Source organism: Vibrio sp. 1-1(7) (genome assembly GCF_013048485.1).
GTDB classification, from domain to species: domain Bacteria; phylum Pseudomonadota; class Gammaproteobacteria; order Enterobacterales; family Vibrionaceae; genus Vibrio; species Vibrio fujianensis.
The window spans coordinates 115,344-230,686 of the sequence record NZ_VHSP01000001.1 but is presented as its reverse complement, the minus strand read 5'-3'; the positions used below and the strand labels follow the sequence as shown (position 1 = coordinate 230,686).

The 115,343-nt window shown below is 43.9% G+C and carries 111 protein-coding genes and 1 pseudogene (2 of these 112 cut by a window edge); 31 read left to right on the top strand and 81 right to left on the bottom strand.

The genetic code is table 11. The features are described 5' to 3' along the window. The 11 genes and pseudogenes from FKN05_RS01175 to sixA form a co-directional block, all read right to left on the bottom strand. On the bottom strand, positions 1-374 hold the start of the coding sequence (locus FKN05_RS01175; protein ID WP_170886641.1) for a ParA family protein. It extends 403 nt beyond the left edge of the window; only the first 374 of its 777 coding nucleotides appear in the window; it begins with the start codon at positions 372-374; the stop codon falls past the left edge of the window. 9 nt (positions 375-383) lie between these two features. After that, positions 384-1,499, bottom strand: coding sequence for a protein-glutamate methylesterase/protein-glutamine glutaminase (cheB, locus tag FKN05_RS01170; RefSeq protein ID WP_170886639.1), 1,116 nt, complete (start codon positions 1,497-1,499; stop codon positions 384-386). A 32-nt stretch (positions 1,500-1,531) separates the two neighbouring features. Continuing rightward, positions 1,532-3,853, bottom strand: coding sequence for a chemotaxis protein CheA (locus FKN05_RS01165; protein ID WP_099611468.1), 2,322 nt, complete (start codon positions 3,851-3,853; stop codon positions 1,532-1,534). Between the two features lie 9 nt (positions 3,854-3,862). Then, positions 3,863-4,582 carry a protein phosphatase CheZ gene (locus tag FKN05_RS01160; protein ID WP_099611469.1) on the bottom strand — a complete coding sequence of 240 codons (720 nt, stop codon included), beginning with the start codon at positions 4,580-4,582 and terminating at the stop codon, positions 3,863-3,865. A 131-nt stretch (positions 4,583-4,713) separates the two neighbouring features. Next, positions 4,714-5,082 carry a chemotaxis response regulator CheY gene (cheY, locus tag FKN05_RS01155; RefSeq protein WP_078925277.1) on the bottom strand — a complete coding sequence of 123 codons (369 nt, stop codon included), beginning with the start codon at positions 5,080-5,082 and terminating at the stop codon, positions 4,714-4,716. Between the two features lie 45 nt (positions 5,083-5,127). After that, complete coding sequence (locus FKN05_RS01150) at positions 5,128-5,862, bottom strand: RNA polymerase sigma factor FliA (protein WP_099611470.1); 735 nt, start codon at positions 5,860-5,862, stop codon at positions 5,128-5,130. Further along, positions 5,855-6,742 carry a MinD/ParA family protein gene (locus FKN05_RS01145; RefSeq protein ID WP_161427355.1) on the bottom strand — a complete coding sequence of 296 codons (888 nt, stop codon included), beginning with the start codon at positions 6,740-6,742 and terminating at the stop codon, positions 5,855-5,857. The genes FKN05_RS01150 and FKN05_RS01145 overlap by 8 nt, the downstream gene beginning before the upstream one ends. Positions 6,743-6,755: 13 nt before the next feature. Next, complete coding sequence (gene flhF / locus FKN05_RS01140; RefSeq protein WP_524540891.1) at positions 6,756-7,835, bottom strand: flagellar biosynthesis GTPase FlhF; 1,080 nt, start codon at positions 7,833-7,835, stop codon at positions 6,756-6,758. Continuing rightward, positions 7,821-8,237, bottom strand: a pseudogene (locus FKN05_RS16865) (flagellar biosynthesis protein FlhF); the annotation flags it as partial. The pseudogene FKN05_RS16865 and the gene flhF, both read right to left, overlap by 15 nt. 30 nt (positions 8,238-8,267) lie before the next feature. Beyond that, positions 8,268-10,361 (bottom strand): flagellar biosynthesis protein FlhA, encoded by a 2,094-nt coding sequence (gene flhA, locus FKN05_RS01135; RefSeq protein WP_170886633.1) that lies wholly within the window; start codon positions 10,359-10,361, stop codon positions 8,268-8,270. 204 nt (positions 10,362-10,565) lie between these two features. Further along, a complete protein-coding gene (sixA, locus tag FKN05_RS01130; RefSeq protein ID WP_170886631.1) occupies positions 10,566-11,033 on the bottom strand; it encodes a phosphohistidine phosphatase SixA in 468 nt (155 codons plus the stop codon). Between the two features lie 356 nt (positions 11,034-11,389). On the opposite strand from sixA, the gene FKN05_RS01125 reads away from it, so the two are divergent. Continuing rightward, positions 11,390-14,167: an insulinase family protein gene (locus FKN05_RS01125; RefSeq protein WP_170886629.1), complete on the top strand. Its 2,778-nt coding sequence runs from the start codon at positions 11,390-11,392 to the stop codon at positions 14,165-14,167. On the opposite strand, the gene FKN05_RS01120 is transcribed toward FKN05_RS01125, so the two are convergent. Beyond that, a complete protein-coding gene (locus FKN05_RS01120) occupies positions 14,164-14,757 on the bottom strand; it encodes a VOC family protein (protein ID WP_099611476.1) in 594 nt (197 codons plus the stop codon). The genes FKN05_RS01125 and FKN05_RS01120 overlap by 4 nt on opposite strands. A 208-nt stretch (positions 14,758-14,965) precedes the next feature. On the opposite strand from FKN05_RS01120, the gene argS reads away from it, so the two are divergent. Beyond that, positions 14,966-16,699: an arginine--tRNA ligase gene (argS, locus tag FKN05_RS01115; RefSeq protein WP_170886628.1), complete on the top strand. Its 1,734-nt coding sequence runs from the start codon at positions 14,966-14,968 to the stop codon at positions 16,697-16,699. A 130-nt stretch (positions 16,700-16,829) separates the two neighbouring features. Continuing rightward, positions 16,830-17,261 (top strand): HIT family protein, encoded by a 432-nt coding sequence (locus FKN05_RS01110; protein WP_099611478.1) that lies wholly within the window; start codon positions 16,830-16,832, stop codon positions 17,259-17,261. A gap of 138 nt (positions 17,262-17,399) precedes the next feature. Here FKN05_RS01110 and FKN05_RS01105 read toward each other — a convergent pair whose 3' ends face one another. From FKN05_RS01105 to znuA, 5 genes are all read right to left on the bottom strand, one after another. Beyond that, positions 17,400-17,630, bottom strand: a complete 231-nt coding sequence (locus FKN05_RS01105; RefSeq protein WP_099611479.1) for a FeoC-like transcriptional regulator — start codon at positions 17,628-17,630, stop codon at positions 17,400-17,402. Continuing rightward, the gene (gene feoB, locus FKN05_RS01100) at positions 17,627-19,897 is read right to left on the bottom strand and encodes a Fe(2+) transporter permease subunit FeoB (RefSeq protein WP_170886626.1); all 2,271 of its coding nucleotides are present in this window, start codon (positions 19,895-19,897) and stop codon (positions 17,627-17,629) included. The genes FKN05_RS01105 and feoB overlap by 4 nt, the downstream gene beginning before the upstream one ends. Further along, positions 19,897-20,124: a FeoA family protein gene (locus FKN05_RS01095; protein ID WP_099611480.1), complete on the bottom strand. Its 228-nt coding sequence runs from the start codon at positions 20,122-20,124 to the stop codon at positions 19,897-19,899. The genes feoB and FKN05_RS01095 overlap by 1 nt, the downstream gene beginning before the upstream one ends. A 694-nt stretch (positions 20,125-20,818) precedes the next feature. Continuing rightward, complete coding sequence (locus FKN05_RS16800; RefSeq protein WP_170886624.1) at positions 20,819-24,184, bottom strand: helix-turn-helix domain-containing protein; 3,366 nt, start codon at positions 24,182-24,184, stop codon at positions 20,819-20,821. Between the two features lie 381 nt (positions 24,185-24,565). Further along, positions 24,566-25,447 carry a zinc ABC transporter substrate-binding protein ZnuA gene (znuA, locus tag FKN05_RS01085; protein WP_099611482.1) on the bottom strand — a complete coding sequence of 294 codons (882 nt, stop codon included), beginning with the start codon at positions 25,445-25,447 and terminating at the stop codon, positions 24,566-24,568. An 80-nt stretch (positions 25,448-25,527) separates the two neighbouring features. On the opposite strand from znuA, the gene znuC reads away from it, so the two are divergent. Continuing rightward, entirely contained in the window at positions 25,528-26,313 is a 786-nt protein-coding gene (gene znuC, locus FKN05_RS01080) for a zinc ABC transporter ATP-binding protein ZnuC (RefSeq protein ID WP_099611483.1), read from the top strand. Beyond that, a complete protein-coding gene (gene znuB, locus FKN05_RS01075; protein ID WP_099611484.1) occupies positions 26,306-27,088 on the top strand; it encodes a zinc ABC transporter permease subunit ZnuB in 783 nt (260 codons plus the stop codon). The genes znuC and znuB overlap by 8 nt, the downstream gene beginning before the upstream one ends. Positions 27,089-27,215: 127 nt before the next feature. Here znuB and sucD read toward each other — a convergent pair whose 3' ends face one another. The 8 genes from sucD to sdhC all read right to left on the bottom strand — a co-directional run bounded on the left by sucD (position 27,216) and on the right by sdhC (position 36,773). After that, positions 27,216-28,088, bottom strand: a complete 873-nt coding sequence (gene sucD, locus FKN05_RS01070; protein ID WP_170886621.1) for a succinate--CoA ligase subunit alpha — start codon at positions 28,086-28,088, stop codon at positions 27,216-27,218. Between the two features lie 2 nt (positions 28,089-28,090). Further along, a complete protein-coding gene (gene sucC / locus FKN05_RS01065; protein WP_099611485.1) occupies positions 28,091-29,257 on the bottom strand; it encodes an ADP-forming succinate--CoA ligase subunit beta in 1,167 nt (388 codons plus the stop codon). Positions 29,258-29,417: 160 nt separating this feature from the next. After that, positions 29,418-30,623 (bottom strand): 2-oxoglutarate dehydrogenase complex dihydrolipoyllysine-residue succinyltransferase, encoded by a 1,206-nt coding sequence (gene odhB, locus FKN05_RS01060; protein ID WP_099611486.1) that lies wholly within the window; start codon positions 30,621-30,623, stop codon positions 29,418-29,420. A gap of 29 nt (positions 30,624-30,652) precedes the next feature. Continuing rightward, positions 30,653-33,463, bottom strand: a complete 2,811-nt coding sequence (gene sucA, locus FKN05_RS01055) for a 2-oxoglutarate dehydrogenase E1 component (protein WP_170886619.1) — start codon at positions 33,461-33,463, stop codon at positions 30,653-30,655. An 87-nt stretch (positions 33,464-33,550) separates the two neighbouring features. Then, positions 33,551-34,261 (bottom strand): succinate dehydrogenase iron-sulfur subunit, encoded by a 711-nt coding sequence (locus tag FKN05_RS01050; protein WP_099611488.1) that lies wholly within the window; start codon positions 34,259-34,261, stop codon positions 33,551-33,553. A 14-nt stretch (positions 34,262-34,275) separates the two neighbouring features. Continuing rightward, positions 34,276-36,042: a succinate dehydrogenase flavoprotein subunit gene (gene sdhA / locus FKN05_RS01045; RefSeq protein WP_099611489.1), complete on the bottom strand. Its 1,767-nt coding sequence runs from the start codon at positions 36,040-36,042 to the stop codon at positions 34,276-34,278. Further along, positions 36,043-36,387, bottom strand: a complete 345-nt coding sequence (gene sdhD, locus FKN05_RS01040) for a succinate dehydrogenase, hydrophobic membrane anchor protein (protein ID WP_099611490.1) — start codon at positions 36,385-36,387, stop codon at positions 36,043-36,045. It lies immediately after the preceding gene. After that, the gene (gene sdhC, locus FKN05_RS01035) at positions 36,381-36,773 is read right to left on the bottom strand and encodes a succinate dehydrogenase cytochrome b556 subunit (RefSeq protein ID WP_099611491.1); all 393 of its coding nucleotides are present in this window, start codon (positions 36,771-36,773) and stop codon (positions 36,381-36,383) included. Before sdhC ends, sdhD begins: the two co-directional genes overlap by 7 nt. A gap of 393 nt (positions 36,774-37,166) precedes the next feature. On the opposite strand from sdhC, the gene FKN05_RS01030 reads away from it, so the two are divergent. Beyond that, positions 37,167-38,456, top strand: a complete 1,290-nt coding sequence (locus FKN05_RS01030) for a citrate synthase (protein WP_161427632.1) — start codon at positions 37,167-37,169, stop codon at positions 38,454-38,456. A gap of 54 nt (positions 38,457-38,510) precedes the next feature. On the opposite strand, the gene FKN05_RS01025 is transcribed toward FKN05_RS01030, so the two are convergent. After that, entirely contained in the window at positions 38,511-39,269 is a 759-nt protein-coding gene (locus FKN05_RS01025) for a Nif3-like dinuclear metal center hexameric protein (protein WP_170886618.1), read from the bottom strand. Positions 39,270-39,361: 92 nt separating this feature from the next. Here FKN05_RS01025 and FKN05_RS01020 point away from each other — a divergent pair, with 92 nt between their 5' ends. Further along, a complete protein-coding gene (locus tag FKN05_RS01020) occupies positions 39,362-40,141 on the top strand; it encodes a DUF1853 family protein (RefSeq protein WP_170886610.1) in 780 nt (259 codons plus the stop codon). Positions 40,142-40,194: 53 nt separating this feature from the next. Here FKN05_RS01020 and pgm read toward each other — a convergent pair whose 3' ends face one another. Together pgm and seqA are read right to left on the bottom strand one after the other, a co-directional pair. After that, positions 40,195-41,841, bottom strand: a complete 1,647-nt coding sequence (gene pgm / locus FKN05_RS01015) for a phosphoglucomutase (alpha-D-glucose-1,6-bisphosphate-dependent) (RefSeq protein ID WP_170886608.1) — start codon at positions 41,839-41,841, stop codon at positions 40,195-40,197. A gap of 107 nt (positions 41,842-41,948) precedes the next feature. After that, positions 41,949-42,500 (bottom strand): replication initiation negative regulator SeqA, encoded by a 552-nt coding sequence (gene seqA, locus FKN05_RS01010; protein ID WP_099611495.1) that lies wholly within the window; start codon positions 42,498-42,500, stop codon positions 41,949-41,951. A gap of 92 nt (positions 42,501-42,592) precedes the next feature. Here seqA and FKN05_RS01005 point away from each other — a divergent pair, with 92 nt between their 5' ends. The 3 genes from FKN05_RS01005 to fldA all read left to right on the top strand — a co-directional run bounded on the left by FKN05_RS01005 (position 42,593) and on the right by fldA (position 44,270). Beyond that, positions 42,593-43,357 (top strand): alpha/beta fold hydrolase, encoded by a 765-nt coding sequence (locus FKN05_RS01005; protein ID WP_161427633.1) that lies wholly within the window; start codon positions 42,593-42,595, stop codon positions 43,355-43,357. Between the two features lie 111 nt (positions 43,358-43,468). Continuing rightward, positions 43,469-43,690, top strand: coding sequence for a DUF2788 domain-containing protein (locus FKN05_RS01000; protein ID WP_099611496.1), 222 nt, complete (start codon positions 43,469-43,471; stop codon positions 43,688-43,690). A gap of 52 nt (positions 43,691-43,742) precedes the next feature. Beyond that, entirely contained in the window at positions 43,743-44,270 is a 528-nt protein-coding gene (gene fldA / locus FKN05_RS00995; protein WP_099611497.1) for a flavodoxin FldA, read from the top strand. Positions 44,271-44,543: 273 nt separating this feature from the next. Here fldA and FKN05_RS00990 read toward each other — a convergent pair whose 3' ends face one another. Further along, the gene (locus FKN05_RS00990) at positions 44,544-45,239 is read right to left on the bottom strand and encodes an LrgB family protein (RefSeq protein WP_099611498.1); all 696 of its coding nucleotides are present in this window, start codon (positions 45,237-45,239) and stop codon (positions 44,544-44,546) included. A 1-nt stretch (position 45,240) separates the two neighbouring features. Continuing rightward, positions 45,241-45,648: a CidA/LrgA family protein gene (locus tag FKN05_RS00985; RefSeq protein WP_161427634.1), complete on the bottom strand. Its 408-nt coding sequence runs from the start codon at positions 45,646-45,648 to the stop codon at positions 45,241-45,243. A 119-nt stretch (positions 45,649-45,767) separates the two neighbouring features. Between FKN05_RS00985 and FKN05_RS00980 the strand changes: the two genes are divergently transcribed. Next, positions 45,768-46,676: a LysR family transcriptional regulator gene (locus tag FKN05_RS00980; protein ID WP_099611499.1), complete on the top strand. Its 909-nt coding sequence runs from the start codon at positions 45,768-45,770 to the stop codon at positions 46,674-46,676. 10 nt (positions 46,677-46,686) lie between these two features. On the opposite strand, the gene FKN05_RS00975 is transcribed toward FKN05_RS00980, so the two are convergent. After that, on the bottom strand, positions 46,687-47,184 hold the full coding sequence (locus tag FKN05_RS00975; protein ID WP_099611500.1) for a DUF4442 domain-containing protein: 498 nt from the start codon (positions 47,182-47,184) through the stop codon (positions 46,687-46,689). A gap of 260 nt (positions 47,185-47,444) precedes the next feature. On the opposite strand from FKN05_RS00975, the gene fcrX reads away from it, so the two are divergent. Continuing rightward, entirely contained in the window at positions 47,445-47,891 is a 447-nt protein-coding gene (gene fcrX, locus FKN05_RS00970) for a ferric iron uptake transcriptional regulator FcrX (RefSeq protein ID WP_099611501.1), read from the top strand. Positions 47,892-47,951: 60 nt separating this feature from the next. On the opposite strand, the gene FKN05_RS00965 is transcribed toward fcrX, so the two are convergent. The 3 genes from FKN05_RS00965 to fabB form a co-directional block, all read right to left on the bottom strand. Further along, entirely contained in the window at positions 47,952-48,965 is a 1,014-nt protein-coding gene (locus FKN05_RS00965) for an aspartate-semialdehyde dehydrogenase (protein ID WP_099611502.1), read from the bottom strand. Then, the gene (locus FKN05_RS00960) at positions 48,949-50,094 is read right to left on the bottom strand and encodes a 4-phosphoerythronate dehydrogenase (RefSeq protein WP_161427863.1); all 1,146 of its coding nucleotides are present in this window, start codon (positions 50,092-50,094) and stop codon (positions 48,949-48,951) included. Before FKN05_RS00960 ends, FKN05_RS00965 begins: the two co-directional genes overlap by 17 nt. A 264-nt stretch (positions 50,095-50,358) precedes the next feature. Then, positions 50,359-51,570 (bottom strand): beta-ketoacyl-ACP synthase I, encoded by a 1,212-nt coding sequence (fabB, locus tag FKN05_RS00955; RefSeq protein WP_099611504.1) that lies wholly within the window; start codon positions 51,568-51,570, stop codon positions 50,359-50,361. A 128-nt stretch (positions 51,571-51,698) separates the two neighbouring features. Here fabB and mnmC point away from each other — a divergent pair, with 128 nt between their 5' ends. Next, positions 51,699-53,711: a bifunctional tRNA (5-methylaminomethyl-2-thiouridine)(34)-methyltransferase MnmC2/FAD-dependent 5-carboxymethylaminomethyl-2-thiouridine(34) oxidoreductase MnmC1 gene (mnmC, locus tag FKN05_RS00950; RefSeq protein WP_170886606.1), complete on the top strand. Its 2,013-nt coding sequence runs from the start codon at positions 51,699-51,701 to the stop codon at positions 53,709-53,711. A 39-nt stretch (positions 53,712-53,750) separates the two neighbouring features. On the opposite strand, the gene FKN05_RS00945 is transcribed toward mnmC, so the two are convergent. Both FKN05_RS00945 and FKN05_RS00940 read right to left on the bottom strand, forming a co-directional pair. Then, the gene (locus tag FKN05_RS00945) at positions 53,751-54,014 is read right to left on the bottom strand and encodes a YfcL family protein (RefSeq protein ID WP_099611506.1); all 264 of its coding nucleotides are present in this window, start codon (positions 54,012-54,014) and stop codon (positions 53,751-53,753) included. Positions 54,015-54,024: 10 nt separating this feature from the next. Continuing rightward, the gene (locus FKN05_RS00940) at positions 54,025-54,555 is read right to left on the bottom strand and encodes an elongation factor P hydroxylase (RefSeq protein WP_170886605.1); all 531 of its coding nucleotides are present in this window, start codon (positions 54,553-54,555) and stop codon (positions 54,025-54,027) included. Between the two features lie 276 nt (positions 54,556-54,831). On the opposite strand from FKN05_RS00940, the gene FKN05_RS00935 reads away from it, so the two are divergent. Further along, a complete protein-coding gene (locus FKN05_RS00935) occupies positions 54,832-55,458 on the top strand; it encodes a trimeric intracellular cation channel family protein (protein WP_099611508.1) in 627 nt (208 codons plus the stop codon). A gap of 66 nt (positions 55,459-55,524) precedes the next feature. Here the strand turns inward: FKN05_RS00935 and aroC are convergent, their stop codons facing one another. Beyond that, positions 55,525-56,610 (bottom strand): chorismate synthase, encoded by a 1,086-nt coding sequence (gene aroC / locus FKN05_RS00930; RefSeq protein WP_161427665.1) that lies wholly within the window; start codon positions 56,608-56,610, stop codon positions 55,525-55,527. 176 nt (positions 56,611-56,786) lie between these two features. Further along, positions 56,787-57,719, bottom strand: coding sequence for a 50S ribosomal protein L3 N(5)-glutamine methyltransferase (prmB, locus tag FKN05_RS00925; RefSeq protein WP_099611510.1), 933 nt, complete (start codon positions 57,717-57,719; stop codon positions 56,787-56,789). Positions 57,720-57,782: 63 nt separating this feature from the next. On the opposite strand from prmB, the gene smrB reads away from it, so the two are divergent. Continuing rightward, positions 57,783-58,334, top strand: coding sequence for an endonuclease SmrB (gene smrB, locus FKN05_RS00920; protein ID WP_099611511.1), 552 nt, complete (start codon positions 57,783-57,785; stop codon positions 58,332-58,334). A gap of 14 nt (positions 58,335-58,348) precedes the next feature. On the opposite strand, the gene flhB is transcribed toward smrB, so the two are convergent. The 27 genes from flhB to FKN05_RS00785 form a co-directional block, all read right to left on the bottom strand. Continuing rightward, on the bottom strand, positions 58,349-59,479 hold the full coding sequence (flhB, locus tag FKN05_RS00915; RefSeq protein ID WP_099611512.1) for a flagellar biosynthesis protein FlhB: 1,131 nt from the start codon (positions 59,477-59,479) through the stop codon (positions 58,349-58,351). 9 nt (positions 59,480-59,488) lie between these two features. Beyond that, complete coding sequence (gene fliR, locus FKN05_RS00910; RefSeq protein ID WP_099611513.1) at positions 59,489-60,271, bottom strand: flagellar biosynthetic protein FliR; 783 nt, start codon at positions 60,269-60,271, stop codon at positions 59,489-59,491. Between the two features lie 9 nt (positions 60,272-60,280). Then, positions 60,281-60,550 (bottom strand): flagellar biosynthesis protein FliQ, encoded by a 270-nt coding sequence (fliQ, locus tag FKN05_RS00905; RefSeq protein ID WP_099611514.1) that lies wholly within the window; start codon positions 60,548-60,550, stop codon positions 60,281-60,283. Positions 60,551-60,562: 12 nt separating this feature from the next. Then, a complete protein-coding gene (gene fliP / locus FKN05_RS00900) occupies positions 60,563-61,414 on the bottom strand; it encodes a flagellar type III secretion system pore protein FliP (protein WP_425445505.1) in 852 nt (283 codons plus the stop codon). Between the two features lie 37 nt (positions 61,415-61,451). Further along, positions 61,452-61,829, bottom strand: a complete 378-nt coding sequence (gene fliO / locus FKN05_RS00895) for a flagellar biosynthetic protein FliO (RefSeq protein WP_161427666.1) — start codon at positions 61,827-61,829, stop codon at positions 61,452-61,454. A gap of 3 nt (positions 61,830-61,832) precedes the next feature. Further along, positions 61,833-62,243 carry a flagellar motor switch protein FliN gene (fliN, locus tag FKN05_RS00890; protein WP_099611517.1) on the bottom strand — a complete coding sequence of 137 codons (411 nt, stop codon included), beginning with the start codon at positions 62,241-62,243 and terminating at the stop codon, positions 61,833-61,835. A 51-nt stretch (positions 62,244-62,294) separates the two neighbouring features. Further along, positions 62,295-63,356 (bottom strand): flagellar motor switch protein FliM, encoded by a 1,062-nt coding sequence (gene fliM / locus FKN05_RS00885; protein WP_099611518.1) that lies wholly within the window; start codon positions 63,354-63,356, stop codon positions 62,295-62,297. Between the two features lie 8 nt (positions 63,357-63,364). After that, positions 63,365-63,847 carry a flagellar basal body-associated protein FliL gene (fliL, locus tag FKN05_RS00880; protein WP_170886603.1) on the bottom strand — a complete coding sequence of 161 codons (483 nt, stop codon included), beginning with the start codon at positions 63,845-63,847 and terminating at the stop codon, positions 63,365-63,367. A 33-nt stretch (positions 63,848-63,880) separates the two neighbouring features. Then, positions 63,881-65,623 carry a flagellar hook-length control protein FliK gene (locus FKN05_RS00875; RefSeq protein WP_249339259.1) on the bottom strand — a complete coding sequence of 581 codons (1,743 nt, stop codon included), beginning with the start codon at positions 65,621-65,623 and terminating at the stop codon, positions 63,881-63,883. Positions 65,624-65,740: 117 nt separating this feature from the next. Continuing rightward, positions 65,741-66,193 carry a flagellar export protein FliJ gene (gene fliJ / locus FKN05_RS00870; RefSeq protein WP_099611520.1) on the bottom strand — a complete coding sequence of 151 codons (453 nt, stop codon included), beginning with the start codon at positions 66,191-66,193 and terminating at the stop codon, positions 65,741-65,743. Between the two features lie 7 nt (positions 66,194-66,200). Further along, positions 66,201-67,523 carry a flagellar protein export ATPase FliI gene (gene fliI / locus FKN05_RS00865; RefSeq protein WP_099611521.1) on the bottom strand — a complete coding sequence of 441 codons (1,323 nt, stop codon included), beginning with the start codon at positions 67,521-67,523 and terminating at the stop codon, positions 66,201-66,203. Then, positions 67,523-68,326, bottom strand: coding sequence for a flagellar assembly protein FliH (fliH, locus tag FKN05_RS00860; RefSeq protein WP_170886601.1), 804 nt, complete (start codon positions 68,324-68,326; stop codon positions 67,523-67,525). Before fliH ends, fliI begins: the two co-directional genes overlap by 1 nt. A 54-nt stretch (positions 68,327-68,380) precedes the next feature. Continuing rightward, positions 68,381-69,421: a flagellar motor switch protein FliG gene (gene fliG / locus FKN05_RS00855; RefSeq protein WP_161427669.1), complete on the bottom strand. Its 1,041-nt coding sequence runs from the start codon at positions 69,419-69,421 to the stop codon at positions 68,381-68,383. Next, on the bottom strand, positions 69,414-71,156 hold the full coding sequence (gene fliF / locus FKN05_RS00850) for a flagellar basal-body MS-ring/collar protein FliF (protein WP_170886599.1): 1,743 nt from the start codon (positions 71,154-71,156) through the stop codon (positions 69,414-69,416). Before fliF ends, fliG begins: the two co-directional genes overlap by 8 nt. 18 nt (positions 71,157-71,174) lie before the next feature. Beyond that, positions 71,175-71,486, bottom strand: a complete 312-nt coding sequence (fliE, locus tag FKN05_RS00845) for a flagellar hook-basal body complex protein FliE (RefSeq protein ID WP_099611523.1) — start codon at positions 71,484-71,486, stop codon at positions 71,175-71,177. A gap of 92 nt (positions 71,487-71,578) precedes the next feature. Continuing rightward, positions 71,579-72,991, bottom strand: coding sequence for a sigma-54-dependent transcriptional regulator (locus tag FKN05_RS00840; RefSeq protein WP_161427671.1), 1,413 nt, complete (start codon positions 72,989-72,991; stop codon positions 71,579-71,581). 2 nt (positions 72,992-72,993) lie between these two features. Continuing rightward, positions 72,994-74,034 (bottom strand): sensor histidine kinase, encoded by a 1,041-nt coding sequence (locus FKN05_RS00835; protein ID WP_425445506.1) that lies wholly within the window; start codon positions 74,032-74,034, stop codon positions 72,994-72,996. A gap of 129 nt (positions 74,035-74,163) precedes the next feature. Beyond that, positions 74,164-75,636 carry a sigma-54 dependent transcriptional regulator gene (locus FKN05_RS00830; protein WP_099611525.1) on the bottom strand — a complete coding sequence of 491 codons (1,473 nt, stop codon included), beginning with the start codon at positions 75,634-75,636 and terminating at the stop codon, positions 74,164-74,166. 228 nt (positions 75,637-75,864) lie between these two features. Then, positions 75,865-76,275 carry a flagellar export chaperone FliS gene (gene fliS, locus FKN05_RS00825; RefSeq protein ID WP_161430789.1) on the bottom strand — a complete coding sequence of 137 codons (411 nt, stop codon included), beginning with the start codon at positions 76,273-76,275 and terminating at the stop codon, positions 75,865-75,867. 10 nt (positions 76,276-76,285) lie between these two features. Then, positions 76,286-76,591 (bottom strand): flagellar protein FliT, encoded by a 306-nt coding sequence (locus FKN05_RS00820; RefSeq protein WP_161426973.1) that lies wholly within the window; start codon positions 76,589-76,591, stop codon positions 76,286-76,288. A 1-nt stretch (position 76,592) separates the two neighbouring features. Then, positions 76,593-78,551 (bottom strand): flagellar filament capping protein FliD, encoded by a 1,959-nt coding sequence (gene fliD / locus FKN05_RS00815; RefSeq protein ID WP_170886597.1) that lies wholly within the window; start codon positions 78,549-78,551, stop codon positions 76,593-76,595. A 21-nt stretch (positions 78,552-78,572) separates the two neighbouring features. Beyond that, a complete protein-coding gene (flaG, locus tag FKN05_RS00810; protein WP_099611528.1) occupies positions 78,573-79,031 on the bottom strand; it encodes a flagellar protein FlaG in 459 nt (152 codons plus the stop codon). Positions 79,032-79,106: 75 nt separating this feature from the next. Next, entirely contained in the window at positions 79,107-80,240 is a 1,134-nt protein-coding gene (locus tag FKN05_RS00805; RefSeq protein WP_099611529.1) for a flagellin, read from the bottom strand. Positions 80,241-80,803: 563 nt separating this feature from the next. Then, the gene (locus FKN05_RS00800) at positions 80,804-81,937 is read right to left on the bottom strand and encodes a flagellin (protein WP_099611530.1); all 1,134 of its coding nucleotides are present in this window, start codon (positions 81,935-81,937) and stop codon (positions 80,804-80,806) included. A gap of 238 nt (positions 81,938-82,175) precedes the next feature. After that, positions 82,176-83,312, bottom strand: a complete 1,137-nt coding sequence (locus tag FKN05_RS00795) for a flagellin (protein WP_161426975.1) — start codon at positions 83,310-83,312, stop codon at positions 82,176-82,178. 121 nt (positions 83,313-83,433) lie between these two features. Next, positions 83,434-84,336: a Dyp-type peroxidase gene (locus FKN05_RS00790; RefSeq protein ID WP_099611532.1), complete on the bottom strand. Its 903-nt coding sequence runs from the start codon at positions 84,334-84,336 to the stop codon at positions 83,434-83,436. A 65-nt stretch (positions 84,337-84,401) separates the two neighbouring features. Continuing rightward, positions 84,402-84,902 carry a DUF2919 domain-containing protein gene (locus FKN05_RS00785; protein WP_170887217.1) on the bottom strand — a complete coding sequence of 167 codons (501 nt, stop codon included), beginning with the start codon at positions 84,900-84,902 and terminating at the stop codon, positions 84,402-84,404. 171 nt (positions 84,903-85,073) lie between these two features. Between FKN05_RS00785 and FKN05_RS00780 the strand changes: the two genes are divergently transcribed. From FKN05_RS00780 to FKN05_RS00760, 5 genes are all read left to right on the top strand, one after another. Continuing rightward, positions 85,074-85,406 (top strand): DUF2956 domain-containing protein, encoded by a 333-nt coding sequence (locus FKN05_RS00780; protein ID WP_170886596.1) that lies wholly within the window; start codon positions 85,074-85,076, stop codon positions 85,404-85,406. Between the two features lie 409 nt (positions 85,407-85,815). Continuing rightward, complete coding sequence (locus FKN05_RS00775) at positions 85,816-87,450, top strand: sodium/sugar symporter (RefSeq protein WP_249339258.1); 1,635 nt, start codon at positions 85,816-85,818, stop codon at positions 87,448-87,450. 67 nt (positions 87,451-87,517) lie between these two features. After that, positions 87,518-89,377 (top strand): DUF294 nucleotidyltransferase-like domain-containing protein, encoded by a 1,860-nt coding sequence (locus tag FKN05_RS00770; RefSeq protein WP_099611535.1) that lies wholly within the window; start codon positions 87,518-87,520, stop codon positions 89,375-89,377. A 4-nt stretch (positions 89,378-89,381) separates the two neighbouring features. After that, positions 89,382-90,098 carry an exonuclease domain-containing protein gene (locus FKN05_RS00765; RefSeq protein ID WP_161426976.1) on the top strand — a complete coding sequence of 239 codons (717 nt, stop codon included), beginning with the start codon at positions 89,382-89,384 and terminating at the stop codon, positions 90,096-90,098. A gap of 71 nt (positions 90,099-90,169) precedes the next feature. Further along, positions 90,170-91,168 carry a substrate-binding domain-containing protein gene (locus FKN05_RS00760; RefSeq protein WP_170886594.1) on the top strand — a complete coding sequence of 333 codons (999 nt, stop codon included), beginning with the start codon at positions 90,170-90,172 and terminating at the stop codon, positions 91,166-91,168. Positions 91,169-91,321: 153 nt separating this feature from the next. Here FKN05_RS00760 and galM read toward each other — a convergent pair whose 3' ends face one another. The 5 genes from galM to FKN05_RS00735 all read right to left on the bottom strand — a co-directional run bounded on the left by galM (position 91,322) and on the right by FKN05_RS00735 (position 96,802). Further along, complete coding sequence (gene galM / locus FKN05_RS00755; protein WP_170886592.1) at positions 91,322-92,386, bottom strand: galactose-1-epimerase; 1,065 nt, start codon at positions 92,384-92,386, stop codon at positions 91,322-91,324. A 9-nt stretch (positions 92,387-92,395) separates the two neighbouring features. Beyond that, positions 92,396-93,556, bottom strand: coding sequence for a galactokinase (galK, locus tag FKN05_RS00750; RefSeq protein WP_170886590.1), 1,161 nt, complete (start codon positions 93,554-93,556; stop codon positions 92,396-92,398). Positions 93,557-93,848: 292 nt separating this feature from the next. Then, positions 93,849-94,916 (bottom strand): UDP-glucose--hexose-1-phosphate uridylyltransferase, encoded by a 1,068-nt coding sequence (locus tag FKN05_RS00745; protein WP_170886588.1) that lies wholly within the window; start codon positions 94,914-94,916, stop codon positions 93,849-93,851. A gap of 210 nt (positions 94,917-95,126) precedes the next feature. Next, positions 95,127-96,146: a UDP-glucose 4-epimerase GalE gene (gene galE / locus FKN05_RS00740; RefSeq protein ID WP_170886586.1), complete on the bottom strand. Its 1,020-nt coding sequence runs from the start codon at positions 96,144-96,146 to the stop codon at positions 95,127-95,129. 368 nt (positions 96,147-96,514) lie between these two features. Continuing rightward, positions 96,515-96,802 carry a winged helix-turn-helix domain-containing protein gene (locus FKN05_RS00735; RefSeq protein ID WP_099611540.1) on the bottom strand — a complete coding sequence of 96 codons (288 nt, stop codon included), beginning with the start codon at positions 96,800-96,802 and terminating at the stop codon, positions 96,515-96,517. Positions 96,803-97,129: 327 nt separating this feature from the next. Here FKN05_RS00735 and FKN05_RS00730 point away from each other — a divergent pair, with 327 nt between their 5' ends. From FKN05_RS00730 to FKN05_RS00715, 4 genes are read left to right on the top strand one after another with little or no spacing between them, the layout of a single operon-like run. Continuing rightward, the gene (locus tag FKN05_RS00730) at positions 97,130-97,477 is read left to right on the top strand and encodes an ArsC family reductase (protein ID WP_161427057.1); all 348 of its coding nucleotides are present in this window, start codon (positions 97,130-97,132) and stop codon (positions 97,475-97,477) included. A 17-nt stretch (positions 97,478-97,494) separates the two neighbouring features. Beyond that, positions 97,495-98,631: a succinyl-diaminopimelate desuccinylase gene (dapE, locus tag FKN05_RS00725; RefSeq protein WP_170886584.1), complete on the top strand. Its 1,137-nt coding sequence runs from the start codon at positions 97,495-97,497 to the stop codon at positions 98,629-98,631. Further along, positions 98,631-99,311 (top strand): M15 family metallopeptidase, encoded by a 681-nt coding sequence (locus tag FKN05_RS00720; protein WP_161427060.1) that lies wholly within the window; start codon positions 98,631-98,633, stop codon positions 99,309-99,311. The genes dapE and FKN05_RS00720 overlap by 1 nt, the downstream gene beginning before the upstream one ends. A 1-nt stretch (position 99,312) precedes the next feature. Beyond that, positions 99,313-99,561: a DUF2897 family protein gene (locus tag FKN05_RS00715; RefSeq protein WP_099611544.1), complete on the top strand. Its 249-nt coding sequence runs from the start codon at positions 99,313-99,315 to the stop codon at positions 99,559-99,561. Positions 99,562-99,605: 44 nt separating this feature from the next. Here the strand turns inward: FKN05_RS00715 and bamC are convergent, their stop codons facing one another. After that, positions 99,606-100,628 carry an outer membrane protein assembly factor BamC gene (gene bamC / locus FKN05_RS00710; RefSeq protein WP_099611545.1) on the bottom strand — a complete coding sequence of 341 codons (1,023 nt, stop codon included), beginning with the start codon at positions 100,626-100,628 and terminating at the stop codon, positions 99,606-99,608. A 52-nt stretch (positions 100,629-100,680) separates the two neighbouring features. Further along, entirely contained in the window at positions 100,681-101,559 is an 879-nt protein-coding gene (gene dapA / locus FKN05_RS00705; RefSeq protein WP_099611546.1) for a 4-hydroxy-tetrahydrodipicolinate synthase, read from the bottom strand. A 282-nt stretch (positions 101,560-101,841) separates the two neighbouring features. Between dapA and FKN05_RS00700 the strand changes: the two genes are divergently transcribed. Both FKN05_RS00700 and bcp read left to right on the top strand, forming a co-directional pair. Continuing rightward, entirely contained in the window at positions 101,842-102,384 is a 543-nt protein-coding gene (locus FKN05_RS00700; RefSeq protein ID WP_099611547.1) for a glycine cleavage system transcriptional repressor, read from the top strand. A gap of 16 nt (positions 102,385-102,400) precedes the next feature. Beyond that, positions 102,401-102,871, top strand: a complete 471-nt coding sequence (gene bcp / locus FKN05_RS00695; protein WP_170886582.1) for a thioredoxin-dependent thiol peroxidase — start codon at positions 102,401-102,403, stop codon at positions 102,869-102,871. Positions 102,872-102,999: 128 nt separating this feature from the next. On the opposite strand, the gene FKN05_RS00690 is transcribed toward bcp, so the two are convergent. The 3 genes from FKN05_RS00690 to FKN05_RS00680 all read right to left on the bottom strand — a co-directional run bounded on the left by FKN05_RS00690 (position 103,000) and on the right by FKN05_RS00680 (position 106,291). Beyond that, complete coding sequence (locus tag FKN05_RS00690) at positions 103,000-104,871, bottom strand: methyl-accepting chemotaxis protein (protein WP_170886581.1); 1,872 nt, start codon at positions 104,869-104,871, stop codon at positions 103,000-103,002. Between the two features lie 117 nt (positions 104,872-104,988). Then, complete coding sequence (locus tag FKN05_RS00685) at positions 104,989-106,059, bottom strand: AI-2E family transporter (RefSeq protein ID WP_161439550.1); 1,071 nt, start codon at positions 106,057-106,059, stop codon at positions 104,989-104,991. Next, positions 106,052-106,291 carry a sulfurtransferase TusA family protein gene (locus FKN05_RS00680; protein WP_099611551.1) on the bottom strand — a complete coding sequence of 80 codons (240 nt, stop codon included), beginning with the start codon at positions 106,289-106,291 and terminating at the stop codon, positions 106,052-106,054. The genes FKN05_RS00685 and FKN05_RS00680 overlap by 8 nt, the downstream gene beginning before the upstream one ends. Positions 106,292-106,558: 267 nt before the next feature. On the opposite strand from FKN05_RS00680, the gene bepA reads away from it, so the two are divergent. From bepA to FKN05_RS00660, 4 genes are read left to right on the top strand one after another with little or no spacing between them, the layout of a single operon-like run. After that, positions 106,559-108,031 carry a beta-barrel assembly-enhancing protease gene (bepA, locus tag FKN05_RS00675; protein ID WP_170886579.1) on the top strand — a complete coding sequence of 491 codons (1,473 nt, stop codon included), beginning with the start codon at positions 106,559-106,561 and terminating at the stop codon, positions 108,029-108,031. 49 nt (positions 108,032-108,080) lie between these two features. After that, positions 108,081-108,431, top strand: coding sequence for an arsenate reductase (glutaredoxin) (gene arsC, locus FKN05_RS00670; protein ID WP_099611553.1), 351 nt, complete (start codon positions 108,081-108,083; stop codon positions 108,429-108,431). Beyond that, the gene (wrbA, locus tag FKN05_RS00665; RefSeq protein ID WP_099611554.1) at positions 108,428-108,997 is read left to right on the top strand and encodes an NAD(P)H:quinone oxidoreductase; all 570 of its coding nucleotides are present in this window, start codon (positions 108,428-108,430) and stop codon (positions 108,995-108,997) included. The genes arsC and wrbA overlap by 4 nt, the downstream gene beginning before the upstream one ends. Further along, positions 108,994-109,422, top strand: a complete 429-nt coding sequence (locus tag FKN05_RS00660) for a DUF2069 domain-containing protein (RefSeq protein WP_170886577.1) — start codon at positions 108,994-108,996, stop codon at positions 109,420-109,422. Before wrbA ends, FKN05_RS00660 begins: the two co-directional genes overlap by 4 nt. 167 nt (positions 109,423-109,589) lie before the next feature. On the opposite strand, the gene FKN05_RS00655 is transcribed toward FKN05_RS00660, so the two are convergent. Beyond that, a complete protein-coding gene (locus tag FKN05_RS00655; protein ID WP_099611556.1) occupies positions 109,590-110,729 on the bottom strand; it encodes a DUF2066 domain-containing protein in 1,140 nt (379 codons plus the stop codon). A 212-nt stretch (positions 110,730-110,941) separates the two neighbouring features. Here FKN05_RS00655 and FKN05_RS00650 point away from each other — a divergent pair, with 212 nt between their 5' ends. Next, the gene (locus FKN05_RS00650; RefSeq protein WP_170886575.1) at positions 110,942-112,189 is read left to right on the top strand and encodes a uracil-xanthine permease family protein; all 1,248 of its coding nucleotides are present in this window, start codon (positions 110,942-110,944) and stop codon (positions 112,187-112,189) included. A 42-nt stretch (positions 112,190-112,231) separates the two neighbouring features. Here the strand turns inward: FKN05_RS00650 and ybaK are convergent, their stop codons facing one another. The 5 genes from ybaK to prmC form a co-directional block, all read right to left on the bottom strand. Continuing rightward, complete coding sequence (gene ybaK / locus FKN05_RS00645; RefSeq protein WP_099611558.1) at positions 112,232-112,711, bottom strand: Cys-tRNA(Pro) deacylase; 480 nt, start codon at positions 112,709-112,711, stop codon at positions 112,232-112,234. A 73-nt stretch (positions 112,712-112,784) separates the two neighbouring features. Next, a complete protein-coding gene (gene kdsA, locus FKN05_RS00640; protein WP_161427188.1) occupies positions 112,785-113,636 on the bottom strand; it encodes a 3-deoxy-8-phosphooctulonate synthase in 852 nt (283 codons plus the stop codon). 20 nt (positions 113,637-113,656) lie between these two features. After that, complete coding sequence (locus FKN05_RS00635) at positions 113,657-114,466, bottom strand: SirB1 family protein (RefSeq protein WP_099611560.1); 810 nt, start codon at positions 114,464-114,466, stop codon at positions 113,657-113,659. A gap of 21 nt (positions 114,467-114,487) precedes the next feature. Next, on the bottom strand, positions 114,488-114,871 hold the full coding sequence (locus FKN05_RS00630; RefSeq protein WP_099611561.1) for a SirB2 family protein: 384 nt from the start codon (positions 114,869-114,871) through the stop codon (positions 114,488-114,490). Between the two features lie 16 nt (positions 114,872-114,887). Continuing rightward, positions 114,888-115,343 carry the 3' portion of a peptide chain release factor N(5)-glutamine methyltransferase gene (prmC, locus tag FKN05_RS00625; protein WP_099611562.1) on the bottom strand. The gene runs 387 nt beyond the window's last position, so the window shows 456 of its 843 coding nt (coding positions 388-843); its start codon lies beyond the right edge, outside the window; its stop codon occupies positions 114,888-114,890.

The window sequence follows — 115,343 nt, the reverse complement described above, 5'->3', positions numbered from 1 at the left end:
ACGTAATCATAACTGGCACGCAAAGCGAGTAATGCGCGTTTAAGAATAAGCCCCATACCACTGCGATTGCCCATAACACGATCCAGCGTCGCTAAAGACATATGAGCGGGGATAAGATCGATGCCTTCAATATCCGTTTGTAAAATCAGCGGCTCAACACTTTGCTCGGTAAAATCACGTAATTGAAAAAGATCAAATAAACTCGCCGGTATCGCATCAGAATCATAACCTAGATACGTTGTTAACGACGCATGGGGATCGGTATCCACCAACAACACACGTTTGCCTTGTTTACTCAGTAGGCCCGCGAGGGTGATAGTCGTTGTCGTCTTACCGACGCCTCCTTTTTGGTTCGCAACGCTCCAAACAATCATGATGCTTCCTTAATTCAGACCGACTTCAACCAACATCCGCTCAGCAATACGTTCGAGAGGAAGATCTTCCGATGAAATCCCAGCTTTCGCTACCGCTTGAGGCATTCCATATACTACGCAACTCTCTTCATCTTGCGCCCAAATCGTGGCACCAACGGCTTTTAGCATGCGAGCGCCTTCTCGTCCATCAGCCCCCATTCCAGTCAGCACCATAGATAGCACTTTATCACCAAATATTTTCGAGGCAGAGCCAAAAGTGATATCAACACAAGGCTTATAATTCATTCTCTCACCGCCATCAATAATACGAAGGCGTGCTGCCCCGGGGCGACCATCGATCATCATCTGTTTGCCACCCGGCGCAAGATAGGCAACACCGGGACGTAACATATCCCCATCTTCTGCTTCTTTGACTTCAATTTTGCACAATGAATTAAGGCGACTGGCAAAGGCTGCGGTAAACGTCGCTGGCATATGCTGAATGAGTACGATGGGATGCGGGTAATTCGCTGGTAACTTAGTCAGAATTTTTTGTAATGCAACCGGCCCACCTGTCGATGTTCCGATCGCGGTTAACTGATATTTTTTCCCCGATGCTTTAAAACGAGCAACAGGCGCAGCCTGACGACTCGCAGCACTCGAATTCGAGGTCGAAGGCGAGACCTGACGTGTCGAACCACTTGATGTCACAGGCGATTTTGCAAGCAGGCTACGACGCATAAACGTTCTCTTGCCTGCAATATCCATCACTTTTTGCTGAAGTAGTGAGACGGCTTCATCTCGATTACGAGCAATATCTTCAAATTTTTTCGGGAGAAAATCGAGAGCCCCCGCATCTAACGCATCTAACGTCGCTTTCGCTCCATCATGCGTGAGTGAGGAAAACATCAAAATTGGGGTGGGATTATTCGCCATAATCTCACGTACAGCCGTGATACCATCCATAATGGGCATTTCAATGTCCATCGTGATGACATCAGGTTTTAAGCGCAAAGCTTTATCTACAGCTTCACGACCATTTGTTGCCACATCAATGACTTCTAAACGCGATTCGGCATTGATGATCTCACTCACTCGACGTCGAAAGAAGCTTGAATCATCAACAACTAATACTTTAATCGCCATAGTTATCCTTATTATTAAGTAGCGAAACGCTACTAAAAACGCGAGGCTGCCGCGTATTTTTTCAGTAAATCAGATATATCCAATATCAGCGCAATATGCCCATCACTGGTAATCGTCGCTCCGGCCATACCTGGTGTCCCCTGAAGCAGTTTATCGAGAGGTTTAATCACGACTTCTTCCTGCCCAATTAGAGTATCCACCACAAAGCCGACGCGTTGATTACCTATCTGTACGATAACAACATGCCCATGCCCTTTACGGGCTTCAACCATGCCAGCTTGTGGGGCTAACCAATTTTGCAAATAGAAAAGGGGAATTGATTTATCACGAACAATAATGGTTAATTGGCCATCAACCACGTTCGTACGACTTAAATCAAGATGGAATATTTCATTCACACTCGCTAGAGGCAAAGCAAAAGGATGCCCAGCAACACCTACCATTAAGGTGGGTAGAATTGCTAACGTGAGGGGAACTTTGATGGTAATTTTGGTGCCTTTACCCAGTTCTGAATCTATATCAATCGAACCATTTAACGTATTAATTGCCGTTTTAACCACATCCATCCCAACACCACGGCCTGAGATATCTGAAATTTTCTCTTTACTTGAGAAGCCAGGCATAAAGATAAGGTTAAAGCATTCTTTATTGGTTAAGCGAGAAGCGGCATCTTCGTCCATCATGCCACGTTTCACGGCAATCGCTCTCAATTTATCGGGGTCCATACCCCCACCATCATCGACGATAGCAAGCTCAATATGATCCCCCTCTTGGGAAGCAGATAAAATGACTTTACCGGTGCGCGGTTTGCCAGATGCCACTCGATCATCGGGCATTTCTATACCATGATCGACTGAATTACGAACCAAGTGAATCAGAGGATCGGCCAATGCCTCAACTAGGTTTTTATCTAGATCGGTTTCTTCACCGCGTAATTCCAACACGATATCTTTTTTAAGTGTTCGAGCTAAATCACGGACGACACGAGGAAAGCGACCAAATACTTTTTTAATCGGTTGCATGCGAGTTTTCATCACCGCACCCTGTAGATCTGCCGTGACAACATCTAAATTCGAAACCGCTTTAGACATTTCTTCATCATTACTATTTAGTCCCAAGCTCAATAAACGGTTTCGAACTAAAACCAGTTCACCAACCATATTCATAATGGTATCGAGCGTGGATGTATCAACTCGAACTGTGGCCTCAACCTGTTGTTGTGGTTTTTTCACCGGACTCGCCGCTGTCGTAACTTCACGTTTTTCAGCAGTAGGGGTCGCTTTTACAGGAGAAGTCACAGCCGACGAAGCAGCTTTTTCCACAGGCGTTTGGGCTGCAGTTTTTTCCACAGGTGGTTGGGCTGCAGTTTTGCTATCTGTCGTTTGACTTACGCTCGTTGATGATTGGCTGATCGCGCTAGCAGGCTTTGTCGCCATTTCAAGTTCATCGATAGAAGGCCCTTTACCTGAGCCGTGTAACTCATCTAATAAGCGTTCAAACTCTTCATCTGTCATCAAATCACTATCGGAACTAAAACTGGAGCTTGCCGCTGGATTTGTTGATGTTTTATCTGGCGTTGATGAAGCAGATGTCTCATGCACAGAAGGCCCCTTGCCTTGGCCGTGTAACTCATCGAGCAGTTTTTCAAATTCATCATCGGTGATATCACCACTTGAAGAATCACTGTTTGAAGAACTACTAGTCGGTGCTGAAGGACTTGGCTCAGTGCTTGCAGAGGCTGTATTCGTTTCTGCACCCGGAGCTCGCCCTTTACCATGCAGTTCGTCGAGCAGTTTTTCAAACTCATCTTCACTGATATCATCAATCGAACCACTGCTCGTAGTATGTTCAGTGGATGCCGTACTTTCTGTACTTGCAGGAGTTTCAACCACAGGCTCATCGATTACTGCTTCAATTTCAGCCGCAGGAGGCGTTTGTTGATCAGCAGAAGGCTCATCTTCAGACTCTGGTTTACATAGCGCGTGTAACTCTTCAATTAATTGAGGATCAGCGGGTTGCACTGGTTCACGATTTTGTACCGCTTGAAATTGTTCATTGACCGTATCAAGGGCACGCAGCATGGTATCCATCAAACTCGCAGTGACGCTTCTCTGCCCATTCCGTAAGTAGTCAAACACATTTTCTGCGCCATGACAGGTTTCAACTAACTCGGTTAACGCTAAGAAACCCGCACCACCTTTTACCGTATGAAAACCTCGGAAAATAGCATTAAGAAGGTCTCGATCTTGTGGATTATTTTCTAATTCCACTAACTGCTCTGATAGCAGCTCTAAAATCTCACCGGCTTCAACCAAAAAGTCTTGAAGAATATCTTCGTCTAAATCGTAGCTCATACGTTACCCCTAAAATCCAAGACTCGACAGTAAATCATCGACTTCGTCTTGAGATGAAACTGCATCAATGCGCTCATGAGGGTTTAAAATCGGTCCTTCAGGTTCGCAAATTGCTTTTTCAACGTTTTCTGATTGTTGTTGTAATTGATTCTTGCCAAATACGGTCAAAATATCCACTAAACGACCTTCGACTTCGTTCACTAATGTGATCACGCGTCGGATGATTTGCCCCGTTAAATCTTGGAAGTCTTGCGCCATTAAGATCTCGGTAAGTTGCCCACGTAGTTCGCAGCTATCACCTTCGACTTGAGACAGGAGATCGTCGATACGATGACAAAGGGCTTTAAACTCACTCAGTTCGATTCGACCTTGCATCAGTTGATTCCATTGAGGACGAATCACCAATAAGCTTTCATGAAGGTTGTCAGCCATCGGCATACAGCGCTCAACAGCATCCATGGTTTTATTGGCTGCAACTTCTGTTTTATCAATCACGTAATGCAGTCGATCACGCGCATCAGGGATTTCATCATTCGCAATCTGACTCATCCGTTCATCGACATGAAACTCCCGCATGGCATCATGTAGATCGCGAGTTAATACACCGATTTCCTGCAGCACAGGGTTTCCTTCAGATTCATAAATCTGTTTAACCAGTTGGTTGGCGCTACCTTGCTGCCCTGCCTCTAGCAGTTGAACGAGTTCTTTTGCTTGTTCTAATGAAATCATCCTGTTTTAGCCTTGCTCGCGTAATGAATCAAATACCGTTATCGCTAACAAATTTCTACTTATGCAGTCTATTCGTTTGGCATTCATAATGTTAGCCTTCATAGCTATTGCTACATTGATAAAAGTTAGCGTTATAAACGCTCAAAGATTTTCTCTAGCTTCTCTTTCAATGTAGCAGCCGTAAATGGTTTTACGATATAACCATTGACTCCAGCCTGTGCCGCTTCAATTATTTGTTCACGTTTTGCTTCTGCGGTAATCATTAACACTGGCAAGTGTTTCAGTTCTTCATCCGCACGAATATTCCTCAGTAAATCTATACCTTGCATACCCGGCATATTCCAGTCAGTGACGACGAAATCAAAACCACCTTTTTTAAGCATAGGCAACGCCGTCAACCCATCATCTGCTTCTTGCGTGTTATTGAAACCCAAATCACGAAGTAGGTTTTTAACGATACGGCGCATTGTTGAAAAATCATCAACAATAAGGATCTTCATGTTTTTATTCAAAATTGCCTCCACTGAGTTCAAAGTCAGTGATATTTAGTCGTTTTGTGTCCAGGAACTTAACTTGGTTCGCAGACGTTGCATGGATTGGCTCAGTATTTGGCTCACGCGGGACTCGCTCACGCCAATTACTTCACCGATTTCTTTCAAGTTTAGCTCTTCATCATAATAGAGCGAAAGTACTAAAGCTTCACGTTCAGGAAGCGATTTTATTGACGTAACCAATGCTTTACGAAAAGCTTCGTCAGCGACGCCCTGAAAAGGAGAATTATCTTCACCATCTTCTAACGGTGAAATAGCATCATCGGACACACCGAGATCTTCAATGCCGACAATTCGAGAACCATTAATATCATTGAGTGCACTATGATAGTGTTCGAGAGACATGGATAAATGTCGAGCAACTTCTGAATCTGTTGGATTTCGGCCTAACTCACCTTCGAGTATAGCAATCGCTTGGTTAATTTCTCGATTATGTTTATGTACAGAGCGTGGTACCCAGTCCCCACGTCGGATATCATCCAACATAGCGCCACGAATGCGAATGCCGGCATAGGTTTCAAAACTCGCTCCCTTACTTCCATCATAGTTTTTTTGTGCCTCAAGCAAGCCAACCATTCCAGCTTGGATTAAGTCTTCAATCAAAACACTCGGCGGTAAACGGCCAATTAAGTGATGAGCAATACGCTTGACCAATACCGCATATTGGTCCAGAAAAAGCTTCTGACTCGTCATATGTCCATATTGATCATAAGTAAGCGCTTTATTCACCAAAAGGTTCCCCTACTATTTCTGTTCGGTTTAATAACCGTTCCACAAAAAACTCTAAATGACCACTTGGCGTCCGAGGGATCGGCCAAGTTAAGGCTTTATTGGCCAATGAGCTAATTGCCAATGAGGCCGGTGAGCGTGGAAAGGCGTCGACAACGATTTTTTGCCTTTTTACAGCCTGACGTACATTATCATCTAACGGGATACATGCGACCAGTTCCAAGCTCACATTTAAGAATCGTTCGGTAACTAATGTTAATTTAGCAAACAATTCTCTTCCTTCACGATAGCTTCTCACCATGTTGGCGACAATTTTAAATCGCTGAACTTGGTGTTCTCTGCTTAAAAGTTTGATCAGCGCATATGCATCAGTGATTGATGTGGGCTCATCGCATACTACCACAACAACATCTTGTGCCGCACGCGAGAAGCTAACAACCATATCAGAAATTCCGGCTGCCGTATCAACAAGCAGAATATCCATTTCATCTTCTAAAGAACCAAACGCACGAATCAAACCAATGTGTTGGGCATGGGAAAGCTCCGTCATCGACTGAGTTCCAGATGTCGCCGGAATAATTTTTATTCCATGAGGCCCTTCAACAATGGAGTCTTTCAGCTCACATTCGCCAGCCAAAACGTGCCCTAGATTTTTTTTAGGACGAATCCCCAGCATTACATCGATATTTGCTAGACCTAAATCGGCGTCCAGTACCATGACTTTTTTCCCTTGGCGCGCCATACAGATGGCCATCCCAAGCGTCACGTTTGACTTACCCACTCCACCTTTCCCACCCGTGACAGCGATCACTTTGGTGACTGAAGGTTGAGTTAAACGGCGTAAGCCACTTGCTTGATCATATATCATATTATCCGTCATATCTGTCCGCCGCCTAGAATCTCTCTGAATCACTATTCCAGTAATGAGGTTCATTTTCTGTCGACTGCTCAAGTAACTCATTGGCTTTTGCTACCATATATTTAGGCTGAGCAATCACGATGTCTTCAGGAACACGCTGCCCATTAGCGATATAAGCAACCGGCAACGCGTTTTGAACGACAACACTGACAAATTCACCTAAGCTCAAACATTCATCAAGCTTAGTCATAATGCACCCAGAAAGAGGAATTCTTCTAAAGTGCTCGATGGTTTCTTGCAGAACCTTGCGCTGAGCTGTAGCGGGAAGCACTAAATAGCTATGAATCATTTCGCCGCTTTCTTGCATCAAAGTATCTAACTGCTCGGAAAGGCGTACATCACGTTGCCCCATTCCAGCTGTATCAACGAGAATTAATCGTCGATGACGTAACTGAGAGATTACATCGGCTAACTCTTTGGAATCTTTAGCAACTCTTACTGGGCATCCCATGATTCGGCCATAAATCGATAACTGCTCATGAGCCCCTATCCGATAAGTGTCTGTGGTAATCAAAGCCACATTATCGGAGCCATATTCCATCGCAGCACGAGCGGCCAGTTTTGCTACAGTGGTTGTTTTTCCAACGCCAGTAGGCCCTAGCAATGCAACCACACCTCCCCGTTTTAAAATATCTTTTTTGACCACGGGGATTTGATCTGAAACTAAGCCTAATAAGGCCTTCCAAGCTTTGGGAGGTGGTGTATCTTCGGGAATATAGCAGGCCAACTGATCAGCAAGATCCAGCGATAACCCCATCCGCTCTAAGCGTTTAATTAACATGGCACGCAACGGCTCTCGTCGCTCAACTTCTTGCCACATTAATCCTGAAACTTGGTGTTCTAGCAATCGACGAATGGAGTTCATCTCTTCTCGCATGATCTCGAGTTCATTCGGAGTAAGAGCAATGTCTTCACTTTGATTCTGCTCATAGCGAGTGGGGTCTAATCGAGCACGTTGCCGTGAGGCTGCACCTTTCTCATCGACGCCTTTTGAGAACATAGATTCATTGTTTTTTTGATAAGAAGAGGTTGAACTACGTTTTCGCTTAAGCAATGCCGTCAGTGAATCTTCAGTGTCTTGACGAGGTTCCGTTGTAGAGGTTTGGTGATGGCTATATTGTTTAAGCATGCTCGCAAAACGCTCAGTCATACCGTGGCCATTAGCCTGATTAGCTTGTTGTAAGCTGACCCGATCCTCTGCAAGCTCTCGGCTGGATTGTCGAGTCGGCGTTGAGGTTAATGAAGCAGATCGATTGCTATTCTGAGGCGGATTCGCACGATATTGCTTCGTAGCTAGCGACGTATTTGAGGCGGGTTCGCCATCCACAGCCGCCACTATTTCGACGCCACCTGCGACTTTTTTATTGGACATAATGACAGCATCCGCACCAAGTTCTTCTTTAACTTGTAGCAGAGCCATTCTCATGTCTTTGGCAAAAAATCGTTTAATTTTCAAAGCAGATATCCGTACTTTACGTTAAGGTGGTTAATTTCCCACCGCTTGTACAATTCGAATTTGTTTTTCATCTGGGATTTCTTGATAGGAAAGAACCCGCAAATTCGGGATTGTATTTTTGACAAACTTGGCCAAGGTCGAACGTAACACGCCAGACGTTAGCAACACAGCAGGTTCGCCTTTGAGCTCTTGCTCTTGGGTTGCTTGACTCAGTGCCATTTGTAAGCGTTCAGCTAAACCAGGTTCAATTCCCGCTGACTCACCTCCTGAGGCTTGCATAGTTTGATGCAATATCTGTTCCAGCTCAGGGACCAAAGTAATAACCGGCAATTCAGGCTCTATGCCGTTGATTTCCTGAACAATTAATCGTTTCAGTGAGATGCGCACTGCTGCGGTTAAAATGTCAGGTTCTTGACTCTTACTCGCGTACTCAGCCAAAGTCTGTACGATAGTACGAATATCTCGAATCGGAATCGCTTCGTTGAGCAGGTTTTGCAACACTTTTACCATAGTGCCAAGTGGCAGTTGATCAGGCACAAAGCCATCGACTAATCTTGGCGCTGTTCGGCCGAGCATTTCTAATAGATTTTGTACCTCTTCGTGGCCAAGTAACTGAGCGGCGTTATTGGTTAATAGCTGGCTAAGATGCGTCGCGAGAACCGTTGATGAATCAACCACGGTATAACCTAACGCTTGCGCGTGCTCTCGTTGCTCCTCTCTAATCCATATGGCTTCTAAACCAAATGCAGGATCATACGTTTGCTCACCATCAATCATGCCGTACACTTGTCCAGGGTTAATCGCTAACTCTTGATCAGGTCGAATTTCCGCTTCACCAACCGCAACCCCCATCAAGGTGATCCGATAGCTGTTCGGCGTCAATTCTAAATTGTCACGAATATGTACCGGAGGAATCAAAAAACCAAAGTCTTGCGAAAGCTTTTTTCGTACCCCTTTGACACGTTCCAGTAACTCGCCACCTTGGTCTCGGTCAACTAACGGTATTAAACGATAACCGACTTCTAAGCCAATGACATCAACAGGTTGTACATCATCCCAAGAGAGTTCTCGTGGCGTTGTTGCCTCTGATTGATTTTTTACCGGAACCTGTGAATCTTCTTTCGCTTTTGCTTGCTTACGTTGGAGCCAATAAGCGGCACCGCCCGCTACGGCAGCTAAACCTAAGAAAGAGAAATGTGGCATACCCGGGACAAGCCCCATTACACCTAGGATAGCAGCAGTAATCGTTAACGCTTTGGGGTTATCAAACAGTTGAAAAATGACCTGTTGCCCCATATCTTCATCGGTATTTTGACGCGTGACCATGATCGCAGCGCCAATCGAAAGCAACAATGAAGGAATTTGAGCCACCAAGCCATCACCAATGGTTAATAAAATGTATATTTCCATCGCCTGGCTAAAATTCAGATCATACTGAACCATACCGATGATAAGCCCGCCAACAATGTTAATAAATAAGATCAGAATACCAGCAATCGCATCCCCTTTAACAAATTTAGACGCACCGTCCATTGAGCCGTAAAAATCGGCCTCTTTGGTGACTTCAAAACGTCGAGTTCGCGCTTGTTCTTGATCGATCAAGCCTGCATTTAAATCAGCATCAATCGCCATCTGCTTACCGGGTAAGGCATCTAAGGTAAAGCGAGCGCTTACCTCCGAAATACGACCCGCACCTTTGGTTACGACCATAAAGTTAATGATCATCAGAATAAGAAAGACAACCAAACCAACGGCATAATTTCCGCCAATAACCACACTACCAAAGGCTTCAATAACGTTACCCGCCGCTCCGGCACCTTCATGACCATGCAGTAAAACAACTCGAGTTGAAGCCACGTTCAAGGCTAAACGTAGTAAGGTTGCAATCAATAGCACAGTCGGGAAGGCTGCAAAATCAAGCGGTCGTCGTGTATAAACAGTCACTAATAATACGACCATCGCGAGGGCAATGTTAAAGGTAAAAAATAAGTCGAGTAAAAAAGCGGGGATGGGTAATACCACCATCGCCAAAGTGGCCAAAACCATGATCGGCGCACCAACCGCTGGTAAGCTACGTTGAGGGATGTTGGGTAATTTATCCGCAAATGGCAGCGTAAATTTCATAGGCCTGCAGCAATAAGTTGAAATAGTTCACAAGGTAACGGTATGTTACCGCTTTATTTGCTATTTTTATGCAATTTTTAGTCCACTGAAAATCGTCAAAAATATGACTTCATACAACTCATCATTCGCAATGCCCCACTTTTCGATATAAAAAACTGCCAATAAGGGCAGTTTTTTATCACTTGCAATCTTATTTGCTATCAGTTACGGATGCACATTCCACTGAACTTGTCCCTGCTGAGACGATGACGAGTATTCAATACATATAATGCCGGAGGTTGGAAACATAGGCGCAGGCAGGTTAGCGACAAATTCCGCACTAAGGTAGGCCACCAAAGGAAGATGGGAGACGAGTAAAATACTCTCTAATTGCTCCGTTTCAATCAATGCTGCTAAGTAATCGAATACCGCCTCGGCTTGTCCATAAGGCGTAATATCGTCACAAGTTTCCACCCGAGTGGCAGAAAAATAGCATGAAATCGCTTGCCATGTTTGCTGGGCCCGTAAATAAGGACTCAACAACACCTTATCAAACTGATGCAGGTTTTGCTGCTCAGCACATACACGAGCAACCGCGATCGATTCATTACGACCCCGATCGGTTAACGCACGTTCTGCATCGCTTGCTGCATAGTGGTGAGCTTCACCATGGCGCATAATCACTATTTTCATTCTCTTTACCTAATCTACAGGATTGATGACGACTTATACTTTAAGCAATCAGAATCAGGTTTCTTCGCCAATTTAGGCACAATTAGCCACGATTATAGCAGCATAAAATACAAAGACCTCGATTGAGATAACAATCTGTTTAAAAGACTTTTCTATGTTCAAAATGCTCATTTGCTCAAAAAATTCATACTGCTCAATTGGCATCACCTGATTTCAGTCCCATACTAGTATCAGTTACCGTTCCAACGCGTAGTGTTGAGCTTTATTGTTATTTCTTGGTTATCATACAGCTCACGAATGAGATATTTTTGACACTCGATCGGCTCTTCCCTTCAATTATCAGTTCGGAGAAATTTGTGCATATTAGCCCTAATGATACCAATCGCTATCGCAATCTAACTTTAAAGAATGGTTTGCGGGTGCTGTTGATCCATGATGACCATGCACAAAAATCTGCCGCAGCTTTGGCGGTTAAAGTCGGACATTTTGATGATCCTATCGATCGGCAAGGGCTGGCACACTACTTAGAACACATGTTATTTCTTGGCACCCAAAAATACCCAAAGCCAGGTGATTTTCAAGCATTTATCAGTCAACATGGCGGCAGTAATAATGCTTGGACTGGGACAGAACATAGTTGCTTTTTCTTTGATATTTCAGCCAATCTATTTGAAAAAGCACTGGATCGATTTAGCCAGTTTTTTATTGCCCCTCTATTTAATGCTGAGGCTTTGGATAAAGAACGCCAAGCCGTCGATTCTGAATTTAAGCTAAAGCTAAATGATGACTCGCGTCGCCTGTATCAAGTGCAAAAAGAAACGATCAATCCAGCGCATCCGTTTGCTAAATTTTCGGTGGGAAACCTAACAACCTTAGCCGATCGGCAAGGGGGCTCGATCCGCGACGAAATCATCACTTTTTATCAAAACCACTACTCTGCTGATATTATGACTCTCACGCTGTTAGGCCCACAGCCACTGGATGAGCTAGAAACATGGGTGATAGATAAATTCAGCAATATCATCAATAAACAGCAAGCCAATAAAAGAATTGAGCCTCCGTTCGTTACTGAAGAGCACACTGGCCTTTTGATTTATGTTGAACCGCTAAAAGAAATTCGCAAACTCATCTTAAGCTTTCCCATGCCCAGTACCGACGCTTATTATCAGCGCAAACCTCTTTCTTATCTTGCTCATTTATTAGGCTATGAAGGCAAAGGCAGTTTGTTAATCGCGCTTAAAGCACAAGATTGGATCACATCGCTTTCTGCTGGAGGGGGAACCAGTGGCAGTAATTATCGTGAGTTTTCCATCAGTTGTACATTAACAGAACAGGGTTTGGCACATATTGAAGAGATTATCCAAGCTGTGTTTCAAACGATAGAGCTCATTTGTCAACAAGGGCTTAATGAATGGCGATATATGGAAAAAAGAGCGGTTCTTGAAGCCGCATTTCGTTTTCAAGAAAATGCTCGGCCTTTAGATATAGTGAGCCACCTCGTCATTAATATGCAGCATTACGCCTCCGCAGATATCATCTATGGTGACTACATGATGCAAGCTTATGATGAAACTCTGTTGCGGAAGATTTTAACGTATTTAACACCTAAAAATTTACGTGCCACTTTAGTCGCTCAAGGTTTACATTACCATCGTAAAGCTCAATGGTATAACACCCCATACTCGGTCCAAAAATGGAACGCACAGCAACTCAAACAATGGGATTCACCCGGTAATCGCTGGCCATTGCATTTACCACCCAAAAATATTTTCATTTGCGAACAGTTAGAACCCAAACCTTTAGAGTCTTGCTCTCAGCAACCACAAATCATACAAGAATTACCCGGTTTTCGTTTATGGCATCTGCAAGAAACCGAATTCAGGGTGCCTAAAGGGGTTATTTATATCGCGATTGATAGCCCACATTCGGTTGCAAATATTCGTAATATTGTCATGACTCGTTTATGTGTAGAGATGTTTCTTGAAGGCTTAGCACAAGAAACCTATCAAGCTGAAATTGCTGGAATGAGCTACAACATGTACGCTCATCAAGGTGGCGTTACCTTGTCATTGTCCGGCTTTAGCCAAAAACAGCCGCAACTGATGAAAATGATTTTAGATAAATTTGCGACACGTCAGTTCAATGAACATCGTTTTCAAACGGTTAAACACCAATTACAACGAAACTGGCGCAATGCGGCACATGATCGTCCAATATCACAACTATTTAATGCGTTGACAGGCTTATTACAACCAAACAATCCTCCCTATAGTGAACTCCTGACTGCGCTAGAAACGATTGAACGTCAAGAACTGGCACCTTTTGTCGAACAAATTCTCACTCAACTCCATGTCGAGATGTTTGTCTACGGCGATTGGCAACAGCAAGATGCACAAGCGATGGCTGAAGTGCTCAAAGATGCCTTAAGAGTGAAAGACCAATCTTATCAGGAATCACTGCGACCATTGGTTATGCTTGGGGAGAGTGGGACATTCCAATACGGTATGAATTGCAATCAAGATGATTCAGCGATCGTAGTGTACTATCAATCTCAACAAGTCACTCCGCGAACGATAGCGCTTTATTCTCTAGCTAATCATTTAATGTCAGCCACATTCTTTCATGAAATACGCACCAAGCAGCAACTCGGTTATATGGTCGGTACTGGAAATATGCCCCTCAATCGTCACCCTGGCATTGTTTTGTATGTCCAATCTCCCAATGCTGCGCCTGCTGAATTGATCCGTTCGATTGATGAATTTCTCAATGCCTTTTACATGGTGTTACTGGAATTAAATGAATATCAATGGCACAGCAGTAAACGGGGGTTATGGAATCAGATTGCCGCTCCGGATACGACATTAAGAAGTAAAGCACAGCGCTTATGGGTTGCCATTGGCAATAAAGATCAAACATTTGATCAGCGAGAACAAGTACTGGAAGAGCTCAAGCAACTTCAACGCTCAGATATGATCCGTTTTATTGTCAAAACGCTGAAACCAAGAACCGCCAATCGCTTAATTATGCATACTCAAGGTAATGCACATCGCGAGCATCCGTCACTGACACTTGGAGAAAATATTGAATCAGTCACACAATTTCAGCGTCGCCCGAAAGCATACGATTTAGGTTAGCATTCTGATTGAATAATCGACATTAAGCGATGAGGATGCAATTTTATACAAACACCTTGCCATTTAAACGCCAAGGTAGGATTACTCAGGCGCTCCCCCTTTCCTTGAGGCGAAGAAAGTTTGGTTTTAATCCCCAATTCAGTCAATTGCTGCCACTGCTTCGCCAATGATGGAAATTGGCGCAAAATATCTTGTTGATATGCCTCTGCACTTTCAGCTAAAGATGGAACAACAAACTCGACGTGTTCCCATCCTTGCTGAGGATAGACCTTTCCCTTGGCCGGATAAGGTAGCTCTAAGCAATCAATTGACCAACCTTGACTGCGCAAAGGCTGGCTTAAGGAAAACACTATAATGGGCCGCCCATGAATTTCAGCCTCAGAAACAACACTTCCTTGCGCCAACCATGCTTGATGTGCCGCTTCGGCTAATGACCAGTCATTGATTCTCAATGCAATGTGATCCAATAAAAAGGGCGAGAGATCGATCTGTAAATGCTGACAAAGCTGCTGAACTTTGAGCATGAAATCATGTAATTGATTTTTCATTTGCTGAGGATGAAGGGCAGATTCCATCAATGCACAACACATATTGGTCACCTAAAAAACAAATTTACCTACCATGCTACCAACATTACATTGGAAAGTGGAAAAATTCCTAATTTTCACTCTATAAGCGATTTCATAATATTGTTATTATGTCCGCTAATTTATGAACAAGATCAAGATATGCATTCACACCTTTTTTGTGTGACATTAATGCATACCTCACCAATTCTCGGAATTGAAGGACACGCGTGTGAATATTCAAGCACTGATTAATGATAAAGTCTCTCAGGCTCTTGAAGCCGCTGGCGCTCCGGCAGGGACTCCTGCTGCGGTACGCCAATCCGCAAAACCACAATTTGGCGACTATCAAGCAAATGGCGTGATGGGCGCGGCCAAAAAACTCGGCATGAATCCTCGAGAGTTCGCACAAAAAGTTCTAGACGTTCTGGATTTAGACGGTATTGCGAGCAAAACTGAAATCGCTGGCCCAGGTTTTATTAATATTTTCCTGTGTGAGTCATTTCTTGCACAGCAAGCAGAACTGGCTTTAGTCGATGCCGCTTTAGGCGTGACCCAAGACACTCCAAAAACCATTGTGGTTGACTATTCGGCTCCCAACGTTGCTAAAGAAATGCACGTAGGGCACTTGCGCTCTACGATTATTGGTGATGCTGTCGTCCGTACCCTTGAGTTTCTCGGCCATAACGTGATTCGGGCTAACCATATTGGTGACTGGGGCACGCAGTTTGGTATGCTCATCGCTAACCTTGAGCGAGTCCAACAGCAATCTGGCGAAGTCTCCATGGAGTTGGCTGATCTTGAAGCGTTCTACCGTGAATCCAAAAAGCTGTACGATGAAGATGAAGCATTTGCTGAAAAAGCGCGTAACTATGTGGTAAAACTACAAAGCGGTGATGCATTTTGCTTAGACATGTGGAAAAAACTGGTCGACGTGACCATGATCCAAAATCAACGTAACTATGACCGCCTGAACGTTTCCCTCACTCGTGATAATGTGATGGGTGAAAGCATGTATAACGATATGCTGGCTGGCATTGTTGCCGACCTCAAACAAAAAGGATTAGCGCAAGAGGATGATGGCGCACAAGTGGTCTTTTTAGATGAGTTTAAAAACAAAGATGGTGAGCCTATGGGCGTCATTATCCAAAAACGCGACGGTGGATTCCTCTATACCACCACCGATATTGCCTGTGCTAAATATCGCTATGAGCAATTAGGAGCTGATCGCGTTTTATATTTTATTGATTCACGTCAGCATCAACACTTGATGCAAGCTTGGACCATCGTTCGTAAAGCGGGGTATGTACCCGAAACGGTCAGCCTTGAGCACCATGCCTTTGGGATGATGCTAGGAAAAGACGGTCGGCCATTTAAAACTCGTGCCGGTGGAACCGTTCGTCTCGCTTCACTTTTAGATGAAGCAGAAGATCGCGCATTAGCCTTAATTGAAGCAAAAAATCCAGAGCTTTCTAACGAAGAAAAAGCACAAATATCCACCACTGTTGCGATGGCAGCCGTGAAGTACGCCGACTTGTCAAAGCATCGTACCACCGATTACATCTTTGACTGGGATAATATGCTCGCCTTTGAAGGCAATACCGCGCCTTATATGCAGTATGCTTATACTCGAGTAGCCTCTATTTTCGCTAAAGCAGGCGTTGCGATGGAGAATCTCACTGGCAAAATCATCGTGAGTGAGGAAAAAGAAAAAGCCTTGATCGCTAAATTGCTTCAGTTTGAAGAAGCCGTTCAAGCCGTGGCTCGTGAAGGTCAGCCACATATAATGTGTAGCTACTTATTCGAATTGGCGGGTCAATTTTCTAGCTTCTATGAAGCATGCCCAATTTTGGTTGCCCATGAAGAAGCAATTAAACAAAGCCGCTTAAAATTGGCCGCCCTCACGGCTAAAACCATTAAACAAGGTTTAGATCTGTTAGGTATTGAGACGTTAGAGCGGATGTAATCGCTACGCTTTAGAGAAAAAGGTTGGTCATATGGCCAACTTTTTTTTATTTATGCAGCGAAACACGGTGACAGATCTTTTTAAGTATTAGCGATATACTCTTATTATTCAGCGTTTATGGATTCGAGATATGACATTTAAACTCCACCCTCAGCTAGAACAAGATACTGATATTATTGGTCAATTTCCTCTCTGCCTTGCTTTGCTTCATAAAGATTCAGCCGCACCTTGGGTGATATTGGTGCCCCAAAAAAACCAACTCAAAGAACTCCACCACTTATCAATGCAAGAGCAACAGCAATTCTTACTTGAATCACAAGCCATCAGCCAAGCGCTCGAAGCCCTGTTCCAACCAGATAAACTCAACTTAGGTGCGTTGGGTAATATTGTTCCTCAATTGCATGTTCACCATATTGCTCGTTTTGCCACAGACTGTGCTTGGCCTGGACCGATTTGGGGCAATACCCAAGGCATACAGCGTAGCAGTCAAGAACAACATCACATGTTACAAAAATTACGGGCCATTTTATCCTTGAGCACGCTGTTCTCACCTGAACGGTAAATGAATAAAGCGCCACATCATCTAAGATATTTAGGTCTAATCATAAAAAAAGAGCCGCTTATAGCGACTCTTTTTTTACTCATCGAAATCGAAACCACTAAACGAGACAACCTGTTGACAGGTCAGTAGTCGCTTCAATCACATCGTTACCGTAAGTGGCAAACCGTTCTCACGAGTCAGACAGTAACGAACACGGGTGACATAATTTGCAGCATTAGTATCAATCAAACGAGTAATCACTCCTTTTTTGACCCAGACGGCAAGCATTGCATCGACACCATCTTCGCTCAAAGCAAAACGATGGGCGAGATCTTTGCGGGTCGCCGATCCTTGCTGTTCAATTGTTTGCTTTAGCTCAGATAAAATCATGCCAGTTGTACCTCAAGTGTCTGATGTTTACGCCCCAGACGTTTCATATAGTGGAACACCAAAACGGACGTCAACACAATTCCCAAAATCCAACCCCCACTACTCACTGGATGATCATTGAAATGGGCAGCCTGGTAAAACAGTGCCGCCGCTCCATAAGCGAGCCCCATCGTCCAGACAGCAATAAAGCGGGCATATTTTGCACCAAATTCTCGTACATAAGCCCCCATTGCAGCCACACATGGGGTATACAACAAAATGAATATTAAGTACGAGAATGCAGCATAGCTACTGACAAAATAGTTTTGTAGATTACCAAAAATAGAGGCATCCACTTCTTGTTCTTCAGCGATCGCATCATTATCCGTAAGATCTCCAACTTCAATACCTAATGGATCCGCAAAATTAAGCCCCATTAAGTTTTCAGGAATAGACATTAGCGCTTCTTGCAAACTGGCAAGTAAATCAAATTCGGCATCTTCTTCATCAACAGAGCTATAGAGGTTATTTAACGTTCCAACAACCGCTTCTTTGGCAAAGATACCAGTAATAATACCGACTGTTGCTGGCCAGTTATCTTGATTAATCCCAATCGGGGCAAATATCGGTGTGACCACTTGAGCTGCACTGGATAAGACGGATTTATCACTATCTTCATTGCCAAAACTACCGTCTGTACCTAACGAGTTAAAGAAACTGAGAATGGTAACCACAATAACGATGGTTTTTCCCGCTCCCAAGACAAAACGTTTCAATTTCTGCCATGTCTTGATCAACACATTTTGTAAAGTAGGTAGCTCATAATCTGGCATTTCCATCAGCAGACTATCACTTGAACCTGGATATAGAGTTTTCTTTAATACCCATCCGGTAAATACCGCTGCAACAATCCCCAAAAGATAAAGTGCAAATACAATATTTTGTCCATTTTCAGGAAAGAAAGCCGCCGCAAAAAGCGCATAGACAGGCAAACGTGCGCCACAAGACATAAAGGGGGCCATCGATGCCGCTAATTTCCGCTCTCGTTCTTGATCTAAGGTTCGAGTGGCCATAATGGCTGGCACATTACACCCAAATCCCAACACTAATGGGACAAATGCTTTCCCAGGTAGCCCTATTTTTTGCATGACTTTATCGAGTACAAATGCCGCACGCGACATATAACCCGAACTTTCAAGCAGCGCAAGAAAGAGATACAGGCAAGCAATTACCGGAATAAAGGTAGCAACGGTTTGAATCCCACCACCTAATCCATCCGCTAATAATGTTACTAGCCAAATAGGAAGATGTTCATCAAACAAATAATGGCCACCATCAACGAATAATGCCCCAACACCAATATCAAAGAAATCAATAAAGGCACTGCCAATATTGATCGAGAACATAAACATCAGATACATCACTGCGAAAAAGAATGGAACACCGACCCATTTATTTAAGATGACCTTATCGACTTTTTCGGTAAAGCTATGGCTCAGTTTTCCTTCACTACGACGGACTTGTTGACAGCAGTGATGCAGAAATGTGTATTTCACATCGGCGACATGTAAATCAATATCCAGTTCACATTTTAATTGCTCACGATTAATTAACTGACGCTCTTCTTCTATACGCTCATTAATCACCAGTAAATCATTCTCTAAAGCTCGAATTGCTAAAGCTCGAGCTGACACTTCTTGTGCAGAAAAAATCGGCTCTAACTCGGCAATGGCCTGCTCAAACGTTGCACCATAATCCAGTTCTAACTGTTTTAGTGCGATACCTTGAAGCATTTTTTTATGCAACTGCTCTTTAAAACGTTGTACCTGATGTTTATTATTCGCCGACAAGGCTAACACCGGGCAACCCAGCATTTGCTCTAATTTTTTGCTATCAATAGTTTGGCGTGCTCTTTTTAACGCATCCATTTTATTAAGCACAACCACCATAGGACGACCTAACTCGCGTAACTGTAATGTCATGTAAAGGCTACGCTCTAAGCAGGTCACATCAACAACATTAATGATCAAATCTGCCGGGTGCGTTAGTACGGCTCGTGAAGCGATGGACTCATCAATACTATTGCTATCATTCCCGCTATCTAAGGCGTAAATACCGGGTAAATCGGTCACTTGAAACTGGTTGCCTGCATGACTATAACGGCCGGTTTTCTTTTCAACCGTCACCCCTGCCCAGTTACCCACTTGCTGTTTAGCACCGGTTAGACCATTAAATAGTGTGGTTTTCCCACTATTTGGATTACCGACAGTTAAAACTTGATATACCATTACGCTTTCTCCACTTCCACTGCTGAAGCAATGCTTTCTCGAACGGCAATAGACACGCCCCTGACTTGAATCTGAAGTGGATCGCCCATCGGAGCTCGACGGATTAATGTTACTTGGGTATTGGGCAATAAACCCATTACCATCAATTTTTTACGAATATCTAACGATAATTCGTTCAACGCTACGATGAGACCTGACTCACCGACTTTTAATTCTGATAGTTTCATTGGTCGCCACACAAACCGCATTGTAAATGAGAAGGATTTTTATTTCTAACCAGAATAATACGCCGACAAATCCTGTTAGTCATTGTGTGAAATCAAAGATTGCGTAAATTTTCTCGTTACTTTCGCTAAAACCCCCTCCGTTAAAAACGTCAAATTATTTATCAATCTTATCAAACTGATCAGACCACGAAATGACCGCTGAAAAGAAAGTAATAAAAAACCTTTAAAAACAAATAGATACAGTTAAATTAAATTAATGTCGCTTTTATCAGGTGATATTGTCGTTAATTTTATAAGTAAAAAAAGTCAGCTTGGTTATAGTGATTTTGTCAACGGGGATTGTCCCCATCGATAGAACTCCAGAGGTGATATGGCACTGCACATATCACTCCGGCAGCAAGCGAAGGTGTCATTGACGCCCGTGGTATAGTCCCCCCGGCTATACCACGATCTTTTTTTATCATGTCTCATCTATCCACTTTGTCGACACAATCCCCCACCCTAAGGTAAACGAGATACCATTGTTAATGATCTGGTTGTTAATGATCTATATCCAAACAACTTGGAGTTGCAGGTAGGCGGCAAGTGAGTGAATCCCCAATCACATAGACAGGCCTATGTGATTGGGGTGAAAGAACGTAGCCCCCCCCTGCAGCTTCAAGTAGGAAGGGTATAGAGCCTGTTGCCTACCGAGTTAAGATGATGAAATGTCATCCTCAGCAAACTGGGATGGCGAGAGACCAAAGTGCGACTTAAAGCGTTGGCTAAAATAAGAGGGATCGTTAAATCCACAAAGAAAGGCGACCTGAGAAACTTTCTCGCCATTGATTAATAAGCGACAAGCTTGATCGAGGCGGTATTCAGTGAGATATTCTTTAAACGTTTTGCCCGTTGCATTTTTAAAACGACGCTGCAGACTGCGCTCAGACACATACATCAAAGCTGCTGCTACAGATGTGGTAAATTCAGGGTCGGAATAATGTTCACCAATAATCTTTTCCAACTTACTTAACCAGTGAGATTCAGAAACATCAGAAGCTAAGTGAAGTTCGGCAGCACTGTGCTCTGCCGTTTGAATCTGAGCAGGCCAAGTTAACTCAATTAAGTTACGTTCAGAAGAAGAAAATAACTGCAGATATCCTCCAGTTAACTGAATGACATCGTCTAATGTTTGTGTCTTGTGCTCATTTAAAATAAGCCTCTGCTGCGCTAACTGTTGCGGTGCTTCACCAAAATCCGTGATAGTCACAACGACACTTTTTCCTCGTTGTATTCCTTTAATTGTTAAGGTCTGATGCCGATGAAGTCGATTTAATGCATCAGAAAAAATAAGATTGAATATGCTATCTAATCCTGGTTGTTTGAGAGACATATTCGGCAGCTGTTCATCAATATCGCAGCTAATTTTAATGTCAGCTTGCTCAAAATCGTGTTTCCAACCTTCGAGCATGGTTTTTAAAACTGGGCCAAGGGGTTGGCACATACCCTTTGCTCCCCAACCATCATTCAACACGTTAATTTGCTTAAAATGATAACTTAATCGTTCCGCGACACCAATTAACGCATTAGATTGATTTGCTGCCGCCTTTTCTACTAACAGGGTAAGTAACGATTGATTTTTTAGTAACCACTGCTTAAACCATAGCTGACGAATCTGAATTTTCTTACGTAACTGTTGGTTATGATGAATCAACCATTTACTTTGTTGTTGAGCTTGACGTGTTTTTAATGCCACTTGTTGACGTAAATCGTCGTTCAAGCGCGACATCACTCTCGAACGCCAATGAATCACTAACAGGATCAAGACGATCACAAAGAGTAAGTAACTTATCAAGGCAAAAACTGACAAGTACCAAGGTTCAACAACTTTAAAGCTCCAAGTCGCGATCTGATCCGGATTGTGTTGATCTCGAAGTGATAGATGATAATCACCAGGAAAAAGGTGATCGAGGGTCAAATGTGGCCCTTCAAAAGGATGCCACTCCTCTTCATTGAGTCGAAACTCGATATATTTGTTACCAAGGTGGGAAAACGAACCAAAATGAAAGCTGATCGCTTTTCCATAATCAACACTTAATGTTTGTCCCGCAAGGCCACCAATATGAGCAAGACGATGATCGATATTCACTTGGCTCAATATAATAGGAAAGCGTGGAATCGGTGCCTCTGCGATCTGTTGGCTTTGGAAATGAACAAATCCTTCACGAGCGGCAAATAGCAACGTTTCGTTACTCTCCTCGCCTCCAACGGCACACGCTCTCGTTTGAAATTCATTGTTAATCAAGCCATAAGGGGAGCCGATATGTTTTTTTACTGAACCATCAAAGTGGTAAAGGGTTAATCCTTTCGATGAAGAAAGCCACAATCCTTGAGAAGTTAAAAGTAAACATTTCAGGCGCAAATTTTCTTCGATTAAAGGCAGCGTACGCACCAAGTGCTGAAGCGGTTGAAAATGAAAAACCTCAAACTCAGTTAAAAACCAAAGCCGGCCATCTTCTGCTTCCACAACTTGGATAGTACTACCATAAGAAGCACTATCTTTGTAATAGATGATTTTATCATTATTAAACTGATATACCCCTTGCTCACTACCTATTAACAGCCCATACCTTGAGCTGGTGTGTAACCAAGTTAATTTGAGTGATGAATCCTGTGCTGCTAACCATTCTTGGCTATAGTCAATATAACGATGATTGTTCGGATTGTAAGACCAAAGGCAATCGGTCGAAATTCCCCATAAGATGCCATGTTGATCAACCGCTAAAAAATCAGTTTTGTGGCTTCTTAATGTTTGAGGAATTGGGGGTAACAAAGCACGATGATCCGACGATAACGGATAATAAGATACTCCATCGTCGCTAGCGATCCAAAGCACTTGACCGATTTGCTCAATATCATTAACCCCTCCTTTATGAATCAAACGATTTTGGCTTTTATTGTTCGGATCAAGCAAAAAAAGACCGTCTTGATTTATTAAGAAATAGCGGTTTGATTGATTCAAATACTGTATTTTTTTTACCGCGGAGTTTGTGGGTATATCAGAAGATTGATTCGGAAAATAACGAGTCAACATCTGACTAAAAAGTGAAACGTAACGGACGCCTTGCTGAGTGGCTATCCAGATCCCTTGATATTGGTCATGCGCTAAAGCGTAAACTTTCCCATCTGGCAAGCCATAACTTGTGTGTTTTATTTCAGAAAAATCGCTAATTTCATCTCTAGACAACGAATAGATACGAAGTCCACTGTCTGTCCCCACCCAATAGCCATCGTTGGTTTCAATCATGCTAGAAACTGACGATTCACCAATTCTTTTTAACACCTTGCTTGGATTGTCTAGGTCAATCAACAATGCCCCGCGATGTGTACCAACCAGTAAGTGGTTTCTGTGCGCTGAAAATAACAGTTTTTTGATGGTATGTTTTCCAGACTGAGTGATGTGAGTAAATTGCTTATCTGTCGATAAGTAAGTCCCCACATTGGTCGCTAAAACCCACCGAGTTCGTATTTTCACCGCATCATTAATTATAATTTGGCTTGCTTGATTAAGTTGATAAAGTTTACTTAATGAAAAAGTTTGCAATTCACCATCAGCGATACGGTAAGTATAGAAAAACTGATCATCGGTTAACCACAGATACCCACTAGACGTACCAATATTCTTAATGGTGACCCCCGGTGTCAGAACCAATACTCTTTCCGACTCTCTTCCCGGATAAGTACGATAAAGTTCATTATCGACAAAGGTCCAAAATGCACCTTGTAAATAGGTTAAGTGTTGATAATTTTTCGGTAAAGCAGAACCTCGCCTCGGTAGTATGGTTTGCCCATCAAAAAAAACCACTTTTCCATCGGTATCATGAATCCAAATCCCCCCTTCATCCCCTGGGAATAAGTTTTGCGCAACAAATACTCTTCCCTGTGATAACGTGGGTAGGGAATAAAAGGTTAAGGGAGTCGAACTGAACGCCTGCATAGCTGGCAACAATAGCCCTAGCATTAAAAAGGCAACGGATAATAAGCGGTACAAAGTCATTCCTTTAACCGATAGATGAAACACACGCCCCCCCCTTGTTTATATCGTTATTTTCCAAGGCGAATTAAATAATACATCGACCGATTAACCTTGCAAACTCTCGCGTTTGGATGTGAATAAATCAAGGCGGTTAAACATGAATTAGCGGGGAGTATTGAGATAAACAACTGTAGCGTATTTTAGCTAAATGAGTTGAATTAGGTAGGGATAATTGAAAAATCTGTGATGTGACGTATTGCTTTTGAAATGATTCGCAATAACGGCCGGCTTACTTTGCCAACACGAGCAAAGTAAGCCGGCCCTCAAAAGCCCCCTAAACAAGGGAAACGGTACACACAAATCACAAGTTTAAGTGATTCAGGCATAAAAGAATCACTCTGAGCCTTGGTTGCCGTTGCCACTCAACTATTGCGATAAACAGGTATAAAAACTATTCGCTAATTGCTCAAGAAATGTAAAATAGCTTCCCATTTGTACCGCAGTCTCAGCCCCCAATGGATCTAAAATACCAATATTGGCTTGACTGCCTCGAACTACGGTTTCAATCACTGCAGGTTGAAATTGAGGCTCAGAAAACACACAGACAGCACGATGATGAGCTAAGTCATTACGAATATTAATTAATGTTTTTGCACCAGGCTTACGATCTGGGCTCACAGTAAAATGGCCAATATTATTCAGCCCATACCGCTCCTCAAAATAGGCATACGCATCATGAAACACGTAATAAGGCTTACGGCTGACCGAAGTTAACTGCTGAGTGATGGCTTTATCCGTCTTATCTAACTTCACCAGAAATTGTGCTAAATTATCTTGGTAGGTTTTACTATTCTCGGGGTCGGTATCACTGAGACGCTCCGCTATAGCGTGTGCTACCGTTTTGACTTGTTCCACACCAAGCCAGAAATGCGGATCATGGGTTCCATGATGATGTCCCTCATGATGATGTGATGCCTCTTCACGATAAGCTCGTAATGCTAAGTTAGGAATCTCACTTAAGGTCAATACATTGCGGTGTTGACTGAGCGATTTTTCAAGAAATGGCTCCAGATCAGGACCAAACCAAATGACCAAATCGGCTTGACGAATCCGCTTTACGTCAGAAGGCCGAAGCGCATAATCGTGTGGCGAAGCATTGGCGGAGACAAGCACATCCGGCGTGCTCATTTGCACGGTTAGCTCCTGAGTGATCATTTGGATTGGTTTTATACTGGTCAAAATATCGCTTGCCCACACCATAGAAGGTAATGCGGTTAATATAACAATCAATGTCAATCTAGATAACATGATACAATTTCCTGCTGGTAGCGTTCGTTGATTCGAAATGTTACATTATAACATCACTTAATTGCAAATGAGTTTCTTTCATGTCAACGCTAATTGAATTGCATGACATCTGTGTTGATTTCAATCAGCGCCGAGTTCTAGACAACATCAACCTGTCGCTGTCTCGCGGCAAAATTACAACGTTAATCGGCCCGAATGGCGCAGGAAAATCCACCCTAGTCCGAGTTTTACTGGGCTTACATCAGCAAGACTCAGGTTCAATCTGGCGAGAAAAAAACATCAAAATCGGCTATGTTCCTCAAAAACTCAAGCTCAATGATACCTTACCGCTGAGTGTGAATCGTTTTCTTCGCCTTGCTGGTAAATACAGTCCGCAAGAGCTCAATGAAGCGTTGCTCTTAGTTGGTGCGGAGCACCTTAACCATAGTGACATGCATAAATTATCGGGTGGTGAAAATCAACGGGTACTGCTTGCTCGTGCATTATTACAGCGGCCAGATATTTTAGTGCTAGATGAGCCGGCTCAAGGTGTCGATGTGCAAGGACAAATCGATCTTTATGATTTAATCGATGCGATTCGTCTTCGTTTCCATTGTGCCGTTTTTATGGTTTCCCATGACTTACACTTAGTGATGGCAAAAACTGATGAAGTGATTTGTTTACATCACCATATTTGTTGTTCTGGCTCTCCTGCAGATATTTCACAACACCCAAGCTATCTTGCATTATTTGGCCACCGTAGCCGCGAAACGCTGGCCTTTTATCAACATAATCACCAACATCATCATGATTTAGCGGGCCAGCCAGTAAAAGGAGAGGCTCAAGTTTGTTCCCATCATTCACACGGTCACCATCACCATGATTGAGTTTTTATTACCCTCTATCGCTGCCGGTATCGGAATTGCAATTATAGCAGGCCCACTCGGTTCGTTTGTCGTTTGGCGTCGAATGGCCTACTTTGGCGATACTCTCGCACATGCCTCCTTACTTGGTCTTGCTCTTGGTTTTTTGCTCGACATTAATCTCTACTTTGCCTTACTCATTTGCTGCTTGGGGCTTGCTATCATTTTAGTCACCATGCAAAGACAAAAACTGATTGCGACCGATACATTACTCGGCATTTTAGCTCACAGCTCTCTATCACTTGGCCTGATTGCGGTCAGTTTTCTCGATAATGTACGCATTGATCTTATGGGTTATTTATTTGGTGATTTACTTGCGGTAAGTCCGATGGATCTCTGGTTTATCTGGAGTGGCGTCATTGCAGTCAGTATTGTGGTTTATCTTTTCTGGCGTCCCTTGCTTTCGAGTAGCGTCAATGAAGAGCTTGCCAGTGTTGAAGGGGTTAATATTGAGTTAATGCGTTTGGTCTTGATGCTGCTGATCGGCGTAGTTATTGCGGTTGGCATGAAGTTTGTCGGCGCATTGATCATGACATCGTTAATGATTATTCCTGCGGCGACGGCAAGACGTATGGCAAAAACACCTGAGCAAATGGCGATCATCGCCTCTTTGATTGGTATTGTCTGCGTCTTAACTGGGCTTTCTCTCTCTTGGCAATTTGATACCCCTGCCGGGCCATCAGTGGTCGTCAGTGCCGCGATAATGTTTATGTTAAGTCAGTTTATTAACCAGCGCTAATCGCTATAAAAAGAGCCACCAAACTTCGGTGGCTCTCATCATCCCCATGAGCCTAGACAGGCGATGTGATTAGGGTGAACGAGCGTGGCCAACACCCCAGAAGCTTCAAGTCAGAAGGATATACCCCTTACCAACCAGTCACTTCGCGTAAAGCTTGGCCTATTTCGGCCAAACTTTTCACCGTTTTAACGCCGGCCGATTCAAGCGCGGCAAATTTCTCATCTGCCGTCCCTTTACCGCCAGAAATAATCGCTCCCGCGTGCCCCATTCGCTTACCCGGAGGCGCGGTTACACCGGCAATATATGAAACGACTGGCTTAGTCACATTCTCTTTAATGAAGGCTGCTGCTTCTTCTTCAGCGGTTCCGCCTATTTCACCAATCATTACAATAGCTTCGGTTTCAGGATCGGCTTGGAATAGTTTTAAAATATCAATAAAGTTCGAACCTGGAATCGGATCGCCGCCAATTCCCACACAGCTAGATTGCCCAAACCCTTCATCCGTGGTTTGTTTCACCGCTTCATAAGTTAATGTACCCGAGCGAGATACGATCCCAACTTTACCTTTCTTATGAATATGGCCCGGCATAATGCCAATTTTGCACTCGTCCGGAGTAATCACTCCCGGACAGTTTGGGCCAATCATACGTACGCCGGTTTCTTCTAGCTTTACTTTGACATCAATCATGTCAATCGTCGGAATACCTTCCGTGATAGTCACAATTAACTGAATACCTGCATCAATCGCTTCTAAAATCGCATCCTTACAGAACGGGGCTGGAACATAGATCACCGATGCCGTCGCGCCGGTTGCTTCAACGGCTTCTCGTACAGTATTAAACACGGGTAAACCTAGGTGGGTGGTTCCGCCTTTACCAGGAGAAACGCCTCCTACCATTTGGGTACCATAAGCAATGGATTGTTCAGAATGGAATGTTCCTTGACCACCAGTAAATCCCTGACAAATAACTTTGGTCTCTTTATTAATTAATACTGACATTATTATTTGCCCTCCGCAGCAGCAACGACCTTCTTCGCTGCGTCTGTCAATGACTCAGCGGCGATAATATCTAAACCTGATTTTGCTAATACCTCACGGCCAATTTCCGCATTGGTTCCTTCAAGGCGAACCACCACAGGAACTTCAACACCGACTTCTTTCACCGCGCCGATGATCCCTTCAGCAATCATGTCACAGCGAACAATGCCACCAAAAATATTAACTAATACTGCTTTTACATTATCGTCCGACAAAATGATCTTGAATGCTTCTGCCACACGCTCTTTGGTCGCACCACCGCCCACATCAAGAAAGTTTGCAGGTTTTCCACCATGCAGGTTAACAATATCCATCGTCCCCATAGCAAGGCCGGCACCATTCACCATACAGCCGACATTTCCGTCAAGAGCAACATAGTTAAGCTCCCATTGCGCAGCGTGCGCTTCACGCGCATCCTCCTGAGAGGAATCATGCATTTCACGCAGTTTAGGCTGACGATACAGCGCATTTGAATCGATATTAATTTTGCCATCCAAACAGAGTAGATTCCCCTCTGCAGTCACGACAAGTGGGTTAATTTCTAACAGAGCAAGATCATATTGAGTAAACATGTGTCCTAACCCCATAAAGATTTTGACAAACTGTTTAATCTGCTCACCTTGTAGACCAAGTTTAAATGCGAGTTCTCGGCCTTGATAGGCTTGAGGGCCAACGAGAGGGTCAATCGCCGCTTTATGAATCAGCTCTGGTGTTTCTTGTGCCACTTTTTCAATTTCAACCCCACCTTCAGTCGAAGCCATAAAGACGATACGACGGGTAGCTCGGTCAACTACAGCCCCTAAATAGAGTTCATTGGCAATATTTGACGCTTCTTCGACTAAAATTTTTGAAACCGGTTGCCCATTTGCATCGGTTTGGTAGGTCACGAGATTTTTTCCTAACCATTTTTGGGCAAACTCTTTCACACCCTCTTTGCTTTCATGCAGTTCAACACCGCCTGCTTTGCCACGACCGCCAGCATGAACCTGACATTTCACGACCTTCTTAACGGTACTAATGCGCCCTGCCGCTTCAAAAGCTTCTTGCGGGGTATCACAGGCATAGCCTTCCGGGACAGGCAAACCGAATTCTGCAAACAGCTGTTTGGCTTGATATTCATGCAAATTCATTGTGTTATTCCATTTGTATATTTTTATTCCATATAGCCCAACGCTTTGTTGAGCTGTACGTCTGTAGGGGTACTCTCAATGACTAGCCAAATGGCTTATCAATATGGCCGGATGTTGAGCAGATCCGGCCCCGTACTTAAACGTTCATCACGTCTAAATTTTATACATCCAATAATAGGCGTGCTGGATCTTCCAGTAACTCTTTCACCGTGACGAGGAAGCCGACTGACTCTCGACCATCAATTAATCGGTGATCATAAGATAATGCCAAATACATCATGGGTAAGATTTCAATCTGACCATCCACCACCATGGCTCGATCTTGGATTTTATGCATTCCTAAAATCGCCGCTTGCGGTGGGTTAATGATAGGTGTTGACATTAAAGAACCGAAAACTCCGCCATTTGTGATGGTGAAATTTCCGCCAATCAGTTCATCCACCGTTAACTTACCATCACGCCCTTTCTCGGCTAACTCTTTAATCCCTTTCTCGATCTGAGCAAGGCCTAACGTGTCACAGTCCCGCAATACCGGTGTCACTAAACCACGCGGTGTTGAGACTGCAATACTGATGTCGAAGAAATTGTGGTAAACGATATCATCCCCATCAAGCGAAGCGTTAACTTGAGGATAACGCTTCAGTGCTTCGGTTACCGCTTTAACATAGAAAGACATGAAACCTAAACGAATGCCATGCTTCTTCTCAAACCGATCTTGATATTGTTTACGCAGTTGCATGATAGGCTTCATATTGACTTCGTTAAACGTCGTCAACATCGCTGTGCTATTTTTCGCTTCTAATAAACGTTCAGCAATACGTTTGCGTAAACGAGTCATCGGTACTCGTTTCTCACTACGTGCTGCCACGGGTGCAACTGTCGACGTTTGTTCAACTTCTGGCTGTGCTTGTTGGGTGGCTAGGTATGCTTCGACGTCTTCCCGAGTAATGCGTCCACCGACACCGGAGCCTTTCACCTGTGAGGGCTGTAAACTGTGCTCTGCTAATAAACGACGAACCGCTGGACTTAACGCGTCATTGGTTTCTTCGGTGAGAACGGCTTTGTGACGTTTATCGGGAGACGGTTCTGTCGCTGCCGTACTATCTTGTGTTGGTTCACCTGCAACCGCACCCGGTTTAAGCCGAGCTAAGAGTTGCTTAGACAAAACGGTCGCGCCTTCTTGTTCTAAAATGGCTTCCAACATACCTGCTTCCGGAGCTGGAACTTCTAACACCACTTTATCCGTTTCGATCTCAACAATCACTTCATCTCGATCGACCGCATCTCCCGGTTGTTTGTGCCATGTCGCTACGGTTGCATCTGCAACTGATTCAGGTAAATCTGGAACCAGAATTTCAACTGTCATAATCTGTCTCTTCCTTTTACTTCTAGTTCTTAAGCTAGGGTCAAAGCGTCTTCAACTAACGCTTTTTGTTGTTTCATATGAACCGACATATAACCGACGGCCGGTGATGCAGAAGCTGGTCGACCCGCATATTTAAGCTCTGCTCCAACAGGAATCGCAGCGCGGAAGTTATGTTGGCTACAATACCAAGCCCCTTGGTTTTGTGGCTCTTCTTGACACCATACGTAATCAACCACATTCGAATATGGTGCAATCGCGGCTTGTACTTCTTCAAGGGGGAAAGGATAAAGCTGTTCAATGCGAACAATTGCCACATCTTCTTGGTTATTATTTCGACGCTGTTCAAGTAGGTCGTAGTACACTTTACCCGAACAGAAAACAACTCGCTTGACGTTAGCTGGCTCAAGGTTATCCAACTCACCAATAGCCGGTAAAAAAGTCCCTTCCGCAAGGTCGTGCATACTCGATACACAAAGTGGATGACGCAACAGAGACTTCGGTGACATAACAATCAAGGGTCGACGCATTTTACGTACCACTTGACGACGCAGCATGTGATAGACCTGTGCTGGCGTTGAAGGCACCACAACCTGCATATTTTGTTCTGCACAAAGCTGCAAGTAGCGTTCTAAACGCGCCGATGAATGCTCTGGGCCTTGGCCTTCATATCCATGAGGGAGCAGCATGGTCAGGCCACATAAACGAGCCCACTTTTGCTCGCCCGATGAAATAAATTGGTCGATAACCACCTGAGCACCATTGGCAAAATCGCCAAACTGGGCTTCCCAAATGGTTAACCCGCCTGGTTCTGCCGTCGCGTAGCCATACTCAAAGGCCAACACGGCTTCTTCAGACAATACCGAGTCAATGACTTCAAAGGGACCTTGTTTATCATGAACATTCGCTAATGGAATATAGGTACTCGCATCAGCTTGGTTATGTAAGACCGAGTGGCGATGGAAAAAAGTACCACGCCCTGAGTCTTGTCCGGAGATACGAATACGTTGCCCATCATCCACTAATGTTGCATACGCTAATGTTTCAGCCATCCCCCAATCGAGCATTTTTTCACCCAACACCATCGACATCCGATCGTGGTAGATCTTTTCTACTCGACTTTGTAATTTATGACTTTCAGGATATTGGCAAATTTTCTGGCCTAGTTCTTGTAAACGCTCGAGTGAGAATTCATTGTCCCAAGCTTCATTCCAATCATGCCCAATATAAGGTGACCAATCGACTGAGTGCATCGTCATCGGTCGCCACTCTTTAACCACCACTTCACCATGATCTAATGCGTCACGGTATTCATTGACCAGTTGGGTGGCCGTTTCGATATCGCTTTCATTACGTTCAATCAAAACATCGGCATAGAGCTTACGAGGCGTTGGATGTTTTTTGATTTTTTGATACATCAAAGGTTGTGTGGCGTTCGGTTCATCCGCTTCGTTATGACCATGGCGGCGATAGCACACCAGTTCAATCACCACATCGCGTTTGAACTCATTACGATAATCCAAGGCCATACGAGTCACAAATGCAACCGCCTCTGGATCATCAGAGTTCACATGGAAAATCGGAGCCTGTACCATCTTAGCGATATCTGTACAGTACATGGTTGAACGGGTATCACGAGGATTTGAGGTGGTAAATCCGACTTGGTTATTAATAACAATTCGAACCGTTCCACCGACACAATAGCCTCGAGCCTGTGACATATTAAAAGTTTCAGCAACCACCCCTTGCCCAGTCACCGCAGAATCACCATGAATGGTAATTGGCAGAACTCGACTCCCTTCGGAATCACCTAAACGATCCTGTCGAGCACGAACCGACCCCATTACCACTGGGTTTACAATTTCTAAATGTGAGGGGTTAAAGGCTAAAGCCAAATGAACATCACCGCCTTCTGTGGCAAAATCAGCCGAAAAACCTTGGTGATATTTTACATCTCCCGTTCCCCATGATTCACCATGCTTACCGGCGAATTCGTCAAACAGATCCTGCGGTTTTTTACCCAATACGTTAACGAGCATATTTAAGCGTCCGCGGTGAGCCATGCCGATCACCACTTCTCGCATACCACTTTTACCAGCATGACGAATCAATTCTTTCGTCATCGGAATTAAGGCGTCTCCCCCTTCCAAAGAAAAACGTTTTGCTCCAGGGAATTTCGCACCAAGATAACGCTCCAACCCTTCCGCAGCCGTTAATTCATCGAGAAAAGTTCGTTTTTCATCGAGGGTAAAAGAGGGGGTTCCTAATACTGGTTCCAAACGCTGTTGAATCCAACGTTTTTGCTCTGTATCCGTCATGTGCATGTATTCTGCACCGATCGAACCACAATAAATTTTATTTAACGATTGATAGATATCTTTCAACTTCATGGTGTCCGCGCCAACGGCAAAAGAGCCGACGTTGAACGTTTCTTCCATGTCATCTTCAGTTAGGTTGTGGAACGAGGGGGCGAGTTCCGCCACCGGTGGGCGTTTCCATAAACCCAGAGGATCGAGTTGAGCGGCTTCATGTCCGCGAAAGCGGTACGCATTAATTAGCTGCAGAACTTTTACTTGCTTTGCATCGACTTCAGGATCACTAACTTGGACACTGTAATGCTTTGTCTCTTGAGCGAGTCGTCGGAAGTAATCACGGATACGCGAATGGGGTTGTTCAACCACATGATCAGGCTGCGCAGGCAAACCTTCAAAAACACGTTTCCACTCCTCACTTACCAGATCGGGATCACTTAGATACAGTTCGTAGAGATCTTCTACATACGTTGCATTGGCGCCAGCCAAGTGTGAAGACTCGAGCCATGCCTTCATCACGCCGTTGTGCATTATTTTCCCTTAACCAGTAGTTTTCACATTTGCTTCGGTCTTACGCCGAGCTACAAAGGCAGGCCCGAAGGCCTGCAATTTTTTCATCTAAACCGAGCGATTCACCAACATCGATTTAATATGGCCAATCGCTTTTGTTGGGTTTAATCCTTTAGGACAAACACTTACACAATTCATAATGCCATGGCAACGAAAAACGCTAAATGCATCGTCAAGATTTGATAAACGCTCATCCGTTGCCGTATCACGGCTATCAATTAGCCACCGGTAAGCGGCTAATAAGCCTGCTGGCCCTATAAATTTATCCGGATTCCACCAGAAAGAAGGGCAAGAAGTAGAGCAACAAGCACACATGATACATTCGTACAAACCATCGAGATGCTCACGATCTTCCGGTAGCTGTAAATGCTCCCGTGATGGTGGTAATTCGCCATCTGAAATCAAAAACGGCTTCACTTTTGCGTAATTATCATAGAACTGCGTCATATCAACGATTAAATCACGTACAACCGGTAAACCAGGTAAAGGGCGAATAACGATTTTGCTCCCTTTCAAGCTGGATAATGGTGTAATACAGGCTAACCCATTTTTACCGTTCATATTTAAGCCATCAGAGCCACACACTCCCTCACGACATGAACGACGAAACGCAATGGTTGGATCTTGCTCTTTCAATAAAATCAGTGCATCCAATACCATCATATCCGAGCCTTCTTCGACTTCAAGTAGATAGTCTTTCATATAAGGCTTTTTATCGACATCCGGATTGTAGCGATACAAAGAGAAGTTCAGTTTCATTCGTTATTCCTCCCTTAGTACGTACGAATTTTCGGCGGAAAAGCTTCGCGATGAACCGGTGACATATTTACATCACGTTTGCTCATCTGTTCAGTTTCCGGATTGTAAATAGAATGACATAACCAGTTTGCATCATCACGATCAGGATAGTCAAAACGAGCATGGGCTCCACGGCTCTCTGTCCGATAATTCGCCGCGACGGCGGTAGAAAATGCCGTTTCCATTAAGTTGTCTAGCTCTAAACATTCAATACGCTGCGTATTAAACTCTTTTGATTTATCCGCTAAATGAGCGTTGTTGAGACGATCTCGAATCACTTTCAGTTCTTCAAGCCCGGTTGCCATGGCTTCCCCTTCACGGAAAACGGAAAAACTATTTTGCATACAGCTTTGAAGATCTTTACGGATTTGAACGGGATCTTCACCACCTTGACTCGTTTCCCAACGCATAGTTCGAGCCAAAGAAGCTTCAATATCGGATTGAGTAGCAGGGCGAGCTTCAGCTTGTGCTGCCAATGTTTCGCCAAGATGTAATCCCGTTGCACGTCCAAACACCACAAGGTCAAGCAGTGAGTTTCCTCCTAGACGGTTTGCCCCATGAACCGAAACAGAAGCAATTTCTCCACAAGCAAACAAACCTTGCACTTCAATATCTTTGCCTGCTGCATCTTGTTTTAAGGCTTGTCCTGAAACCTGAGTCGGCACTCCTCCCATCATATAATGACAGGTTGGAATAACGGGAATCGGCTCTTTAACGGGGTCAACATGGGCAAAAGTACGAGACAACTCACAAATGCCGGGCAAACGGGATTCCAACACCTCTTTACCTAAGTGATCGAGTTTAAGCTTGATATGAGGCCCCCATGGGCCATCACAACCTCGTCCCTCTCGAATTTCGATCATCATTGAGCGCGCAACGACATCGCGTCCAGCAAGGTCTTTCGCATTGGGCGCATAACGCTCCATAAAACGCTCACCATCTTTGTTGAGTAGATAGCCACCTTCACCACGACAACCTTCTGTGACTAAGACACCAGCCCCTGCAATCCCTGTTGGGTGGAACTGCCACATTTCCATATCTTGCATCGGAACACCGGCTCGCAGTGCCATTCCGACACCATCACCCGTATTAATGTGTGCGTTAGTGGTTGAGGCATAAATTCGCCCAGCACCACCGGTTGCCAGAATGGTCGCCTTAGATTTAAAGTAACAGATTTCTCCGGTTTCCATACACAAGGCAGTGCAGCCGAGTACCGCACCATCTTGATTTTTAACTAAGTCAAGTGCGTACCATTCTGAAAAAATCGTGGTTTTGTGTTTAATGTTTTGCTGATAAAGCGTATGCAGCAAAGCGTGGCCAGTTCGGTCAGCCGCGGCCGCAGTACGGGCCGCCTGTTCACCACCAAACTCTTTCGATTGCCCCCCAAATGGACGTTGGTAAATACTCCCATCGTCAAAACGAGAAAAAGGCAGCCCCATTCGCTCTAGCTCAATCACGGATTCTGGGCCATTTTTACACATGTACTCAATGGCGTTTTGATCGCCAATGTAGTCTGAACCTTTCACAGTGTCGTACATATGCCACTGCCAGTTATCTTTATGTGAGTTACCCAACGCCACGGTAATACCACCTTGAGCTGAGACAGTATGAGAGCGGGTTGGAAAAACTTTAGAAAGTAAAGCACAGGTTAAACCTTGCTCTGATATTTGTAGTGCAGCACGCATCCCTGCACCACCTGCGCCAATCACAACGGCATCAAACTCACGAACAGGAATAGTCACTTACACACCCCACAGTACAAATAATCCAGAAAAAAAGTAGCCTAATAAGGTCACGATCACGACAAGTTGCAGCACGCCACGCAATTTTGAGCACTTAATATAGTCGGTAATCACTTGCCATAAACCAATCCAGCCATGGATAAGAATGCAAACCAGGGCCAGCATGGTAAATACTTTAGTCAGTGTACTGCCAAAGAATTGTGTCCAAGATAAATATGAGAGGTCAGTGAATGCGCAAAAACTCACCATATAGATGGTGTATAAGGTTAAAATGATCGCCGTCGCTCGAATTAACAAGAAATCGTGAACACCATTGCGTCCTAATGAAGAGACATGTTTTACCATAACCACACCCCCGCTAATAACGAGAAAATCACCGTCATGACCATGGATACTTTGGCTGTCATAGAACCGGTATCTAGTTCTTCAAAATAACCTAAATCCATGATCAAGTGACGGATACCGCCAATAATATGGTAGGCCAACGCGGTTAAGATGCCCCAGAGAATAAATTTAACGAAGAAACCGCTGACGATTTCACTCGCCTCCATAAATCCAACCGGAGAGGATAAGGAAAGGGATAATAACCATAGCAAAATACCGACCGCGACAAACGTAATAATACCCGCCACTCGATGGAGGATAGAGGCGATTGCGGTGATCGGAAAGCTGATAGTCTGTAAATCTAAATTAACAGGTCTTAACTTTCTTTCTTTCACGGGCTTGCTCACTCAGCTCTTGAAGCATTTATAGTTATGAATGAAATTTAGTAATAAACCAATAAAATCCGACCTAAACTAAACAGATTCATCTTGATTAATATGATAAAAATGTAAAATATAAGTTAAAAATAAACTCAGAATAATAACGTTGAGTTTGCTTTTTATGCTGAATTAATATGATTTTTACCAAATTTTGCTATGCCGTTATGCGGCTGGCAACATTATACAACAAATAATGTAACAATTTTTGCTACACAGAACAGATTTTTAACTTTATATGTATAAAAAATCAAAGTAAGTGCACACAACAGAGGAGAAAAATTGACTTTAAATGAGATCAGACGTACAAGAATGACACACAAACATCCTGGACGGATTAAATAATAAACAAAGGAGATTGTTATGGCAGATAAGAAAGCAACCCTTCATATTGAAGGAAAAGCGCCCATTGAACTGCCGATCATGGACGGGACCCTCGGTCCTCAAGTAATCGATGTTCGTCAGTTAGGTTCAAATGGCTACTTTACCTTTGATCCGGGTTTTCTTGCCACTGCATCTTGTGAATCTCAAATCACTTATATTGACGGTAATAAAGGTGTTTTATTACACCGAGGTTATCCTATCGATCAATTAGCCAATAACGCAGATTATTTAGAAGTTTGTTACATCTTGCTTTATGGTGAAGCACCAACTCGACAGCAATACGATGAATTTAAAAAAACCGTGACCCGCCATACTATGGTTCACGAGCAAATAGCGAGTTTCTTTCATGGCTTCCGTCGTGATGCGCACCCAATGGCGGTGATGTGTGGCGTGGTCGGTGCATTAGCGGCTTTCTACCACGATTCGCTCGATATTAACAATGATACACACCGCGAGATCGCAGCTTACCGCTTGTTATCTAAGATGCCGACCCTCGCAGCCATGTGTTATAAATATTCCATTGGTCAGCCTTTTATTTATCCACGCAATGATCTGACTTATGCAGAAAACTTCTTGCACATGATGTTTGCTAACCCATGTGAAGAGTATGAAGTGAATCCTATCGTTGCCCGTGCTATGGATAAAATCTTTACCTTGCACGCGGATCACGAGCAAAATGCATCCACCTCAACCGTACGTCTTGCGGGTTCTTCAGGAGCAAATCCTTTTGCTTGTATTGCCGCAGGTATCGCATCACTATGGGGGCCTGCTCATGGTGGAGCCAATGAAGCTTGCCTACGTATGTTGGAAGAAATCGGTTCCGTGGATAAGATCCCTGAATATGTCGAGCGCGCGAAAGACAAAGATGATCCATTCCGTTTAATGGGCTTCGGCCATCGGGTGTATAAAAACTACGATCCTCGTGCGACCGTAATGCGCGAAGCGTGTCATGACGTATTGAAAGAACTCAATATTCAAGATCCGCTCTTGGATGTGGCGATGGAACTAGAGCGCATAGCACTTTCAGATGAATACTTTATTGAGAAGAAACTCTATCCTAACGTAGACTTCTATTCAGGTATTATTTTAAAAGCCATTGGTATTCCAATCTCAATGTTCACGGTTATTTTTGCTATGTCACGCACCATTGGTTGGATTGCTCACTGGAATGAAATGCATAGCGATCCAGAAAACCGAATTGGTCGCCCACGCCAGCTCTATACTGGTCAGAAACTAAGAGATTTCCAACCACTTCATGAACGTGAATAACTCCCTGACATTTGTTGGGTAAAACAAGAGCGAGGTTTGCCTCGCTCTTGTTTTTTATACTGGATTATCGATATCGATAAATTCCACCTCAAAGCCATGTGTGCTCGCCAACCATTCCCCTAACGCTTTCACACCATAACGCTCTGTGGCATGATGACCTGCAGCAAAATAGTGAATATTAAGTTCACGCGCTATATAGGTCGTGCGCTCAGAGACTTCTCCCGAAATAAAAGCATCCATGCCCTGTTCAGCGGCAAGCGTAATATAGTCTTGCCCACCACCGGTACACCAAGCAATTTTTTTAATCGGCTTATCTTGTTGCTCCGGTGCGATGTGTAAAGGCGAACGCTCAAGTGCTTGAGTGATCTTAGTCGCTAACGCTTCACCACTCAACGCATGACGCAAACAGCCATATAGAGCCACCGATTGAGGATGCCCCTCTAAACCGCCTTCAACCTCAATCTCCAGTAATTGTGCTAGCTGCGCGTTGTTACCCAGTTGAGGATGAATATCAAGTGGTAAATGATAAGCCAGTAAATTAATATCGTGTTTGATCAATGTTCGTAACCGAGTACCTTTCATGCCACGAATGGCTTCTGGTTCCCCCTTCCAAAAATAACCATGATGAACCAATAGCGCATCAGCTTGACGTTGTACTGCTTGCTCAATCAATGCCTTAGATGCCGTTACTCCAGTGATAATTTTTTTGATGTCAGATTTACCTTCGACTTGCAGCCCATTCGGGCAGTAATCTTTGATTAATTGTGGAGACAAGGTCTCATTTAACAAAGCTTCTAACTGAAAATTGTTCATCTTGTGTTCCATGACTTGATTAGCATGACGTGGTTATAACAATTTCAAGCTAGAATGTCGAAAACAGTACCGCCTCCGCAAGAGTAAATAATATGGACATCACACCGCTGATCAATTGGGTCATCAAAACCCCAACCCTGTTTGAGGCCTCTTGTCCTCTCGTGGCAAAGGTTCCTTTTACACCACCAGCGCCAGAGCAACGTTGGCCTAACTATCAAGGGAATCCAAGGTTAGGGTTTGTTTATCAGTTTATATGCCAACAACTGTTTACTCGCACCCCGCGTTATAATGCAGTATCGGAAGAAATCCAGCTTAACGAAGATGGAAAAACGCTCGGTGCCATTGATTTTATTACTAAGAATCGCCACACGGATGCATATGAGCATTGGGAAGTCGCTATCAAATTTTACCTTCTTCACCAAGGTTTATGGTATGGGCCGAATGCAGAAGATCGGCTAGACATTAAACTCGCTCACATGCTCAATCACCAACTCTCCCTCTCAACTCGCTTAGAGTTTTGCCAAACTTATCCATTATGGGCCAATGCCCAGCCGCATTTACTGATGCAAGGACGTTTATATACCAATCCATTTCAAGCAGAGCCCATTCCAAAAGAATGCTTAGGTTACTCACTTAATTGTAGCCAAATTCAGGGGCACTGGTGCTATCAAGACCAAGTCTCACTCATTGATGAACCACTCTACTCTTTAGATAAACCCCAATGGTTAACCGGCAGAGAAAAAACATCACCGACTGACTTCGCTGAGCAGCATTATGAGGAGTTTGTGCATTGCCAAAGTGAATCAGGCATTTTTTGGTTTATTATGCCGCGTCATTGGCCTGCATCAGCCAAGTTCAACCACCCCAAATAACAAGGGGAAGCACTCCGTACTTCCCCCGTTTACACGAACCCTTGATAACGCGTTTACAAACCTGCGTCGCTAAAGACTTGATTCACAATTTGCTGCGCTTCATGCTCAATCAGAGCGAGATGTTGTGCTCCTTTAAAGCTCTCACAGTAGATTTTATAAATCTCTTCCGTTCCCGATGGGCGAGCAGCAAACCAACCAAATTCAGTAGTGACTTTTAGCCCACCAATGGCGGCACCATTACCCGGTGCATGGGTTAAACGAGCAGTGATCGGATCGCCAGCTAATGTCTGAGCCGTAACCATTTCTGGTGATAATTTACTCAAAACTGCTTTTTGTGGCCCATTCGCTACCGCTTGAATACGGCTATAATACGAATCACCATGTTTAGCAGCGAGTTCATCATAATATTGCTGAGGATTTTTCCCAGTCACGGCGGTAATTTCAGCCGCTAGTAAACATAAAATAATGCCATCTTTGTCTGTTGACCAAGGGGTACCATCTTTACGTAAGAAAGAGGCTCCCGCACTCTCCTCTCCTCCAAAGCCAAATTTACCCGAATATAGACCATCCACAAACCATTTGAATCCCACCGGAACTTCACATAATTCACGACCTAAATCAGCAACGACTTTATCAATCATCGCGCTGGATACTAAGGTTTTGCCTACCGCCACCTCTGTACTCCATCCCGTACGATGACGATAAAGGTAATCGATACAAACGGCGAGGAAATGGTTGGGATTCATCAATCCTTGCGGGGTTACGATGCCATGACGGTCATAATCTGGATCATTTCCAAAGGCCAAATCGTATTGATCTTTTAACGCTAACAGCCCAGCCATTGCATAAGGCGATGAACAGTCCATTCGCACTACGCCATCTTTATCTAATGACATAAATTGGAAGGTTGGATCAATCGCTTCACTGACCAAGGTTAAATCTAGATTGTAGGCTTGACCAATTTGACGCCAGTAATCAATCCCACTACCACCCAGTGGATCAACGCCAATTTTCAGCTTGGCGTTCTGAATGGCTTGCATATCAATCACATTAACCAAGTCATCAATATAGGGTTTTACTAAGTCAACTTGCTTTAATAAAGGGGATTGCTTCGCTTCAACAATCGAAACCCGTTTTACACCACTTAAACCTTGAGAAATCAGTTGATTGGCTCGATTTTCAATCGCTTGAGTTAACTGTCCCTCCGCTGGCCCACCATGAGTTGGGTTGTATTTAATGCCACCATCTTGTGGTGGATTATGTGACGGTGTAATCACGATACCGTCGGCTTTAGCCGTATGCTCAAGGTTATGAGTTAAAATAGCGTGTGAGATACCAGGGGTCGGTGTATAGCCATTATTTTCTTGAATAATGACTTCAACACCATTGGCAATTAAAACTTCGAGCACACTACTCAATGCAGGTTCTGAGAGTGCGTGGGTATCTTTACCGATATAGATCGGGCCATCTGTTCCTTGCGCAGAGCGAATATCCACCACCGCTTGAGCGATAGCTAAAATATGAGTTTCGTTAAATGTTGCCTTATCGGCGCTTCCTCGATGACCTGATGTACCAAACTGAACTTGATGCTGTGGGTTGTTCGGATCAGGTTGCAGTAAATAATAATTAGCAACAAGGGCGGGAATATTATGCAAATCTTGCTGTTGTGCTTTTTGTCCTGCACGTGGGTGCATAGCCATAATGACATCCTATGTAAAATAACAACAAATAAAAAACCCCATAATACGCCGTTTTGATTGCATATTATGAGGTTTCAATCAGACTTTTGCTTTTGAACGCTAAAAAGTCAAATCGATTGAGTCACTTTGTCGATGATCTCGGTCGGAAAATTCATTCGAACCATCACCTGTTCCACCATTTGCTGTTTGCGGCTTGTATTATTGTTGGTGATAACCCAAAAAGGCGTATTAGGAATTGCTTTTGGCTTGGTTGTTTGTCCATTGGCCAATAGCGTTTGCTCATTATCCGCAAAATAGACACGTTTACGCCCTTTGACTGACATCGCTTCAGAAAAACTTTCAGGATCGATACGATAGAGTGTAGAAAGCACTAGCATAAAACGATCAATCGCTTTTTTAAGATCTGCAAATTCATCTGAAATCAGTAAGCCACGCATCTCTTTAACGCTATCGATTTTCGTTTCTTGTGCGGCATCTTTACTCACAACTATACCTTTAGGAGCCAACACGTCAGATACAGGTTGTTGCACAGACTGTTGTACAGGCTGTCGAGCAACGTTCAGTAAACGTCGCAAAATATCGGAGGCACTTTCACCTATATGTTGGGTTTGGCTAGCAATGTAACGGTATAGATCTTCATCAACCTCTATTGTTTTCATTCGCTTTTCACAATCTCAATGTTTAAACTCTCAGGGATTATAGCGAGATCTTTGCCGAGACTCTACGTTAAACCTATTACGATTAAGATAAAATGTCAGCATTGCTCAATTATAAACTCGAAGGTGAGGGTCACACCGTTGTTTTGATCCATGGTCTATTTGGCAATTTGAGTAACTTAGGATTGTTAGCCCGTGACCTAAAAATCGATCATCAAGTATTAAGTATTGACCTACGTAATCACGGCCAATCTTTTCACTCATCACAACATAATTATGCTCTTATGGCGCGAGATGTCGATCAACTACTTCAGCATCTTGGCATCACCCAAGCAACGATTATCGGCCACTCAATGGGCGGAAAAGTGGCGATGAAATTGGCAGATTTAGCACCAGATATTATACAACAGCTCATCGTACTGGATATGGCACCGGTCGCTTATCATATCCGTCGACATGATCATATTTTCGCTGGATTAGATTCGGTATTGGAACAAAAACCCGCCTCTCGAAGTGAAGTCATGGCGCTATTAGCCAAACATATTAGCCAAGAAAGCGTTTGCCAATTTTTGGCGAAATCACTCATCAACCAAGACAGTGTAATGCTTTGGCGCTTTAATCTGGATGCCATTAAAGCCAACTACGAAAATATCCTCGGTTGGGAGCCTATTGCAAAAAATAAGACACCAGCGCTCTTTATTAAAGGAGCCGACTCAAATTATTTAACCGCAGAGCATCAAACCGCCATTCAGCAACAGTTTTATAACGCGAAAGCGCATGTGATTGCCAAGACCGGACATTGGTTACATGCTGAAAAACCGATCGAAGTGCTGCGGGCTATTCGAAAATTCATCGTTTAACTTAAAAATCCGTATAAAATAAGGGGTAATTCAAACATCATGGGCTGATTAACTTTGGCTAATAACAGTGGTATAGTTCGCGCAAGTAATAAATTGGTATAAAGGATAACCATGCTTTACGACTATATGAACATGCTCGAATCTATTGGGCTTGATCTGCTTTTTGCGTCTATTTTTTTCTTTATTGGAATGGCAATAAAAGACGTCTTAAAACAAGGCAATGTTCCGCCATTTGGTCGTCGTATCGTATGGCTGGTGCTATTTTTAGGTTGCGCGGGTTTTATTGCCAAAGGCCTAATTCAACTCAGTTGGGAAGGCACAGGGCTGGGCTAATGACCTAGCATCATTCCCCATCAACCGATAACAATGTAAAGGTAAAGACTCTATGGCAAGTGTAGGTATCTTTTTTGGTAGCGATACAGGTAACACCGAAGCTATTGCAAAAATGATTCAAAAACAACTCGGTAAAAAACTGGTCCACGTCCAAGATATTGCTAAAAGTAGTAAAGAAGATATTGATAACTTCGACCTGCTACTGCTTGGCATTCCTACTTGGTATTACGGTGAAGCTCAATGTGACTGGGATGATTTTTTCCCTGAGTTAGAAGCCATTGATTTCTCTACTAAGTTGGTAGCTATTTTTGGATGTGGTGATCAAGAAGATTATGCCGAATACTTCTGTGATGCGATGGGGACTGTCCGTGACATCGTCGAAGCCAAAGGCGCAACCATCGTAGGCCATTGGCCAACCGAAGGCTATGAGTTTGAAGCGTCAAAAGCCTTAGTGGATGATAACCACTTTGTTGGTTTATGTATTGATGAAGATCGCCAGCCAGAGCTGACCGAACAGCGTGTCACCACTTGGGTAAATCAAGTTTATGAAGAAATGTGTCTTTCTGAACTGGAAGACTAACTGAACTGGAAAACTAAAAAATAAGTCCTCTAAACCCAAACGACTTAGAGTTGCAGGTAGGCAGCAAGTGAGTGACAAATTTGTCTAGAACAAATTTGAACAGCCGTAGGCTCACCTTTGGTGAGAGCCACAAATGGCTCTCATCATCCCCATGAGCATCAACAGGCTATGTAATTGGGGTGAAAGAACGTAGCCAACACCCCTGCGGATTTAAGTAGGAAGGATATAAACGGAGGGCTTATTTTTGTCTCGGATTAAGATAAACGCTAAAATCTACCACAAAATTTGTCCTAAAAATGGGGCGATCAATACCGTCACCATGCCAGCAATCATCATCACTACACTCGAAACCACACCTTCAGAATTGCCTATTTGATACGCTTTAGCGGTTCCAGCGCCGTGAGCAGAGGCCCCTAAACTGGCTCCTTTACCAAAACGCGAACGAATCGACAAGATCGCCAATACAGTTTCTCCTACCGCCATACCAATCACTCCAGTCAATACAACAAACAAAGCCGTTAAGTCACTTTGTCCACCGATAGAACGCGTCGCCTCCACCGCAAAAGGGGTGGTAATTGAACGCATCGCTAAGCTACGCTGTAATAATTCTGGCAACTCAAACCAACGAGCAAGTAAAACGGTACTACCCACCGCAACAATCACCGACACCAAAACCCCAACGGATAATGACAGCCAATGACGTCGAATCAGTTTGCGATTGTCATAAACAGGGATAGCAAAAGCAACCGTTGCCGGGCCAAGTAGCCAAAGTAACCAATGCGATTCTTCCATATAAGCTTGGTACGGAATACCTAACCCGATCACAACAGCGACTAAGAGTACAGGAGCCAATAAAAGCGGCATTAGCAATATCGAACGCTTACGCTGATAAAGCATTTTGCTGCCATAATAAAAAAACAGCGTTAAAAGAAGACAAGCAACCCCTAGTAACGATAGATGTACCGACACCTTATACCTCTCTTACTTGATGACTTTTACGTCGAGCCCATTTTAATTCGAAACGATATAATTTATCGACAATCCAAGCCGTTGTTGCAATCACCACAATGGTACTGATCACTAAGACCAGCATAATACGCCCTCCTTGTTCACGCATAAGTGGCTGATAATTGACGACAGCAACAACCGCCGGTACAAAAAACAACAACATTTCTGCCAGTAACCAGGATGCCCCTCTCCGCAGCCAATCCACCTTCACAACTCGGCTAAACACTAATACCAATAATAAGAGCATACCTGTTAAATTGGCAGGGATAGGAAGATGAAAATGCTGAACCAAGTAATCGGCGATAAACCATATCAAAGCTAGTACCACAATTTGACCAATCGTCAATAAACCATTTTCTACTTTTTTCATGTTATTAATCGTTATTTTGTGAAATTAATCACATTATAACCAGGTGCAAAACCTGCATAAAATGACTTTTTATTATAAAAATCATTCCAAAATGGAATAATCAAACGAGCACGATAATTATGGATATTAAAGCGCTGCGCTACTTTGTTGAACTCGTTAACCAGCAAAGCTTTACCCGAGCATCAGAACAGCTGTATGTGACACAACCGACCATTAGTAAGATGATTCGTAGTCTTGAAATAGAAGTAGGACAACCTTTACTTCATCGAGAAGGACGACGATTTTGGTTAACTGAGGCGGGAGAAATCGTCTATCAGCGAGCAGGAGAAATTATTGCCCAGTTGACCCAGTTAGACGCTGAGCTGATAGATCTCAACCAATTGCAACGCGGTCAACTTCGATTGGGCATTCCCCCGATGGTTGGGCATCTCTATGCAGGGCTGATTCGGCAGTACCGCCAAGTCTATCCAAATGTTGAAATGACTATTGTCGAGTACGGGGGACGCAAAATAGAGCAAGCAGTATTGGATGGCGAATTGGATGTCGCTATTACCATGCTTTCTCAGCATGCAGAACAAAATCTCAATACGTTAGTACTGGATAATTATCCTATTTATGCGGTACTTCCCAATAGTTCACCTTGGAAAGATATGCCAAAGCTTAACTGGAGCATGTTAAAAAACGAACCGTTTTATCTTTATACACAAGAATTTACACTGAGTGATTATGTGCAGAGCCTATGCAAGCAACAGGGATTCATACCACAAATCGCAGCGCGTAGCAGCCAATGGGACTTTTTGGTGGCACTGGTCAAAAATGGTATTGGAGTCGCATTTTTACCTGAACCACTTTGTCAGAGAATACAGAGCGATGGTGTGCTAGTGCGACCGATTACCCCAACGATTGATTGGCGACTCTGTGTCATTTGGCACGCCGAACGATACATTTCTCGAACTGCAGAGGCATGGATCGAGCTATGTAAGCAGTATCAAAGCACATCGAACCTCCGTCTGGATAAAAAAGATTAACCAGCCATGATCATAAAGGTAATGAGTCATCAGTTCGATATTTCGGCTTTTTGCGAACATAAAGTTTACGGTGAACTTCTGAAACTACCGTTCCTTCTTGGTCTTTGACATGGATAATAAATTCAGGAAAGCATTTATCACCATTAGCCGTCACGGCCAATATATCATCGAGTTGGGCCTGAGAAATCAAAAACTCAGCATAAAGATCACTTTGGCCTGGCTTGATAAAATTAATGCTCGCCTCTTTATCCCAAACATAATATTGCTTTCCCAAAATCCCCATCAACATTAAAGAGTAAACAGGATCAGTGAGAGAAAAAATACTTCCTCCATATTGAGAACGGTTGGCATTTTTATTCCACCAACGTAGCTTTAAGCGTAATTTGGCTTCACGAAAATCATCACTGAGTGATTCAATTTTTATCCCTGCCCCCCAAAAAGGAGGCCAACTATTTAGTGCCCACTTCACAATATTAGGTTTATACAATATTTCCAGTGTTTTATTCATGCTATCCGTGCCTTAGACTCTAATTGATCTCAATACCTCAGCAATGATGAATCGCATGGCCATGAGGTTGAGAAGTATAACGCAGTTGATGTTGCACAATTGTAACTGGTCAGATAAGATTTCACCGTGATTTAACACGACTTTATACATAAAGACAGTAACCCTTTGAACTTCGTGGTTTATTGTTTTGACTGGGTGACCTATAATGTGAGACAACATTGACGTCTGTTTACGACGGCAGATCATCAACGGGAAAGTATATGTCAGACAATAACCAAGCGCTAAAGGATGCTGGTCTTAAAGTAACCCTTCCACGGCTAAAAATTTTAGAAGTATTACAGCAGCCTGAGTGCCAACATATTAGTGCTGAAGAGCTGTACAAAAAGCTGATTGATCTCGGTGAAGAGATCGGCCTTGCCACCGTTTATCGAGTTTTAAACCAATTTGATGATGCAGGCATTGTTACTCGCCACCACTTTGAAGGGGGCAAATCCGTCTTTGAGCTCTCAACGCAACATCACCATGATCATTTAGTCTGTCTCGATTGTGGTGAAGTGATTGAGTTTTCAGACGATGTCATCGAACAGCGCCAAAAAGAAATTGCCGCTCGATACAATGTTAAATTAACCAATCACAGTCTGTATCTGTACGGTAAATGTGCTGACGGGAACTGTAAAACCGATCCTGACGCTCACAAAGTCAAGTAATTACATAAAAAAACCACCGCATGGTGGTTTTTTTATTACTCGTTAACCCAAGACGTTAAGCTAAAAGTAATCTCGAATCAAAACTTCTGCAATTTGTACCGCATTGGTTGCTGCGCCTTTACGTACGTTATCTGCCACAACCCATAAATTGATACCACTATGATGGCTAATATCATTGCGAATACGCCCCACAAGTACGCTATCTTTGCCACCAGCATCACGTACTTGGGTTGGATACTCTTCACCTTGAAAAACATCAATTCCATCCATTTGATCTAATAATGCAATCACTTGTTCGGCATCAATCGGATCACGGGTTTCAATATGTACCGCTTCTGCATGTCCATAAAAAACCGGGACACGTACGCAAGTGGGATTAACCATTAACGAAGGATCATTGAAGATTTTTTGGGTTTCCCATACCATCTTCATTTCTTCTTTCGTATAGCCGTTATCCATAAATTGATCAATTTGTGGAATACAGTTAAAGGCTATTTGTTGACTAAAGGTTTGCGGCTCCGCCGGAATACCATTGAGTAGCTTAGCCGTTTGCCCGGCTAATTCATCAATACCCGCTTTACCTGCACCAGAAACCGACTGATATGTAGTGACATTGATCCGTTCAATCCCGACAGCATCATAAATAGGTTTTAAAGCCACCAACATTTGGATGGTTGAGCAGTTCGGATTAGCAATAATATTTCGATTACGAAACTCTGCAATAGCCTGAGGGTTGACTTCAGGAACAACCAGTGGGATGTCGTAGTCATAACGAAATTGTGAAGAGTTATCAATCACTACTACGCCAGCTTCTGCGGCAATCGGTGCCCAGCGTTCAGATAACGCGCCACCGGCAGAAAATAAAGCAATGTGGGCCTGTGACCAATCAAATTCCTCAACATTCTGTACGCAAACGGTCTTGCCGTTGAAACGGTAGGCTTTCCCTTCACTGCGCTCACTGGCCAGTAAAAATAACTCACCGACTGGGAACTGGCGTTCTTGCAGAACTTCCAACATCGTTTCACCCACGGCACCTGTTGCGCCGAAAATGGCAACATTAAATTCTTGGCTCATTCGTTACCTCTATATTAAAACCTAATTTTGCTAGTGGCTCGAGTTGACAAGACTCATCTCCCACCAGTTTGATTGCGCTGTATTCTCGTCGATCCCAGTACTGTTTTCGCATTTGATCAAAACCTCCTGGCTTACCAATGTCACGGCGAAACAGGGCATCATCACGTCGTACATCATAAATCAGTTGCGTTAGACTAAGCAGTGTCGCTTCATCCCATTTTTGATGTAGCGTTACTTCAGGAATCGGAGCAACAGGGAGTAAGCTGGATGGGTTGGCCCACAATGCTTGTCCTAAAAACTCACTGTAGCGGTTAAAAATCATCGTGGTACCACGCGCCTTTCCCTCTAGCCCATAACCTGCCACATGTGGCGTCGCAAAGGCAAGTAACGGCAGTAATGTCGCATCCACCTGCGGTTCAAACTCAAACACATCCAATGCTGCGCTGAAACCATCACGCTGCTGCAAACGGACTTTAAGCGCTTGATTGTCTACAACCGGTCCACGAGCGGCATTAATTAAAATTTGATCACTACGCAAGTGCTGTAAAACAGCCTCATCGATCAGATGATGTGTTGGCCATTCACCATCGTAAGTGATCGGAGTATGCAGCGTAATCACATCCGCTTTCTCTAATAGCACTGGCAGTGGGGTAAATTCGCGCTCATCCCCTTGAGACTGCTTTGGTGGGTCATTTAAAAGCACCTTGATACCAAGCCCAGTTAAACACTCAGCAAGGTAACTACCCACTTGACCAGCACCGATGATACCCACCGTTTTATCCCAAACAGAGAAACCTTGCTGCTGAGCAAGTACCATCAAAATACTAAACACGTACTCTGCTACCCCCACTTTGTTACAACCGGGAGCGGCGGTAAAGAAAATCCCTCGTTCAGCTAATAAAGTTTGATTTACATGATCGACGCCAGCGGTTGCCGTACCAACAAACTTTAATCGGTTCGCTTTAGCCAGTAAGTGTTCATCCACTTTCGTCACTGAACGAATCATTAAAGCATCAATATCGATGAGATCATCTGCCGTTAACGTTCTTCCTGGCTTTAGTATCACCTCGCCAAGCTGGCAAAATAACGATTCAGCATAAGGCATATTTTCATCAATCAATATTTTCATAGCAGGTTCACACAAGTTATTTTTGAGGGACAAAGAAATACGATGAGACGATAGCCTCGCTCATTGGCTCGCTATCTAGTTGACACGCATTGTGCAGAAAAGCGTTCACGGTGTCGAGAATTAAAAAGACCCGGTGCCTATTGGTCACCGGGTGAATATCCAGAACAAAAGGATCCTGTCCCGCTCTCCAGGGGACAGAGTCTGCGTCTGTTTGATCGGTATTACCGACCGGTTCTGGAAAATTTTCCTTTATGTAATCACTGATTACGCAGAGTACTTTTTGATCACCAGTGTTGCGTTCGTTCCACCAAATCCAAAGCTGTTAGACATGACCGTTGTAAGCGGCTGTTCACGCATTTGCGTCACGATATCTAATCCCTCAGCCGCCGCATCTAATGTCTCAATATTAATACTTGGTGCAATAAAATTATGCTCAAGCATCAATGTGGAATAAATTGCTTCGTGAACACCTGCCGCACCGAGAGCATGACCGGTCATCGCTTTAGTAGCTGAAATCGCTGGACTGTGACCGGCAAAAATTTCTTGAATCGCACCAAGTTCTTTGAGATCGCCAACCGGTGTTGACGTGCCATGAGTATTAACATAATCCACATGATCAACCTGTTGCATTGCCATTTTCATGCAGCGAGCGGCACCTTCACCCGAAGGCGCAACCATGTCATAACCATCAGATGTCGCACCGTAGCCGACAATTTCACCGTATATTTTAGCACCACGCGCTAAGGCGTGTTCTAACTCTTCGATCACCAACATACCACCACCGCCAGAGATAACGAAACCGTCGCGGTCAGCATCATAGGTTCGTGAGGCCTTCTCTGGCGTTTCATTATACTTCGTTGATAAGGCTCCCATGGCATCGAACATCATGGTTAAAGACCAATCTAACTCTTCACCACCACCGGCAAAGACAATATCTTGTTTACCCAGTTGAATCAGTTCCATTGCATTACCGATACAGTGAGCAGACGTTGCACAGGCTGAACTGATCGAGTAATTAACCCCACGAATTTTAAATGGAGTCGCAAGACACGCAGACACGGTTGATGACATAGTACGTGGTACCATATAAGGCCCAATGCGCTTGACCCCTTTTGCCCGTAGTGTATCAACAGCAATGGCTTGGTTTAATGAAGATGCCCCACCCGAACCGGCAATAATACCGGTACGATCATTAGAAACTTGTTCTGGTGTTAATCCGGCATCGGCTATCGCTTGCTCCATCGATAAATAAGCGTATGCAGCAGCATCGCCCATAAAACGCATTTGTTTGCGATCAATATGTTCCGCTGGGTTAATTTTCAAGTCACCCCACACTTGGGAACGCAAACCTTGATCTTTAAATTGTTCAGATGCGCTAATCCCTGATTTACCTGCTTTCAGAGACGCTAGAACTTCTTGGACGTTGTTACCGATACTGGAAACAATACCCATACCGGTGATGACGACTCGTTTCATGTGAGATTCCTATAATTCAAAATTTCTTGCTAGATGATAACCAAGATAAGTAACAAAAGTGGTCAGCTTTCCTATAAATCCGTACAATCTTGCCTTATTAAACACATATTGCCTAGAACTGATCGATTATGACGGCTATTACTCATGCACAACTGGCTTGGAATGATGCAGGAACCCCTGTATCAGACCACTTTGATGACGTCTATTTCTCTAATACTAATGGATTAGAGGAAACACGTTATGTTTTTATTGAAAAAAATCACCTGCCACAAAGATGGCATGAGTATGATCAACGCCGCTTTGTGATTGCAGAAACAGGCTTTGGAACTGGGCTTAATTTCCTCGCCACTTGGCAATATTTCGACCAGTTTTTACAGCAATCACCTGATGCTACGTTAAAATCATTACATTTTATTAGTTTTGAAAAATATCCATTAAAAAAAGCCGATTTGATCCAAGCCCATCAAGCTTGGCCTGAACTCGCCAAATACGCTATTGAGCTGCAAAAACATTACCCCATAGCGGTTCCTGAGTGCCATCGTATCCTATTAGCTGGAGGAGCCGTCACCCTAGATTTATGGTTCGGAGATATTAAAGACTGTCTACCTAAGGTGCCTGTTCCGCCACAAGGATTGGTTGATGCTTGGTATCTTGATGGTTTTGCACCGAGTAAAAACCCTGAAATGTGGAATCAGCAACTTTTTAATGGTATGAGCCAGTTAGCCAAATCAAAGGCGACCTGTGCCACGTTTACCGCAGCAGGGTTTGTACGACGCGGACTCATCGAAGCTGGCTTTGAAATGAAAAAAGTCAAAGGTTTTGGGACTAAACGAGAAATGATTGCCGGTCATCTCGCACATAAAAATCGATATACGAATATTGATCCTTGCTACCACAGAGAAGAAGTCACGAACCTGCAAGAAGTCGCCATTATTGGCGGTGGTATCGCCAGTGCAACCCTAGCTCACGCACTTTCGCAACGAGGAGTTCCCGTCACTTTATACTGCGCCGATACAGCGCCCGCAGCAGGAGCATCCGGTAACCGACAAGGTGCTGTTTATCCTTTGCTCAATAGCCAGCATAGTGGCGTATCACGAGTATTTGCTCCGGCATTTCTCTTTGCTCGTCAGTGGATCGAACAGATCGCACACCGTACATCATTTGCACATGATTGGTGTGGCGTCACCCAGTTAATGTGGGATGAAAAATCTACCGAGAAGCTAACCCGTATGTTGCAGGGCAATTTTCCTGATCAACTCGTTCAGTTTCTCAATCAAACGCAAACCCAAGAAAAAATAGGGTTACCGATTGATATGCCTAGCCTTTATTACTCGCTTGGTGGTTGGCTATCTCCAGCTGAATTAACCCAAGCTGTGCTGATGTTACTACAAGAAACAGGCATGTTAACGACCTACTTTGAACAGCCGATTGAAAAATTAACGTGGCTAGCCAGCCAGCAGCGCTGGCAATTAACCAGTCGCGATCAAACCTTTGAGCATCAATGTGTAGTTATTGCTAATGGCCATCAATTTGATCAGTTTGCACAAACTCGCCATATACCTTTAGGAAAAGTTAAGGGCCAGGTGAGTCACGCACCGACGAATTCAGAGCTACAACCACTGCAAACGGTACTGTGTTATGACGGGTATATGACACCCCATAGTCCGGATTACAAGACCCACTGTATTGGAGCCAGTTATGATAAGCACTCGTTAGACTATCTTTTTGATCCTCAAGCACAGCAAGAGAATGCTCAGCGGTTAGCTCGTTGCATTCCTAACCAATCTTGGCCTAAACAAATCGATGTCTCAGGTAATCAATCTCGACAAGGAATTCGCTGTGTTAGCCGAGATCACTTACCTTTTGTTGGCAATATCGGTCAACGAGACAAGATTGTTGAGCAGTACTCCGACTTACCTCAACAACCTCTAGAGCACATACCCTCGGTTGCAAACTACCCTCATCTCTATGGGATCTTGGGTTTAGGCTCTCGAGGATTAAGCTCTGCTCCTTTGATGGCGGAGCTGTTAGCATCCCAGATCTGTGGCGATCCACTTCCGCTGCCCGTGGATGTGCTTGAAAGCTTGCATCCTAGCCGAATGTGGATTCGAAAACTTAAAAAAGGACAATCTGTACGCTAATTGTTCTGTACGCTCATTGTTCGTCGTCCCGTCGAACGGCTAAACTTGCTCGATAAGTTGCTGCCAAAGTTCACTCACAATCGCCTGATCGACGGGTGATAATTCTGAACGGGCAGCCGCTAAACTCTGCGCTATCTTTATCTTAAACTCGACCAAATCATCAATCCCCGCCTCCTCACAAGCAGCAGCGGAGAGTGAAATATGCCCCCGTAAGTAGCCCCCAGCAAAGAGTTCATCATCTGACGCAGACTCAATACGTGCATCAATCAAATTCAGTAGTTTTTCTTCAAATTCAATAATCATGTTTTACTCGTTATTTCACTATAAATTGATCGGGGCTTAAAGGTGGCCGAGCATAGTGCTGGCGCAAGGCATCCGATAACCGTTTAACTCGCAAGGGTAATCCTTGTTTTAACAGTGCTAACACCTGTTGATGTACTTTATGCATAAAGGCCAATCGATCCGGTTCACTATCCCCATTTAAGTTGTCACAACTCACCGTAAATGGAAAACCCGCGCTTTGTGAAAAAATCCATTCATAAGCTTGAGGGCGAATTTCGACACGTTCAAATTCAGACTGGACTTCTGCCGACCGGCCATCAGGCTCATACCAATAGCCAAAGTCTTCCAGTAGTCGTCTCTGCGGCCCTGCGACACACCAGTGGGCAATTTCATGCAAAGCTGAGGCATAAAAACCTCGCGCGAAAATAATGCGATGGTAAGGGGTGAACTCATCTGCTGGTAGGTAGATAGGTTCATCACCACCTAGTTCTAACTTAGTTTGATAATCAGCAAAAAAAACCTGATTAAAAATAGTAATCAAGTCTTGATATTGATGCGTCATAAATGATGTCGCCTCTCCCTCTTTTTATTATGGTGAGCATTCTCTCGGTTTTTTACCACCGGGTAAAGGATTACCCTGAGGATCCGCGAGCACAGAACAGATTATCCGATACCTTAAACGCTTATCGCCATATCATTATCAATTAGTTTAAGTAATCAATACCTGGCGTTATCCTTACAAAAACTCATTCGTCAATAGCATTGATAGCTCTTACACTCACGCATTCTTAGGGGCTGTGGACCCTAAGCTTCAGGTAAATAAATAAGAGGCTCCGGCATGTTACTAAGTATTCTCTATCTCATTGGTATTACTGCGGAATCGATGACAGGCGCTCTCAGTGCTGGGCGTCGGAAAATGGATTGGTTTGGGGTCATGCTGGTTGCTAGTGCGACCGCGATTGGTGGAGGAACGGTACGCGATATTTTACTTGGCCACTACCCATTAGGTTGGGTAAAACATCCAGAGTTTCTAGCAATTACCTGCTTAGCGGGTGTGTTAACCACTGGAATTTATCGCTGGGTGATTAAACTAAAAGGACTATTTATTCGCTTAGACGCACTCGGGTTGATTGTATTTAGCATCATCGGTACAAAAGTCGCGCTAGGTATGGGGCACCATGTAATGATCTGTATGGTGGCCGCATTAGTTACTGGCGTATTTGGCGGATTATTACGAGATTTAATCTGTCGTCAGCCTCCTTTGGTACTACATGATGAGTTGTACGCTTCAGTGACCTTAGTCGCTTCAGGGCTCTATCTGGCATTACTTGAGCTGGGAGTCAGTGAAATCACCAATACAATAGTAACCTTAGTCGTGGGTTATCTGTTGCGTATGGCTGCGGTTCGATTTAAGTGGCGTTTACCTTCTTTTCACTTGGTTGAAACAGATAAACCGCTGCATTAATTCTCTTTTCCTAACAAAAAACCTCACACCTGATACAAGATGTGAGGTTTTGCTAAACGGAAAACCTTACAGTATTGGTGTTTCCGTATGGACACCGTGATTCTGGCCGCGATGACGCAGTAAATGATCCATCAGTACAATTGCTAACATGGCTTCAGCAATCGGTACGGCACGGATACCCACACAAGGATCATGACGACCTTTAGTGATCAGTTGCGTCGCTTTCCCCTCTCGGGTAATGGTTTCACCAGGAACGGTAATGCTTGAGGTCGGCTTTAGGGCAATGTTTGCCACGATGTTTTGCCCAGACGAAATACCCCCTAAGATACCCCCTGCATGATTGCTAGCAAAGCCTTGCGGAGTGAGCGGATCTCGGTGTTCGCTGCCTTTTTGACGTACAACCTCAAAACCATCACCAATTTCAACCCCTTTTACGGCATTGATACTCATGAGAGCGTGTGCAATATCGGCGTCTAAACGGTCAAACACGGGTTCGCCCAAACCCACCGGAACCTGAGTCGCCACCACTTGAATTTTAGCCCCAATCGAGTCGCCCTCTTTTTTCAACTCACGAATCAGTTGATCAAACGCATCCACCTTATCGACATCAGGACAAAAAAAGGCATTATTCTCAATTTCGTTCCAATCGACTTTCTCTATCGAGATCTCTCCCATTTGCGACAAATATGCTCGAATTTCAATACCAAACTCTTGTTTGAGATATTTCTTAGCAATTCCGCCAGCGGCAACACGCATCGCTGTTTCCCGAGCAGAAGAGCGCCCACCACCTCGGTAGTCACGCACCCCATACTTTTGGTGATAAGTATAATCGGCATGCCCGGGGCGGAATTTATCTTTAATTTCTGAGTAGTCTTTTGAGCGTTGATCGGTATTTTCAATTAACAGACCAATCGACGTTCCGGTTGTTTTTCCCTCAAACACGCCGGACAAAATTTTCACTTCATCAGGCTCACGTCGTTGGGTGGTATAGCGCGAGGTTCCAGGACGGCGGCGATCTAAGTCAACTTGTAGATCGGCGGCGCTAATTTCCAACCCTGGAGGGCATCCGTCCACGATACATCCTAGTGCGATACCGTGACTTTCTCCGAATGTGGTCACTCGGAAATGTTGTCCGATACTATTTCCTGCCATTATTTCCTCAAACTCGCTTACGTTGAGCGGGTAGTTTTGCCCATCGTATTCATGACTATTATTGGTAGAATCATACTCGCTTGATTAACGAATGATGTAAAGCCCCTATCGCGCACTAATTGCTAACAAATAGCCAAACACCGACACTAGGCCGGTGCTTGATAACGGTTCGATCATTAATCGCGGTACAATGCAAACTCATCCGCACACGCGACTAACTGTTCTCGGGTTAATAAAAAGACGCCATGGCCACCATGTTCAAATTCCAACCAAGTAAATGGAATATCAGGATATTGCTCCATTAAATGAACCATTGAATTACCGACCTCACACACCAAAATACCTTGTTCAGTCAGATAACGAGGAGCGTTGGCTAAAATTCGGCGAACTAATTTCAGCCCATCGGTTCCTGCGGCTAACCCTAGCTCGGGCTCATGTTTGAACTCATCGGGCAAACTATGCATATCTTCTTGATCCACATAAGGTGGATTGGTCACAATAATATTGTATTGTTCTTGAGGTAAATCTCTAAACAGGTCGGAACGGATAGGAAAAACTTGCTGCTCTAAACCATGATCTTGAATATTTTGCTCTGCCACTTGCAGCGCATCCGACGAAATATCGATCGCATCGACCTCGGCATCAGGAAACGCATAAGCACAAGCAATCGCAATGCAACCACTGCCTGTACATAAATCCATAATTCGAGTCGGTTGTTCGACTAACCAAGGCGAAAATTCGGCTTGAATTAATTCACCAATCGGAGAACGAGGCACCAACACCCGTTCATCAACAAAAAACTCTAGCCCACAAAACCAAGCTTTATTGGTTAAATAAGCCACCGGAGTTCGTTCATTAATACGTTTCACCACTCGCTCAACCACACGTAATCGCTCACTGCTGGTTAAGCGTGAATTGAGTACATGAGGAGGCACATCTATCGGTAAGTAAAGGGTAGGCAAAATAAGTTGAACCGCTTCATCCCAAGCATTATCTGTACCGTGACCATAAAATAGTTTCGCGGCGTTAAAGCGGCTCACCGTCCAACGAATCATATCCTGAAGCGTATACAGTTCAGAAACCGCTTCATCTACAAAAATCTTATCCAAAATTGCCTCCGAAAAGCGCTACAATACTGCCAATTCCGACTCATAACCGATTATTTACCGACAATGAACAAAAAACACACCGATTTCAATCCAAACGCTGATCTCGATGCGGATGATTTTGCTCTGTTTCAGGATGCAGTAAAAGGCGTAAAAAAGTTTGCGCAGGATACCATAGTCCGACCACCAAACAGAAACCCCAAACAAAAAGAAATCCGTCGAACCTCGCGCGAAGCGAGTGATAACGATTTTTATTTTTCTGACGAATTTGTTCCCCTCTTAAGTGAAGAAGGGCCTACCCGTTATGCTCGCCATGATGTGTCAAAGTATGAAGTTAAGAAATTACGTCGTGGTGTTTACGTGCCTGACGTTTTTCTCGATATGCATGGTATGACTCAAGTCGAAGCCAAACGGGAACTAGGAGCAATGATTGCTTATTGTTTAAAAGAAAATGTTCACTGCGCTTGTGTGCAACATGGAATTGGTAAACACATTCTTAAGCAAAAAGTTCCGCTATGGTTAGCTCAGCACCCCGACGTGCTAGCTTTTCATCAAGCACCATTAGAATTTGGTGGCAATGGCTCATTATTGATTTTACTCTCTATCCCTGAAAAATAGGCCCTATCATCTCGTTAGTAACGCATATCCGGTGGAATAGGTAGGTTATCTTCTTGAAGCACCGGACGTTCTCCCCCTTTACGTCGATACTGCTTAAGTTGAAAGACATATGCCAATACTTGAGCGACGGCCATGAATAAACCATCAGGGATCTCTTGTTCTAACTCCGTGGTATGGTAAAGCGCACGGGCTAAAGGTGGAGCAGGAACAATCATGATATCATGCTCACGAGCGACTTCTCGAATTTTTAACGCCAGAAAATCACCGCCTTTTGCCACCACAACGGGGGCTCGATCTGTGTCTTGCTTATAACGCAAAGCGACAGAAAAGTGTTCAGGGTTGGTAATAATCACATCCGCTTGCGGGACATCGGCCATCATGCGCCGCTGAGCTGCCTCACGCTGCAACATTCGAATCCGCCCTTTCACCTCAGGTTTACCTTCGGTGTCTTTGTGTTCATCTTTAATTTCTTGCTTAGTCATTTTGAGTTGTTCGGCGTGTTGCCAAATTTGAAAAGGGATATCAATCGCCACAACGACCAACAAAGAGCAGCTAATCAGTAAAATAAAATTGAGTAAAATATCCAGCGCATGAAAAAGATTTTGTGGAAACACATCCATGCTCAGCTGAAAAAGATCCCACTTTGATGCATCAATCAGATAAAATGCCACCCCAGAAACCAGTAATACTTTTAAAATCGACTTTAGCAACTCAACCCAACTTTGTAGGCCAAACATCCGTTTAAAGCCACTCAAAGGATTAAGTTTAGATAGCTTCGGCATCGCCGCTTCGGTTGAAAAGCTTATCCCACCGACCCCAGCTGCACCAAGCAAGGCTGCGACAAACAAGGTTACTAAGATGAGTAATAACGGTAATAATAAGCCCGTTAGCGTACCGCCAATAATTTCAAAGAGTTTACTGCTGTCAAAAATTTCTTCGCGGCTAAGAGAGAATAATCGCCCCATCATGCGGTATAAACCTCGAGCCAATAAATCGCCAAACCACATTAGCGATACCGCCCCCACCACTAATACCGAGACTGAAGCCAACTCTTTTGAGCGTGCCACTTGGCCTTTTTCTTTAGCTTGCTGTAACCTTCGGGGGGTGGCCTCTTCTGTCCTTTCTTGGCCGTCAGATTCTGCCATCATGGCCTCCTAACAATTTAAGCGTATCAAGCGACAAAGCTGCTGCTCACCCTCTAACCAGAATAATTCATAGTGTGCAAACAAACCGCTGATAATATACCAACAGAGCAATATGCCGACCAATAAAGCAAAAGCAAACCCGAGTGAGAAGATATTCAATTGTGGCGCGGCCCGAGTCATCACCCCAAAGGAAAGGTTAACCGTTAGCAGAGCAATAATTCCGGAAAGTGCCATACTCAGCGCCACTTTAAACATAATGCCAAGCCATAATGCTAACTCTCGAAAATCCACCGCAGTGAGTGCTCCACTGCCGATCGGTAAGCTTTTAAAGCTCATGACCACTAATTGAATCATTTTCAAATGACCATCGGTTGCCAAAAAAAACATGGTCGCCAACAACATAAATAACTGCCCCAATAAAGGGGTACTTTGACCATTCGCAGGATCCACCATGGAAGCAAAACCTAAACTCGATTGCATCCCTAAAATTTGTCCGAGAATAATAAACGTTTGAATCAGAAATTGCGTCACCATGCCCATCGCTACGCCAATAATTAACTGCTCTAACGTCGTTAAAAAACCTTGAAACGATAGTAAAGCTATATCTGCGGTAATTTGAGGAATGGCTGGCATGACCGCAAACGTAATGGCCAAACCGAGATAGAGGCGAATACGAGGAGAAACAAATCGAGCCCCCGTCACAGACATCACCATTAACATGGCAGAAATACGGGCAAAGGGCCAAAAATAGTGAGCGATAAAATCTAGTACCACACTGGTTGGGTATTCCATCGATACTCCTTAATAGAGCACCTGTGGTAAGCGCTCAATCATCGCCATAAAGAACTCCATCAGTATCTGGGTCATCCAATGCCCAAACATCATTAATGCTAAAAGTGTCACGATAAGACGAGGTAAAAAACTCAAGGTTTGTTCGTTAATAGAGGTCGCCGCTTGAAAAATTGCCACTACAAGACCAATCAATAAGCTCGGAATAATAATGGCGCATACCATGATAAGAACCATCCACAGCGCTTCACGAAATAGCTCAACAAACAGTTCTGGTGTCATTGGCCCCTCCCGCTACAAGGCAAAACTGCCTGCCAAAGTCGATAAAATCAGGTTCCAACCATCCACTAAGACAAAAAGCATTAACTTAAAAGGCAGCGAAACAATCATCGGTGATAACATCATCATCCCCATCGCCATTAACACCGAAGCAACCACCAAATCAATAATTAAAAAAGGCAAAAAGAGCATAAAACCAATTTGGAACGCGGTTTTCAATTCCGAAGTAATGAAAGCAGGAATGAGTACCGCCATGGAAACCTCTTCTGGATTTTGGACCTCTGCGCCAGAAATATTCACGAAGGTTTCTAGATCTTTCAGCCGCGTTTGTTTGAGCATAAAAGCTTTCATCGGCTCTTGGGCCAAGTCAAATGCTTGACGTGCAGAGATCTGTTCATTGAGGTAAGGTTGAACGGCTTGATCGTTAATCTGATTGAGCACCGGCGACATAATAAAAAAGGTAAGAAAAATAGCAATCCCGATAATCACTTGATTTGATGGCGTTTGCTGTAACCCCATGGCTTGACGCAAAATCGACATCACGACCACAATTCGGGTAAAAGACGTCATCAAAATAACCATGGCGGGTAAAAAGCCCAACATGGTCATTAAAGCTAAAATCTGAAGGTTTATTGAATAGTCTTCACTACCATCAGCATTCGTGGTCATAGTAAAGGCTGGAATACCACCGCCACCACTACCACTGGTTAACGCTAAAGTGTTCGATGCTCCTTGCTCTTTCTCCATCGCGCTCACGGTGATACCACCTTCAGTAAGCGCATTGGCCGGAATGGGGGTTTCCAGCGCTTGTTGCGCACTCGCTAAAGGAGCCCAGAGTAAAATAAGGAAGCAAATAAGGGTCATCATCCAAGATAACGACACCGAACAACAAGTATATCGATGGTTATTTATCATGTTTTTTCACTAACTGAGTCAACTGGGTAGCGAATGAACGTTGATCGGTCGCTTCTTGGATCAACGGAGTGCTCAACTTTGAAATTAACTGAATAGATTGTGTGGTGACGCCTATCAGAAACTGTTCGTCACCCGCTTGCACTATCATCAATCGTTCTCTTGTACCGATAGGCAATTGACGTATCACTTGAAATTCTTTTTGCTGACCTAAGGTTGTCACTCGCATCCGTTTTAATAACCAAGCCAAACATAAAATCAGCACCACAACGAACAAAAGCGACCCAAAAGTGGTCGCTAAATCTAACGATGCTTTCTCGGTGGCCAACACGGGCAGTGACACAAACCATAAACTGATGAACCATTTCATAAATTATCTCAGTTTCTTAATTCGTTCAGTTTGGCTTATCACATCAGTCAGACGGATACCAAACTTATCATTAACCACCACAACTTCACCGTGCGCAATCAAGGTACCATTAACCATCACATCTAATGACTCTCCCGCGATGCGATCCAACTCAACCACCGAACCTTGATTGAGTTGCAGTAAATTACGAATACTAATTTTTGAACGCCCAACTTCCATCGAGATGGTGACAGGAATATCCATGATAGTATCGAGCTTACGACGTTCATCGTCCGTAATCGGTGGTGAAGTATCTTTTAGCTCGTCTAGTGGCGCAGCTAACACTTCATCGACATCGATTTCTGGGGCACTAGGATCTTCTCCAAGAGCGGCAGCCCACTCATCTGCCAGTTTTTGATCATCTGATTTTGACATCTTTGCTACCTATTCTTACTCTTGTATTGGTTATTACTCTGGTATTGGTTATTACTCTGGTATTGATTCTTCATCTTCCAGCTCATCGTTCTCTAATTCAGCAATAATATCTTTGCCTAAAAACGCAAGATCGGTTTTTACCACATCTGGGCGACGGATCTTTTCTGAAATTTGTACGGCCAGCTTTTCACCAGAGCGGCCCATTTTGACTCGATAGGTCGGTAAGTCTTCCACAAACATCACCGCATGCTCTGGCATATCAATCGGGATAATGTCACCGACTTGCAGTTCCATCAAATCGCGCAGAGCAATATCTTGCTCCAATAAATTGACTCGAAAGTTAATTGGCACATCCATAATCTCATCTCGTAGTGCCGAACTCCAGCGGACATCGGTTTCCATTTTATCCGACTGAACCCCCGCATCGAGTAATTCGCGAATGGGCTCCACCATCGAATATGGCATCACCATATGAAAATCACCGCCACCACCATCCACTTCAATATGGAATGAACAGACAACAATCACTTCTGTTGGGCTAACAATATTCGCCATACTCGGGTTCACTTCGGAATCGAGGTACTCAAACTCGACTCCCATAACTGGAGACCACGCTTCTTTATAATCGGTAAAGACGATTTTGAGCAATAATTGGATAACCCGACGTTCCGTTGGAGTAAATTCACGCCCTTCAATACGAGCATGATAACGCCCATCGCCGCCAAAAAAGTTTTCCACCAAAATAAAGACTAAACGTGCTTCCATTGTCACCAGAGCCGTTCCTTTGAGTGGACGAAAACGAACCATATTCAAACTCGTTGGAACGTACAAAGTATTTTGGTATTCACCAAATTTCATCATTTGTACGCCATTGATTGAAACTTCTGCCGTTTTGCGGAGCATATTAAACAAACTGATGCGTAAGTGACGAGCAAAACGTTCATTAATCAACTCTAAGGTCGGCATCCGACCACGAACAATCCGATCTTGTGATGAGAAATCAAACGAGACCGCCCCCGGGTCAACGGAATCTAATTCGTCTTCATCGTCATCAACGCTGTCTACACCATGCAACAGCGCATCAATTTCGTCTTGGCTTAATAAATCGGTCACGAACTCACCTATTGCATTACAAAATCTGTAAAGAGCACTCGTTCTATCACCGGCTCTCCTACCACTTGTGTCATCGCCGCTTTTATATCTTCGGTTGCCTTATCCCGTAACTCAGTTCGCCCAGAGGTTGTCCGTAATTGTTCAACGGTTGCAGAAGCAAAGGTTGCCAATAATGTACTTTCAATTAAAGGCGAGTGAAAGCGAGCCGAATTTTCATTTTTACTCCCACGAACCATAAGCTGAACCTTTACCTGTACCATTCGACCACGATTTTCCCCACTGACATTGAACACAAAAGGTTGTGCAATGTTAACATAAGACACTGGTTCAATCGTGGCGGCTCGTTGGGCTTGCTGAGCTTGTTTGGGTTCAGGACTACCGGAACCGATGAAGAAGAAAGCGCCTCCAGCGATCAATAGCAAGGCGACGACAGACCCAACAATGATTAATAGTTTCTTTTTACTTTTAGGTGCATTTTCATCAACGGCCATAAGTTTACTCTATGCGGTTATTGTTTTATTAGTTTAAGCGTAATAACTGATTCCATCACGCTTTGTTGCCACATTCAAATCAAGTTTGATGTCTGACTCAAGGTTTTCATCTCCCAGCAAAGGGCCTTTACCAGCCAACCCTCCTGATTCTCTACCGTTGGCTGAATACTGCTGCTGTTGACCTGCACTCTGTTGTTGAACAGAAGTATCCGCTAACTGAACCCCTTGCTGAGCTAACATCTCTCTCAAACGTGGCATCGACTGCTCTAAGGCATCTCGTGCTTGGTTATTGGCCACCATAAACTGAACACTAGCCCCATCACCATGCATATTCATTCGAATATGCATTCGACCTAACTCTGGAGGATCAAGACGAATATCAATATTTTTTAGGTTCTTCGACATCATCATTTGCACCCGTTCGGCCATTTCATCTGCGACGATTCCTTTATTTAATGCTAAAGGTAATGGCTGACCTTGAACCATAGCTGGATCATGGCGCAATCCAGTCGGTTGAGTTGCAGATGATTGTCCTGCAGCGGTGGCTAATTGCTGAGCAAATGAATGCTCGCGCCCCGGCTCGGAGTCCAGTGATTGCTTCTCTTTTGCTAACATGACCGAACCCCGTAGAGATGCTTGTAATACTTTAGGATCCATCACTGGTACCGATTGGACTGACTCAGCGATAGTTGCTGCAGCAGCTGATCCGACAGAGCTGTTAGTCAAAGGGACGTCGTTCATCATCATGGTCGCGGCAGCCGGATGAGCCGATGGCTGAGATGAAATAGCCGCAGATGGGGAAGGCGAAACTAAGCCATGAGGAACATTCGGCTTAGCCGACTCATGGCGAGTATGGCCATCGGCTTGAGCTAGTGCCGTGATAGTTTCTACAGATTCTACCGTTGGTTCATCACCGCTGGCTGTAACGTCAGGAGAAGCGACAAGCTGTTCTTGGTTTGATAACTGTTCCTGGTTTGGTAACTGTTCCTGGTTTGGTAACTGTTCCTGGTTTGGTAACCGCTCTTTTTTAGGTAGCTCACTTTCTCGCGTTAATTGTTGCATTTGCGTTGTTGCTATAGATTTATCTTCTGCCGTTGGTATGACGAATTGTTCTGATTCATCAATCGGTTGTTTGGTGACGGTCATATCACTATGAGCAAATACAGCTTTATCGAGCGGGGCATCACCTTTCCAATCGGGCAACTCAGTCTCATCTAACGGCTCAGCTTCAGTCTTTGAGACGGTGGAAAAATCAATCGCTCCTTCCTCTTGAGTCGATTGATTAGGCAAGTTATTGCCGCTCGTGGTAAGTAAGGTTTGATTGGCTTGCTGTAGACGACCAAGGAGTTCATCACCGTCATTCATTACTTGTGCAGTTGTCACCGGCTTCACGTCTACCGATTCATTTTTCGTGGTGGCGCGATCTGCTTCGTCCAGCGAATCTGTATCAAGCTCGAATATGGCTGGCAGGGCGTCATTGCTCGATTGTATGGCTAATTGCTCTAACTCAATATCATTGAGGTTAACGGCATCAGGATCAGCGAAGTTTATCGGCTGCGTAGGAATCGCTTTCTGGGACTTTGATGAGCTTGCTAGTTCAGGTTCCTCGGTTTCAGCTTCGCCATTAGAACGAAACAAAAGTGTAGCTAATTGCTCGAAAAACCCAGTAACCTCTTCAGTCTCACCCTCTTTTAAACTGTTTTTTTGGCTAACATCAGTTGCTGCTGCACCTGATAAGCGTTTTTCCTCAACTGAAGAGATTGGACTGATATTCATATGCACACCGCTCACATTGTGGATAACATCTAAACGCCATGTTCGGTATTGACCGTATCTAGCATGGTAGGCTGCAATCGATGCAATAAATGAGCCAAAATGTCGATTTAAACGCGACTATCGAATGGTAGAGCGCAGACGTTGACGATTAAAATTAAGGGTAGAAAATTCATCCATCTGCTTTTGTTCACGTCTCGCTTGTAAACGTTCTTTTTCATTTTGTTTTTTCTCAATTAACCACTCATAAGAGCGACGCTGCTTACGAACATTCATCCAATGCTGTTGGCAATTTTCAACTTGTTGTGTGAAATGCTGTTCAGCCCCCCGCTGCTTGGCTAACGTTTCGTCCAGCTGAGTTAAAAAACGATTTAAGTGGCCATATTGGCTAGCCGTAAGCCCGGCTTGACCACGTTGCACCAGCTGTTGGCAGTAGTCTAACCGATACTGCTCAATCTGTTTCAATTGCTGATAATAACCCTCTAGCTCGCTTCTAGCGTTACTCAAGGCCATGACAGCTTGATCTTCCGTCTCTTGAGCTTGCTTTAACAAAAATTCTAACGCATTGTCCATACTCTACTTACTCCATGCTAAGTACATTTTTCAGCATACCAATACACATATCGTAAGGGACTGACTCTTTCATTTCTTGCTGTAAATAACTCTCTAGACGTGGTTTTAAAGTAAATGCACTATCAATCGCCTTATCGGTTCCAGGTTTATAAGCGCCGATAGAGACTAAATCTTGGTTTTTACGACAAATGGATAGAATTTGCCGTACCGCTTTTGACATCAACAAATGTTCGTCAGTAGTGATCTGCGGCATCACACGGCTGACGGACTTTTCGACATCAATGGCAGGATAATGCCCGGCATCAGCCATCTCCCTTGAGAGCACAATATGTCCATCAAGAATAGCCCGAGAAGCGTCAGCGATTGGATCTTGAAGGTCATCACCTTCGGTTAATACGGTGAAAAATGCCGTAATAGAACCTTGATCTGGGCCACCATTGCCAGCTCTCTCCACTAACGCAGGCAACTTTGCAAATACCGAAGGCGGATACCCTTTGGTGGCAGGAGGTTCACCAACCGATAGTGCGATTTCACGCTGAGCTTGTGCAAAACGGGTTAATGAATCCATTAATAGTAATACATCTAAACCTTGATCTCGGAAATATTCAGCAATCGCCAGTGCTGTTTGACAGCCTTTTAAACGCATTAACGGTGAAGCATCAGCGGGAGCGGCCACCACCACCGCTCGTTGACGCCCATCGGCCCCCAAGATCTCTTCGATAAATTCTTTTACTTCGCGTCCACGCTCACCGATTAAGCCCACCACCACCACTTGAGCGGTGGTGCCTCGCGTCATCATTCCGAGCGTGACCGACTTACCTACCCCAGAGCCCGCAAACAGGCCAATACGTTGCCCCTTACCAACAGTTAATAACCCATTAATGGCTTTAATGCCCACATCAAGCGGCTCACTGATAGGTTTACGTAATAGCGGGTTGATCGGCTGAGCATTAAAGGTGGCGTATTGATCGGTATAAATCGGCCCCAGTCCATCTAATGGGTTTCCCACGCCATCAATCACTCGTCCTAATAACTCCATTCCAACCGCGAGACCGGCTTCTTCCGTTAGCGGCGTCACTTTTGCACCAGGCAATACACCGTTAATTTGTTCACTTGGCATTAAGAATAAGCTATCGCCAGAAAAGCCAACTACTTCAGCTTCCATTTCGCCGGACATAGTTTCCACTAAGCACAAACTCCCAATCGGAGCTCGGCATCCGGTGGCTTCAAGAGTTAACCCTACCACTCGAATCAACTTTCCAGAAGCAACCGGACGACAGGTTAAGCCTTGCGTTTTATATTGGGCTAATCGTTCGGCTAGTGCTTGCATTACTCTTGTCCTTGTTGGTGACGATTAGTTCCACAAAAACGTTGTAATACACTGCGAACGCGCTCTTCCATACGGTAGTTAACACTCGATTCACCCGCTTCGATTTGTACATCACCTCGATTGAGGGCGGGTTCACTGTTCAGCGTCCACTGGCGTAGCGCTAGTTCTTGCTCACCATAAGCTTGCCTGATGATTTCACAATCCTCTGGGTGCAGTTTGACATGAATCGTATGCCCGGCTACAGGGAGTGCTTCAACCGACTCTTTAACGGTATCCAGAATCACCTGAGGGTTCATTTGTACCTCAACTCGCACGACTTCTTTGACTAGCGCCAACACCATATCTACTAATTGTTTTTCCACTTGAGCATTCATCAACTCCAGTGGCTGGGCAAATTGGTTCGCTAGATTCAAGAAGTGTTCAACTTGTTGTTGAATTTGTGATTGCCCGGCGGCTAACCCTTCAGCTTCTCCCGTCTCAACCCCTTCTTGGTGACCCGCATCAAAACCGGCTTGTTTCCCTTGCTCAAAACCTTGCTGGTATCCTTCGGCCTGACCTTGCTCAAGGCCTTCTTGATAGGCTGCGCGCTTAATTAATTCAATGTCTTCATCAATCAGAGTTTGAGGTTGATCGGGCTCTGGTTCATCAAAGCTTGGGACCCATGCCGGATCGTAGTTGAAAGCCGTTTGTTTGGCTTTTTTATTCTGTTCACTAGAATAGTCTGGCAACCCCCACTTTTTAGGGGGCTCAACGGTAGCATCAGAGCCTAAGCGGATAAAACCACGCTTTCTTTCTCCAGTCATGAAACACCTTTACCGAACGATAAAAAGGCCAGCTTAATGCGCAGGCCTTATATATTATAAAAATTCATCCGCCCCGCCAGACAACATCAGCTCTCCGTTGTCCGCCATTCGTCGAGCAATGGCCAAAATTTCTTTTTGCGCCGCTTCAACATCTGAAACTTTAATCGGTGGCATGGCTTCCAAATCATCTTTCATCAATTCAGCAGCGCGTTTTGACATGTTCTTGAAAATTTTCTCGCGTAGGGCTTCATCCGCACCTTTAAGAGCTTTTTGTAGCACATCTTGTGGAACATCACGGAGCAATTTCTGAATCCCTTGATCATCAACTTCAACCAAGTTTTCAAACACAAACATAAGGTCTTCGATCTGAGTCGCGAGGTCTTCGTCTTGTTCACGCATCTGATCCATCAGCAGACCTTCAATATTATTATCAAGGTAGTTCATAATATCGGCTGCCGCCTTCAAGCCGCCAATTTTCGCCGCTTGTGCCCCTGCTTGACCGGCAAATTGTTTCTCCATGATTTCATTCAACTCAGCTAGGGCCGAAGGTTGAACTTCTTCTAGATTAGCAATACGCATCATCAGATCAAGCCTATCTCGCTCGGAAAACTGAGCAAGGATTTCAGCAGACTGATCGGGATCAAGATAGGATAAAACGATAGTTTGAATTTGTGGGTGCTCATTAACAATAATGCTCGCCACTTGTCTTGGATCCATCCATTTCAGTGAATCCAAGCCTTTTGACCCAGTCCCGAGCAGAATTTGATCAACCAAGTTATTCGCTTTATCTTCACCTAATGCGGCAATCAAGGCATTACGCATAAAGTCTTCACTACCCATACCGATGTTGGTGTATTTTTGAATATCTTCCAAAAATGAGCGGTGCACTGCGGTTACTTTGTCTTGGCTCAAATCCTTTGCTTTCGCCATCGCACTACCGACCCGCTGAACCTGCTTTGGCTCTAAGTAGCGAATAATTCCCGCCGCATCTTCCTCGTTAAGGCTGAGCAATAAAATAGCAGCGCGTTCCTCTCCAGGAATGTTGGCAATATCAATGCCGTCTGCGGAGTCTTTATCTTCGATATCGTTAGGCATTTTGCATCCAATTCTTCACAACTTGAGCCGCAAGTTCTGGCTCGTTAGCGACCAGAGCACGTACCGCTTTTAATACGTCCTCATCTTTATGTAAATTAGGCAAATCAATACCAGAGCCAAATTCAAATAACTCGCCTCCTTCAATATCGCTGCCAATTAAGCTCGTTTCGCCATCCGCTCCAATAGGTAAACCATCAGGGCCATACAACTGTTCATCATCATCTGCCGCTGGATTAAGCAGTTTTTTCATTGCCGGGCGAACCAGTACTAACACAATAACAATAATCACCAATGCACTTGCTAACCAACGGATCCAATCATTAAAGTGTGGATTTTCCCAAATCGGCACATCAGCAAATTGCTCAACTTCGGGTTCGGCAAATTGCATGCTCAATACATTCAGTAAATCACCACGATTTTCATTAAAACCGACCGTACCAATCAACAACTGACGAATTGCGTTAAGCTCACCTTCTGTTAAAGGCTCATAAGTTACTTGCCCATTATCAGGATTGACGACTGGACGATTCTTTACCGCTACTGCGACCGTTTGTCGATTCACTACGCCCGTCTGTCTTCTTTCATGACTAATGGTAGTATCTAATTCAAAGTTACGCGTCGCCTCTCGATGCACTGAACCTTGCCCAAGAACGGAACCATCCTTCATCTGAGCGACATCTTGAGGTATTGAAGCATCCGCCGGAGGTTGATTACTTAAAGCCCCTGGAATACCAGCCACAACATTGCCGTTATTGTAATCTTCTAAGGTATATTCACTGCGTGTTGATGGTGTGTTCGGATCAAATACTTTACGTGTTTGTTCCACCGCGCTAAAGTCCAGCTCTATATCGACCTGTGCGGTATAATTACCTAAACCTAAAATAGGGATAAGAACCGAATCAATTTTGCTACGAAGATTCTCCTCTTGACGACGTTCAAGCTCTTGTTCTTTACGTCGAGCCGTTGAGATCGGATCTTGTGAGCCGGAGCTAAGTAAACGCCCGTGTTGATCGGTCACAGTCACACGGGTAGGCTTCATTCCCGGCACGGCACTCGCCACCATATCAACGATCGAATCCACTTCTTCTTGCTTTAGGTTAGTGCCTGTACGCAAGGTTAAAAAAACGGATGCGGACGCTTCTTGATTATGCCGTACAAAAACACTTTGCTTGGGAAGTGCGAGTAAAATGCGCGCTTTATTAACTTGACGCATTTCTTCGATGGCTTTTGCTAATTGACGTTCACGGCTCAGTTTTAAACGTTCTTGCTCAAGGCGTTGCGAAACACCAAATCCCATGTCTTGCAAAAGGATATCATCACCTGTATTGCGTGATTGATTTAGCCCAGCCCGAACCATATTAAGTTTAATGCTATTGTAATCGCTACTCGGTACTAAAATGGTATTACCATCTAACCGGTAGGCTTGTTTTTGTTGATCAAGATGATCCAATACAGGGATCAGTTCTTCAGTATCATAAGCCCCAAGAGGCCGCATTTCTGGTTCTTTTACCCAGAAAAATAACATAACAATCAGGGCCACACAGATGGAAATGGATAACACCAACACAATCTGTCTTAAAAGGTCAAGATCGCCCATAGCAAAGTCTAGCTTAGAAGAGCTTTTCTCTTCTAAATCTGGATTTTGTGCACCCCCCTCAAGATCAACGCTGGTCGACAGCGCTTGCTCTCCACCTGAGGTCAGTGTCAGATCGGTGGTTTGTTTATCTTCAGCCAAAGCTCATACCCTATGTGGTTATACTGGCATATTCATCAGTTCTTTGTACGCTTCAACTAGTTTATTGCGTACTTGAATGGTCGCTTCAAAGGCAACACTGGATTTATTACGAGCGATCATCACATCCGATAAAGAAATACCTTCATCGCCTCGATCAAAGCGAGTTTGTAAATCACCGGAGGCTTTTTGTAATCCGTTCACATTATTGATAGCCTGAGTTAGCATATTGCCAAAATCAGCGCCAACTTTTTGTCCAGTTGCGGCAGGCCGACCATTACCCGCTTCGACCATCATGGCCTGCATTTCACTGTGTAAGCTATCTAATTTCATGGTAACCTCGAGTGCCAATTCTTTGACTCTAACATCCTGCTTTAATAAAGCAGCAATTAATATGCCACTTGGAATCTGAGCTAAACGGATATTTAACCTGGGATATCAATACCCGCATCACGCATCTTCGCTAATTTATAACGTAGTGTACGCGGGCTAATACCTAATTTCTCGGCCATTTCTTTACGTCGTCCGTTACACTCGACCAGCGTTTCCATAATAATGGAAAACTCTTGATCTCGAAGCTCATCACCTAATCCAATCGGGCTACAATCACTTTTTACCAACGAGGCGCTTTCTGCCACTGGTTTGATTGTAGGATTAGCTCTTTCATCTTCTTGTTCAACCAGCGCTTGTAAGCCAGAAGCATCTTGCCAATCCAACCCTTCGAGTAAAATATGCTGCTGTTCAATATCCGCTTGCTCACTTAAGATCAAAGCTCGCTGAATGACATTATCTAACTCACGGACATTACCTGGCCAAGGATAACTCTGCAATTTAGCGATAGCGGTTGTTGAAATATTAGGAACAGGTAAACCGAGCTTTTTACAATGTCGTTCAATAAGATGGCTCGCTAAAGGGGCAATATCTTTTTTTCGTTCACAGAGAGCCGGCCAAGTAATTGGGAACACATTCAGCCGATAATATAAGTCTTCCCTGAATTTATTCTCTTGTACATAAGCTTTTAAGTCCCGGTTACTCGTGGCAAGAACTCGCACATCTAATTTGATACTTTTCCGACTACCCAACCGCTCAACTTCTCGCTCTTGTAAAACACGCAACAATTTTGCTTGTAAACTTAAATCCATTTCGCTGATTTCATCAAGTAAAATAGTTCCCCCTTGTGCTTGCTCAAACTTACCAGGACACGCTTGGACGGCACCAGTAAATGCGCCTTTTTCATAACCAAATAATGTTGCCTCAAGCATATTATCGGGGATAGCCGCACAATTAATCGCAACAAAAGGGCCATCTTTGCGGGGAGAGGTATTGTGAATATAACGAGACATCACTTCTTTACCTGAACCACTAGGGCCTAAAATCATCACGTTAGCATCCGTTTTTGCTACCTTTTCCGCTAACGACAACAATTTAAGGCTTTTTTCATCCGCAACCACGGCGTCCCCATTATCGTCAGACTTGACGGGGGCATAACGGCTAACCATATTCAGCAATACTTCTGGCGCAAAAGGTTTTGCCATGTAATCAATGGCCCCCTCTTTCATCGCCGCAACCGCATCTTCAATATTGGCATAAGCCGTCATTAACAAAACCGGTAAATTAGGCCAATGTTGTTTGATATTTCTGAGCAAAGCCAAACCACCCATACCCGCCATTTGTACATCGGATACCACAATGTCAACAGAATGACTTTTCAATTTTATCAATGCATCTTCAGCGCAATCAGCTTCAAGCCACTCATACCCAGCTAAGGCGAGTGTATCGACCAACGCTTCGCGTAGCCCCTCATCATCTTCAACGACTAAGACTTTATTTTGAGCCATGATCATTCTCCACTATCTGATTGAGATGGTTGGGATTGACGTTCAAGCGGAAGACACATCGTAAAACACGCACCTTCACCGGATTGTGACATCAACTCTAATCGGCCATCATGAGCACGACAAACCATTTGTACAACAGCAAGCCCTAACCCCGTTCCTTGAGAACGAGTGGTAAAAAAAGGTTCCATTATTTTATGCTGCAATGCTTCAGGTACTCCTGGGCCATTATCTTGTACTGAAATTTTCAGCTCACCATTCACCGGTCGAAAAAAAACATCAATTTGGGCTTGCTTTCCGACAATTTGAATTGCATTCATCACCAAGTTACTGATAGCTGAAGCGACCGCATTAGCGTTACCTAATAGCTTTGTTTCTTCCTGCTCAACTTGCAAATCGTAATCTATCTGATTGTTTTTCAAAGCCGTTTCAACCATGGGAGAAAACTCAGCAACTAAATCTGCAATAGAGAAGGGCTGAATAACTTTATTATCCCCTCCTTTTGCAAATAACAGCATATCATTAACTTGTTTTTCTAAGTCATGCAGCCGATCAAGTAATTTATGTTGAAATCGTTCTCGAGTAGCGCTCGGTAAATTAGGGGACGATAAATTCGAGGCGTATAGCATAGCACTCGACAATGGAGTACGAACCTGATGGGCTAAAGAGGCGACCATCCGACCAAGAGAAGACAAACGTTGCAAATCACTCACCCGCGATTGTAACAAACGGGTTTCGGTTAGATCGGTGATCAAAATCAATTGCCCAGTTGTCGACGCTGAAATAGCCAAACGAACCTTACGGCCATTACGCAGAGAAATTTCATGCCCATCATCTTCACGAGGCGCAAAAGCAACCTGAATAACCGTATACCATTTTTCACCTAATAAGGGAATTTGCAACAGTCGTTGTGCTTCTGGGTTGGCTTCACGCACAACCCCTTGAGTATCGAGTAAAATAACCCCGGCGGGCATAACATCCAGCACTTGTTTATAGCGCTCAACTTGATCTTCTAAAGAGTCTAGATGCGAATGCTGCTTCTGCATGAAGTTATCCATCACTAATATTTGACCTAAAAAACAACAATAGCCTAACATGCAATATGCAAGCCAGGCTATTTTTCTTTTATTTCATACAATTACACACCAGTCAATAAATTGACTCACTCAAGTTGACTATCGCTGCATATTGTATTTCCGCATTTTCTCAACCAATGTGGTTCGACGCATACCTAACATATCAGCAGCTCGCGCAACAATGCCACCTTGAGCATCCAACGCTTGATTGATTAAATTGACTTCTAAATCAGCTAATAGCTCTTTTAAGTTAATCCCTTCGGGCGGAAGCGATTGTGGCGTATCGAAATGGCCACTGATTGAGAATTCGCCGTCCTGTTCAAAACTGAAATTTTCTGAAAAAATATCAGCTAAAACATCTCTTTCTTGCTCTTCAACCGAGTTAAAGCGACTCGGTTCTGGCTGAAATTCAGGAATGTCACTGTATCGATACTTGGTGGGGAGGTGATTAACATCTACCAAGCTATTGGGGTAAAGAATCACCATACGCTCAACAAGATTGGCCAATTCACGAACATTACCAGGCCAATCATGCTCCATTAAAGAGTTGATGGCTCGTGGGGTAAAACAGATCGGGGAGGCTCCATCCACCTCCATCCGCGTCATTAACTCTTGAAGTAACAAAGGAATATCTTCTTTGCGATCTTTCAGTGCTGGCATTTCTATCGGGAATACGTTCAATCGATAATATAAATCTTCTCGAAAGCGTTGCTCGCTGATCATATGATCCAGATCACGGTGGGTTGCTGCCACTACTCTGACATCCGCTTTAATCGTTGTGTTTCCACCCACTCGTTCGAAACAGCGCTCTTGTAAAACCCGCAAAAGTTTCACCTGCATATTGGCAGGCATATCCCCTATTTCATCTAAAAAAAGAGTCCCACCTTCCGCCAACTCAAAACGCCCCTTACGAGCGGTTATTGCCCCGGTAAATGCGCCTTTTTCATGGCCAAATAACTCGCTCTCAAGCAATTCTGCAGGGATAGCACCGCAATTTATCGGAACAAAAGGCCCTCGTCGCCGAGCTGAATGATAGTGGATGTTGCGAGCCACCACTTCTTTTCCTGTTCCTGATTCGCCCAAAATAAGTACATTTGCTTCAGTACTGGCAACTTGCTCAATCAAATGACGAACTTCTTGAATCCCAAGACTTTGCCCAACCAAACTACGAAAAAGTGTATTACTGACAGTAGACGATTGAAGTTGAATACCTTTACGACCCAAAAACTCTTTGCAGTGACGCAAAGCATCGCTCAACTGTGGATAGTTAAGTGGGAACTCCAATTCGCCAATAAACTGAGGAAAAGATTCAAAAGAAAAAAAGTGTCGGTTTGCCACCAATAACGGAATATGATTCGCATGAAACAGGGTGTTTTTTAACGATTCAGGTAAACACGGTGCGTCAATCGAACCCACTATGCATCCAGCCCAAGCGTCGGACCAATCAATCCGATCAATGTGTGCGGAGTCTATGACTTCACACGGCTCCCCCACGAACTCTAGGATTGTGCTGAAACTTTGACGAACGAAAGCGTCGTCTTCAATGACAAGTAGTTTTGCTAAACCTTGCATAGGTGAGAATATTTGCCTTAATTCTGAGATTGTTGTGTTTACACCTTTGAAAATCACGGACTTGACTCAATACAAAATGAAACAGTCAAAGCAAGGATAACCAACGTGTGAAATTCAGCAACAAAAAAGCCACTTGGCTAGTTAGTGGCTTCTATTCTATTTAATTAAAAAAATAAGGCAACCAAGCAATTATCAGGTGTGATATTGGTTAAAAGATTAAGATAAATCTTAGATTCCAATCTCTGAAGCCGTTAAATTGTGATATTCCGCAGGGATTTGATCCCATGCCGACTTTATTTCACGGATAATATCAATAACGTCATCGATCGGTTGTGGGTCGTTTTTATGATTAGCCGTAGAAATTTGAGTGATCATAAACTCATAAAGCATATCGAGGTTTTGCGCGATTTCACCGCCATCTTTCATCGATAAACTACTACGTAAACTGATGATAATATCCAGTGCTTTTCCTAAGCGTTCACCTTTAACGGGTATATTACCTTGCTGCATGGCGGCCTTTCCTTGGATCAGACGCTCAATCGCACCCGCCATCAACATCTGTACAATTTTATGTGGTGAGGCTGCCGTTAGCTGGCTATCCACTGATACTTTTTTGTACGCCTGTAAAGAACCACGCATAGTCTTCCTCTTATAAAAACTTTTTGTATTGCTGAACTGATTTATTACCGTATCGATACTTTTTAAGGTTATTCCCCATCGATTGTGTCTTTTGCTGCATCAGTTCAACAAGGTGTTGTGTCTCTAAAATAGCACTCTGCCATTCAGTAGAGTGCGCAAATGAAGGATCTTCTGCCATATTCTTGAACAGTATTTCCAACACAGTTTCTCTTTTATCGACCAACAAGATAATTTCTTCAGTATTTATATCATCGGCCATCAATATTTTTTTGATTTGACGATTGATATCACATAATCGCTCAAGGGTCGTTTGCATATTACTGACCTAATGCATTCATCATGCTAGCAAGTTGAGACTGCATCTTCCCTGTTGCGTCTTGCATCGCTGAAAACTTTGCATGGGTTCGCTTTTCTAAGCCATCCATACGGCGATCCAACGCGTCTTGATCTTTGGACAAACGACGTGTTTGTTCCGATAAACTATTTTCTCGATTACGGATAGACCCAGTTGCCCCCGTCAAACCTTGAATGGCATCTTCTACTCGCTTAGCAAAGCCTTGGTTACCACCAAAAAACTCGCCAAGCTGAGTAAAATTAGTATTTAACTGGCGGTTAAGCATAGCATAGTTGATTTCTAACGTCCCTTGACGAGTCGTAGTAATCCCAAACTCTGTCAGGCTTTTTAAATTGGCAGGTGCTTGTTCAATCGGAGAAGAAAATACAGCTTTAAGACGAGAATCTGCGCTACGAACAATACTATCACCCGCTAGCGGGCCTGCCTGACCGGTGTTTGGGTTAACACCAGAAAGTTCTTTACTTATCTGATAAAACTGGTTGTAGGAAGCGACAAATTGCTCAATGTCCTGCCGAACACTATCACGATCATACTCGATATCAATTGCTGTAGGGGTTTGGCCCGGGTCAGTCTTTCCTTTCAAGGTTAAGTTGACCCCTTCAATGGCATTCTCAATCACATTATTATCACTGGATAATGTGGCAATACCATCGAGTAATACTTGAGAATCTTGCCCAGCTTGGACTTGAATCATGCCCTGATATGCATCAAAAGAATCCTGAGCTGATTTTAGTTCACGTTGAACATTTTCCATAGCTTCCAGGGCGTCACGCTCTTCAACGGGAAGTTTGGCACGCTGCGCAGCTTTAGCCTCTTCCGGCGTTATTTTGCCGCTTTTTACCGCCTCATCAATAGCGGCTTTTTCACGCGCTAGTTTGGCATCAAGCTTGGCTTGCGCTTCTTTCGGCGTGACATAAGAGTCGGTTAATGTTCCTGAAGCAGTATTACTCCATCCTGGTACATCAGGCGCTTTGGCTAACGCTTTATCATCAAGTTCAGGCTCGGGTTCAGAATAAGAATCTAATAAGGTGCCTGAAGCGGTTTCTGTCCAGCCAGGAATTCGCTCTTCTGGCTTTAGATACCGGTTAACCTGTTCAGCGACTTTGATTTCTGAACTTTCCTCCCCCGCCACTTTATCGGCGAGCTGTTCGGTTTGAGTTTTTACTTGTTCATCAAGCTCTCGCGCTGCCTCACCAAGTTTATCGGCTACTTTGGCGGCTACCTTTTGTTGTTCTGGCGTTAAAGGTGCAAGTAACTGCTGAGCTTGGGCGCGAGCGGCTTCTAAATCTTTAATACGATCTTCGAGCGTTTTATATTCTAAGCGTTTTAGTGCGTTGTTTGATTCAGCATCTGCGCGAATTGAAAGGCGATTTTTCTCGCCAGAAAGATTAGAAGCAACAATCAGGCGTGGCCCTTGTACGTCATTAATAATCGAAGCACGCACACCGGGATTGTTTTTTTGATTATTAATGCCACGAACAACATCACTCAACGTAGCATTGTTCGTAACTTCAACGGTAAAACTTTTAGAACCTAAAGAAACTTGCAGCTTACCCGGACCAAACTTAGTCTCACTTGGAATGACTTCCGAGGCGACTTTATGGTTTTGGGCAAGCTGCAGCACATCGACAGCGTATTTACCCGCCATGGCTTCCGTATTTGCTGTTGCGGATATTACGTTATCGTTCGATGTGTCAACTTTTCGCACAGCGAACGCTTTCTCTTGACGAAAATTCGCCATGAGATGTTTCATCGTATCCAGCGACTCTCTAAGTCGCCCATAGGCACTAATACTGGTATCAATATCATTACGCTTATTATCAATGCTCTGCTGCTTGGGCACGCGCTCGGCATTGACAATGGTGCTGACAACATTATTGATATCAAAACCAGTGTTCATTCCCATTGGGCCTAAACTCATCCAATCACCTCAACAATACGATTACGCCTTGATCACCAGCAACCCCGATTTTGGGTGTTGCTCACGAGAAAGACGTCGCAAAACTTCAAGCATTTCTTCTTCTGGGATCTGACGAATAACATCGCCAGTCGCGGCTTCATATATCGTCACCACATCCCGTCCGGATTCTTCATCGACTCTGAACGACAATCCTTTATTGATCGAATTAACAAACTCATCCATTCGTTCAAGGATTTTTACTCGTTGCTCTTCATTTAAACGTTCCCGCTCATGGGTCTGTTTTATGGCTGTCTCTAACGCTTGTTGTTGACTGCGTTTAAGTTGTTCTGAAACTTGTTCGTGAGCCTTTTCAGACTCTCGAACCGAACGATAACCATTTTTTGAAGAAGCACTTTTTACGCTCTCGTTTTCCGAAGCAAATTTAATGCCACTTTGCGAGCCGTAAGGCTGGATGTTCGATGTGTAGGATGGAACTTCCATAACAATCTCCCTTCCACCTTCTTATAGATAACTCAACCTTGATTTAGTTACCCATGTTACTCATTTAACCTGAAATTACCCCAACAGGCTAAGAGCTGCAGATGGTGACTGCTTCGCTTGAGCCAAAACAGAGGTACTGGCTTGTTGCAATATTTGTGACTTAGTCATCGCGGTGGTTTCTTTCGCGTAATCGGTATCTTTAATTCGACTACGAGAAGCATTCACATTTTCGTTAATGTTATCTAAGTTACTAATTGCATGGCCAAAACGGTTCTGGAACGCACCCAATTGTGCACGTTGGCTGTCTACCGATTTTAAAGCACCATCAAGCAAGGCGATGGCTTCTTGTGAGCCTGCCACCGTCGTAACATCAATATCTTTGACCGTTACGTCTTGCCCTGCACCAAAGCCAATTTCAGTCCCCAAATCACCACCAATGGTGACATCACCCGTGACTTTCTGCGACGAAGCAAACAACTGTAGTTTACCGTCTTCACTAACGGATGCTTGAATATCATCATTTTGACCATTAATGTAAGTCGCGACTTCTTCAAGATCATCACCCACTTTAGCGTTAATAGTAACGTTTTGTGCTTCCCCTTGCTTATCAGTATAACTCAAGGTAAGGTCGGTTGCGCCTGCTGAAACAGACCAGTCAGCGGCCTGTCCAGCGGTCGCACGATAAGCTTTTCCGCCCATTTCAGCGGTATCAGAACGCAAACTGCCCATGGTTAATGTCACCGCTTCGCCTGAATCAGCACCAATTTGGAAAGATTTACTACCAAAGGTACCATTCAGCAATCGGTTACCACCAAAAGAAGTACTTTCAGCAATACGATTAAGCTCGTCATTCAATGCGCCGACTTCTTCTTGGATAGCGAGACGCTCTGAACGAGAGTTAGAACCATTTGATGATTGAAGGGCCAGATCTCGCATACGTTGTAAGATATTGGTACTTTCATTCATCGCCCCTTCTGCAGTCTGTGCAATCGAAATACCATCGTTGGCATTTCGTACTGCGACATCCAAACCTCGACTTTGCGATGTTAAACGGTTGGAGATTTGTAAGCCTGCTGCATCATCTCGCGCACTGTTTATTTTGTACCCGGATGACAGGCGTTCCATTGATTTTTGCACACCCGCCGCCCCATTATTGAGGTAACGTTGTGCGGTCATCGCCGAAACGTTAGTGTTTACGTTAATTGCCATAGTATGATCTCCTTAGGCGATTGTTAGTGTTCTTCCGAGTCTCTCACCTCTCGTCCAAACACCTCATTTCTCTCGTATCCTTTAACGGCCTAGATTAGATATCCTTTAGCAAAAAATGCCTTATTTTTTTGTTTTTTTCTCTAAAACACAAAAGCGTGATCAGAATCAACATATCAAATATGGTGTATGACCTGAATTTGATCAATGAATTCATGATCAACGACGAATTGAAGATCGAATATTAGGATCTGTTGACCTTTCGAGCTAATTTTTACAGCAGTTTGTGGTTTCTTTATACAAGACAGAGGCTTTGAAATGTAGTGGCTCTACCTGAGAAGCCGATAACGCCGCAGAAAGGATCCACAAATGCTGCCCGAAGGGTTCGGCTAAAAGTGTTTGACTCTTTGTTGAGCGGTGTTTTGCATAGAGTAACTAGGCGAAAAACCGCCGCCGCGATTAAAACGCTTTTATCTCGAACAAAATTTAATCGCGAAAGGTCAATAGACCCTAGGTATAAAAAAATCCAGCCGAAGCTGGATTTTTGTGTTATTTCTTTCTTTTCATTAACCTAATAGGCTTAAAGCCGCATTAGGTGCTTGTTTCGCTTGCGCAAGGACTGAGCTGGAGGCTTGTCCAAGAATTTGCGCTTTGGTCAAGGCGGTCGTTTCTTTCGCAAAGTCGGTATCTTTAATCCGGCTCTTCGATGCATTGACATTTTCATTAATGTTGTCAAGGTTACTAATGGCGTGTCCGAAACGATTTTGGAATGCCCCCAGTTCTGCACGGTGACTGTCAACATATTTCAGCGCTGCATCGACAATCGCCACCGCTTCTTGCGCACCACCCACCGTGGTTACATCAATGTCATTGACTGTGACATCTGATGGGCCAGACATCCCCAAATCGGTTGCTAAACCGCCACCGAAGGCGACCGTTTCTACGCCATCTTTATTGCTGGCAAAAATTTGTAGCTTACCCTCTTCATTAACAGAAGCTTGTACCGCATCCGTTTGACCATTGATGTAAGTAGCAAGTTCTTCAATATCATCACCCGCTTTTGCGTCAATGGTGATCGGGTCGGCTGCACCGTTAATCGTGATGGTTAATTGATCGCCAGCGGCCGCACGCCAGTCTTTCCAGCTTTCACCGCCAGCTCTGTCTTGCGCGACGTAGCTCTTACCGCCCATCATTTCATTATCGCTACGCATATCTTTCATGGTGAGCATCACAGCTTCACCACTTTGCGAGCCGATTTGGAATGCTTTAGTTTGGAACGTGCCATTCAGTAGTCGGTTACCGGCAAATGAGGTCGTTTCAGCAATACGGTTCAACTCTTTATTAAGTGCGCCGACTTCTTCTTGAATCGCAACACGCTCAGATTTTGAGTTAGAGCCGTTGGCCGATTGTAGCGATAGATCACGCATCCGTTGTAGGATGTTGGTGGTTTCATTCATCGCACCTTCGGCGGTTTGCGCCATTGAGATACCATCATTCGCGTTACGCACCGCAACATCTAAACCACGGCTTTGTACATTCAAACGGTTAGAAATTTGCAGGCCTGCTGCATCGTCTTTAGCGCTATTAATTTTAAAACCGGACGATAGACGCTCCATTGACGTTTGCTGCGCACTATTGGCACTATTTAGGTAACGTTGTGCGGTCATCGCTGATACGTTGGTATTTACATTCACTGCCATGGTGGTTTCTCCAATTGATTTTCCGATATTTCCGGTTTTCGACGTCTCGTAAAACCAAGGTAGTTCTCTCAAAGTTATTCTCTTAGCGGCGTGGGAGAAAAAAGCTTTAGGAAAAAATGTCTTTTTTTTAAAAAAAAGCATCTGCATGATAACAATGGATAACGCGATGAAAAATTTAAATAAAACTCATATGTTCGACTCAAGATTTGTCGCTTAATGCCGATAATTGCCGTTTGATTTATCCATTGAGTAAGGTTAAAGCTAAATTGGGTTGCTTTTTAGCCTGCGCAAGAATAGACGCACTGACTTGTTGAAGGATCTGCTGCTTGAGCATCTGGGTGGTTTCTTTTGCATAATCGGTGTCTTTAATTCGACGATGAGAATCCGCTAGATTTTCATGTGTATTCTCTAGGTTATTTATCGCATGACTAAAGCGATTTTGCAGAGCACCCAGTTCGGCTCTATGACTATCGACATACTGTAGCGCGGTATCTAACACTGACACCGCTTTCTGAGCTCCGCCCACCGAGGTAATGTCGAGATCATGCACAGAATCATAACCATCAAGCCCAAGTTGTAGTTCATCTGCCAAGCCTCCACTGAATGATAACGTACCCGCCGTTTCTTGCCCTGGCATATAAAGTTGCAATTGTCCTTGCTCATTGACCGAAGCCGAAAGAGATTCAGTTTGCCCATTAATATAAGTGGCAAGCTGTTCAATATTATCTCCCGCCTTGGCTTGTACGGTTATTTGCTGGTTATTACCTGAGGCATCAAGATAGTCGATCGTCAAATCTCGACGTGCTTGGCTCACTACCCATTGAGCATTAACTGATCGGGCTGAGAGATAGCTAAAGCCTCCCATATCCAACGTATCTGAACGCATATTTTTTAAAGAAAGCGAAACCGCCTCACCAGATGCCGCGCCAATTTGAAAAGATGACTGACCAAATGAACCATTAAGTAACCGTCTTCCGGCAAAAGAGGTCGTTTCTGCAATGCGATTAATTTCATCATCCAAAGCGGTCATCTCTTCTTGCAGAGCTTGCCGTTCAGCATGGCTATTTGAACCATTCGCCGATTGCAGCGACAAGTCTCGCATTCGCTGCAACAAGGATGTGGTTTCTTGCATAGCACCTTCAGCGGTCTGCATGATAGAGATACCATCATTCGCATTACGCACCGCAACATCCAATCCGCGCATTTGCGTCGCCAGACGGTTAGTAATTTGTAACCCTGCCGCATCATCTTTAGCTCGATTAATTCGAAAACCTGAAGATAAACGTTCTAACGATTGGTTTAGCCTTTCCGTAGCGTTATTGAGATGACGCTGAGTCATTAACGCAGAAACATTGGTATTCACCGTCATTGACATTCGGTATGATCACTCCCACTTAACGGTTACTTTGACGTAACTCCGTTATCGACCACTCATGAAAAAACTTGAAATAAAATGCCGGACGAAAGCCCGGCAGAAAGAAGGGAAAATACGGAACCTACTGAATCGTTAATGCCGCTAGCATCTCTTGTGATGGCGCAAAGAAATACGCCCCTGTGACGGCATGAGTAAAGCGTAATAACTGATCCGTTTTACCATCGGTAACACCATACATGCTTTCCAGCATTACCTTAAAATTATGCAGTGTTTGGCAGTAAGCAATGAATAATAAGCCGTGTTCACCACTGGCCGTCCCATAGGGGAGGCTATGGCGAACAATTTTCAGCCCCCTACCTTCTTCTTTAATATCCACGCGCCCAACATGCGAGGCTGCGGGTACCTGTTCGAGTTCAACGGAGTCTGGCTTGGTTCGGCCAATCACTTTTTCCTGTGCCGACACGTTCAACCTGTCCCAAGCAGGTAAATTATGCACAAAGCGTTGCACCATCACATAGCTACCACCTGCAAATTCACCTTCAGGAATAATCGCCACCTCTCGACGCTGTTCATCTGTTGGATTCTCTGTCCCATCGATAAAACCGGTCATATCTCGGGCATCGAGATAACGGAAGCCATAAGTTTCGTCGACCACATCAACCGCATCAGCCACATGGCTTAAACATTTACGCATGACATAAAACAGCAGATCATGCCGTTTGGAATGGCAGTGGATGAGCACGTCTACATCGGTACTTGGCGCTTGTATTTCTCCTTCACCAAGCACAGGAAAATCGATTAACTCTTCAGGCATTGGAGCATTTACACGCTGCCAGAATGGCTTGCTAAAGGCCAGAGATAACGTCAGTTCCGCCCCTGGTTGTGTACGATTAATCTCCTCCACTAATGCGGGAAGTGCTTGTAATTGTTCCAGTACCTTTGCATGGTGTTGTTTAATCTTCAAAATGCTGTACAGAGCAAACGGCTCTGCATCTGGTAAAATGGCTGACTGTGGCATTGACATAAGGCATCCTCACTTTGCTTTTTTACACAGTGTAATCGAAAGATAATCTATGGTTTTGATGCCGATCATGGCTTCTCTGCAACCCTGCATCCCTCTCCTGGTAAATGCGCAGAAGATGAGAAAGCATCAAAGCAGTCTTTTACTCGCTGACTACGAGCAAAATACAAGAAAAACCATAATAAAATTAATAATGTCAAAGCGTTAGCCCACTGAAAAACGCCGTGTTGCAGATAAATATGGTAGAGTGTTTGTCCCCCTTGAATGACTAGCGTTAACAAAGTTAACGTTCGGCCCCAAGCAACCCAAAGCCAAACATACCAACGTTTAATGTGCCTTAAATGAATCAGCCACATCAGGATCATGCTCGGTAGCCCAGCCACTAACCCTACGTAGAGCATTTGTGTATCTGGGTAGATAAGGCTAAGAATCGTAGGGCCATGTTCACGACTCACGCCAGCCACGACTAACACCACCCAAGCTCGAGCTAAAAATAGCCACCCTAGCCAAAGCCACAGAGAAGCCTTCAAGTAACCATGTGTATCATAATGTTCAAAAGAATAACGCATCATATTGGGTCGATGGATAAAATCACTGTCAATACTTTAACGTAATCATTAGAAATAACCTACTCCCACGAGAGGGGTATTCTCTGTTGCTTGCTGAATAATTGAATGCCTTGTCGTTTGAGAAAAAGAGTCACAACATGCTAATCTACTGGGAAAATAGAAGGATTATCCATGAAAAAAACCACCATCCCCTCTCCACAAACGCAACAAGAAGCGATGTCAATCGCCAAAGCTACGCAAAAACCAGGTCAAACCAAAGAACAAACTAAACTGATTGCACAAGGCATAGAAAAAGGCATTGCGTTATATAAGAAGCAGCAAAAAGAGAAAAGCCGACAAGCAGATAAAGCACGTAAAAAATTATTGAAAGAGCCAGCAAAACCAAATGATAACCATGTACCTGTATTCGCAGCGACCTCATCTCCATCTTTCTCTAAACGAATGATATTACCTTGGATCTTACTCATCATTAGCTGGGCCGGATTTCTATTATTTCTGTATTAATCTATTATTTCTGCATTAAGGTGTTAAGCGCAGAATCATCACACCATGCCACGGCGACATTCACTTTTGTCGCCCCCTACTAAGGTCTGTTGACCTTAGCGATGCTATGCTGACCATCCAATCTAACTAACGAGCGAATTTATGATCATAAATTCGCTCGGTTATTTCTACTCGCCGCTTGTTCCAGCTTCACGACGCTTAATCAACTTGATTAATAACAGGCAAAAATTGGAAACGATACCAAAAAAAACCAAACGCAAAAAAAAAGCAAATAAAAAATAACTAACTGATAAATAAAAAATTAAAAATCAAATGGCCACTAATTGGCTAAAATGTGATCCCAACATCATCCAGTAAAAATGGAAACGTTTACAATCTTGCGTAAAATATACTTAGCATTAGGAACAAAATGATGTCCCACATACAAAATGGTTTGAGTTTTATCGACATTATGGTGTTTGCAATCTATGTTGCTATCATCATCGGTGTCGGCCTTTGGGTATCCCGCGATAAAAAAGGGATAGAAAAAAGTACTGAAGATTATTTCTTAGCTGGAAAATCTCTTCCTTGGTGGGCAGTCGGAGCCTCGTTGATTGCTGCGAACATTTCTGCCGAGCAGTTTATTGGGATGTCAGGTTCGGGCTTCTCTATCGGCCTTGCGATTGCCTCTTATGAGTGGATGGCAGCCATTACTTTAATTATCGTGGGTAAATATTTCTTACCCATTTTTATTGATAAAGGCATCTATACCATTCCTGAGTTTGTCGAGAAACGTTTCAATAAAAACCTTAAAACCATTTTAGCCGTCTTTTGGATCGCTCTTTATGTATTCGTTAATCTGACTTCTGTCCTTTATCTCGGTGGCTTAGCTTTAGAAACCATCCTCGGTATTCCATTGATGTATTCGATTGCAGGACTTGCACTCTTTGCACTGGTCTATTCGATTTATGGTGGTTTGTCAGCCGTCGTGTGGACAGATGTTATTCAGGTATTCTTCCTTGTGTTAGGTGGCCTACTTACCACATATATGGCCGTCGGCTTTATCGGTGGAAACGAAGGTTGGTTTAGTGGATTATCACAAATGGTAGATGCAGCACCAAACCACTTTGAGATGATTCTCGATCAAAGTAACCCTCAATATATGAACTTACCAGGCATCGCGGTACTTATCGGTGGGTTATGGGTTGCAAACCTATACTACTGGGGATTTAACCAATACATCATTCAACGCACTTTGGCAGCAAAATCAATTCAAGAAGCACAAAAAGGGATTTTATTTGCTGCTTTTCTAAAATTGATTGTTCCATTTTTAGTTGTGATTCCTGGTATTGCCGCTTATGTCATCACCAATTCGCCAGAATTAATGGCTAATATGGGTGAACTTGCGATGCATAATATTCCTACCGCAGCACACGCGGATAAAGCCTATCCTTGGTTAACACAGTTCTTGCCTGTTGGTTTAAAAGGCGTGGTCTTTGCGGCACTTGCAGCAGCGATTGTTTCCTCTCTCGCTTCCATGCTTAACTCAACAGCAACCATCTTTACGATGGACATTTACAAAGCATATATTGCGCCACAAACGGGCGATCATAAACTGGTAAATGTGGGGCGTATCACGGCTATTGTCGCCTTGTTTATTGCTTGCTTAATCGCGCCAATGCTCGGTGGTATTGGTCAAGCATTCCAATACATTCAGGAATATACTGGCCTAGTTAGCCCAGGCATTCTAGCCGTATTCTTACTGGGTCTATTCTGGAAAAAAACCACCAGTAAAGGAGCTATCACTGGCGTTGTTCTTTCTATTCCATTTGCTCTGTTCCTTAAATTTATGCCAATCAATATGCCATTTATGGATCAGATGCTATACACCTTACTCTTTACGATAGTGGTGATTGCCTTTACCAGCTTGAGCACATCGGTAAATGACGACGACCCGAAAGGAATTACCCTGACATCATCAATGTTTGTCACCACGAAAGGATTTAATATCGCCGCCTACGCGATTACCATTATACTTGCCGTTCTTTATACCATTTTTTGGTAAGCTTCCTCGGCCAGACTATAAAGCCCCGCTTCACCAAGGGGCTTTATCCCATCAAAGTGAGTGAAATATGCACCAAGAATTACTCCCTAATATCGTGTCATTCTTACAGTCCATTACACCTTTTGAACAACTCAAACCTGATATTCTTAATCAAATAGCAAAATCCGTCGACATACTCTACCTTGGTCAAGATGAATACCTCGAAGCAACACCAAATTCAGAACAGCACTTTATTTACCTCATTCGAGCTGGTGTAATTGAACAACGGTACTTAGATCATACCCTGCGTTCAAGGTTAGGAGAGTACGATATATTTGGCTTTAGTTGGCAAACGGACGCCCAAGCGCTTTATCATGTGATCGCGATTGAAAATACACTGCTTTATCGCATCAATTATGACACTTTGTTTACTCTTGTCTCTGCCTATCCTGACGTTGTAGCTCAATTCTCGCCCAATATCCCCACTCGACTTTCTCATACACCAAAGACAACGTTATCCACTCAAGCTAAAGATATTTTCTTACTCCGCGTCTGTGATGTACTTAATCGAAATATCCTTATCGTCGCCCCTGAAACAACAATCCAACAAGTCGCATATCGTATGCACAATGAACTACGCAGCCCATGTGCTGCCATCGTTGATAACAAAAAATTGATCGGCTTGGTCACAGATAAAGACATGACGAAACGAGTCGTCGCACAAGGGTGGGATATTCAGCGCCCTATATCCAGCATCATGACGACCGACTTACATACCGTTCATGATGGCGATCTGGTTCTCAAAGCTACTGAATTAATGATGCAATACCACATTCAAAACATTCCAGTGATTGATGCCAGCCAACAAATTATGGGCATCATCACACCGCAGCAATTAATCCAAAAACACAGTATTCAAGCGATTTTCCTAACTGAAAAAATCACTCACGTTGACTCCGTTCAGTCACTGATTGCTCTGTCCCATGAACGCGATGCTATCTTTGAAGCGCTGGTTGAAAATCAGGCTTCAGCAAGTATTGTGGGGCAAATGATGGCAATGATATATGATGCTTTTACTTGTCAACTATTAAAATTAGCCGAAACACATTTAGGCTCAGCCCCCTGTGCCTATGCTTGGATTGTAGCGGGTTCACATGCTCGCAATGAAATTCATCTCAGCTCAGACCAAGATAATGCGCTTATTTTAGACGATTGTGTGACAGATAAAGACCGAATTTATTTTAGCCATCTCGCCATGTATATGTGCAAAGGTTTAGCCGAATGTGGATACTCACTTTGTACAGGGCGTTTTATGGCCGTCACTCGTCAGTGGTGCCAGCCACTAAAAGTCTGGCAGGAATACTATCGAAAGTGGGCCAGAACACCAGAATATGATCAATTGCTCAAGCTTAATGTGTTTATTGAAATTCGATATATAGCAGGTGATAAATCACTATTTGATCAACTCGACACGTATCGACATGCACGAATTACCCACAATAGTAAATTGATGGCCGCCTTAGTCTGTAATGCGCTAAAAACACGCCCACCATTAGGGATTTTCAACAATCTGGTGTTAAAAAAAGATGGCAACAGCGGTGAGAAAACTCTTGATATCAAACATTCGGCGATCAATTGCTTAGTGGATATGGCAAGGATTTATGCCCTCAATGAGGGAGGTCATATGTTAGATACTGAAACGAGATTAGCGTTTGCCCATCAAAAGTCACAGCTCAGTGATAGTACCTATCAAGACTGCTTAGGTATTTATCAGTATTTAACCCATTTACGTCACCAACATCAGGTAAAAGCGTTACAAAACGGGCAAGAAATCAATAACAAACTTCTCCCTAGCCAGTTTGGAAGTTTCGAAAGGCAACATCTTAAAGATGCTTTTCGTATTATTTCAGGCCTTCAAGAGGCGATGCGTATGAAATTCGGTCAATAAAACCATGCTATTTTCATCCTCACCATTAAAATGTCTGGCCAAGCAACGCCTGCAAACCATTAAACAATGCGTCAATTTTCCCCCAGCAATAGATCAATTGCTGACGTCACCGCTTCCTTTACCTGATGATGATGTACGTCAACAAACCTTAATCGCCTTAGATTTTGAAACGACAGGATTAAATCCTAAACAAGATCAAATCATCAGCATCGGCTGGGTGCCGATTACACAAAATGTGATTCAATTATCCGGCGCTCAACATTTTTTAGTGAAACCGTTATCACAAAAAAATCATCAACAAGCGGTTATTCACCATATACTGCCGGAAATGCAACAACAAGGGATACCACTTAAGCAAGGAATTGATATATTATTCCAACAATTAGCCGGAAAAGTGTTATTAGCTCATGGTAGTGTTATCGAACGTCAGTTTCTCGCTCATTATATCCAACAGCAAGGTTGGCCTAGTCTGCCCTTAATTTGGTTAGACACACTAAAAATCGAACAAACATACCATCGATACTCTTGGTGCTCCCATGCGCGAGTAAAGCAAGATTGGCGCTTAAGTCATCTTCGTAAATGCTACCACTTGCCTGATTATCAGGCACACCATGCACTCTCCGATGCAATCGCCACTGCTGAGCTTTATCTTGCCCAGTTGAAACGGCTATTTGCTAAAGAATACATTCCTTTAGAGACGCTAATGAGAGCCTCTCTTTAGACTAACTTGGTCGACTCACCAACCAGTCAGGTGAGTGTGCTCATCACGATTAAAATAAAGGCTCATGACCCATGGCTACAATTAAAGATGTCGCAAAAGCGGCTGGCGTATCCGTTGCTACGGTTTCACGCGTGGTTAATAAATCCCCGAAAGCAAGTCAATCGTCAATCCAGGCCGTTACGCAAGCGATGAAAGCGCTCGGTTATCGACCTAATGCCGCCGCACGTGCTCTAGTGAGTCAAAGCACCAATACCATGGGGGTTTTAGTCTCTGATGTTTCTGATCCTTTTTTTGGTACTTTAATCAAAGCCGTTGATACCATTGCCCGAGAAAATGGCAAGCACCTGTTGATCGGTAACGGCTACCATAACTCACATGATGAACGGCAAGCCTTAGAGTTATTGATCAACAATCGTTGTGATGCGCTCGTTATTCACGCTAAAGGCCTATCTGATGACGAGTTGATTCGTTACGCTGAAGAGGTCAAAGGGATGGTATTGATTAATCGTCATATCCCAGAGCTTGCCGAACGCTGTATTTCACTTGATAACCGCAAAGGGGCATTCCTCGCGACGGAATATTTGATTCGTCACGGGCATTGTAAAATCGCCTGTATCGCCTCTTCCCACAATATCGAAGATACTGACGAACGTCTGCAAGGTTATCAAGCCGCGCTAACAGCCTATGGTATTGAGCTTCCCAAAAGTTATATCGAGTACGGCGATCCCAATAGTGATGGCGGCGAAATCGCCATGACCAACCTGCTAACCAAGTCATTAGAGATAACTGGAGTGGTGGCCTATAACGATCACATGGCAGCAGGGGCATTAGCGACATTAGAGCAAAATAGCATTGAGGTTCCGAATCAAATCTCTATTGTTGGCTTTGATGATGGCTTAATTGCTCGTTTTGTTCACCCAAGCCTAACGACCATTCGCTACCCAATCGAGATGATGGCGGAACGCGCTGCTCGTTTAGCCTTGGCACTATCACGTGATGAAGTGATTGAAGAAGAAACGGCGATATTTACTCCAACGCTAGTGCGTAGAAACTCGGTTGAACGTCGTTGATTATCGATAATTCACCTATCGAACACTCCAAAACCCGCTCGGATTATTGAGCGGGCTTTTTCTTTGAGCACTTGTCGAGACGATATGGATTCTAGCTCAAGGCTTCGTTCGGTTTTGTAGACTTCACGTCAACGCCTGCCGCAAATTCCCAAGCTAAAATTCAAACTGATAAGTAGTTTGATGCTGGTAGCCCCCCTCAGCACTCAACATTCCACGGTTAAGTCCCCATTGTGGTTGGTTTGGCCCGTCTGGAAAGTATTGTGTTTCCAATGCTAGGCCATCGTAGCGTTCATAAGTTTTACTTGCACCCGGCGTACCAGCTAAGAAATTACCTGAATAGAACTGGATGGCAGGTTTGGTGGTTTTCACCTTCATCACCACATCTTCTTTTGGTGCAATTAAAACTGCGGCGACTGATACCCCATCGGTCACTTCAGGCATGAATACAAAGGCGTGATCGTAGCCACCAGCAGTTTTCTGATCTTGCTCTGCAAGAAATTCTTGGCCAATCAATTTGGGCTCGGTAAAGTCGAAACTGGTGCCCGAAACTGGCTTTTGTTCACCAGTAGGAATTAACTCCGCATCTGTTGGCAAATAATGCCCAGCGTTAAGCTGTAAAGTATGATCCAAACTTTTTGCACTACTCGCCTCTCCGGCTAAGTTAAAATAAGCGTGATTGGTTAAATTAACAGGGCAAGCCTTATCCGAATGAGCTTCATAGTTGATAGCCAGTTGGTTCTCATTCGTTAACATATAAGTCACTTTAACATCCAGATTACCCGGGTAGCCTTGGTCGCCATCTGGAGAGTGAAGCGCAAACACAACTTGTTGTGTTTGCTGCTTCACCACTGTCCAACGTCTTTTATCAAACCCATCCCAACCACCATGTAAGGAGTTTTCACCGTTATTAATACCAAGTTGGTACTTCTCTCCGTCTATCTCAAACTGCCCTTTCGCAATTCGGTTAGCAAAGCGGCCAACAATGGAACCGAAGTAAGCGTCTTGCTTCATGTGTTCAACCATATTTGGTGAACGCAACAACACTTCACGGTTTTCACCATTTACCGGTAATGTGCAACTCAACCACGTCGCACCGATATCCATAAACGACGCCGTCATACCATTTGCGTTAGTTAGATGAATCAGATTCGCAGTTTGGCCATCAAACGACGGCATTTGCGCCATCGCTTGTTCTAGTTGTTCAAAATAGATTTTCATCGTCAGTCCTTACAGCACTTCAACTAAACCGGCACCATTTTTGGCTTGGCACACATAAATCGACGCTGTTAAGCCCGTTGCTGCTTGATATTTTGCTTCAACCGTTGCTTTTACTTCATCGACTAGCGCTGGCGGAACGAGGGCAACAATACATCCCCCAAAACCACCGCCTGTCATGCGCACGCCGCCTTGCTCTCCGATCACCGCTTTGACTATCTCCACCAGCGTATCGATCTCTTTTACGGTAATTTCGAAATCATCGCGCATTGAGGCGTGAGACTCGGCCATCAGCTCGCCCATACGCTTCATGTTGTGTGCTCGTAGCGCTTGCGCCGCTTGCACCGTACGATCGTTTTCTGTGATGACGTGACGAGCACGTTTTGCCACCATTTCATCCAGCTCAGCCACTTTCTCGTTGAACTGCTCAATCGTCACATCACGCAACGCTTTCACACCGAAAATGCGTGCCGCTTGTTCACATTGCTGACGACGCGTATTGTATTCACTGTCGACCAGACCACGTTTTTTGTTTGAGTTGATGATCACCACCGCCATCTCTTCCGGCATCGATACCGCTTCGGTTTCAAGACTACGGCAATCTAATAGCATCGCATGATTTTCACGCCCTTGCGCTGAAATCATTTGATCCATAATGCCGCAGTTACAACCGACGAATTCGTTCTCGGCTTGCTGACCGTTTAAGGCAATTTCCGCTTGGCTGATCTCAAGATTGAACAGCACTTTAAACGTTTGACCGATCACCACTTCCAATGCCGCCGATGAGCTCAAACCCGCGCCTTGAGGCACGTTGCCGCTGACTGAAATATCTGCACCTGTGAACGAGTAACCGCGTGCAAGAAGGCACTTCACCACGCCGCGAATGTAGTTCGCCCACATTTTATCTGGCTGGAAGGTAATGGCTTGCGTGATATCGAATTCATCCACTGCGTTGCCGTAATCGACCGAGACCACCCGCACGATATTGTCTTCACGCTTTGCGGCTGCAACCACGGTTTGGTAGTTAATGGCACATGGCAACACAAAACCATCGTTGTAGTCAGTGTGCTCACCAATCAGGTTCACACGACCAGGCGCTTGGATAATATGGCTTGGCACGTAGCCCAACACTTGCTCAAATGACGCTTTCACATTTTGGATAAGTTCAGACATAAGGATATTCTCTTAAAATAGTAATTTGATGTCGGATAGCGCGTTGAGCCTAATTTTCTATCGGTAAAGTCGCGCTATCCCGTTATTCGTAATCAGTCCAATTTAAAGACTTATACCCAAACAACTTGAAGTTGCAGGTAGGCGGCAAATGAGTGACAAACTTGTCTGGAACAAATTTGAACAGCCGTAGGCCTGGCCTTTGGTGAGCGCCACGGATGGCTCTCATCATCCCCATGAGCATAGATATGCTATGTGATTGGGGTGAACGAATGCAGCCAATACCGCTGCAGCTTCAAGTAAGAAGGGTATAGCATTCTTTGTAATGGACATCACTCACATCGCGCAGACGCTGCGCCGCTTGCTCGGCGGTGAGATCACGTTGGCTTTCTGCTAGCATTTCGTAGCCCACCATGAACTTACGAACTGTGGCACTGCGCAGGAGTGGCGGATAAAAAAGTGCATGAAGTTGCCAATGGTCAATGTCAGTGCCTTGTTCAAAAAACGGCGCGTAATGCCAGCCCATCGAGTAAGGGAAAGAGCATTGGAATAAATTGTCGTAACGGCTGGTCAGCTTCTTAATCGCGACCGCTAAATCGTCTCGTTGCTCATCGCTAAGTTCGCTCATGCGACGAATGTGCGTTTTCGGCAACAACATGGTTTCGAACGGCCATGCCGCCCAGTAAGGCACCACCGCCAGCCAGTGTTCGGTTTCCACCACGATCCGTGAGCCGTCTTTCAGTTCCGCTTGTACGTAATCCACCAGCAAGTTGCTGCCGTGTTCTTGGTAGTACGCTTTTAGATTGTGCTCTTTGCGCTCGATTTCATTGGGTAAGAAGCTGTTCGCCCAGATTTGACCATGTGGATGCGGCTGAGAACAGCCCATGGTTTCGCCTTTGTTTTCGAACGCCTGAACCCAAACGTACTCTTTGCCTAGCTCTTCAATTTGCTCATTCCATGTATCAATCACGCCACGAATTTTATCCACTGGCAGCTCCGGTAAGGTTTTGCTGTGATCTGGCGAGAAGCAAATCACGCGACTCAAACCACGTACGCCTTGCGTTTTAAATAGCGGATTGTCTGATTCTGGTGCATCTGGCGAGTCCACCATCAGCGCAGCAAAATCGTTATTGAACACATAGGTGCCTTGATAGTCTGGATTGATATCACCAGAGATACGTTCGTTGGTTGGACAAAGAAAGCATTTACCGTCATAACTTGGTAGCTCATCCTGAGCAGGCTTTTCATCTGCGCCGCTCCAAGGGCGTTTTGCGCGATGAGGGGAAACCAAAATCCATTGCCCAGTCAGAGGGTTATAACGGCGGTGTGGATGGTCCACTGGGTTAAATTCAACATTTGACATCTTAACTTACTCAACTCTTCAAAATTCTTTAAACGATCCCCTTTCTACTTGAAGTAACAGCGGTGTTAGCAACATTGGTTTACCTCAATCACATCGTCTATCTACGCTGATGGAGATTCACTCATTTGACACCGATCTAAAACTGCAAGTAGTTTGAGGATCAACTTCCCAAAACCATAAGAAGCTCATATCACAAAGCGGTAACTGCAATTACTCCGGGGAATAGCCATTAGGGTTGTTTGATTGCCAGTTCCAGGTATCGGCAGTCATTTCAGCCACCGTGCGTGTTGCTTTCCAGCCTAGTTCACGCTCGGCTTTTTCCGTGCTCGCCCAACATTCGGCAATGTCCCCCGGGCGACGCGGGCATAACTCGTAAGGCACTGGTTTACCGCAAGCGGTCGCGAACGCATCCACCATCTCAAGTACGCTCGAGCCTTTACCTGTACCTAAGTTGTAAATGTGCAAACCCGATGTTTCCCCCACCGATTTCAAAGCCGCAATATGGCCATCGGCCAAATCCATCACGTGGATATAATCACGCACGCCAGTGCCGTCTGGTGTTGGGTAGTCGTTGCCAAATACCGCGAGTTTTTCTCGGCGACCAACAGCGACTTGGGCGATAAATGGCATCAGGTTATTGGGAATGCCTTGTGGGTCTTCCCCCATACAGCCCGATGGATGCGCGCCAACTGGGTTGAAGTAACGCAGTAAGGTGATGCTCCAATCGTTTTCAGCATGGAACAGATCGCCTAAGCACTGCTCCACTATATATTTGCTGCGTCCGTATGGGTTGGTGGTTGCGCCTGTGGGTGAATCTTCGGTGATCGGCACGATTTCTGGGTCACCATAAACCGTTGCCGATGAACTAAAAACAATGCTTTTCACGCCCGCTTTACGCATGCTGCGCGCCAACACCAATGAACCATTGACGTTGTTGTCGTAGTACTCAAGTGGTTTCGCCACTGATTCGCCAACCGCTTTTAAGCCCGCAAAGTGGATCACCGCTTGAATATCGTGTTGCGCAAATACCGTATCCAAAAACACTTCATCACGGATGTCACCTTGGTGGAACGCAGGCTGTTTGCCAGTCAACGCTTCAATTCGGTTTAACACTTCCACGTTAGCGTTAGATAAATTATCAATAATGATGGGTTCAAGGCCCGCCTCAATCATCTGCACACAAGTATGGCTTCCGATGTAGCCCAGCCCTCCGGTAATCAAAACACTCATAAGCCCCCCCTAACTCTTCAAATTGGCTTCAATGACAAGCAGTCTATCAGCAGATAGTGATGTTTTTCTGTGATAAAAGCCCCAAAGTGGAAACGTTTACACTAAAGATACAATCTATTATAAAGGTATTTAATTTAATAAAGACAGAAAAAAATAAAAACTCGCTAGAAAAATGATAAACGTTTACACGACAATAAGCCGTTCAAAAAGAAGAGAAGAAACAAATTAGAAAAAGGGAAATCACGTCCAGATAAGCAAAAAGCCAGCACTGCTGGCTTTGACTGATCATAGATTCACTTATCATACATCACGTTAACGACGAAATGATTATCGTCTAATTAAGGATGGTTTGATTAACTCGCGCTCGCTTAAGCATGAAAGCCAAGGCTCGCGGCAATATCGTGTTTACGTTCGACAACCCACTGGCTATCAAATGGCCCCCAATCGGATAATCGATAATAACCATCATTATGACGACGTCCATCTTGAACAAAATTAAGTTCAATCCCGATCCCGGGCATCGCTTTAATCACATCCTGAATGGTGCGACGCGGCCATCCGGTTTTTTCAATCAACTTGGGGACATTAGGCCGCTCAAGGCTTTCAACCAATAAAGCCAAATATAAACGCCTTGCAAAAACAGGACTCAGTTCCATTGATACCTCCTAAATAGTGCAAGACACATTATTTCTGTTTTACCAGTAATTTTGTTGAGATAGATCAAGAACTTGCTAATCGAACCTTCTATCTAGTACTTTCTGGTACTTTTCTGTCTCTTTGAGCAGCGAGATTGATCATTCTCGATTATCTATCATCATAGATTGACTCATTCAGCGTTATGGCACCTTGTTTGGGTATCGTCTAGATATAATAAACAACAAAATCTACGGCTTTCATTTTGTCACTCTTCTCGCTTCCTGTTAGGATTCTCTACTCAAACAAGGTGCGATAAAAATAATCACCATCAATTTCAAAGGAATCATATGCTCATCACGCTTTACGGTATCCCGAACTGTGACACCATAAAAAAAGCACGCAAGTGGCTAGAAACACAGGCAATCGAATATCAATTTCATGATTACCGAAAAAATGGTATTACTCTCGAATTAATAAGCGAGTTTTTCCAGTCGTTAGGTTGGGAACACGTTATTAATAAACGGGGAACCACTTACCGCCAACTAAGCCAAGAACAAAAAGAGAAGCTAAATGAAGCCAGTGCCTTGGCACTTCTTCTTGAACAGCCAGCGATGATCAAACGGCCTATTTTACGTGTGCAAGATACGCTCTATCTTGGCTTTAATGCTCAGCAATACAGTGAAATTTTTTCTTAAATACAAGGATTTCAAGGATGACAGACAGCCCAGTACTGGCACTTGCAAAAAATTTAATTAGCCGTGAATCCGTCACCCCCAATGATGCAGGGTGCCAACAAGTGATGATCGAAAGGTTAAAAAAATTGGGATTTACCATTGAAGAAATGATCTTTGATGACACCACTAATTTATGGGCTCGGAAAGGGACGGAAGCACCACTTTTTGTGTTTGCTGGACACACCGACGTCGTTCCAGCTGGGCCACTATTTGAGTGGCATACCCCACCATTTGAACCGACCGTCATTGATGGCTATTTGCACGGACGCGGCGCGGCAGACATGAAAGGCTCATTAGCTTGCATGCTGGTCGCGCTGGAGCGTTTTCTAGCACAGAACCCAACGCATAAAGGCTCCATCGGTGTCTTAATTACTTCCGATGAAGAAGGCCCCTTTATTAATGGTACAACCCGAGTTGTTGATACCTTAATGGCTCGTAATGAACTGATTGATATGTGCATTGTTGGTGAACCCTCAAGTACCTTAAAAGTCGGGGATGTTGTGAAAAATGGTCGCCGTGGTTCTATTACTGGCGATTTAAAAATTAAAGGGGTCCAAGGACATGTTGCCTACCCTCACCTAGCCCATAATCCAGTTCACCACGCTCTTCCTGCTTTGGCTGAATTAGCCACAACCACTTGGGATGACGGGAACAGTTATTTCCCTCCCACCAGTTTTCAAATTCCCAATCTTCAAGCAGGTACCGGAGCATCCAACGTGATTCCTGGAGACTTTGATGTTCAATTTAATTTTCGTTTTAGCACCGAGTTAACCGACCAAGAGATCAAACGGCGAGTACACTCCATTCTTGATGCTCATGGGTTAGATTACCAATTAAAATGGACCTTGAGCGGTCATCCTTTTTTAACCGATACCGGTGCCTTATTAGAAGCAGTGATTGATGGTGTGACTGAAGTCAATCACCAAGCACCACAACTATTAACAACAGGCGGTACTTCTGATGGACGCTTTATTGCCAAAATGGGAGCTCAGGTCGTTGAACTTGGCCCGGTCAATGCCACCATTCATAAGGTAAATGAGTGTGTCAGTATTGCTGACTTAGAAAAGCTGACCGACATGTATGAAAAAATTTTAGAGAAGCTACTCGTCCAATGATGTTACCAAAGCAATTAACAGGCAAAGTTGATGATCACCTAACCGCGGTGATCATCGGAGAAAAAGCCTTTTGGGTCCACCCTCAAGTCAGCCACGATTTACTGGCTTTAAAACAGGCAGCCAAACAAGCGGGCTTTGATCTCAATATTGCCAGCGGCTTTCGCTCCTTTGCTCGCCAGAAAAACATTTGGGATCGAAAAATGACCGGGAAATCGGCTGTTTTAGATGATCATAACCGCCCCTTAACGATATCGACTTACTCTGAAAAAGAAAAGATCTTGGCAATTTTGCGTTGGTCAGCTTTACCAGGAGCCAGTCGTCACCACTGGGGGACCGACTTTGATGTTTTTGATAGACGAGCATTACCAGAAAATGGGTTATTACATTTGGAACCGTGGGAATACTTACAAGACCATCAAGCCCCTTTTTATACTTGGTTAAAGGCTCATTTAAACGATTTTGGGTTTTTCTTCCCTTATCAAGGCCAGCATACTGGTGTTGCTTTCGAACCTTGGCACATCAGCCATAGCCATACGGCTGAATATTGTTTAACCTCACTCACACTCGAGGCACTTCACGCAGAGTTAATCAACGAGAGGTTTGAAGGGCAAGAAACGGTACTGCAAAACCTAGAGATGATCTACAATCATTACATCATTAATATCGCAAAGGCGAATTAATATGGACGTTTTACTCAACCCTTGGATAATTTCAATCATCGCGATGAGCGTAATCATCGGCAATTTAGTCGCTTTAAAATACCTCTCAAAAATTCGCTTTCATCGAAAAGAAAAAAGTGATTTAGATAAACTCAATGAGCTGGATAAAAAACTCCATTCCGAGTTACTTGACCAAAACACGACCGAAGAACCTACCACAGCGACAAATCAAACAATCGCGCCAGAGAAAGCGATAAATTCAAAAAAATAAAGGACGCACAAGCGTCCCCTTTATCTTATTAAGTCAATATTTTATTATTCAGACTGAACTATAGCTGACAAGACTGGAACCATTTCTTGTAACAGTTCTTGTTCAACTGGCTTACCTGCAGAGTTAGTGACATTAATCGATGTACGATTACCTAGATCACCAAATAAGAAAGTATAAGAGCCTGATTTTAAATTCATCGGTTTCACACCTATTTGATTCCAGAATTCATCATTCGGTGAGGCATATTTCGCTTTAACCGTTCCTTGCGACTGGTTACGTTCTTCAATGGTAAACCCCATACCGGGCATCAAATTCGGTAAGCGCTGCCATAAGACATCATAAGGTGTTCGAGCGATGATGACAGGGAAACCACTACGATCCGCTCCCATAGTTATCGGGATCTGTTTCACCAGTTCCTGCGCTCGACGAGCAGCTTCTTCACGTCGATGTTGATCATAACGGCTAGTCACTAAGTTGGTCATAAAGGTATTATAACGCTCTTTATTGACCTCGCTAATAGGGAGCGCTTTACCATTTTCACGCCAATCAATCAGGGATATCTTAAAGCCATACCGATTATTAGCAGCCACTCGCGTTAGTTGGTAACGACTTCCTAACGTAGCATCTTCATCTTGCGAGCTCCAATTGATCCAATCGGTTTCTAGCTTGTTATCACTCTGCTGAAGAACCTTTATGCCTCGCTCTTGTAACATGCTTAAGGCTGTTTGCCAGATAGTATCGACCTCATCTTGGCGAATCATCCATAAGATCACTTCACCATTTTTTTGTCGCTCTGCGCGAGCACCAGGGATAAGCTCAAGGATTTGTTGAGGAGGGCGTACATCAACCTCCCGTCCAACAGGCCCTGCAAACTCTCCAGCAGGAATCTCATAATGAGGATAATACTGTGGGGTTGCATCTTCCGGTAAAACCCAAGGGGTAATCGGTTTTGTGTCTAAGTAAGTAAAATCATTTTTTGCTTGGCGTCGTTGCGCCGGACTACTTGAACAGGCACTTAAAACCAAAACAGCCAGTGAACCCATAACCAGCTGGCGGGATAACTTCATTGAAACTCCTACATGGCTGAAACGAAAAGCTCAGCCCTATTGTTATCATTTTTTATAAAACACAAGCTTCGGTCATCGCTTTCGCTACCAGAGGACGAGCTTGCTCTGAAAGCTCAATTAGTGGTAAACGTAAATGACCGTCGGCGATTAAACCTAATTGTTGCGCAGCCCATTTTACTGGAATCGGGCTCGATTCAACAAAGAGTCCTTTGTGCAGAGGCATCAGACGTTGATTAATAATCTCTGCTTCTGCAAATTTTCCAGCCAAAGCCAGTTTCAACATTTTTGCCATATCCGCCGCTGCAATATTGTTAGTGACAGAAATGACCCCTTGCCCACCTAATTTGACAAACTCAAGCCCGGTAGCATCATCACCACTGAGTAAAATAAAGTCATTGCCACATAATTCACGATGGAGTGTAACTCGGCTCAAATCACCCGTAGCATCTTTGAGTGCAACAATGTTTTTTAGTTCCGCAAGGCGAGCGACCGTTTCAGGGCGTAAATCAACAGCGGTACGTCCCGGGACATTATACAAAATGATTGGTGTGTCCGTTTCTTGGCTAATGGCTTTATAGTGTTGAAATAGGCCTTCTTGAGTCGGCTTATTATAATAAGGAGTGACACTCAAAAAGCCTTTTACTCCGGTATTATGTAATAAACGGCTAAAGGTGATCGATTCATGAGTCGCATTGGCTCCAGTTCCCGCGATCACAGGAATTTGACCTGCTGCAAATTCAACGGTTTTTTCTACAACCTTAACATGCTCTTCAACTGAGAGTGTTGCTGACTCTCCGGTGGTCCCTACCGAAACGATCGCGTCAGTACCGGCTGCGATATGATAATCTACTAATTTTTGCAAACTGGAATAGTCAACTTCACCATCTTGATGAAAAGGGGTTATTAACGCAACCATACTTCCTGAAAACATGTCTATCTCCCTAGATTGATAACTTTTGCATGGTACTGCATGGCACTTAAAAAAGACAAGGGGGGAAATCCGCTTAAACGGCGCATATCGGTGAATATTTATCAGATGTTTGATCCGACCAACTCTCTCCTCGCTAAAGCTTAGCGCTAGCAAGCATCCGGCTTTGTCAATCGCCCGTAATTTTATGCTTAGTCGTGAGTCAATAAACCCTAGCTTATTACGATTTCTCTATCATTTCATAACTGTGTTAACATACAAGAAAACATCAAATGAAGCGACATTATGACTCAACATCTTGTGATCACCGCGATCGGCTCAGATCGAGCAGGAATCTGTAATCAAGTAGTCCAGCTTGTTACACAGGCTGGCTGTAATATTGTCGATAGCCGCATTGCGCTGTTTGGAAATGAATTCACGCTGATTATGTTAGTCTCTGGCAATGCAAATAGTATTACTCGGGTTGAAACCACCCTGCCACTGTTGGGTCAGCAACAGGATTTGATTACCATGATGAAACGAACTTCTCCCCATCAACAGCAATCTAGCACTTATACCGTTGAAGTGTATATCGAATCCGATGACAAACTAGGGCTAACCGAAAAATTCACTTATTTTTTTGCTGAACGCCATATTGGTCTTGCATCCCTCAGTGCTCAAACCCTTCATAAATCGAAACTCGGCACAGAAATGGATCAATTCCATATTGCGATCACCGCTCAAGTTAATAGCGAATGTAATTTAATGCAATTACAAGAAGATTTTCAAATCCTATGCCAGCACTTAGACGTTCAAGGCGCATTAAATTTTATAAAAAACAGCCAATAAAAGGAAAGGAATTAATATGAATACTTTAACAGCAGGCTCTTCCGCTCCCGCCTTTGCACTGCCCGATCAAGACGGCAACACGGTTTCGCTTAGCGACTTTAACGATAAAAAAGTGCTCTTATATTTTTATCCCAAAGCGATGACACCGGGCTGCACAGTACAAGCTCAAGGGTTGCGAGACAGCAAAGCCGAATTAGACCACTATAATGTTGTTGTGTTAGGCGTTAGTATCGATCCTGTGGCTCGACTCAATAAGTTCATCGCGCGTGATAATCTCAACTTCACGTTATTGTCAGATGAAGATCACCAAGTTGCCGAACAATTCGGAGTATGGGGAGAGAAAAAGTTCATGGGGAAAACTTATGATGGCTTGCACCGTATCAGCTTTTTAATCAATGAACAGGGGATCATTGAGCAGGTCTTTGATAAATTTAAAACCAAGGATCATCACCAAGTCGTTTTAGACTATCTTGCCCAAAATTCATAGTCAGGAACACCTTTATTCCTCTTATGATAGATACATTTTATTGCTGCTAAGAAAAAGCCATCCGATCAATTAGGATGGCTTTTTTCGATAACGTTTTAACTTACCGATTCGCAGTATAAGACCACAAACTAGACGGTAAACTTACTTAAAATTGCATTTTGTTCACGAACATTTTCAGCTTGGACTTGCATTGCAATATTGGCTTCCTCGGCAGATTCTGCAACTTGAAGAGAAAGATCTTTAATTTTGACGGTGTTATTATTGATCTCTTCGGCAACAAGGCTTTGTTGTTCCGCAGCAGAGGCAATTTGCAAGTTCATATCGCTGATCTGCTGAATCGAATGCCGAATCCGTTGCAGTGCTGTATCAGCCAGTTGGGCTTTAGCAACCACATCTTCAGCTGTGGTTTTACTTTCATTCATCGCCACAGAAACCGAATTAGAGCCAACTTGTAATTGCTCGATCATCGTACGAATTTCAGTTGTTGATTGCTGCGTGCGTTGAGCAAGGGTTCTGACTTCATCAGCAACCACGGCAAAACCTCGACCAAACTCTCCAGCTCTTGCGGCTTCAATCGCCGCATTTAATGCTAACAAGTTGGTTTGATCAGCAATATCATTAATCACTTTCAAAATCGTTTCAATGTTGGCCGTTGCCGACTCTAAGCCACGCACTTCTTCGACCGCCATATCAATATGCGCCGATAAGCGATCAATAGATTCCGTCGTATCACTCACCACCGATGAACCTTCTTGCGTGGCTTCATCTGCCTCTTTAGTCGCCGATGCTGCACTTTGAGCATTATTAGCAACTTCGGTTGCAGTCACTGACATTTCATGCATTGCCGTCGCTAATTGCTCTAGCTCTTGCAATTGAGAGCGCATTGCCGAAGAAGACCCCTCAGCACTCCCTATCGTTTGCTCTGCTCCGCGCATAATTTCTTCGCCAATCGCTTTTGATTGTTGAATCTGCTGTTGCAAGATTTCGGTAAAAGTGTTGAACCCATGTGCAAGTTCAGCAAACTCTTTATCGGTATTGGTATTTAACCGTTTGGTTAAATCACCTTCTCCGGATGCCACATCCTGAATCGCGTTATTCAACACCCCAAGTGGGCGCATCAGCACTTTAATCAGAATGCTTAAGCCAATTACACTTAATATCACCCCAATTAAAGTATAAATAATAGAATTACTACGCAGCTTCGCCAACGTCGAAAAAGCCACCGATTCATCGATAATTGCGCCAACATACCATTTTTCATTAGCGACCTTACTAAAATAAGCAAGGTGAAGCTGCCCTTCTAATTCAATCTGTTGCATCCCGTCACGCAAGGTAATTTGAGGAAGGTAGCTCGAAAGCGGCTGTCCATTATTATTGATATCTGGATGAGCAATAGTGGTTCCGCTTTCAGTCACAATAAATAGATATCCGGCATCAAATAGGTTGGAACTGTTAACGAGAGCAGCAAGCTTAGTCAACTCTACATCATAATACATCGAGCCGATAAATTGCCCCTGAGAGCGAATCGGCGTACCGATAGAGATAATCATATTTTTTGTTGCAGCATCAACATAAGGGGCGGTCACTACCAGTGATTGCTGATTTTTCGCTTCAATATACCATGGGCGTCGACGAGGGTCATAACTGCTGTCAGGGCTCCAGTTGTCATCATTTTCAATCATGGAACCATCGGCTTCGTAACCTAAACCGATCGATAAAAAGCTGCCTTTCAAGGTCGGTTTTTCTAAAACATCCTGCACGTATTGCCGATTCACAGGATCGAGTTCCAGACTTTCACTCATCGCTTGAGCTAAGTTTTTTTTACTGCTCATTTCTGATGCAACGGTATTTTTAACCCCCAATACCTGCTCTTTTAAACTATTTTGCACTAGCGTTTGAACTTCAGCACGTACCGTCGCCAATTGTTGCAAAGATAATAGCACCACAATAACCAACAAGAGCGCCGATGAAGCGGCTATAATTTTGTGACTAAATTTCATATTTCCCTCGACTCCCATTCCATTTTTATTGTTATGATTTCTATATCGCCAAGCCAAATGAAAACTTAAGAGATCACCTTAATTACTTTAGTTGATGATTACGCTCTATTCCTCATATTATTCGCTTAACAGGGTATTTTCATCATTACTGGGAAGTGCATGCCATACTGCTTTCACTAACGTTGCTAATGGAATCGCAAAAAACACCCCCCAAAACCCCCACAAGCCGCCAAAAACTAACACAGCAATAATAATAAACATGGGGTGTAAATTGACCGCTTCAGAGAAGAGAATTGGAACCAATACATTACCATCGAGTACTTGGATGATGGTATAAGCAATCAATAAAGTGTAAAACTGTGGTGTCATTCCCCACTGAAATAAACCAACAATTGCAATCGGAACAGTGACAAGAGCTGCGCCGATATAGGGAATTAACACAGAAAAGCCAACAGCTACGGCAAGTAAAGCGGCATAGCGTAACTCTAAAATAGCGAACGTGACATAACTGACACCACCAACGATAAGAATTTCTAACACTTTACCACGGATATAATTTGAAATTTGTTGGTTCATTTCCAACCAAACTTTGGTCGCCAGTTTGCGGTTTCTTGGTAAAATCCCACTGGCAACATTCAGCATTTCTTGTTTATCTTTAAGTAGGAAAAACACCAACATAGGCACCAAAATAAGGTACACCGCTAAGGTCGCGATACTGACAAGCGAAGCCAGCGACCCCTTAACAATCGATTCTCCCATGCTCAGAGCTTGATTCTTCGCATTATTAATTAAAGATTCAACAATCTGTAAATTGGCCAATTCAGGATAACGCTCAGGTAAACTAGCAATAAACGCTTGAAGGCCATTATACATATTGGGTATATCATTAATTAAGTTGACCACTTGTTGCCAAATTGTGGGAACCAATCCAAATAGGGCTAAAAACATTAAACCAATAAAGAGTAACACCACCAATACAACTGAAGCTGAACGAGGCATACCCAATCGACACAATTGCACAACAGGCCATTCCAATAAATAAGCCAGAACAATAGCTACCAATAAAGGGGCGATTAAATGGCCGAAAAAATAAATAATGATAAAGCCAAAAAAAAGAATCGCGACCAAACTGACGGCATGCGGGTCGGAGAAGCGTCTTTGATACCAACGGTTCAGCATTTCAAACATCGAGAAAGGTCTCCTTTGAAACATATAATAAGAAATAATCAGCCTCAGATTGGCATTGATAGATAAAGCCCTGTTGCTGGAGATAGGATTGAATATCGCGAACTGAGCTAGCATCGCGGATCAGAATGGTGAGACTTGGCTTACCATAATCAAGCGTCAGGGTATGACGCTTTGCAAGTAATAACGTCATTGGGCATCGATGTTGGCGTAAATCAAGAATCTTGGGTTCCATTCTTCAGTTCAATCCTTAATATAGGCGTATCCGAGTCATCTCAGTATCTCGAACGAAACATCTTACGTAACTCCATGTATTGAGGTCACTTGGCTATGCTACATTGTATCGGCTTTTACTCTAGGTGCCATCGTTTTCTCTGAGTCACTATTAGCTTATATTGACTTATCATGGTCAGTTTATTTTTACTTTGATAGTGCCGATACGAAACCTATCGAAACGAGTAATGTCTTAGTGAAAGATGAATTCGGAGTTTTCCCCATAGTTATGATAATAAAATGGTCACGTTCACTAATCAGCCTTTGCTTAGCGACAACACTGAGTTTCCCATCGGCTTCTTATGCAGAGGTAACTAAAGTCAATAGTATTGAATTACCTGATATTGGCACCGTTGCCGGTTCAACCTTAACCATTGACCAAGAGCGGATTTATGGTGATGCATATATGCGAATGCTCAGAAACAGTAAACCCATTATCAACGATCCTGTCATTCATGAGTATATCGATACGCTTGGTCATCGGTTAGTCGCCAATGCCGACGATGTTAAAACTCCATTCACTTTTTTTATGATTCGCGATCGCAATATTAACGCCTTTGCTTTTTTTGGCGGCTATGTTGCCCTGCATTCCGGCTTATTTCTTCATGCTCAGTCAGAAAGTGAGCTGGCATCTGTCATGGCTCATGAAATAGCCCATGTCACACAGCGTCATTTAGCTCGCAGCATGGAAGAGCAAGCCCGCCGTTCACCTGCGACCATGGCAGCCTTAGCCGGATCATTGTTACTGGCCATTGCCGCTCCAGAAGCTGGAATTGCAGCCATTACCGCGACAACCGCAGGCAGTATGCAAAGCCAAATCAACTATACCCGAAGTAATGAGAAAGAAGCGGATCGTTTTGGTATTGCCACCTTAGCGAAAGCTGGATTTGATGTTCAAGCCATGCCACGTTTTTTTGGTCGACTCGCTGATGAATATCGTTATGCGAGTACACCACCACCAATGCTTCTCACTCACCCACTACCAGAAGATCGCATTACTGATAGCCGAGCGAGGGCTCAGCAATATGCCAATGTACCTGTCGCTCCTTCACTCAATTATCATCTTGCTCGTGCACGAGTTGTTGCTCGCTACGCAGGAATTAGCAGTGATGCGGCTTTAGATTGGTTTACCCGTACCCAAAAAAAATCGCCAGAAAGCATCAAAGACGCATTTGATTATGGCAGAGCATTGGTTTATCTCGACACGAAACAGTACAAAAAGGCCGAACCTTTACTGCAAGCCTTATTAATCACCAGCCCCGATAATAATTTTTATCTTGATGCGATGACCGATTTGCTTATCGAAACGACGCGGACAAAGGAAGCACAACAACAGCTTGCTCAAGCTCTGCAACAAAAACCAAATAATCGGGTCTTAATCATTAATTATGCCAATGCGCTTATTAAAGGAGAAAAGTACGCCGACGCCACCCGATTATTACAACGTTACACCCATGATAACCCCAATGACAGCAATGGTTGGAACTTGCTTGCCGAAGCAAGTCACCATCAAGGAAATGAACCAGAAGAGTTGGCTGCTCGCGCCGAGCTTCTTGCTCTAGCTGCCAATTGGAATAAAGCGATTCAATATTATACTCAAGCCAGTCAATTAGCTTCATTAGGAAGCTTAGAACAGGCCCGTTATGACGCTAGAATCGATCAACTCATGGTACAAAGAGAACGATTTTTATCACTGAAATAATCTCAATGTTAGCTATTATGACTTATCATAATCACCTAAAGGAAATATTATGTCTGTTGTCATTTACCATAACCCAAGATGTTCGAAGAGTAGAGAAACGCTGGTCTTGCTTGAAGCCCAACAAATCAAACCAACGATTATTAAATACTTAGACACTCCACCCAATGTCGCCGAGCTAAAACAGCTGTATGCTCAACTCAACTTACCCAATGTTCGTTGCATGATGCGAACCAAAGAAGCACTCTACCAAACGCTCAACCTGGCAGATCAAAGCCTCTCTGATGATGCACTATTTCAGGCGATGGCCGAGCATCCAAAACTGATAGAACGCCCTATCGTTGTCGCCAATGGTCAAGCAAGACACGGGCGTCCTCCTGAGCAAGTTCTTGACATTTTATGAGTACACAGATCATTGTTCTCTATTACAGTCGGCATGGTAGCACCCTTGCTCTGGCTCGGCAGATAGCGAGAGGGATTGAGTCTATCGCCGGCTGTGAGGCCTTATTACGCACAGTCGCTTCACTAGATAACAGCCAATCACCGGCGTGCGATCCCATCATTCAACTCAAAGAACTTCAACAGTGCGACGGATTAGCGCTAGGCAGCCCGGTTTGGTTTGGCAATATGGCCGCTCCTTTAAAACATTTTTGGGATCAAACAACACCTTTATGGATCAATGGAGATTTGATCGATAAACCGGCTTGTCTTTTTACCAGCTCCGCAACCTTACATGGTGGACAAGAAACAACCTTGCACAGTATGATGTTTCCTTTGCTCCATCACGGAATGTTAATCGTTGGCATTCCCTACTCAGAGCCTAAACTTCATACCACTCGATCTGGAGGTACTCCTTACGGAGCCAGTTATGTTTCATCAGCAACATTAACAAACGATGAAAGTGAATTAGCTCGAAAACTAGGACAACGACTTGCACGTATTGCAAGTCAGCTCAAGGAAAGATCATGACCATCCCCTACTCTCCCCACACTCGCTTTGTGCGCTGGCTTGCATTGGGAGGCATACTCTCGCTCATCATTTGGATAACACTTTGGCAGTTAATCTGGTCGCCACATCCACATATTTCGCCAGTTGCTATCACCATTGGCTGGCTGATACCGTTATTATTACCATTACCGGGGATTATCAAAGGAAAACCTTATACGCATGCTTGGGCAAATTTTGTTCTCATGCTGTACTTTGTACATGGTTTCACTCTTTTGTATGTCGATAATGGTGAACGCTGGCTTGCGGCAATCGAATTACTCTGCACCAGCAGTGCCTTTATCGGAAACACACTTTATGCGCGTCTACGAGGTAAAGAGCTGGGGTTAAAATTAACCAAACTTTCTGAACTTGAACGCGCCGAAAAAGCGCAGTTTAATCGTGACTAGCCATTCAAAGTAACTAACTATTCAAGATAACTAACTATTCAAGATAACTAACTATTCAGAGTGACGAACTATTCAGAGTGACTAATCATTCAAGCGAAACAAAAAACCCCAGTGATAAAATACTGGGGTTAAGTTTAGTCATGATCAAAACTGATAGAGTCGATCTTTTACTCTTGCCAAGAAAAATACAGCGTGATCTCGTGGGGTTGTTCTGTTGCTTCTGACTCTACTTTTGCTGTTTCCTCTGACGTCTCTGATGCTGATGCCTCCGTTGTCGATAGGCCAGAGTGAGCTTGTAGAGAAGAAGTTTCAATCAATGGCGCAGATCGTGTGGCTACCTGCCTCATTCTTAGCACTTCTTGTTCAAACTCTGTCTGACTGGCTAATAAATGGACATTAAACGTAACTTCATTTCCTTTAATTTTAACGACATCCAACGACGCAACCGAACTTAGACGATTTAATGCCTCTTCTAAGGTAAAAAAATCACGGGCATGATTAACGGGCTTAAATTCAACCAATAATTTTTGTGAAGACTCACTACTAACCAGTAGCGCACCTTTTTTAGCATAATAATCACTAACCTCATCAATCAAACTGCTGATAGCTTGTTCACCACTTGCTTGACCAATCAATGGGGTTTTCGGTGCCGTTAACATTTGTTCTGCTGGTTGATCATACAGCGTCCAGCGCAGGTTGGTTCCTTGCACTCGTACCACTAAAACCGCATCGGTTGGATAACGTTGGCTAGCGAAGCTGATCGGCTGAGTAAAGCCGCCCCATAAATCAGAAGTTTGAATACCTGTAATATCATCAAAATCGCCAACAGGAATAGTAATGGGCAATCCGCGCAGTTGGGCACTTGTTTTTAATTGTTGCATCAATGAGCTTTCAGAGTGTTCCCAATTAATGTAACGATCATAATTCGATTCTTCCACGACCCAAACCAAGACGTTGGTTCGCGTTTCCGGCCAAAATGGTAATTGAGCCTGGGTTAACAAAGAACGGATATGAGGCGCACTAAACGTCATATTAAGGGTTTTATTCACACCTTGCTGGCCATAACTGATTTGATTTAGGTATTGTGCACTTTGTCGTAATGCTTTTCCGATCACCTCATTATTGACGGATTGCTTATCACCCGAGGTTCGGATAATAACTTCCTGCAAACCTCTCATTCTCGCATTTGCTTCCGCATCGCTTTGTTGCTCATCAAGCACAACCTCAGCTTGATAGAGATTGAGTTTAGATGAAGCAAGCCCGGAGAAACTCATTAATCCGATGATCAACACCAATAAGTAGCGCATAGTATTCCCATATCCTCACGAATGAGCGTTGATGATAAGCAACTATCCTATTTCGAGCAAGGCACCCTTCTTATATGCTTGTCAAATTTTCTCCAACTTTTCTGGCTCAGTACGAAATCGTGAAATCATAAAAACTTGATCTACTTTCCATGGCAATCGTTTGCAAAAGTGATAGAATCCGGCGAATTTTGTTCAGCATCAGGGGAAATACGATGAAAAATGCCATTCAAGGCGCACAGATGTTATTTGTTGCATTTGGCGCGCTGGTTTTGGTTCCATTATTGACAGGGCTCGATCCTAACGTGGCCTTGTTTGGTGCCGGTATCGGTACGCTTTTATTCCAACTTATCACCCGCCGCTCGGTTCCTATCTTTCTCGCCTCTTCTTTCGCTTTTATTGCCCCTATCATGTACGGTGTTCAAGCATGGGGAATTGCGGCAACCATGGGAGGTTTAATGGCTGCCGGGACAATCTATATCCTACTAGGAGCGATTATCAAAGTTCGAGGCGTCGCGATTGTACACAGACTACTGCCTCCGGTTGTCGTTGGCCCTGTGATTATGGTTATTGGCTTAGGCCTTGCTCCAACCGCCGTCAATATGGCATTAGGAAGAACAGGAGATGGCTCTGCACAATTAGTTGAGGCACAAGCAGCTTTATGGATTTCAGCGATTTCTCTATTAGTTACGGTCGGGATGAGCGTTTTTGCTCGTGGTTTTTTCAAACTTATTCCAATTTGTGCTGGCATCGCCGCAGGTTATAGTACTTCACTTTATTTTGGTGTAGTTAGTTTTGCCCCCGTTCAGCAAGCAGCATGGTTTGCTTTGCCTAATTTCACTTTCCCTGAATTTAATATCAATGCCATCTTATTTATGATCCCCGTCGCCATCGCTCCAGCTGTTGAGCACGTGGGGGATATGCTAGCCATTTCCAATGTAACTGGAAAAGATTATCTGAAAAAGCCGGGGCTACACCGCACGATTGCTGGGGATGGAATTGCGACCATGGCCGCCAGTTTTATCGGAGCGCCACCGAACACAACGTACAGTGAAGTGACTGGCGCAGTGATGCTCACCAAAGCATTTAATCCTGTTATTATGACTTGGGCTGCTGTGACCGCTATTATTTTAGCCCTGGTTGGAAAATTGGGCGCTTTACTACAAACAATTCCCATTCCTGTCATGGGGGGAATTATGATTTTGTTGTTTGGTTCGATTGCGACGGTTGGTCTTAATACCTTAATTAAAAACCAAGTCGATCTACATAAATCACGTAACTTAGTAATTGTTGCCGTTACATTGGTTTTTGGTATCGGAGGAATGGCTTTTGGCATCGGCGATTTCAGCCTACAGGGCGTCAGCTTATGCGGTATTGTCGCTATTATTTTAAACTTAGTTCTGCCGAATGATCTCGGTGAAAACCATGTGGTGGATAACACTCAAATCGAAGAGCATCAATAACCATTAATGCTCTTATGACTGCGATTTGTGCCTTGTATCGCTTTAGGATTCTTGGCACAAGTCGGCAAAACTGCCTCTGGTGAGTAGCGCTAAATCATTAGGGGCTAATTCAATTTCTAATCCTCGTTTACCCGCACTCACACACATCGTTGACAAATTTTTCGCACTGTGATGAATAAAGGTGGGTAATAATTTTTTTTGTCCTAACGGACTGATCCCCCCCACCACATAACCGGTTATTTTTTGTGCTACCTCAGGATTCGCCATTTCTGCTTTTTTTGCCTTGGCTGCTTTTGCCGCTAACTTTAAATTTAATTTTTGCGCGACGGGGATCACCGCGACCGCTAAATGTTTTTCTTCCCCATTAAGACAAAAAAGAAGCGTTTTAAATACCGTGTTAGGATCTTGCCCGAGTGCTTCTGCGGCTTCTAAACCATAACTCGCGTGGCTTGGATCATGCTCATATTGATGGATGGTGTGAGCCACTTTCTTTTTCTTAGCCAAATTAATTGCAGGGGTCATATCCCATCACTCCTTACACCCAAAAATAAAAAAACGAGCAAGGCGACCTCACTCGTTGTGACCGAACGACTAGTTAACGAATATCGATGGGGGCAAAACTTTTAATTAAATCATCTAAGTGTTTCATCTGCGCCAAGAAAGGTTCTAACTTATCAAGTGGTAGCGCAGAGGGGCCATCGCATCGGGCTTGATCTGGATTAGGATGCGCTTCAATAAACAACCCAGCAATACCCGTTGCAAGCCCGGCTTTAGCCAATTCGACGGTTTGCTCACGACGCCCTCCCGATGCGGCCCCTGATGGATCCCGCATTTGTAGTGAATGAGTCACATCAAAAATAATCGGGCTACCTTTTGAGGCCGTTTTCATAACCCCGAAACCCAGCATATCAACCACTAAGTTATCGTATCCATGGCAAGAACCACGTTCACAAAGAATAATCTTATCATTGCCACATTCAGCAAACTTCTCAACGATATTGCCAACTTGACCTGGGCTCATAAACTGAGGTTTTTTCACATTGATCACTGCGCCAGTTTTCGCCATGGCTTCGACTAAATCAGTTTGACGAGCAAGAAACGCAGGCAATTGAATAACATCCACCACATCAGCAACCGGCTGAGCTTGAGCTTCCGTGTGAACATCGGTGATCACTTTCACCCCAAAAGTCTCTTTCAATTCCTGAAAGATACGCATCCCTTCTTCTAAACCAGGGCCACGATAAGAATGCACTGAACTACGATTCGCTTTGTCAAATGAAGCTTTAAAGACATAAGGAATACCCAACTTGTCTGTCACTTTCACATAGTGTTCACAGATCTGCATAGCAAGATCGCGGGATTCTAATACATTCATCCCGGCAAAGAGTGTAAACGGTTTATCGTTAGCGACTTGAATATCATCGATGTGAACAATTTTTTGTTCCATATTTATTTCTCTTTGTGTGATTAATGCAACGTCACTGGGTGATAAGTGAGTGCATTCATTTGATTTTTTAACAATTCAACCGCCGGATCTTCAGGGCAATGTTGAATAAAATATTGGTAATCCGAGAGTGCAACCTGATGGCAATCCAACTGTTGATATATAAAGCCACGATCTCGAATTTCATACGGATCGTCAGGCACAAACGTTAACGCTAAATTGGTACATCGCAGAGCTAGAGTATACCGCTCTTCTCGCAGCAGTGCACTTTTCAATAATGCTAACCAACGGCCAATAATTGTTGGATGATCTGCGGGAGTCAAATGTTGCGGCTGTAATTGAGCTAATGGCCCCTTATGCCCCACCAACCAAGCATTTAAAACATGGAAAGAGACATACTCACCTGAAAAAGGGTTCAGATACAAAGGCTCTTCTTCTGGCCAACGGACTTCCAGTAAAAACTGAGTCGGAAACGTAATGCCACGTACCGGAAAATCGAGCTGCCGTGCAAAATAGAGTAATAAAGCCCCTAAACTTACCGGAATGCCTTGGCGGCGCTCCAATACCTTATCAATAAAACCATTTCGTGAATCAAAATAAGCGTCCCTATCACCACAAAAGCCCCATTGACGATAAAACAGCGTTAATAACGCCGCAAAACGTTGTTTCGGTTCAAGGTTAGTGGCTAACGCTTCCTTTGCCTGTTGCAATAATCTTCGTAACTCAGCCAGAGCCCATTCCACTTTCGTCTCCGGATTGATGGCTTTATTTAAAGCGAGAGCACCTTCGACTAGCTCCATCGCATCAAAATCTTCATCAAATAGGTTCAACATACCTTGCTCTAGTCCATAAAATTAACTAAAAAATATAGGAGCCTTACTCATCGCCACTTTACCGGCCATCACTAACCATCCCATCGCTCCGAGAAAGGCAAAAGTGCGCAATAACTTATTTCGACCAAATTTAAGTGCAAAAAAGCCCAATGCAATATACGCAAGGACACAGGTTAACTTATCGGTCATCCAAGGCGCAGCCGAGGTATAAGGGATAAACCCCGTGATCACGATTAACCAAATGCCGCTAAACAGGAGCAAGCTGTCATTAACATGAGGGAAAACCTTGAGAAATTTGTGCTGCAACCATGGTGAGTCCATCATCATGAGCAAATAACGAACCGTCAATAAAAAAGCACTGAGTGCAATCGTCAATAGATGGAGATGTTTGAGTCCTTCGTACATATTGTCCTCTTAAAAATCAAAATCGAGCCAATGTCACTCGGTCATTACCCGCATAATCTTGCTCTGTCGTTATGTCTTGATAGCCCAACGCTCCGAGAATCGCCCGCACCGCTGCACCTTGTTCACAGCCGTGTTCAAATAGCAGCCAACCGGCATCTAATAGATAATCTCTCGCGGTTTTTGCGATGTATTTAATATCGGCTAATCCATTATCTGCGGCAACCAATGCGCTTTTCGGTTCAAAACGCACATCGCCTTGGACTAAATGGGGATCGTCCGTCTCAATATAAGGCGGGTTGGAAACGATCAAAGCAAACTTTATACCGCCTGCTAGTGGAGTAAACCAACTTCCCTGTAAAAATGTGACATTGGTTATTTGCAAACGTTGGCTATTTTCTATCGCCAATTGCTGCGCTTCACGCTGTAGATCAATACCAATGATCTGACGTGTAGGTAATTCAGATGCCAATGC

What these genes read in the sequence shown, in the direction of transcription:
- cheB (WP_170886639.1), bottom strand. Translation starts at nt 1,499, where the DNA reads ATGGCGATTAAAGTATTAGTTGTTGATGATTCAAGCTTCTTTCGACGT.
- FKN05_RS01165 (WP_099611468.1), bottom strand. Translation starts at nt 3,853, where the DNA reads ATGAGCTACGATTTAGACGAAGATATTCTTCAAGACTTTTTGGTTGAA.
- FKN05_RS01160 (WP_099611469.1), bottom strand. Translation starts at nt 4,582, where the DNA reads ATGATTTCATTAGAACAAGCAAAAGAACTCGTTCAACTGCTAGAGGCA.
- cheY (WP_078925277.1), bottom strand. Translation starts at nt 5,082, where the DNA reads ATGAAGATCCTTATTGTTGATGATTTTTCAACAATGCGCCGTATCGTT.
- FKN05_RS01145 (WP_161427355.1), bottom strand. Translation starts at nt 6,742, where the DNA reads ATGACGGATAATATGATATATGATCAAGCAAGTGGCTTACGCCGTTTA.
- flhA (WP_170886633.1), bottom strand. Translation starts at nt 10,361, where the DNA reads ATGAAATTTACGCTGCCATTTGCGGATAAATTACCCAACATCCCTCAA.
- sixA (WP_170886631.1), bottom strand. Translation starts at nt 11,033, where the DNA reads ATGAAAATAGTGATTATGCGCCATGGTGAAGCTCACCACTATGCAGCA.
- FKN05_RS01120 (WP_099611476.1), bottom strand. Translation starts at nt 14,757, where the DNA reads ATGTGTTGTGCATTGATGGAATCTGCCCTTCATCCTCAGCAAATGAAA.
- FKN05_RS01110 (WP_099611478.1), top strand. Translation starts at nt 16,830, where the DNA reads ATGACATTTAAACTCCACCCTCAGCTAGAACAAGATACTGATATTATT.
- FKN05_RS01105 (WP_099611479.1), bottom strand. Translation starts at nt 17,630, where the DNA reads ATGATTTTATCTGAGCTAAAGCAAACAATTGAACAGCAAGGATCGGCG.
- feoB (WP_170886626.1), bottom strand. Translation starts at nt 19,897, where the DNA reads ATGGTATATCAAGTTTTAACTGTCGGTAATCCAAATAGTGGGAAAACC.
- FKN05_RS01095 (WP_099611480.1), bottom strand. Translation starts at nt 20,124, where the DNA reads ATGAAACTATCAGAATTAAAAGTCGGTGAGTCAGGTCTCATCGTAGCG.
- znuA (WP_099611482.1), bottom strand. Translation starts at nt 25,447, where the DNA reads ATGTTATCTAGATTGACATTGATTGTTATATTAACCGCATTACCTTCT.
- znuC (WP_099611483.1), top strand. Translation starts at nt 25,528, where the DNA reads ATGTCAACGCTAATTGAATTGCATGACATCTGTGTTGATTTCAATCAG.
- znuB (WP_099611484.1), top strand. Translation starts at nt 26,306, where the DNA reads ATGATTGAGTTTTTATTACCCTCTATCGCTGCCGGTATCGGAATTGCA.
- sucD (WP_170886621.1), bottom strand. Translation starts at nt 28,088, where the DNA reads ATGTCAGTATTAATTAATAAAGAGACCAAAGTTATTTGTCAGGGATTT.
- sucC (WP_099611485.1), bottom strand. Translation starts at nt 29,257, where the DNA reads ATGAATTTGCATGAATATCAAGCCAAACAGCTGTTTGCAGAATTCGGT.
- odhB (WP_099611486.1), bottom strand. Translation starts at nt 30,623, where the DNA reads ATGACAGTTGAAATTCTGGTTCCAGATTTACCTGAATCAGTTGCAGAT.
- sucA (WP_170886619.1), bottom strand. Translation starts at nt 33,463, where the DNA reads ATGCACAACGGCGTGATGAAGGCATGGCTCGAGTCTTCACACTTGGCT.
- FKN05_RS01050 (WP_099611488.1), bottom strand. Translation starts at nt 34,261, where the DNA reads ATGAAACTGAACTTCTCTTTGTATCGCTACAATCCGGATGTCGATAAA.
- sdhD (WP_099611490.1), bottom strand. Translation starts at nt 36,387, where the DNA reads ATGGTAAAACATGTCTCTTCATTAGGACGCAATGGTGTTCACGATTTC.
- FKN05_RS01030 (WP_161427632.1), top strand. Translation starts at nt 37,167, where the DNA reads ATGGCAGATAAGAAAGCAACCCTTCATATTGAAGGAAAAGCGCCCATT.
- FKN05_RS01025 (WP_170886618.1), bottom strand. Translation starts at nt 39,269, where the DNA reads ATGAACAATTTTCAGTTAGAAGCTTTGTTAAATGAGACCTTGTCTCCA.
- FKN05_RS01020 (WP_170886610.1), top strand. Translation starts at nt 39,362, where the DNA reads ATGGACATCACACCGCTGATCAATTGGGTCATCAAAACCCCAACCCTG.
- pgm (WP_170886608.1), bottom strand. Translation starts at nt 41,841, where the DNA reads ATGGCTATGCACCCACGTGCAGGACAAAAAGCACAACAGCAAGATTTG.
- seqA (WP_099611495.1), bottom strand. Translation starts at nt 42,500, where the DNA reads ATGAAAACAATAGAGGTTGATGAAGATCTATACCGTTACATTGCTAGC.
- FKN05_RS01005 (WP_161427633.1), top strand. Translation starts at nt 42,593, where the DNA reads ATGTCAGCATTGCTCAATTATAAACTCGAAGGTGAGGGTCACACCGTT.
- FKN05_RS01000 (WP_099611496.1), top strand. Translation starts at nt 43,469, where the DNA reads ATGCTTTACGACTATATGAACATGCTCGAATCTATTGGGCTTGATCTG.
- fldA (WP_099611497.1), top strand. Translation starts at nt 43,743, where the DNA reads ATGGCAAGTGTAGGTATCTTTTTTGGTAGCGATACAGGTAACACCGAA.
- FKN05_RS00985 (WP_161427634.1), bottom strand. Translation starts at nt 45,648, where the DNA reads ATGAAAAAAGTAGAAAATGGTTTATTGACGATTGGTCAAATTGTGGTA.
- FKN05_RS00980 (WP_099611499.1), top strand. Translation starts at nt 45,768, where the DNA reads ATGGATATTAAAGCGCTGCGCTACTTTGTTGAACTCGTTAACCAGCAA.
- FKN05_RS00975 (WP_099611500.1), bottom strand. Translation starts at nt 47,184, where the DNA reads ATGAATAAAACACTGGAAATATTGTATAAACCTAATATTGTGAAGTGG.
- fcrX (WP_099611501.1), top strand. Translation starts at nt 47,445, where the DNA reads ATGTCAGACAATAACCAAGCGCTAAAGGATGCTGGTCTTAAAGTAACC.
- FKN05_RS00965 (WP_099611502.1), bottom strand. Translation starts at nt 48,965, where the DNA reads ATGAGCCAAGAATTTAATGTTGCCATTTTCGGCGCAACAGGTGCCGTG.
- FKN05_RS00960 (WP_161427863.1), bottom strand. Translation starts at nt 50,094, where the DNA reads ATGAAAATATTGATTGATGAAAATATGCCTTATGCTGAATCGTTATTT.
- fabB (WP_099611504.1), bottom strand. Translation starts at nt 51,570, where the DNA reads ATGAAACGAGTCGTCATCACCGGTATGGGTATTGTTTCCAGTATCGGT.
- mnmC (WP_170886606.1), top strand. Translation starts at nt 51,699, where the DNA reads ATGACGGCTATTACTCATGCACAACTGGCTTGGAATGATGCAGGAACC.
- FKN05_RS00945 (WP_099611506.1), bottom strand. Translation starts at nt 54,014, where the DNA reads ATGATTATTGAATTTGAAGAAAAACTACTGAATTTGATTGATGCACGT.
- FKN05_RS00940 (WP_170886605.1), bottom strand. Translation starts at nt 54,555, where the DNA reads ATGACGCATCAATATCAAGACTTGATTACTATTTTTAATCAGGTTTTT.
- FKN05_RS00935 (WP_099611508.1), top strand. Translation starts at nt 54,832, where the DNA reads ATGTTACTAAGTATTCTCTATCTCATTGGTATTACTGCGGAATCGATG.
- aroC (WP_161427665.1), bottom strand. Translation starts at nt 56,610, where the DNA reads ATGGCAGGAAATAGTATCGGACAACATTTCCGAGTGACCACATTCGGA.
- smrB (WP_099611511.1), top strand. Translation starts at nt 57,783, where the DNA reads ATGAACAAAAAACACACCGATTTCAATCCAAACGCTGATCTCGATGCG.
- flhB (WP_099611512.1), bottom strand. Translation starts at nt 59,479, where the DNA reads ATGGCAGAATCTGACGGCCAAGAAAGGACAGAAGAGGCCACCCCCCGA.
- fliR (WP_099611513.1), bottom strand. Translation starts at nt 60,271, where the DNA reads ATGGAATACCCAACCAGTGTGGTACTAGATTTTATCGCTCACTATTTT.
- fliQ (WP_099611514.1), bottom strand. Translation starts at nt 60,550, where the DNA reads ATGACACCAGAACTGTTTGTTGAGCTATTTCGTGAAGCGCTGTGGATG.
- fliP (WP_425445505.1), bottom strand. Translation starts at nt 61,414, where the DNA reads ATGATGACCCTTATTTGCTTCCTTATTTTACTCTGGGCTCCTTTAGCG.
- fliO (WP_161427666.1), bottom strand. Translation starts at nt 61,829, where the DNA reads ATGAAATGGTTCATCAGTTTATGGTTTGTGTCACTGCCCGTGTTGGCC.
- fliN (WP_099611517.1), bottom strand. Translation starts at nt 62,243, where the DNA reads ATGTCAAAATCAGATGATCAAAAACTGGCAGATGAGTGGGCTGCCGCT.
- fliL (WP_170886603.1), bottom strand. Translation starts at nt 63,847, where the DNA reads ATGGCCGTTGATGAAAATGCACCTAAAAGTAAAAAGAAACTATTAATC.
- FKN05_RS00875 (WP_249339259.1), bottom strand. Translation starts at nt 65,623, where the DNA reads ATGAATATCAGTCCAATCTCTTCAGTTGAGGAAAAACGCTTATCAGGT.
- fliJ (WP_099611520.1), bottom strand. Translation starts at nt 66,193, where the DNA reads ATGGACAATGCGTTAGAATTTTTGTTAAAGCAAGCTCAAGAGACGGAA.
- fliI (WP_099611521.1), bottom strand. Translation starts at nt 67,523, where the DNA reads ATGCAAGCACTAGCCGAACGATTAGCCCAATATAAAACGCAAGGCTTA.
- fliH (WP_170886601.1), bottom strand. Translation starts at nt 68,326, where the DNA reads ATGACTGGAGAAAGAAAGCGTGGTTTTATCCGCTTAGGCTCTGATGCT.
- fliG (WP_161427669.1), bottom strand. Translation starts at nt 69,421, where the DNA reads ATGCCTAACGATATCGAAGATAAAGACTCCGCAGACGGCATTGATATT.
- fliE (WP_099611523.1), bottom strand. Translation starts at nt 71,486, where the DNA reads ATGAAATTAGATAGCTTACACAGTGAAATGCAGGCCATGATGGTCGAA.
- FKN05_RS00840 (WP_161427671.1), bottom strand. Translation starts at nt 72,991, where the DNA reads ATGGCTCAAAATAAAGTCTTAGTCGTTGAAGATGATGAGGGGCTACGC.
- FKN05_RS00835 (WP_425445506.1), bottom strand. Translation starts at nt 74,034, where the DNA reads ATGCAGAAGCAGCATTCGCATCTAGACTCTTTAGAAGATCAAGTTGAG.
- FKN05_RS00830 (WP_099611525.1), bottom strand. Translation starts at nt 75,636, where the DNA reads ATGCAAGGTTTAGCAAAACTACTTGTCATTGAAGACGACGCTTTCGTT.
- fliS (WP_161430789.1), bottom strand. Translation starts at nt 76,275, where the DNA reads ATGCGTGGTTCTTTACAGGCGTACAAAAAAGTATCAGTGGATAGCCAG.
- FKN05_RS00820 (WP_161426973.1), bottom strand. Translation starts at nt 76,591, where the DNA reads ATGCAAACGACCCTTGAGCGATTATGTGATATCAATCGTCAAATCAAA.
- fliD (WP_170886597.1), bottom strand. Translation starts at nt 78,551, where the DNA reads ATGAGTTTAGGCCCAATGGGAATGAACACTGGTTTTGATATCAATAAT.
- flaG (WP_099611528.1), bottom strand. Translation starts at nt 79,031, where the DNA reads ATGGAAGTTCCATCCTACACATCGAACATCCAGCCTTACGGCTCGCAA.
- FKN05_RS00805 (WP_099611529.1), bottom strand. Translation starts at nt 80,240, where the DNA reads ATGGCAATTAACGTAAACACTAACGTTTCGGCGATGACCGCACAACGT.
- FKN05_RS00800 (WP_099611530.1), bottom strand. Translation starts at nt 81,937, where the DNA reads ATGGCAGTGAATGTAAATACCAACGTATCAGCGATGACCGCACAACGT.
- FKN05_RS00795 (WP_161426975.1), bottom strand. Translation starts at nt 83,312, where the DNA reads ATGTCAATGACGGTGAATACCAATGTTTCTGCGTTAATGACTCAGCGT.
- FKN05_RS00790 (WP_099611532.1), bottom strand. Translation starts at nt 84,336, where the DNA reads ATGTCAATGCCACAGTCAGCCATTTTACCAGATGCAGAGCCGTTTGCT.
- FKN05_RS00785 (WP_170887217.1), bottom strand. Translation starts at nt 84,902, where the DNA reads ATGCGTTATTCTTTTGAACATTATGATACACATGGTTACTTGAAGGCT.
- FKN05_RS00780 (WP_170886596.1), top strand. Translation starts at nt 85,074, where the DNA reads ATGAAAAAAACCACCATCCCCTCTCCACAAACGCAACAAGAAGCGATG.
- FKN05_RS00775 (WP_249339258.1), top strand. Translation starts at nt 85,816, where the DNA reads ATGATGTCCCACATACAAAATGGTTTGAGTTTTATCGACATTATGGTG.
- FKN05_RS00770 (WP_099611535.1), top strand. Translation starts at nt 87,518, where the DNA reads ATGCACCAAGAATTACTCCCTAATATCGTGTCATTCTTACAGTCCATT.
- FKN05_RS00765 (WP_161426976.1), top strand. Translation starts at nt 89,382, where the DNA reads ATGCTATTTTCATCCTCACCATTAAAATGTCTGGCCAAGCAACGCCTG.
- FKN05_RS00760 (WP_170886594.1), top strand. Translation starts at nt 90,170, where the DNA reads ATGGCTACAATTAAAGATGTCGCAAAAGCGGCTGGCGTATCCGTTGCT.
- galM (WP_170886592.1), bottom strand. Translation starts at nt 92,386, where the DNA reads ATGAAAATCTATTTTGAACAACTAGAACAAGCGATGGCGCAAATGCCG.
- galK (WP_170886590.1), bottom strand. Translation starts at nt 93,556, where the DNA reads ATGTCTGAACTTATCCAAAATGTGAAAGCGTCATTTGAGCAAGTGTTG.
- FKN05_RS00745 (WP_170886588.1), bottom strand. Translation starts at nt 94,916, where the DNA reads ATGTCAAATGTTGAATTTAACCCAGTGGACCATCCACACCGCCGTTAT.
- galE (WP_170886586.1), bottom strand. Translation starts at nt 96,146, where the DNA reads ATGAGTGTTTTGATTACCGGAGGGCTGGGCTACATCGGAAGCCATACT.
- FKN05_RS00735 (WP_099611540.1), bottom strand. Translation starts at nt 96,802, where the DNA reads ATGGAACTGAGTCCTGTTTTTGCAAGGCGTTTATATTTGGCTTTATTG.
- FKN05_RS00730 (WP_161427057.1), top strand. Translation starts at nt 97,130, where the DNA reads ATGCTCATCACGCTTTACGGTATCCCGAACTGTGACACCATAAAAAAA.
- dapE (WP_170886584.1), top strand. Translation starts at nt 97,495, where the DNA reads ATGACAGACAGCCCAGTACTGGCACTTGCAAAAAATTTAATTAGCCGT.
- FKN05_RS00720 (WP_161427060.1), top strand. Translation starts at nt 98,631, where the DNA reads ATGTTACCAAAGCAATTAACAGGCAAAGTTGATGATCACCTAACCGCG.
- FKN05_RS00715 (WP_099611544.1), top strand. Translation starts at nt 99,313, where the DNA reads ATGGACGTTTTACTCAACCCTTGGATAATTTCAATCATCGCGATGAGC.
- bamC (WP_099611545.1), bottom strand. Translation starts at nt 100,628, where the DNA reads ATGAAGTTATCCCGCCAGCTGGTTATGGGTTCACTGGCTGTTTTGGTT.
- dapA (WP_099611546.1), bottom strand. Translation starts at nt 101,559, where the DNA reads ATGTTTTCAGGAAGTATGGTTGCGTTAATAACCCCTTTTCATCAAGAT.
- FKN05_RS00700 (WP_099611547.1), top strand. Translation starts at nt 101,842, where the DNA reads ATGACTCAACATCTTGTGATCACCGCGATCGGCTCAGATCGAGCAGGA.
- bcp (WP_170886582.1), top strand. Translation starts at nt 102,401, where the DNA reads ATGAATACTTTAACAGCAGGCTCTTCCGCTCCCGCCTTTGCACTGCCC.
- FKN05_RS00690 (WP_170886581.1), bottom strand. Translation starts at nt 104,871, where the DNA reads ATGAAATTTAGTCACAAAATTATAGCCGCTTCATCGGCGCTCTTGTTG.
- FKN05_RS00685 (WP_161439550.1), bottom strand. Translation starts at nt 106,059, where the DNA reads ATGTTTGAAATGCTGAACCGTTGGTATCAAAGACGCTTCTCCGACCCG.
- FKN05_RS00680 (WP_099611551.1), bottom strand. Translation starts at nt 106,291, where the DNA reads ATGGAACCCAAGATTCTTGATTTACGCCAACATCGATGCCCAATGACG.
- bepA (WP_170886579.1), top strand. Translation starts at nt 106,559, where the DNA reads ATGATAATAAAATGGTCACGTTCACTAATCAGCCTTTGCTTAGCGACA.
- arsC (WP_099611553.1), top strand. Translation starts at nt 108,081, where the DNA reads ATGTCTGTTGTCATTTACCATAACCCAAGATGTTCGAAGAGTAGAGAA.
- wrbA (WP_099611554.1), top strand. Translation starts at nt 108,428, where the DNA reads ATGAGTACACAGATCATTGTTCTCTATTACAGTCGGCATGGTAGCACC.
- FKN05_RS00660 (WP_170886577.1), top strand. Translation starts at nt 108,994, where the DNA reads ATGACCATCCCCTACTCTCCCCACACTCGCTTTGTGCGCTGGCTTGCA.
- FKN05_RS00655 (WP_099611556.1), bottom strand. Translation starts at nt 110,729, where the DNA reads ATGCGCTACTTATTGGTGTTGATCATCGGATTAATGAGTTTCTCCGGG.
- FKN05_RS00650 (WP_170886575.1), top strand. Translation starts at nt 110,942, where the DNA reads ATGAAAAATGCCATTCAAGGCGCACAGATGTTATTTGTTGCATTTGGC.
- ybaK (WP_099611558.1), bottom strand. Translation starts at nt 112,711, where the DNA reads ATGACCCCTGCAATTAATTTGGCTAAGAAAAAGAAAGTGGCTCACACC.
- kdsA (WP_161427188.1), bottom strand. Translation starts at nt 113,636, where the DNA reads ATGGAACAAAAAATTGTTCACATCGATGATATTCAAGTCGCTAACGAT.
- FKN05_RS00635 (WP_099611560.1), bottom strand. Translation starts at nt 114,466, where the DNA reads ATGTTGAACCTATTTGATGAAGATTTTGATGCGATGGAGCTAGTCGAA.
- FKN05_RS00630 (WP_099611561.1), bottom strand. Translation starts at nt 114,871, where the DNA reads ATGTACGAAGGACTCAAACATCTCCATCTATTGACGATTGCACTCAGT.